Raw genomic sequence first — 115,343 nt, forward strand, 5'->3', positions numbered from 1 at the left:
GATCTGATCGAGCACATCCAGATACACAGAATTCACTTTAGATTTAGCGGCTTCTTCTGCATAACTCGCCATTTTTACTTGGGAAGAAACTGCCCCACCTTGATAAAACTGACTGGTGGCTTCAAGCATGATGGAACTATATAAACCGTCGTCTTCATCATTGTTTGGGTTTTTTCCATTAATGGCCTGACTCACCGAGCCTTTCACTGCCAAAGTTGGATAACGTGTTAAACGGGTCTGTTCCTTTTGAGCTTTAGCCACTTCAATGCCCGCTTGTGCCGCGATCATTTTTGGAATGGTATTAAACTCAGGCTCGCCATATAAATCAGATACTTTCACCAAATCATCTGAAATAATCCAACCTGTACGTGAAACATCACCACCCAACAATGTTCTTAAATGTTGTTGGTACTGACGTAATAAAGATTGCTGTGCAATCAAGCCGGACTGTGCAGCTTGTAAATAAGACTGGGCTTGGATCGGGTCAGCCTGACTGCTAATACCAGCGTTTGCACGTAAATTAGCGATTTCCTGAATTCGCTGAATACCCGCAATTTGCTGCTCGGCAATTTTATTTAATTGGAGATAGCGCTGAATGTTGATAATCGACTGAGCCACATCAAGTGCAATATCGTCAATGCTGACCAACACATTCGCCTGTTCGACTTGGAGTTTGGCCTTCTCAACCGATACACCTGATTTGACTTTACCAAAATCATAAAGCATTTGAGTTGCGTTTAAAGTCAATAACTGCCGACCACGCTCGCCACTACTCAAGTCCCCTGTGGTAATACCACCTGAAATTTGAGGATAATAACCTGCCTTTGCAACATCAATACCAGCATTTTGGCCAGCTAAAGTTGAAATGGCTTGGGAAATATCAGGGTTACGCTGGATGGCGATTTTCACCGCTTCCTGCAGAGTCATTTTCCTTGATGGCAAATTTGAATAAGATGAAGCTGCTCTATCATTGAGTTGAACAGTCGGAAACTCCTGCACTCTTGAACGATCTAGCCTAAAATTACTCAACTCTTGCATCTTAGCGACTTTAAATTCATCACTACTTTTAGGGGCAAAAAGTTGTGATAAGTTGTCTTTTAATGTGTGATATTGCTCACTTGGTTTAGCGGCATATATCACCATAGGTACATGCAGTGAAGTTAAAAGCATCAACCCTTTCAGGAAAGCTGGCTTTTTACATGTCCTTTTTACTCTTCTCTGGTTATATCCAATCATGCTTGTCTTGTTGATCTTGTTTGTTATCGTTTAAAAGCTTTTACATTCTACATATTTTTTTGCATAAAGAAGCATAAATGCAGGAATAATTCACACATTATTTTTTCATCAAGTGAACCGTGTAATTTATTGTTTTTTAATAATTAAATATAAAAAAGCTAAAAAGAAGCATTGACCTCTTTTTAGCCAAATAGATTAACTTTTTTATTTAAACTGTAAAATCGTCACCTAAGTAGACTTTACGTACCTGTTCGTTATCCAGAATTTCTTGTGGAGTGCCTTCGGCAATTACCGCACCTTCGCTCACAATATATGCACGTTCACAGATCGCCAAAGTTTCACGTACGTTATGGTCTGTGATAAGCACACCAATACCACGATCTTTTAAGGTCTGGATAATATCTTTAATATCACCCACCGAAATTGGATCGACACCGGCAAACGGTTCATCAAGTAACATAAACTTAGGATCAGCAGCCAATGCACGTGCAATTTCAGCACGGCGACGCTCACCACCAGACACACTCATTCCCAATGAATCTTTAATATGACTGATTTTAAAGTCATTCAACAATTCAGTAAGACGTTGTTGGCGCTGTTGTTTATTTAAATCTTTGCGTGTTTCTAAAATAGACATAATATTTTCAGCAATGGTCAGCTTTCTAAAGATAGAAGCTTCTTGCGGAAGATATCCGATTCCTTTACGTGCCCGTTCATGCATTGCCAAATCGGACATATCAAGATCATCAAGGTGAATTTCACCTTTGTCCATACGCACTAGCCCAACAACCATATAGAAGCTTGTTGTTTTTCCTGCGCCGTTAGGGCCAAGCAAACCAACAATCTGTCCACTTTGCATACTAAAAGATACGTCTTTGACGACCCAACGTTTACTATAGTTTTTTGCTAAGTGCTTAATACACAAAGTTTGGGGTTGAAGAGCTTGTTGCATTAGTCACGCGCTCCTGGGAAACTTTTTGAAGTTGATGGCGGAATAATAATTTGAACGCGGTTTGATGATGAACCTTGAGCTTCAACATCGCCTTTGTTCATACTATATTTCAATGAGTTACCACGGATGCTTGAACCATCTTGATATAGATATGCACCACCAGTCAAAGTAATAATGCCTGTATCTGCATTATAAACAATGGTTTGACCCTCGCCTCGTGCAACGCCCTTGTCAGCACTGATTTGCTGTTGGAATTTAGACGGTCTACCTTTGGCAGTAATCGTTTGAATTTCACGTTTAGAGTTTAGCGTAGCAACAATTGAGTCGGCTTGAAGCTTCATCGTACCTTGCTCAATCACGACGTTACCCGTATAAGTCGTTAAACCCGTTTTCTCATTATAAGTTGCACGGTCTGCCACTAACGAAATTTGTTGATTACGGTCAGACGGTAACGCAAAAGTCGAAGCAGATGATAAAGCAACGAATGTAATTACCGCAGCTTGTTTTAGGAAAGCTGAAGAACGTTTTAAATTAAGACTTTGGTGCATACTTTCCTCGAATATTAAAAAATTCGTACTGACCATTATTCAAATTAGCTTTTAACCCTTTGCTGACAAACTCGGCTTGCGGAGATTGAACAACCACTTGGTGATCTGTTTCAATTTCTCTGGTTTTTGGATATCCAGTTAACTCATCAGTTTGGAATTCAATCTTCCCTTGTGGTGCCAGTTTAGTTGCGACCACATCACCCGATAAAATAACTTTACGGTTATCATCGTAGCCATTTGCCTGTTTTGCAAAGAACGTCGCATCAACTTTGCCATCTTTATACATCGAGGCATTAAGTTGATCCAACTTTGATGTTTTTTGTTGCATATCCTGTTCAAGCTGACGAACTTCAGCACGAATATACAAATTGCCTTGATCATCAGTTTGAGTCAAATGGACGCCCTGCGCTGAATATGTCATATTCTTCGCAGAACCAATGTCTAGTTTTTTTGCCTTGCCACTATAGTAGTAGTAACCACCACTTATAGCAGCAACCACTACAGCAACAATTGATAAAACTCTGGTATCCATGAGCAGGAATAGCCTACCTTTTTAAGTAATCTTATTATTAATGCGGTACTGCAAGATATTTTTCAAGAAGTTCTTGGTAAATGCCTTTTGCGATCAGCAACATATCACAGACTTCACGTACAGCACCACGCCCACCCATCGATTGCGTAACCAAATGCGCACGGCGACGCACTTCTTCGTGACCATTTGGCACAGTAACACTCATACCTGCGATTGCAAAAGCAGATAAATCAGGCCAATCATCGCCCATATATAAGCAATCAGACGGCAAAATATTAAACTGCGCACATGCTTCACGAAGTGTTGAGCCTTTGTCTTCACGCCCTTGAAAGACCAGATCTACACCTAAATCAGACATACGTTTTTCAACAATATTACTTTTTCTGCCTGTAATAATGATGACTTTCATGCCGGCTTGCTGTGCAAGCTTCATTCCTAAACCATCACGAATATCGAATGATTTAATTTCATCGCCACTATTGGTTAAGGTTACGAAGCCATCACTCAAAATACCATCAACATCCAGAACCAATGCCTGTAAATGACGTGCTTGTTCTAACAATGCATAAGATGCCATTGATTAATTTACCCCTGCCTGAATAAGGTCATGCATACTAATTACGCCAATCACTTTGTTTTGGTCATCTACCACCACAAACTGACTAATTTTTTTCAGGTTAAGCTGTTGTAGAGCTTCTACCGCACGTGCTTCTTGAGAAATCGTTGATGGTTTTTTTGTCATCACTTCTGAAACAGGCAAATTCACATCGAAACCTTGCTGTTTATCAATTAAACGGCGCAAGTCACCATCGGTGAAAATACCAAGTAAATGTTCTTGTTCATCTACAATTGTCGTCAAGCCTAAACGTTTATTAGAAATTTCATAAAGTACTTGATTCATTGGTGTATCTGGTGAAACTTTTGGCAGTTCATCGCCTGTATGCATCAGATGTTTTACATGTAAAAGTAAGCGTTTACCCAACGCACCTGCTGGATGCGAACGAGCAAAATCATCTGCAGTAAAACCACGCGCTTCAAGTAAAGCAACAGCCAGTGCATCACCCAATACTAAAGTTGCTGTAGTACTCGACGTAGGTGCTAAACCTAATGGACATGCCTCGTCAGATTCGCCTAAAGTTAAAGCGATGTCAGCATTTTGCGGCATTGGGCCTTTATCATCACGGCTAATGGTAATAAGAGGAACGCCAAGATGTTTGATGAGTGGCATCAACATCATGATTTCATCACTTTTTCCAGAGTTGGAAATCGCAATTAAAACATCACCACGAACCAGCATACCCAAATCGCCATGTCCAGCTTCGCCTGGATGCATAAAGAAAGATGGAGTACCAGTTGAGGCGAAAGTTGCAGCCATTTTACGGCCAATATGCCCTGACTTACCCATGCCAGTGATCACAACACGACCTTTACACTGTAACAATATTTCACAAGCTCGGTTAAAACTGTCACCAATTTGTGTTGCTAACACGTCTAAGGCTTGTTGCTCAATACGCAATGTTGCTAATGCGCTGCTTTGGAAATCTGTAGGATTGGGCATACGAGTTTGACTCAAAATAATTGATCTGATCTCTTGTGAAGATCGGTGATTTTAATCAAAAGATTTGGGGGCATTCTAACATAACTCAATCATCTACACGTTTTTAAATGTATAAGATTTCACAAGCTTATAAAATTCTTGCATAAACCTTTGTGAAAAATGATGCATCAGTTATGATGTAACACTGTTTTTGTTGAGTGTTTGAAAACCCTTATGCAACCGTTTGTTTTATATAACTCTGAGCAACGAAAAAAAGTTGAATTTGTACCTCGCAAAGAAGGTCACATCGATATGTACGTCTGCGGTATGACCGTTTACGACTACTGTCATATCGGGCATGCTCGAGTTATGGTTGCATTTGACTACATTATTCGTTTCTTGCGTAGTCAGGGCTGGAATGTTCGCTACATTCGCAACATTACCGACATTGACGACAAAATCATCAAACGTGCGAATGAGAATGGTGAAACAATCCAACAACTCACTACTCGTTTCATCGATGCAATGAATGAAGATGCAGCGAACCTAGGCTGTTTAGCTCCTGATGAAGCACCTAAAGCAACGGAATATATCGACCAGATGCAAAATATGATTGGCAATCTGGTGAATAAAGGCGCTGCGTACCCTGCTTCAAACGGCGATGTTTATTTTGAAGTCACCAAATTTGAAAAATATGGTCGCCTCTCTGGTCGTAAGCTTGATGATATGCAAGCTGGCGCAAGTGAGCGTGTTGATGTAGAAGTTGAAAAGAAACATCCTTTTGACTTTGTACTTTGGAAACATGCAAAAGAAAACGAACCATCTTGGGCATCTCCTTGGGGTAATGGCCGTCCGGGTTGGCACATTGAATGTTCTGCAATGTCGACTTGCTGCCTAGGCAATCACTTTGACATTCATGGTGGTGGTTCAGATTTAATGTTCCCGCACCATGAAAATGAAATTGCGCAAAGTGAAGCTTCGACTGGCGAGCAATATGTAAACTATTGGATGCATGTTGGCTTCATTAACGTTGATGGTGAAAAGATGTCTAAGTCTTTAGGTAACTTCTTTACGATTCGTGACGTGATGGAGAAATTCCACCCTGAAGTGATCCGCTACTTTATTGTGTCTTCACACTATCGTAGTCCTGTGAACTTCTCTGATGTAGCACTTAAAGAAGCAAAAACTTCTTTAACTCGCTTCTATCATTCATTTAAAGCTTACCAACAAGTGTACGGTCAAACGACAACTGAAACGCTTGATCAAAGCTTTATTGAACGTTTTAACAACGCAATGTGTGATGACTTCAATACTGCTGAAGCAATGGCTGTATTGTTTGAACTGAACAAAGAGTTAAACCGTGCTGTAAAAGAAGAGCAAGCTGACCAAGCGACTGTGCTTTATTCGACATTACGTCATCTCACTAACATTTTAGGTTTGGTACAACACAATGTAGACGATTTCTTAAAATCAGATATTGGACAAGAAGCGCTTGCTTTGTCTGATGCTGAAATTGAAGATTTTATTCAACAACGTGTAGATGCGAAAAAAGCAAAAGACTTTGCGAAAGCAGATGGTATTCGCCAGTCTCTACTCGACCAAGGTGTGGTACTTGAAGATACACGTCAAGGTACAGTTTGGCGTCGTGCTGATTAAACGTTCAATTAGATCACAAGAGTGTTGACACTTTAATGAAACACTCTATAATGTGCTCACATTGCGGGAATAGCTCAGTTGGTAGAGCATAACCTTGCCAAGGTTGGGGTCGCGAGTTCGAGTCTCGTTTCCCGCTCCAAAATTTAAAAACCACTTAATTCTAAAGAATTAGGTGGTTTTTTATTGCCTATTAGTTAGCTAAAAAAGTCAGATTCCTTCCACCTCTTCTTATAATTATCTTTAATCAAATTTAACGGGCTGCATTCTTTCAACAAAGGACAAGATGGTAAGCATCTTTACGATCCTAAATATAGCTAAAAGTATCCTTGAAAAATCTAATATTCAAAGATAGCAAGGGTGGTCGAGACGGAAGAGTTAAGACGGAGGTACACTTCCCTAACAAATTAATTGTTTGGGGATGATCCTCCTCAATTAATATCAAAGTGTATTTAACTCACATATAGGTGTGAACTTGGATATTTATAAAAAAATGATTTGTTCCGCTATTAATATACTTTTGGTCGCTTGTCAGCCACAAGAATCGAGGATCGGAAATAACCATGTGAAAATACCTAGTTATCAATCTAATGGCGTTTTTGCCTCTGCACGATTAAGGGGACCGTTACAGCTAAAACAAGAATGTCTATATATAGATGATATTCTAATTATTTTCCCTGAAGGATATGCAGAATGGGATGCTAAAAATCAAACTTTAACTTATAAAGATAAGAAAATTGCTTTAGGTGAAGAATTAGATTTAGCTGGTGGTTTTGGTAGGTTTGAGCGAGATAGTCAGCGAATTAAAAATTTAAGCCCTTTATGTGATCATACGACTATTTGGATTGCTGGATAACATAGGGATTTATTAAAAGTGCATTTCATAAATTGGGATGCGCTTTTTCTTTTATGTTGTAATTGTTAAAATATTTACTTATCAAATCGCTTAATATCTCAGCTTTAATAGTTAAGCTCATACATTTTGTATGATACTCTCTATTCTTAAAGAAAACTAAATTTACATTATAAAATTTATTTACAAATTAAAAATTAACTTAATAATCTAATATCAGCTTGTCATTCCTAATTATTTTAATAAGCACATAAAAATAAATAAAAAACTTATTAAAAGTAAAAGCGATGACATGAGAGCAAAGAAATTCTCAGTAATATTTTAATACATCATTATTTTTAAATTTTACCAAGGGAACAATCAATATGAAATTTTCAAAAATCGGTTTAGCAAGTATGATTTTTATAAGCCAATACGCATTGGCTGAAGTTAACTCTCCCAAAGATGCAAGTCCAATTACTAAGAAGTATCAAGAAGATTTTAAAAAAGATCTTAAATTTTCAGATAACCAAGATTTTATTGATGCCACACGAGGACTCATTGCATCGTTTCCCAACGGTAAAATTGTTGATAAAGCTGGTAAGGTGGTATGGGATTTAAAATCTTATGAATTTATTAATAACAAAGAAGCCCCACCGACTGTAAATCCGAGCCTTTGGCGCCAAGAACAATTAAATAATATAGCTGGATTGTTTAAAGTAAGTGATGGGATATATCAAGTACGTGGTCTTGATCTGTCAAACATGACGATTATTGAAGGACAAAGCGGATTAATTATTGTCGACCCTTTGATTTCTTCAGAAACAGCTGCTGCTGCTTTAAAGCTTTATCATGACAATATTAGTAAAAAACCTATAAAAGCCGTAATTTATTCACACTCACATGTTGACCACTACGGAGGCGTTAAAGGTATTGTTAATGAGACAGATGTTAAAGCCGGTAAAGTTAAAATTTACGCGCCCAAAGGTTTTTTAGAACACGCTGTATCAGAAAATGTCTATGCTGGCACTGCAATGAGTCGACGAGCTCAATATATGTATGATGCTCTTTTACCTAAGAATGAAAAAGGTCAAGTTGGAGCTGGGTTAGGAAAAACTACTTCTCGTGGTACCGTCGGCTTAATTGCACCAACTGATATTATCGGTGCTCAAAATAATGAATTTGAAAGTGTTGTAATAGATGGATTGAATATTGAATTTCAGTTGACACCAGGTACTGAAGCCCCTGCTGAAATGAATATGTACATTCCTAAATACAAAGCTTTAGGAGCAGCAGAAAATGCAACGCATACCATGCATAATATTCTAACTATACGCGGCGCAGAGGTTCGTAATCCTAAAATTTGGTCAACATACCTTGACAAAACCATCCAACAATATGCGAATAAAACAGATGTGTTATTTGCACAGCATCATTGGCCAACTTGGGGTAAACAACAAATTATCAGCCTTTTATCTGATCAAAGAGATATGTATCAATATATCAATGACCAGACTCTTCGTCTGATTAATTTAGGTTACACACCTGTTGAAATTTCTGAGCAACTCAACTCTCTCCCACCTGCTCTTGCAAAGAAATGGTATAACCGTGGTTACTACGGGACTATGAGCCATAATGTTCGTGCTGTTTATCAGCGTTATATGGGTTTTTATGATGGTAACCCCGCTAACTTAAATCCTTTACCTCCTATTGAAGAAGCTCGCCGTTATATAGAAATGATGGGAGGAGAAAAAGCTGTAATTCAACAGGCCAAAAAAGCATTTGACCGAGGTGAATACCGCTGGGTAGCCACTTTAATGAAACATGTTGTTTTTGCTAATCCTAATTCTAATGAAGGTAAGGTGCTGCTTGCAGACAGTCTGGAACAAATGGGATATCAAGCAGAAGCAGGAACATGGCGCAATGCAATGTTAATGGGTGCTCAAGAATTACGTAATGGGGTACCTTCACCAACATCAAGTACCGCTTCAGCAGATACAATTAAAGCTCTGACAGTAGATATGTTCTTTGATTATCTCGGTATCCGGCTTAATGGACCAAAAGCTGCCAAAGCTGAAGATGCAAGAATGAATTGGGTATTTACTGACACCCATGAAAATCATCTGGTAACAGTTCGCACGGGAGCACTTACACACCGAAAAGTCCCAGAGCCAGTATCAGATGTAGATACTACAATCACACTGAGCCGAGAAACTCTAAATAATATTACTCTTGGTCAAAAAACTTTTAATACTGCTATCCAAGATGGTTCTATCAAAATTCAAGGAAAAGAAAGTGCTGTAACAAACTTATTTAGCAATCTCGATTCGTTCCCCGTGATGTTCAATATCGTTACACCATAAAGGGGGAATTATAAGATGAGAAGATGGATACAGATAAAGCCAAAGTATTTACTAATGATTGCTTATCCTATGATGAATTTGGCATATGCGGATGGTGCTCGTGATTGGGAAAATGTACCCATTAACACTAATATTCTTTTTGGATATTACACCTATTCAAATTCTGAAGTTTCAGTTGATCCAGCTCTTCCAATAGATGGTTTGTCAATTGATGCACATTTCCCAATTATTAGATATGCCAGAACATTTGATTTAAATGGTCAAGTTGGAGGATTACAGCTTGTAGCCCCTTTCGGGAGAGTTACTGGAAGAGTTGATAATACTCATCTAAAAACATCAGCTCGTGGTGTTGGAGATATTGCAGCAATCTTTGTTGCAAATATTTATGGTGCTCCAGCTCTTACTAAAAAGGAGTTTACGACTTGGACTCCCCAGCCATACCTAACAGGCTCTTTAAGTGTCACAGCGCCAACTGGTGATTACAATGGTGACGACTTACTGAATATGGGTAAAAATCGGTGGACTTTTAAACCGCAATTGTCTTATGGCTATTATCTAAATTCGGATACATTGCTAGCGATTAATACCAATATACAATTCTTTACCAATAACGACGAGTATAAGAATACAGGCACTTTGGCTCAAAAAGAACTCTTTGGGGTTGAGGCACATTTGAGTAAAATTCTTAATCCAAAATCTTGGTTAGCGATTTCAAGTTTTTACTCTTATGGAGGCGAAACTAAAGTGAATAACGAGAATCAGGGCAACAAGCAAAAGACTCTAAGAGTTGGCATAGGTGGTAACTATAATATCAATTCTGCAACAGCCCTAAGCATCAGCTTAAATCGTTCAGTTATGAAAGAAAGTTACACCCCAGATGTAACAAATTTCTCGATTAATATTAGTAGAGCTTTTTAATATTAATTAGGCTAAGAATAAATACATGTATCAGAAATTAGATACATGTATTCCTAAGCTTAAGCTAAAACACATAACCATTTCTCGCTCCAAAATTTAAAAACCACTTAATTCTAAAGAGTTAGGTGGTTTTTTATTGTCTATTGGTCAATTCAAAATTCGCATTAAAAAAAGCTTTATATTTCCATTGCAGTACCATGAAATTTGGAGTGTTATTATGCAAAAGCCGGTTAAGCGCGGAGACGCGTGGCGCATCACTGTCCGTTATTTAGGCAAACGTTTACAGCTATTCGAGATACTGCGAGTGAGTGTGAACAGTGGGCCGCTAAAAAATTATTAGAATTACAATCTTAACTGGCTAATCCTGAGTCTGAAAAAATCCATATCTCCTTCTATGTCCTTTTTGAATAGTACTATCAAGAAGAAGGCAGAAAAATGAAGAGTACCCGCTTAATTGTTCAAATACTTAAATGCCTAAAGAAAAAAGAATAATGAAAATATAATTAATATTTTATGATTAAACCCATCATTAAGTTTTTATTGATATTGAAATTAAAAATTGGCTTAAAAGTATATTATCGCAAAGTCTCCCCCATTGAGGAGACTTTCTAAGTATTAAATGACTTAAGGATGAATTTTTTTCAATCCGTCTTCTACAGCAAATTTAGCTTCCTCCCACTGTAAACGTGAACTGCCTTTAACTTGTTCCCATTTAGTTTTCAATTTAGATTCAACCTCGGAAAAATTAATTTCTGCATTATTATCTACACGATTTTCATAACCTAAACGATAAGCCGCCCGATAATCACGATCATATTCTAGATTCTTGTCTTCAGTATAATATGGCATTTTTTTATAGTTTTCTCGCCAATAATTATCTTCTTCTTGCCAAGAATTACTATCATCTTTTTGATTATTTGTTTGAGCTATATCATTACCTGCTATTCCCCCTACTACACCACCAATAATCCCTCCAACAACAGCACCTGGAGGACCCCCAACAACACCGAATGCAGCACCTATAGCCGCTCCTCCCAAGGTTCCTGCACTTACAGCTGCCAAATCTTCTCCCCCTTCATTCATATCAGGTACATGATTGTTATTGGTCGGTGGTGAGTTTAAATCTGGACGAGCATTATCATTCGTGGATGAAGTATCTTGTATTGGTTTGCTATTTAATACATTACTATTGGAAGATGGCTCTTTTTGAATAGTATGATTACCATCTGAAATTGATTTTTTTGTATTTACCATTTTCTTACTCCCTATATTTTAAAATCTAGTGTCTTTTAAAAGAGCTAGAACATAAAAAGGATTTTTGGAATATGCCGAACAATTATTAGTATAATTTACGTTTCCGTTATTTGTGTTTTATAAGTGTCCACATTAAGTGAGGAGATGTTATTAATTAATAAAAAGTATTTCATATTTATAAAAATTCTTGTCGAGAGAGTCTTCATAATTACATCATGCTTCATCTCACAATCATTATATTTCGCTAGAATAAACATTGCCGATAACATTCCAGCTTTACCCTGATCGACAAGAAATTATGATTTTATTTATAACAATTTAAAAAACCTAGTTAATTAATACTAGGCTTTTTAAATTTATTTTTAAAAGATAATAATTGTATATTATTTCATCTTTTTAAATATATCTTCAGCTGCTTTTAGGTGTTTCGCAACGGCGTCACGTGTTTGTATGAGCATATTTTTTAATTCAGAACTTTTCGTGTTTGGTATTAACTGTTTATCAATTATTGTCAAAACTTTACGGTGAACTTTAACTTGACTCATCATATAATTTTTATCAGTATCTGATGTTATTTGATTAAGCTTACTAACAATTTTATCACTATCATTTTGCAATGATTTACTAAGATTACTGGTTTGCGAAATCAACTGTAACCGACTTGCCAACGCTTGTGCATTTTTTTCATTGGCTGAATGTTCTTTAATCATCATTTCAGCATATTTCTTAGCTTCATCCATTTTTAGTTTTGGCAATGCAGTTTTTGCCTGCTTAATTTCACCATTATTAGCTGTACTTAATATCTTGAAAATTTGATTATCAGTCAAATTTTCATGGTTTTCATTTAATATTTTAGAGTGATTCTTCCCATCATTTATAGTTTGTTGATTCGCTGCCATAATCTCAAATGCACTGAAGCTTAAAATACCACTAATTGCGATACACCTAATAATTTTCTTCGTTAAAATAGCTTTCATACCAATATCCTTTAACTTAATTCATGAGTATTTCTACCTGTGGGTAGCTTTTTCACATTTCCAATCTATATCCCTACTTGTAAATTCAAGGTTGGGATTATTTATTCATTATTTCAATCAACCATATTTATACCGCTCGTTGAATATTCTTCGCAAAGGGTAAATAGCTTATTTAAAGTAGATTATATAAATTTAATAATAAATCATGCACCTGTATCCAATCTTATTAATGTAAATATAAAATATATATAATTTTAAAAAACATTAACTTAAAAACAATTTTTATTTTTTATTTTTACGAAAATAACAATAAAGCTCGTTATATTAACTTATAGATACTAAAGCCAAAATTAAATATATTTAAAGAAAATTTAAACCAATTTAACTTATTCACACATCTATAAAAAAGCGTTCTCCTAAAGACTTTAATTCACACACTGCACACACAAACAGTGACATGCACTTTTGTAGATATCGCATGAGCTGTGCATCCTGAAATTAGAATACACAGCGAAATCAAAACCTTCATAGTGAAACGCGGTTAGCGATCTAACCATAAAAGAATTGCTCTTGGGTAGGATTTCGTTCACAGATTTCAATGTAACGTTGGCCTTGCATGATATTAAGAACTCGAACTAATACCTTCTCTCCTTCTTTACCGCGCTTAGCCAGTGTTAGTGAAGAGGTAAGTAAGAAATAAAGTTCTATCTTCCAACCTAAGCTAGCCATCTCCCCCTAACACTCACATATTTTTAGCTAATTCTTTTGTCAAACATTGTTCATGCCAAGTGGTTTGAAAATTTTCGACAGCTTTTGACTTAATGAGAGGATCTTCAAATAGCTTTGAAGAATATGCAGATTTGATAAGCTCTTGATAAAGTTGTTTGGCTTGTTGCTCTTCAAGATGATTGGCGATGTCATGTAACTCTTTAGCGGGCACTTCATGTTGTCTAGCATCCATCACGCCACTCGCTGCTTTTTTCACAGTTTCACAGTAATGAAGTTCCATTGCTTCCGATGCTGCATAACATTGCATTGAAATTGCGCTTATAAAGAGGAATATAAATCTCATAATCTCACCTTAATTTGACGCGCAAGGTTATCAACTAATCTCTGCAAATTTAAGTTAAAAAAGGTTATTTTTGTTTTCTCTTCTTTTATTTCACCTTTTGCACTTCAGTATTAGAAGCTCTCAGCACTGTTCCATCTACCGCGACTGGTACCATAAATGGAATTTGCTGACCTGTATTTTTATCAATTAACAGAGAATGGCGCTCACCATTTTCAAATAGGTTGTGCTCTCCCCATTGTCGTAAAGCCACAATCACTGGGAACAAACTCTCCCCTTTAGCGGTCAATACATATTCTTGATAAGCCGTGCCATCTGAAGCATCTTGCAGTTCAAGAACACCAGCATCCACTAACTTTTTCAGCCGGTCAGAAAGAATATTACGTGCAACGCCTAAGCTGCGCTGAAAATCTCCAAAACGGCGCATTCCATCAAAAGCATCACGCACAATAAGCAGTGACCAGCGATCCCCTATGAGATTGACGCAGCGCGCAACAGGACAAGGTTCATTTTTTATCAATGTAGAGTTCGCCATTGAGTTTCCTTACCAATCATCAGCAACAAGTTATCTAGTTGCATTTTAAAACTAGTCGATCTAACATTCAACTAGTTGCATTTTAAAACTAGATTAACTGGATTTAGGACAATGAAAGCTTCTCTTGCATCTTCAACCTCAACCACTGAAAGTGATAAACCGCTTTCAAGCATGCCTCGTGGCGTAATTTTGCTATTTGCGATTGCTAGTGGTGCAAGCGTAGCAAATGTCTATTATGCGCAGCCCTTGCTCGACATATTGGCGAGAGACTTTAACGTTAGTCATGCCTCCATTGGTGGTGTGGTGACAGCAACTCAAGTAGGTTGTGCCCTAGCTTTAATCTTTTTAGTGCCGTTGGGTGATTTGGTAAATCGGCGTCGGTTAATGACACTGCAACTACTAGCCTTAATATCAGCATTGCTTGTGGTTGCCTTTGCTCATTCTACGATTATTCTTTTGGTAGGAATGCTTGCGGTGGGTTTACTCGGTACAGCCATGACACAAGGTCTTATTGCCTATGCTGCAAGTGCTGCGACCCCATATGAGCAAGGACATGTGGTCGGTACTGCACAAAGTGGTGTGTTCATTGGTTTATTACTTGCTCGCGTATTTTCAGGGGGAATTAGTGATGTGGCGGGTTGGCGCGGCGTGTACTTCTGTGCAGCCCTCATCATGCTCATGATTGCATTGCCCCTTTGGAAACGTCTGCCTCATTTAAATATTCAACCCAGTGCCATGCGCTACCCGCAGCTTCTGGCTTCTATGCTCAAGTTACTGCGCCAAGAAAAAGTACTCCAAGTGCGCGGTGTGTTAGCTTTACTCATGTTCGCGGCATTTAATATTTTCTGGAGTGCATTGGTACTACCGTTAAGTGAGCCGCCTTACAGTTTCTCGCATACTGTAATTGGGTCTTTTGGACTCGTTGGAGTGATTGGTGCTTTGGCTGCTGCACGTGCGGGTTACTGGGCCGACCGTGGATATGCTCAGCGTACAAGCTTGGCAGCACTGTTAATATTACTGCTCGCATGGGGTCCACTTTCACTCATGGCCTACTCGCTCTGGGCACTTGTGATTGGCATCGTATTACTAGACTTAGGAGGACAAGCTCTGCATGTGACTAACCAGAGTATGATTTTTCGTACTCGTCCTGAAACGCATAGTCGGCTTGTTGGTCTATACATGCTCTTTTATGCGGTAGGTAGCGGATTGGGTGCAATCAGCACAACAGCGACTTATGCTTATGCTGGTTGGCTTGGCGTGTGTGCACTCGGCGCAGGTGTTAGCCTTCTGGCATTATTATTTTGGCGAATGACACGACATATCATGCCTCAAATCACTCATGAAAAAGATAACAATATACAAATAAATAAAATATAATAATCCAAAGTTTTATAAGCCCATGAATAAGAAAGTTTAGTCTTTAAATCTTAAGTTCGAGCGGTAATAGAATGAAATCTTCTTTAACAATCTAAAGATTGATATGCAACTTTAGACAATTACTATCAAATATATGCAAATCCCTATAGGAACAAAATTGGGTATTAATAATAAATTGCTTTACACGGTTGTATTTGCCCTTGTTGCAGGATGCCACCAGCAAGAAGCAAACGACAGTACAAATGCTGTGAAACTCCCAGCCTATCAGTACAATGGTTTCTCTGGTTCAGCACGCTTAAAAGGAAACTTAGAGTTAAAGCAAGGATGTCTTTATGTGAAAGATATACTCATTGTCTTTCCAGAACATAGCGCTCAGTGGGATGCTGAAAAAAACACTTTAAATTATAAAGGTCAGCAGATCGGCTTAGGGGGCATATTAGATATTGCTGGAGGTATTGGTAATTTTGAGCAAGACAATTTACGTATTAAGCATTTGAGCCCCATGTGTGATCATCAGAATATTTGGTTTGCTGGATAATCTTTATTGAAGAGTATGAGTAGAAAAGCCCCTATCAATTGGGACTTTTCTTGATTTAATAGAATTGTATTAAAAAATTTTCTAAATACTTAATCTAGATAATTAAACGATCCGCAACATTAACTTTATGAATAATTTTAGATTGTCGTCCCATTTTAATACTTGCCTTTAAGGGATCGAAATCAACTGGCCATGAACTAAGTAATGATTTGTCAGCAATTACTTTACCCGCTCTGACTTCAGCATGTAAATCACGTCCCACAACTTCACTGGCTGCAAAAACACCACTTAACATAGAGCCTACTGTACCTGCTCCAGTTTTTGTACTACACCCGGCTAGATACAAACCTTTAATTACTGTTTTCGTACCGGGTCTAAATAGACCAAATTGGGTAATCCTAGACTCTAAACCATACGCTGCACCACCCGAAGATAATGTATAACGTTGTTGGGTTGCTGGTGTCCCTAATTCTCTTAATTTTACCTTCGCCTTAGCTTCTGGATAAACTTGTTCAACTCTTTGTAATAAGCCATCGGTCACTATTTCTTTGATTTCCTGATAATTAGAGTGTTCACGGTATTCACCAGTTAACATCTGCTCTTCAGTAATTCCCCATAATTTTGGAGCAAAAGGTGCCAACGTTTGAACTTCTATTGCCGAATGGCCTGATGGTGCACTATGTACGTTACTCGGATCTCTTCGGGTTGAACTTTGAATATATGCGGGTTGATTTTCAGCAAAATCATTTGCCCAGTCAAAAGCGTTGCGTTTATGCGCTCTACTTAACATGCGACTATTAATGTTGGCTAAACTTAGATAAGACTTGGCCGCTTTCCAGTTTGGAATTACAAAATAATTTGAATTCGTCGTTTCAGATAAATCTAATTCAACCCCAAAATAGGCGTTGATTAAGGGCCATGACATTTTCCAGTTTTCATTTTTTTTGACTATGCTACGAGGTAAATTTTCATGCCCAACCAGATCACGATAGGTACGTTTAATATCCGCATTTGAAATGATAGCTTTAGAATGGATGATTTCCCCACCCTCAAGTTCAACACCTACTGCCTGTCCATTTTCAATAATGATCCGATCAACTTTAGTGTCAGTACGAATTTCACCGCCATGAGTTAATACTACCTCGGCAAAACCCGCCGCTAGCATTTGGCCCCCGCCTTTTGGATACCATCCACCACGTACGACATAGTGTTTAAGAAATCCTGCATATAAGGCTACAGGCATAACCAAAGAAGACGTTGCAAGAGCCCCACACTGGACAGACAATACCAAACTTAATTTTGGAGAAAGCCCACATGCAGCAAATAAACTTGGTAACGGGGCCATTACCCAAGGAGCTGCCGTTCCGCTGTCTTTAAATAATTTCAACATATCCGAAGTCGAACTGGTACTACGTCCAATATCTAATGCATCACCAATTTTCTGTACAACAGACACAAACCTTCTTAATCCTTTCTCTTCATTAGGAAACTGTTCAATCAGATTATGTAAATAGTTATCCCAACCTAGTGGAATTTTTATTTCTAAATCAGGCCCGACAATAATATCGAAAGCTTTATTATCAAGTGGTAACCATGTGATTTTATCTTCTAATCCCAGACCTCGAAGTAAATTGGGCACTTCTCCATTTTCGCCGCAGTCTCCTACGTAGTGCACGCCTACATCAAATTCCCAATTAGGTTTACGGCGAAATACATGTGAACATCCACCTAAAACACTATAACTTTCGAGTAATAAAGTTTTTTTACCTGCCGCCGCACAGTAAGCTGCGCTACTAAGACCACCTAGACCAGCGCCGATAACGATGACATCCCATTGAGCACTATTTATTTGATTATTTTGCATTGGTTACCTCAAAAGTAATTTATAGCTAGCGTCATGTGACTAAGAAGCTCGCAATCGACGAGTTTTGAAAATCCCCAAGCCTTTATCTTTAATATCCAAAATAAAAGATTTGAGTCCATTTTCATTTGGAATTGGCAAGCGTCCTCGCCCCAATCGATGTATCTGACGTGTATACCAAGTGATTTCCAACGCCCCCAAGTTATCAATAAACTTGATGCCCGTAGTTAAAGGTTTAACTTGATTTATCGTTTCAAGCCCACTTAGTAAACGCTTTGATGCCAACGGTTCAATAGCAAAAATTCGCCCAAGACCAACAAAATCTAAATCGTTATTCGAGAGAGCACTTTCGATCCCTTGTAAGCTTCTAAAGCCACCTGTCACCATAAGTGGCACTTTACTCAGCTCACGAACTTTTTTAGCAAAGTCTAAAAAGTAGGCTTCACGGGAGATTGTTGATTCTTTCGGTGTACCCAACTGCATGATCGGTTTTTCATAGGTTCCGCCAGAAATCTCGATCAAGTCAATTCCGACCTCATCTAGTGCTTGAATGGTTGCGAGTGATTCTTCTTCGGTAAAGCCGCCTCTTTGAAAGTCGGCTGAGTTCAATTTAATACTTACCGGATAGTCAGGCCCAACCCGATTTCGAATTGCTTTATAGACCTCAAGAACAAATCTACGTCGATTTTCGGCACTCCCACCCCACTGATCTGTACGGCGGTTATGGTGCGGAGAAAGGAACTGGCTAATTAAATAACCATGTGCACCATGTAACTGAACACCGCTAAAACCTGCTTTCTTGGCAATCTCAGCAGTGTTTGCATAGCGTTGAATAAGATCTTCAATTTCGTTTTGGGTCAGCTCTCTGGGTGTAGCAAAAACTGCTGCCATTTTGGGGCTGAAAGGTACAGCTGACGGTGAAACAGTTTCTTTATTTAACCCTCGAATTGCTTGTTTACCCGGATGATTGATTTGCATCCAGACTTCACTACCGCCCGATTTAGCAACCTCTGCCCATTCTTTGATTAAGGCAAAATCTTTTTCGTCTTCAATAATGACATTGCCCGGTTCACCAATTGCTTTAGAGTCAATCATCACGTTACCCGTGATCAAAACCCCAGCTCCTGATTGCGACCAAGTTCGGTATAGCTGAATCAGCTCTTTACTTGGTCGACCATCTGTATGTGCCAGCCCTTCACTTAAAGCTGATTTAATAAGTCTATTCTTTAACGTAAGGGTATTCTTCAATACAAATGGCGATGCCAGTTTTAATCCGTTTTCCATTTCTAGACCTCTAATCTTATTCTTTAGTTAAATCTCATAGCCTGTCATTTAAATTAAGAGAAATTATTTTTCTCTTTCTCAAGATAGTTACACATTAAGTTCCAAAATGGAACTTGTTAATATCATTAAAGGATAATTCCTCTGTCAGAACGGTCAAAGCTTAAAAATTAATCTTTTTGAAATAATGAGTAATATAAATATTTGAGAGTAAGAAAAATTAAAAAAAGCCCCCGTCTGGGAGCTTTTTCCAAATAGTTTATGCGCTGTTATTTACAGCTTAAAAAATTAACTTGGGTGAATTTCTGCCGTCAATCTTTGCAAATCATGACCCGAAGGTGCTTGGTAAACACGTAAACCAAACTCGGGAAGAATCGCAATTAAATGGTCAAAAATATCTGACTGAATTGCCTCATAAGAAACCCAGGCAATTGTGTTGGTAAATGCATAAATCTCTAGTGGCAAACCTTGGCTGGTCGGTTGTAACTGACGAACAATAATCGTTTGATTTTGAGCAATGCCCTTGTGCTGACGTAAGTAAAATTCAACATAAGCTCTAAATGTACCAATATTGGTTAGACGGCGCTTGTTGTAACGAGATTGATTGCTTAAATGCTTATTGAATTCTTCAATTTCAGAATTCTTTGCATTTAAGTATTGATCTAGCAATAAAAAGTCTTTGAGCTTTTGTTGCTCTTCATCACTCATGAAATGAACGCTACTTTGATCGATAAAAAGTGAACGCTTCATTCGACGGCAACCCGAATTGCTCATACCACGCCAGTTTTTAAATGTATCGGTCACGAGCTTATTGGTCGGAATGGTGGTATAGGTTTTATCAAAGTTTTGAACAGTCACGGTATGCAGTGAAATATCAATTACATCACCATCTGCATTGAGTGATGGCATTTCAATCCAGTCGCCAATGCGCACCATGTCATAAGATGCAATTTGTACACTCGCCACCAAAGACAAAATGGTGTTTTGGAAAACCAGCATTAATACCGCTGCCATTGCACCAAAACCAGCGAGTAAAGTGAACACATCCTTTTTAAGGAATGTTCCCAAAATCATGAGGCCACACACAACAAATAAAATGAGTTTAACCAGTTGTAAGTAACCTTTAATCGGCTTGTTTCTAGATTTTGGATTACGCTGATAAATAAGATTAAAGATATTTAACAGCTCGCTGACCGTAAGCGCGAGTGTAAGAAAAATGAATGCTTGTGCTGCCATCTCTACAAAAGCAATGAACTTTGGAGATAGATGAGGCACTGTTGCAATACCGTTCATAATCACAACAGCAGGAACAATATTTGCAAATTTCTTTATAACGCTATGCTGAGCAAAAATAGACTGATTTGGTGATTTGAGTTTTGTGACTAAATGACGAACGCCCCGAACAATAATGCGTTTGGCAATAAAATTTGCTATTGCAGCAAATAAAATTAAAATCGTGAGTGAAACCAACATTTCTAGCCAAGGATATTGACTTAACTCACCCCGAATATCGCGGAAAAAATTTAAAAAATCCAAACCTATACACCTTTAAAATTTCTTTTGTAGAATTTTAGGGGTTAAGAACGTTTCTCATAAGGTTTGTTTACATATGTAGTCATAAATACAACAACTAAGTTATATACCCTGCCCAAATTTACTTATGATCCGTTAATTTTAAAGCTTCATCTGCTTATGTTTCAGACCAATTATATAAACTAGATTGGGCTTATCAGTTCATTTAGAATAATGTGTTAAATGAATAATCCTGGTTTGAGTGAGTGAAATTTTCTGATTTTTTAACTTTTATTGGAACAGTCTGGTTCAGCTTATTGTTTATCTATATTGCTTGGACATTTTTTCTTAAAAGTCAGTTTCAAAGATTTTTGATTTATAAACGAGGAAAGATGACTTCTGCCGAGGTCGAATATTTTCAAGACTCATTAGCTAAGGTGCAATATCGCCCTTTATGTTATGTCAAATTGAAATTTCAAACTGAACAAGGCCAAGTCATTACTGAAAATCTAAAGGTGCTTATTGCTAAGCAAGATCACTATAAATATAAAGTCGGTAGTATTATTAATATTAAATATGACCCTAAAAACTTAAAGAATATTTCGATATTGGGCGAAGTGATGATTTAGGTCATTAGAGATTATTTAAAAAATACGAAAATCCCTGTGGGGCGCGCCCATTTAAACGACTACTTGTGGTTACTCGTACCAGATTACTCCAAGTAATATTGCAACAATGCTTGATCAATTTTTTGATTAAAGACACGTCTTCATGACATGAAATAGGCTCAAAGCCACCAACCAACAGATAGACCTCTGCACTAAAACTTAAATTTGCCCCGTGAATATGCGCGTGGTCCATCTGATCTTTATAGTGCGCTAAATATTTTTGCTGTTTCGTTATAGAGAGATGACTAAAATCGTCTAGCGTTACAGTACCGCAAATTGCATCTGTGGGTTGGTGCTGGATTTGATAGCGCAGCCAATCAGGACTCACTACGGTGTCTGCATCGGTACAGGCAATCCAAGTTACACCACACCCGATTAAATGACGGATTCCCAAATCCCTCGCCTTGCCGACACATGCATAATTGCATTCAATCCAGTTAATGTGATGGCTTTGGACAATCAACCGCGACTGGTCTGTACAGCTATCGAGTACAACAAGCACTTCTACCTCATAACCACTAATGTTATCTATGGCGACCTGAATAGATTGCAAACAGGCCGATAGATAATACTCTTCGTTATGCGCTGGAATGACGATACCTATTTTCATCTTAGTTTTTCCTGCTGTGCTAAAGAGGAAGTGTTCGCCGTCCACAGATCAATCATAAAATCTGGATCGTTTAAACTGAGGTAATGATGAAATGGGAAATGTTGCTGAAAAGCTTGATGGACTTGCTCTGCATTTAAATCAAAATCTTGAATTTCATGACGCCAGTGACAACACAGAATCTCGCCGCCATCATTTAAACTATACTTTAACTTTTCAATAAACTGATGCAATTCATCTGCCGATAAGTAATAGGCCATCTCACTAATTAAAATGAGGTCAAATTTTTGAATCGAGTAGTCTTCGGGTATTTTTCTGTTTTCAACCACAACATGCTCGAACTCTTGTAGCCGCTCGGAAGCTAAATGAACAGCACGCGCAGAGACATCTATACACAGTAACTCCTCGGCTCTTTGCGCCAAATGAAAACTTAAATGTCCATTTGAACAGCCGACTTCTAGCACCTTTAGGTAGCGGGGTTTTGTCAGCAGCGCAAGACAAATTTGTCTTTTACGAGCTTCATACCAATGAAAGTCATAGCCCCATGGGTCACTGTTATGACGATATAAATCTTCAAAGTACACGCGAGAATGAATCACTCAAATAAACCTCATAAGGCATTAAAAGACGTTTAATCGCATTTGGAGAGAGAACCGCAGCATTACCCGTAGTTTCATCTGCTTCAAGTTGGGTTTTAAACTGCAAAATTGCTTGATGTTTTTTAGTTAGCTGTTCTTCGGTTAAGCGGTAGGCTTTTGCTCGGTGCCAATCAATGCGTGGGTCTAAAGGCTCTGCCCAATGCCAAGTCCAAATTAATACGTGTAAACAGAGTAGTTGCTTAGCGGTTGCATAGGCTTGTACGGTTTTACCCACGGCTTCATGGTCTGGGTGACCATCAAATTCATAGCTACAAATTAGAATATCGTCGGCTTGAACTAACTTGTCTAAACTCTGCCACAGTTGATCGGTTTGCAAATGAATCTGACCATCTAACAAATTAAGCTCTATATGCTCGGTTGACTCTGCTACGCCTAGACAATTTAAGGCTGCCAAGCTTTCTTGCGGGCGAAGAATATTAAGCTGATCTGGAGGATATTTTGTAGATTTAGGATGACTTTGTGTGCCGTTACTGACAGCTAAAACCACTATTTTACAATTCAGCGTAATCAGTTGCTGCATTAACCCGCCACAGCCAAGCACTTCATCATCAGGATGTGGAGCGACAATCACCACTCTTTTTGAGCGAAATAACTCAAGATCTAAAGCTGCTAACGGTTGTTCTTGAAATGCCTTTAACCATTGCTCTTTGGCCGTACCCTCACCAAAAATAACGCGGTCTTCAACCAAAGGATGTTTTAAAGTTCCCATAGGCTTTGCTCCGACACACAGAGTTCTGCAATTTGTTCATAGTCAAAAGCAGCATGACTTTGCCTAATAAACACAGGCAGATCAGCCATGAGCTGAGCAAATGTCGCATCTTCACAAAAAGGACGAGCACCCAAGGCTTTCCCTACTCGCTCAATAACGCTGAGGCAGCATTGTTCTGTTTGGGCACGTAATATGCGTATTTCCCGCTCATGACTTAGCGTTGGTTTATGGTCTATGAGCTTGGCCACATATTGAAAATACTGTTTAGTGATTTCTAGCTGCTGAGCGACCTCGCCTAAATACAATTTTTTATAAGGATTCGGATTTGCCTGACAGCTTTCTTGCAAAAAGTTAGCTAGACGCACGGCGGCACCATACCAACAGGCCGCAACACCTGCTGCGCCATGCCAAAAACCTGGGCGTTTTAAATAACTATTTGGCTGACCAATCAATTTAACAGGTGTATTTTTAAAAGTTACTTGCGCAGTCTGTGTCGCATGCATGCCTACAGCGTGCCAGTGGCTTAAATCGGTGGTAATGGATGGATGACTTAAGTCGACAATACAAAGCTGCGCCAGCCCTTGCTGATCTTTATAACTTATTAAAGCTTTTTCAATGAATTCAGCACCAGAGCACCAAGGTTTTATGCCATTACAAAGATTGTCTTTTATTCGCAATGGTGCTGTTCCACCGTCTGCTGCCCAAACTGCCCAGGTCTGGTCATCTATTTCTTGCTGATAACCCAATTCATTTAAAATGCTTAAAGCATCACAATGAGACTCAAAAAGCTTAGCTAGACTTAAATCAACTCCAGCAATCTGCGCAAAAAGTTGCCAACGTTGATAGGTTTGACCCGAAGCTGGATGAGGCAAATTTTGAGTTAAATTTACAAGCTGAAAAAGTAAATTTATACGAAGCTTACTTTTATCTTCAGCTAGGGCAGCTTCAAATTCACTCAAACTGCTCAGTATCGTCATGTTTATAGGTATTTTAATATTCATTGCAAATAATTATTTATAAGACTTAACCCAACCATAACTAAAGATTTCTGTTTAGATAAACATATAAATTGTAATAAAAAGAAAAATATTATTAGTTTTATATCTAATTATTTCATTGTTACTCAAATATCACGGTTAAGTGAACTTATAATCCGATCATGTAAGGTTTATTAAAAACTCAACATTTAATCGATTATTTAAAGTAGTTTAGTTCTTACCGTTTTTCTATTTCCAAAGAAGAGGTCTAAAATGAACACTTTAAATATTAATGATATTAAAAAACACGCAGATGTTATTGCTTCTTGTGGTACTAAAGTAGGTACTGTCGATCATCTTGATGGTGAGAACCAGTTAAAACTCACCCGGGACGAAAGTGGTCAACATCACCTTATCCCTACCGGATGGATTGGTGAAGTAAAAGAAGACCAAGTTATTCTGAATAAAAATTCAGAAGAAGTTAAAGATCAGTGGCAAGCGATCTAAACTTCTAAGCTAGCTAGTTTTAGCTAGATTAAAATAAAATAAATTTATAATTAAAAATTTAAATTATAAAAACTAAAGCTCCTTTTTATTAAGGAGCTTTTTTTATTCTCCTCATATTTAAAATAAAAAAGCTTACCCTCGTGTTGTGTTAAATATATCCAATCTTTAACAGAGCTGCTTTTATCTCTATAAACCTTTTTGAGGCTCATTTTGTCCCTTAAGCACATGGTGATCGATTTTACTTAATGCTAAAAATTGTCCATTCGCATTAAATGAACAATTATGAATAGGGTGACGTATATGATCACAGGGAATCATCAGCTTAAAGCAAGAAAGGTCCATTTCGATTTTACCGAATCATCGGTCTGTTGGATGCCGAATGATCCGCTATGCTCGCATGTCGCCAATGGCATTAACATGCTCTTACCCGCTGGTGAGTTTTGGTTTTGCCGTGTGTTTAATAAAACCCTTCCCTTGATTACCGATGAAACACTAAAACAAGAAGTGATTGGATTTGTCCGTCAAGAAGCTGCTCATGCACGTGCGCATGAAAAAGCACAAGACTTCTTACGTGAAAATGGTTACGACATTCAAGAAACACTCAACCGTGCCCATTTTGTTTTTAATATTTTGTTGGGTGACAAACCTTTAGGCATACCTTTTTTAAAAGGCGAAAAGCTTGATGAATATTGGTTACTTTTCCGAGTGGGCGTGATTGCTGCAATCGAGCACTTTACGGGAACCATTGGTCAATGGACGCTAGACAGTAAGACTTGGGACCAAGCTGACCCTGCTATGGCAGATTTGTTCCGTTGGCATTTAGCTGAAGAAGTAGAACATCGCTGTGTTGCTTATGATTTATTTGAGCACCTTTTGACAAACAAGTTTGGGTTTTATATGTCGCGCCAAGTGATTATGGCGGCGGTTTTCCCACTGTTTATTTACTTCCTTGCTGACTTTGCCCGTAGTTTAGGTAAGCAAGATTTAGAGCATGAAGATATTCAAAAATTGATGCGCCGAGGCTACTTCAAAATTATTCGTGAATTTGAAAAAACCGCGACTCGCTCAGACAACTTACCGACCATTAAATTTTTGTGGAAAGCGACGTTAAGATGGGTTTCACCAAAATTTAACCCAATTCATGAGGGAGACACCGAGCAAGCTTTAGCTTATATGGCTCGCTCGCCTGCGGTTCAATATTTTGAAGGTATGGCACAGGCTGCAAAACCTGTGTAATTGAGCTAAGCACTTAATTAAATGCTAAGAAAAGCCTCCTTTTGGGAGGCTTTCTTTCGTTTAAGAGTTATCTAGACTGACACAGATTAAAAAGAAACAATCGAACTAGCGCGCTTTCATCAATATTGTTTTTTTCAAAAAGTCGGAACATCGCCCCGTCAATCATACATAAAAACATGTAAGCGTCTTCGACTGAGGCGGTAGTTTTGACAGTTAAAAGTAGTTTATAAATTTCATTGATGAGCCAAGTTCGGTACTCAATCGTAACGCCATAGGCCTTGGGATAGACTCTTTTAATTTCAAACAATGCCTTAAAGGGTAAATGATATGGCCCTTCTAAACTCGCATGTAAAAAATAAATTTGCTTAAGTTTATCCAGCACCATGAGTTCATTGTAAGAATAGAGAATGGAAAACACTTTGTCTTTTAGCGTGTCTTTTTGGAAACTGATACACCTCTCGATTAGCCGTTCTTTTGAGTGAAAGGCATTATAAAAAGTGGCCTTGGAAACCTTGGCTTCACTAATAATTCGGTCGACACCAACTTTATGAAACCCATATTGATTAAATAAGTCTTTTGCTACGTGAAGCACTTTTAATGCTTTAAAGGAAGATTGTAAATTTGGCATAGATATACCGCTTAGAATAATTTTTTGTTGTATGTAAATGAGATAGAAATGCCGTTACTCTTAAAATGAGTGCTAAAAACAGGCATGCAAAAGCCGCACAAAATGGCGTGCTGACCTATCTCAAGTTTTATAGTTGCTGTGTTTTAGATTCTTAAGGTGTAGAAAACCTAGAGTCGATTGAACCGCTTTATAGATTGCTCGAGTGGTATGAATAGAGAGACTTTGGCAAAAGCCAATAAAGAAGAAATAGTACGCATAGCGGACTCCTAGATAAAATAGAAGTTCTACCGAATTACTGTCAAATAATTATGGTGGCAGAACGAAGATGGGTTGACAGACCAGTCATCTAGGAACCGGCACGCACAAGGCGTCCCACCTCCGTCCTACCGCTACGAAGGGGGGACGAACGAGTTCGCCACCAAAAAATTACTTTCTTGGTGCCCTAGATGGAAAACAGCCTGTCAAAGCCGACTGGCAATGTGGCCAGAAAGCAAAGGATAATCGGAGGGGTTTTAGGTGTCAATGTGCTATTGGCTAGAAAATAATTAAATAAATATTGTTTTTAATAGGATTAAAATATTTAGCTAATTTATTAAAACTCATTATTTATTAAAAATAATAATAGAACAAAAGAGGGTTAGCAGACTAATTTACCCAAAAATCAGCACATCCGAAGATGTCCCCCTTCCGTTCCGCCGCAGAGAATAATAAGAGAGATTTCAAGTGTCAATCGGATATTGGGTGGATTCTTAAATTTAATTATCTAGTTTAATTAGGGAATTATATGTGGTGATACACCGATAAAATGAATAATTAAATCCATTTTATCGGCTTGCTAGAATCAGTTTTTAAAACCTTATTTTTTATTGTTTAATATATTTTGGGAACTCTTTTAAAACCTTATGACAAAAGTGGCCCTGTGTATCCTCTTTCTTGCGCTCTTCAAATTCCTTCATACCAAACTTCATAACCTCTCTACCGTATTTTTCACCAAGGTCATGTTTAGTACATTTTGCGGCAGCATCCTTTAACTCTTCTGAATAATAGTGATAATTACAATCGAGCTGAGCGCGGCTTAAAAAACCATGTAGTTCCACTGCTTTCTCACACTGTGTTTGCTCTAGAAGATTTCTAGACTCTTGAGCAGCATAAATTGATGTTGCTAAGAATAAAGTGAAAATCGTTACTAAAAAATTACGCATTATTTCCCCGACAAAGTTATTAAAAGTATTAGTGATAATATTGCGGGCGTATTAAATAATAATTATTTATAAGTGTCTATTAATAATAAAGAAAATGGGATAACCCTCCTCTCTTTTGAATACTTAATCACCTTAATAAAATTGGGTGATTAATTTTTATCAAGTGAATGATATTAAATTTGTTTTATAACCATCTTTAATATTATTCGATTTATTCGGAAAAAGAGTTTTAGTGATATTTAATCCATTTCTAATCTACTAAAACTCTTACTCATTTCAGCGCTTTAAAATCCTAATTTCTTAAAGACAAAATAACCCACATGGCTTTCATAGCTACCGTCATTTTGAATTTTGAAATACTTCTTAACAAGGTCAGATGAACCTTCCTGCAAATAACGTAAAGTTTTGATTTGATCTTCAGGCGTTTTCATGCGTTTTACCCAACTATCAAAGTCTAACGAAAGCGTTTGTTTGTCTAGGCCGACTAAGTCAAAGCCTGCATCTTCAATAAAATAGACCCACTCTTTCACACTATAGTTTCGTACATGACTTGGATCTCGAATAGTTTCGATGGTCTGTAAAAACGTATCTAATATGGGCGAGCTAGAGCTAATAATGTCTACAAAAATAACAATACCATCAGGCTTAAGCACGCGGTTTACTTCTTTCATGGCAGTCGGAACATGTTGCCAGTGATGCGCAGAATATCGGCTAATGACCACATCAAACTGCTGATCACTAAAAGGCATGTCCTCAGCAATGCCTTGCTGCACAAAAATGTTTTTTAATTTGCGTTGGCTGGCAGCCTTAGACACGGTGTCTAACATTTCATGAGATAAATCGTAAGCAAAAACAAGGTCGGCGTGCGGAGCAACATTATAGGAAACATGCCCACCACCACAGCCTAAATCAAGGACTACAGCCTTTTCAATTTTCTGAACTTCATTAATAAATTTATTAAATTCAATGCCTTCAGAATGAGCTTGGCTATTTAAATAGTCGAGAGATTTATTTTGATATTGTTTTTGATTTATATCATGCTGGGTGATCATAACCTTGCTCCTCCTTTGTAATGGAATTACATTAAAGGAAAAGTTAGATAAAAAATAATGATTAGTTTTTCTTCAATTGATAAATAAAAGTTATTATTTAATTGAATACATAGTAAGCACAAAATTTGAAAATTCTTAAATCAAATAAATGGCTATACTGTCTTCATCTAAAAATTTTATAACACCCAAAATGCCAAATATTATTTTATTTGATTTAGATCAAACTCTACTTGACCGAAATACATCCCTTATAAAATTTGTTGAGTGGCAAGTAAACTTTTTTCAATTGGTATCACAAGAAAATAAACAAGCTTTTATAACTAGATTTATCGAATTAGATAACAATGGAAGTGTGTGGAAAGATTTTGTTTATTCTCAATTATTAGAAGATTTTAATATAAAAAACTTTAGTGTTGAGAGCCTACTTGAATCGTACATTAACGACTTTAATAAGTTTTGCCGCCCTTTTGAGAAAGTTCTAGAAACAATTCAAAATCTTTATAACAAAGGATATAAATTAGGCTTAGTTTCTAATGGTAAATCCCCCTTCCAAGAAAATAATTTTTATGCACTCGGTCTCAAAGAGTTTTTTTCTACAATTATCGTCTCAGAAGCCGTAGGTATGCGAAAACCAGATAGACAGATATTTGAGTATGCATGTAAAGAACTTGGCTGTACTCCTAATGAATGTATTTTTGTAGGAGATAATCATAAAGCCGATATTGAGGGTGCTAATAACGCAGGAATGAAAACTATATTTTTTCACCCAGATCCTTCTATCTGCTCGACTGTAGCGGATAAAAGAATTCACCATTACGACCAACTAGAAACAGCAATTAATACATTAGAGGATTTCATTCTTTAGAAAAAGGATATTTGTTCTTTTATTAAATCCGCAAAGAGCACTGTTTAGTCACCCTTACTGAAACAGTGCTCTTTGCTCCATCCCAACCTCTATCCAGAAAGGTTCGATGCATAGAAATAGTGTATGTACCTTTGACCCAAAATGTTTCCTTTATTTTTTAAAATTTTTAAACATTCACAGCATAAAAATGAAGTATATTGATTTTTATCAGAAGATTCTTCTTTGGTTTATATTTTGAACAAAACAGAATACACACTAGATCGTATAGATCGGAAAATTTTATCTGCATTACGTGGAAATGGCCGTTTAACCGTTGCTCAACTGGCCGAAGAAGTAGGTCTTTCATCTTCTCCATGCTGGACACGACTGAAACGTCTAGAAACTTTAAAAATTATTGAAGGATATACGGTAAACGTAAACCAAAAAGCGATTGGCATTCATGAAGTCTTTTTTATTGAAATTACTTTAGAGCGCCATGATGACGAAATGCTAGAAAATTTCAGTGAAGCATTAGCAGATATACCTGAAGTAGTGGAAGCGCATCTCGTCACAGGTGACTACGATTATCTGGTTAAAGTAGCAGTCAAAGATGCTGACCATTACGAACGATTTTTAAGAAAAAAACTTTATTCAATTAAAGGAATACGCCACACCCGTTCGACCTTTGCCCTACGCCCTCTCAAATCTGCTAATACAGCCGATTTAATGCTAATTGAATAAAAAGGTTAAACGCTGACAGTTAAATCTTTAATTTATTGATTTTAAAATCTTTATTAAGGAAAAGCCTAGAAAATATAACAGATGATAGCTCTGTTATATTTTTTTTAAAAAATTCTGTATCTATGATTACAGCCTTCACTTCTTCAAAATGTAATTAATCTGAATTGGAGGCATCGCCATGAACATTTTGAAGAAAAAAAATAAGGCCAGTTTTGTATTCTTTATTATTACTCTCTACTCGTTTATTGGGTTTGGCTTAGGCTTCGTTATTTGGGAATACTTTTTAAAGGCCTAGTTTGCTAAAGAATACTTAACTCACCTCAGTAATAATTTCTGAAGTGATTTCTTTACTACGATGATATGCGGCCTTCATAGCTAAACGTATATCATCAGATACATTTCCTAGCTCAAACATTCTGAGTGCTGATTCGGTAATCCCGTTAGCCAAGGTCACCTTGCCACACAGATCCGCTGGCGGGACATTACTTTTACGGACCATTTCAACTGCGCCACTAGCCGCTTGGAGTGCTAAATCTAGAGCAAATTGTTTATCAAGTCCTAAAGAAACCCCTGTCTTTATCATGCTGTCTAAAATATAGAAAAAGTAAGCCGGCCCAGAACCAGACAAAGCAATAATTGCGTCTGACTGCGTTTCAGACGGCGCCCAAAAAGTCTGACCCGTTGCAGAGTACAGCATTTCAATTAGGTCTTTATCAAGCTGGTCCATTTGCTCTGAAGCAATAAGCACATGTGTCCCCGTATGCGTCAGCACAGGCGGATTTGAAATTACACGAACAATTTTTTTCGAACCCGTAAAACGAGTCAAGTTTGCAATATCTACTCCCGCCATCATAGAAACTATAATTTTACTAGCTAACCATTTTTTTAGCGGTATAAGTGTCTCTTTTAACTGTTTAGGCTCTAGTAGTAAAACAACAATTTCAGCTTTTTTTAGTCCATTTTCTTTTTGCTTTAAAGCATTTGTATCATTAATCTTTTTCTCTTCAATGAGGTGTATTTTTTCTTTTTTAAATCCTTTTAAAACCAACCCTCCTATTAACGCTAAAGCTAGATTACTACTGCCAATAAAACAAATATTAGGTTGTACTGCACTTAACATTTAAAATGTTTTCCTTTCTTAAGAGAAGTTTATAACAACAAATATTATCTATAATTTAATTATGTATATTGAATTAATGATGACCGTCTGAATAAAGAACCCACTTTAATAAGATATATTATTAAAGTGGGTTTTGTTTTATTCGCGCAATAAATAAAACAACTTTAGATTAAGCCTAATGTATTACTATTGTTAGTAAATACCACAAAAAAATGTTAAGCTGTGTAACATATACAAGAGTATTGTAAAAAATTCTGTAACGAATTCTATTAAGCTAATATAAAAAATATCTATTACTTAATAAGAAAATCTTTAAACCAAATTAAGGCACGGAAGTGTTCTAGTTCAAACAACTAAAGAGTTTCTTTCTTATTCGCTAAAATTCTCTCGGCTTTTCTGATTGCCTGTTGTAAATCAATATCTTCGCACACCCAAAAGGTAAAAATTTTTCCAAATAGGTGGAAATGCTGTTTAACATACTGAGAGCTATTGTCTGAATAGTGCTCTTCTATCTTAAAAACATCATTATGATTTTCTATCTTTTGACCGTCTAAAATACCGCCAATACAAATATCCATTTGAGTACCATACACCTAATTACTTATATTTTAACAAAAAATTTAGAAGCACTTTTAAGAGCATATTTTTATTCTGCTTTTTATTTTGAAAGATAAGTTTAATTAAAACTTATAAAAAACCCACAAGATAGAGTGGGTTTTTAAACTCTTCTAAAGCGCTTTAGCCTTAAACATATTCTATTTAAATAATATATTCAAAACAACTCTAGTCGCTCTATGAAATTATGAATTCTGAAGAATCACAATATTTGAAGCTTGTGGGCCTTTTTTACCCTGTACTACAGTAAACTCAACACGTTGGCCTTCTAAGAGAACCTTAAAACCTTGTGTTTGAATATCGGTAAAATGAGCGAAAATATCCTTACCTTCATCAGCCGCAATAAAACCAAAACCTTTAGTTTCATTGAACCATTTTACTGTACCAGTAGAAGTAGACATATATTTATCCTAAATTTTAAAATATTATAACTTATTATTGGGGAAACCAATTTAACTAAAAAATAGACGTGAAAACTTAAATATCTGAATGAACCGAAGACTTATAAATAAAACTGCGAAATAGAAATTTATGATGACAAGAATATTTTGTTAGTTATGCTCGACTATACACACTTCAAAATCATTTGCAATCGATATTCAAAATAATTAAAGCAAGAAAAATTTTATAGTGTTGACTCAACATCTTTCATCTTGATTTCATTAAAGATCCTTTCAATTAAAAATCTAATATTCTATATTTTAATTGAAAGAAGTACTTTTAATTCTTGAGTTACTGACGCCATTAATAGAATTTCTGTTCACCAGCAGGGCGTGTTTTAAAGCGTCGATGAAACCACATGTATTGTGTAGGGGCAATGCGAATTTGGTTTTCAATAATCTTGTTTACCCTTTCAGCGTCACTGACTTCACAGCCACTCGGGAAATTTTCTAATTTAGGTTCTACTAAAACATGATATTGCGGATTACGAATATCACCACTACGGTAAAAATATAAAGGTACGGCTGCTGCTTTTGAGATATCCATTAGTCTGCGATGCGCTGTAACGGTAGCTGCCTGAATACCAAAAAATGATGCCATTACGCCTTGTTTTAAGCCAAAATCCTGATCTGGGCTATACCATATCGCATGCCCATGTTTAAGGTTTTGTATGAGTCCACGCATGTTGTCTCGAGCAATTTGGTTTTTATACACTCGCGCACGACTACGATGAATCAGAAAATCTAAAAACGGATTGTTTTGAGGTCGGTAAACCACGTCCATATTAAAGAATAAAGTACACGCCGCTCCACCTGCATCTAAAAGCGTACTGTGGGTACCTAATAAAAGTACGCCATTTTCCTGATTATTGGTTAAATTTTCTAAACCATCTATGTGAACACGGCTTTTAAACCAATTTGGGCAATACCAAGCATTTAAAGCTTCAAATACACCCGTTAAAGTATCAACAAAAACCTGTTTAGCTTTTGCCTCAATTTGCAAAGGTGTTTTTTCTGGAAAACATGCTTGTAAATTACGTAATGTGGTTTTTCTTCGAGAACTTAAAGATTTCCACGCTATTTTTGATAAAAAGTCAGCAAGGCGCCATTGAATAGCCCAAGGTAACATCGCAAATAACATTAGAATAAAAGCTAAAAACCATATACCCCAATATTTAAACGTTAAAAAGGAAAATTGAAACTCGCCAGATTTAAACTGCCGTTCATTTTTCGTCATACTATAGATTTCTTGAGGTATAGACTTAGCATACTAACATGCTCAATTTTTAACGTTGTGTGTTTATGTTGCTTTCACTTTTATAGTTTTATATGTCCTATTTATTTATACAAATCTATATTTTAAATATTTAATCTATTTAAGCCTTAAGTATACATAACCTTCTGTATACATCGATTATTTTCTCATTTAAAGTAACCGCACAATCTTGCCTCAATTGATAAATAGGATATATCAGCGTGAGCGGTCTTTTAGTATTTATAACAATAGCATTTCTTACCCTATTAAGCCCAGGACCGGGAGTTTTATTTACTGTCACAAATTCAATTAACTATGGTGTTAAAACTGCTTTGTTTGGAATAAGTGGTTTAATTATTGGTATGTTTGTAATTGCTGTAATTTCTGCCAGCGGTGTAGGACTTATTATTACCAGCAACCCTACTATTTTTACGGTTTTAAAGTTTATTGGTGCATTTTATTTAATGTATCTCGGATATAAAAACTTCACTAAAAAACTTGCAACCCAAGAGTTAATGACCAATCAACAAAAAGATAAAGCTGTAAGTAAATCTAAATTGTTTTATCAGGGCCTATTTGCATCTTTGCTTAATCCTAAAACAATCGTATTTTTTATCGCACTCTTCCCTCAATTTATTGATATCAAGAAAGAGATTTTAAATCAATTTTTAATTCTTTCTTTAACCTTTTGTTTTATTGGTTTTTTAATTCATTTAGTTTACGCAAACTTCTCTTCAATTTTTAAAGAGAAAATGTTAGCTGGAAATAATTTCACGATACTCAATAAAATTAGTGGTGCTATTTTCTTTCTACTTGCCATTTTACTTATCGCACAATAAAGCATTGCTCGACCTATTATTTGTTAAAAAGCCTTAACTCATGGTTAGGCTTTTTAACTCATTAGATCTTTAAACATGCTCTCTTCTAACGCATTTTTTAGAGTGTTACTCTGTTTAATATCCAACCGTAAAAGAAATCTTCGTATTTAAAGTTGTTCTCGGTAATTTCAATATAATGCTGCCCTTGCATAATATTTAAAATGCGCACGAATACTTTTTCTCCCTCTTTATTACGTCTATTTAAGTACGTAGCTAGTGCTTGCAAAGTTAGAGGTCCGTACTGGCCATCTACCACAAGATTTGACCAACCTTCCTTCCCCTGCTTATTCAGCAGATTTAAAGCACGTTGTAATAACGGCTTTGTAAAATTGACGCCACAATTTATAGCTGTATCCAGTAACTCTTCTGCAATAGCTGGGCTAATCGCATTAATCTGGTCAAACTGGGGTTCAAGCCAGTATTTTTGCTTATAAATAGATTTGGCGACACTTAAGGGCAAGTCTTGCATGTTGCCTTGATATCCGTTCGATCGAGCGACTGCTTCTGTAATGCCAAATTTAGTCGCATGGCCATGATCTGATGGATGGTTAACATACCTGCCTTCTCGGTTGATAACTTTTTCTAAGTATTGATCAATATTCATTTTATTCTACCTTTATATTTAAAGCTGTCTTTAGCTATTTTGAAGATCATCTTTTGCTTTTTTTAGGTCTTTGATGACCTCTACAATCGTTTTACCTTCTTGTTTATTGATGAAGTTAAATATCCATCTCACAATAGCCCAGCCCGGTAAACCACATATGAAGAAAAATCCAGATAGGGTGATCATTCCCCAAATATCGGATACCCATTCATGCAGGTTCCATTTCATAATAATGAATGAGCCGCCTGTCAGGCTTGAAACTACTGTACAGATGAGAGCAACAATCCATTCTTGTGGAGAACGAGGAAAACGCATCATCAATACAACTGCGACAACTAAGCTGACTGCCAAAGCCACCATAATTGCAATACTATAAAAATTTAAAAATGTGGCTAACCCACTGCTAGAAACTGTTTCCATGACTTTGTCCTGCGCTAAAGGGTAAAACTTGAAAACTCATCACGTTGACCAGCTTGCGGTTTTCAATGTTTATTAATCCCTTTCGTTTTCTTTATTACAGTCAATAAAAAACACTAACGCTTTAAAGCAGCGCTAAATTGCAAGACGAACTTATCCTTGACCCCATTTATTTCAGGGGTCCGAGAAAAAATGTTTGTATGCTAAAGCCTGTTAGTGTGCACCGTTTAAGGCTTGTTCAATCAACTCAATCACTGTGATTGCACCAATCGCTTTTTGCATAGAGACTTGATCATCGAATTCGAATGCGTCATCTTCAAGCTCATTTACAATCTGCTTGGCCTCCTCAAGTGCCCTTTTTATTTTTTGTACCTTATATTTGTTTACGTCTTTGGCAATTGTCGGGATATACCCTCCACGTTTTGCATTTTTAAGTTGTTTAGCTCTGTTCTGCATTGCTGTAGTCATTCACTATCTCCAACTCAATGTACTCGTTAGTAAGGCGTCTTTATCGTTTGTTATTCTTGAGGTTTTGATACATTCTTTGAGCAATATAGCTAAGCTATGGCTACAAATGTGTGTTCGAAACGTTTCATCTGGTACAACAATCATAAAGAACCAAACTATATGCAATTAAGCCACTAATTTATAAACAAATATTTCCTTTTCTAAAAATGTAAAAAAGTATTAAATTTTGTGGATTTAAGCTTTTTACACGCCTTAATTTTTTGACCAAAAAGTTCATATAAGGCTTTGCCGTATATCGGAAACTTTTGTTAGGTCTCACAATCTTTGTTAAATTCTTCATGTTCTTGATACCCTTTATCGACGAACATTAAGCCTGATCCACGGAATCGGGCTTTTTTTATTCCAATTTTTGTTTTGATAGCCTGTTTGCAAATAATAATTGAGCTATCTCCCTTTTATTCTGCTACCTCTAGAAACAAAATAAATTTAGCTTCCATCTCAAAGCTTTGATAAAGCGATAAATAGTGACTTAGGCACCACTTAAATTTTCTCTATTCATCTTGAGATATAAATGATATTATAACTATAGTTATTATTAGTCAATAACTATAGTTGTTTTACTAGATATAACTTAAGTTATATATTTGTTATAAGTTTACTGGTGTAACCATTATGGCTCTTAAAGACCGTTTAAAAGACTCTAGAATTAAAGCCAAAAAAACTCAGGCTGAAGTGGCAGAAGCTGTAAAAATGTCGCAACCTGCCTATCAGGCTTTAGAGTCAGGGAAAAATTTAAAATCCGCATTTCTTCCTTTAATTGCTCAATTTTTAGGAGTGGATGGTTATTGGTTAACGACGGGCAATACTGAAGATTCTTTTAGAGAAAGTGATGTATTTAGCCCGACTGTAGTAAGTGCAGAATCTACCGATCAATATGTCTGGATTGAAGTTGTAGAAGCTAACTTTTCTTGCGGGACAGGGGAATCTATTGAATTTCACTTTGATGCTATTAATGGAAAAATTCCATTCCCTGCTTCATTCTTTAAAGAAAAACGCGTTGCTCAAGAATGCATGCGTATTATTAAAGCTAAAGGCGATAGCATGACCGACTACATTAAAGACGGAGATTTGGTGGGTATTGATATCTCTCAAACAGAAGTCATTGATGGCGAGATTTATGCGGTTTACTTTGCTGGCGAAGGAATGATTAAACAGATTTTTAAAGAGGCAGATGGCTCTTTAATTTTGCATAGCTTAAATGAAAAATTTAGAGACCGACGTGTAACAGAAGAGAACGGTAAAAACTTTAAGGTTATGGGTCGCCAGTTTTGGCGGGCAGGCTAATTTAGTTATTAAATATAATTAAAATAATAATGCACTTATTTTTAATCACTTCAGCCTTTTTATAACTTTAATTATTTATATAACTTATAGACATAAAAAAACCTATCTCCTTTAAAAGAGATAGGTTTTCTCGCTTTATTACCATGGTTTTATCAACAATATGTATTTAAACGATAAAGTTGATTAAACCCGGCATAGAAGCTTTTACCATCTTGGTTTAACTCAATTTCTTCACCAGATTGAAGTTGAATTTTTTTACCAACTTCGACCCAACGATATCCATCGAGAGAGTTTTGTTTACGCACATGAGGAACAATCCTCACATTAATTTCGTTGCCATTTACGGCTGTGGCAATGTGCCACTCATTTACTATATTCACAATCATTCACTCATCACTGAGCTCATGTGATTTTACGGTATGTAATTAGAACGCTAGATTTAGGGTATGGACAGTTCGTCTAGAATTTAATATTTAGCTTTATATAGGGTTATTTATAAGCTAATTGCTTTTCATAATTTTCGTATTATGAAAAGTGGTACATCACAGAGCATAATATTTTTGGATGCGGGAGTCGGATTTGAACCAACGACCTTCGGGTTATGAGCCCGACGAGCTACCAGACTGCTCCACCCCGCAATTGGAAGTAAGCTTTATACGCTCATATATTTTATAAAGCAAACTTTATTTTTTAATCGGTTGTAATTATTAACAATTCTCTTTTTATTATTTTTTCATTTTAACCGTTCAGTCTAAATTCACTTATCAATTTCAATTTTTAATTCTTTAATTTGTTGTATTTATTTTAAATAGAACCCGATATTCATAGACAACAATTGCCTTGGTTGGATGGCTTTTATACTATCTAGTTTGGCCCTTTAATTTTTAGTTCGTATGTCTGAACCTCAGTTTTCCCTTAGTGAATATCTCGGCACAGTTCAGGAAGTCATACGTGTGGCTTTTGATGAGCCAGTTTGGGTAAAAGCAGAAATTCGAAATTTAAATATTAAGGGCGGTCATTACTATTTAGAACTCGCAGAAAAAGATGCAGAGACTGATAAAGTTATTGCCAGCTGTAAAGCCACGATCTGGAAATTTTCAGCGAGTAAAATTGTTTTAAAGTTCGAACGTGAAACTGGAATTGAGATTTCAAGTGATTTAAATGTACTCATCAAAATTAGAGCACGTTTTGATCCTCAATATGGATTTTCTGTCAATATTGAAGAGATTGACTCAAGCTTTACATTGGGTGAAATTGCTAAACGTTATCAGCAAATTATTGAACGACTTACTCAAGAAGGTTTAATCCATAAAAATAAACTTCTTCCCACTCCTTTTGATATTCAAAATGTTTTAGTCATTGCCCCTCAAAATGCTGCAGGCCTAGGTGATTTTAAAAAAGATGCAGATGCACTTGAGCGAAATGGGGTTTGTCATTTTGTGTATCACACCGCTACTTTTCAAGGAAACATGGCTGCAACCAGTTTGATTGAATCCTTAGGTTCAGGTTTAAGACAATGGGCCAGTACATTTAACTTTCCACCTGATTTGATTGTGATTATTCGCGGTGGTGGATCGGTGAATGATTTAGCTTATTTAAATGATTATGAACTTGCCGCCCTACTTTGCAAACGTAGTGTACCCATTTGGGTAGGCATAGGGCATGAGAAAGATCGTACTATTCTTGATGAAATTGCTCATCGCTCATTTGATACACCAAGTAAAGTGATTGCTGGTATCCGAAACCATATTGTTGAACGCGTCCAAGAAGCTGTAGATAGTCTCCAAACGATTAAGCTACTTTCTCAGCATCAAATCACAACCTATCAAAGCAAAAATGATCAACTGCTTCATCAGATTAAATCTTCGGCACAGAGTCAACTTAGCTCGGCACATCGTTTGCTTGACCAGATGAAAGAACGTATTCAGTTTAGCTCACAGCAACAAGTTAAATTCTCATTAGCCCAAATCGAATCTCTGATGAAAGAAATCCTTTTGCAAAACCCGAAACAGGTTCAAGCCAAGGGCTATGCAATTGTTAGGTCAGAAGGAAAAGCGATTCGCTCTATACATCAAATTTCAAGCCCTGCCCTTGCTATTGAGATGCAAGATGGTGTGGTTGAAGCCAACATTACACAGGTAATTCCAAATGAAGAATGAAGAGTTAACGTTTAAAGATGGTCATGACATTTTGAAGAAAAATGCCGAATTACTTGAATCTCAGGAAAGCCCGGATATCGATAATTTAATGAAAATTGTTGAAGAATCTATTACGGCTTATAAAGCGTGTAAATCACGTATTGAAGCCGTTCAACAGGCTTTAGATGAGACATTTAAAGAATAAAAAAAGCCCACTCCTACTTCTCATTGAAGGAATAGGCTTAGTGAAATCCACTTAATCCTGAAATGCAAAAATGTGGATTAGGTCACATTTTTACACAGGCATAGTCCCATAACCATTTTAGATGTTCAATATTTTAATTGTGTCTATACGTTAGTTTGGCTTAATTTTCACCATCTCTTAACTAAATGACTTCTAGTAAGACCATACGGAACACAAACTCTGCTCATGGTTATTGTTAAATTTAATTTAAAAGTTATTCCTCACTGAATGGACCAATTAACTGATAAATTTTGCCGTCTTTAGGGTTTTCATAGAGCAAATCCATATTGGGTAAAATAATATCATCATTAATTTCAATATGTTCAACACTTTTATGAAGCTCAAGCGCATGGTCATTCATGGGTCTAACTTTTGCCAAAGCAATTGATTCTTTATCAAACTGATCCTTGATAATTACTTTTAATCTTGTCATGAAAATCTCCTGAAAATTAAATTTTTTAATATAAATAAAGGGTTAAGTTTAAAATGAGCTAATCGCAGAATAGCCGATTGGCATCGCAAAAAAAGTTAAAATAAATGCAGCCGTACGTTGTAAATTACGTTGGTTTAACCAAGTTACTTTGTTTGAAATTAATACGGTTCCAAAAGCAATCCATAAAAATGCAATGGGTGTAATTAATGATAAAAAAATAGCAATATGCACAAAATAAACGTGAAGCACTTCCCATGCTGCATGTGGAAAAATAGCAGAAGCAAAGAGTAAAGCTTTAGGATTCAAAAGTGTTGCAACAAATAAAGCCTTAGGCGTAATTAGTGGGCTGTCTAATTTGATATCATTTGTTGATGTTATCCAAAGTTTAAATGCAAGGTAGAGAATAAAAGTTGCACTTATTAACTTTAATAAGGCAGGAAGCCAAGGGATAAAATGTGAAACTGACTCAAGCAAAACACCCCATGAAGTAATTGCAATGAGATAACCCATCACTTCAGCAGGAATAAGTTTAAGAGACTGCTTCACCCCTGCTTGTATTCCAGCCGAGGCTAACAATGTATTTGTTGGGCCTGGAGTCAACAAAATGGTGACCACAAGTCCAATAAACATAAATGACACCATAGGCAACGAACTCTTTAGTTATGCTAGGCGAAATATGTCAAAAAGGAATATCTATTGTCGACATAATGGTTGTAACAAGAAATATTGAATTTTATTTTTTTAATTTTAAAACAAATAATTAACTCCACCTGACTACAAATTCACTTACTATTTCAATAATTTTAAATATGCAAAATCGATCACAGAAATATAGAATAAGCGCTATTTTTTCTGCTCGCTAAATAATTAAATCAAGCTTTTTTTCACAGAAAAATAAGCCGTTATTTTTAATATTTAACCCTTATTTAGCTTATTTAATAAACGCTTTTTTCTGACTTGAAATTTGAAAAATGATCAATATATAAACAACTAGAAATCGTGATTTTACTGAATATGATGTCCCGTTCCCCATCAATTCTTTGATTGTCGCTTTCATCAAATAAATCAGATGATGGAGGATGCATGATGAATGCTTATGTTCGCCCTCATCCAGATGGTTTTAAATCTTATTTAGGTAAGAATCAGAAAACCGGACTCTACATTGTACGAGTTGGTTGGACGGTTTATGAAATGAATGGCAATGGCTCTGTGCTATACATTGTTAAGAACGAAGATACGATTCCGTTGGATGTAGAAAAGTTTAAAACTGATCGCCCCAAAATTCATGCTGCTCTTCTAAGTGAAGTTCAGTTTCAACGCAAGAAACAACTTGCGATTGATCTCCAGCAATCAAACATCCCTTCTTATGACCGTAAAGCCTACAAAAAACGGCGTGGCTTTATAGACTCTTAAGTAAAGGTTTCACTTTAAACTCATATAGAAAAAGCACCCTTAGGTGCTTTTTCTTTTAACGACCAGTTGTAATTAATACGAGCATACTCAGTATTAAAGTGCTTAATGATCGTTTGCAATGTATGTGGACTTCATGCTCAGCTCCGTGAGCAAATTGATTAACGTTTTCCATTTCGTGTGCCCTTAAAGTTCACACTGATAATTTGCACAATTTTCACACAATAAGAAATTAGCCAAAAGTATTATATCGACTCAAATTTTAAATCTAATGCTGGGCAAGTAGTTTTGAAATTTATAAATGAAGTAGCTAGATGTAACATTCTTATACGAGGTTAAACCCTATTGAGCGTTTGTAGACCTTTCATTTCAAACTCACCTACCAAAGAAATGATTTTATAAAATGAAAAGAGATAACAATATTCTGTTTTTTAATAATAGTCTTCGACAGGAGAACTTTTATGGAAACTCAACAAGAAACCAACTCTTCTTTATTTTGTAATACCTCTACCTCAATTCAAGCCTGCATTGAATGTATGATTGCCTGCAAAACATGTGCAGCAGCATGTTTGCAAGAAGAACATGTAAGTATGATGCGTGAATGTATTAAGCATTGCATGACATGTGTAGAAACCTGCCAACTTTGTACGTCTTTAGAACTAAGAAACTCTGAACTAGCAGAATCAGCTATGCAACTTTGTGCGAACGCTTGTCAACTTTGTGCAGCAGAATGCAGTAAACATGACCACGAACACTGCCAAGTTTGTGCTAAAGCATGTCTTGCTTGCGCACAAGCTTGTCTGGCATATCGTTCCTAAGTGGTATTCACAATTTTAAGCCTACGCAATCTTTAGATCGTAGGCTCATTAAAATTTTTAAATAACTATAGATTAGGTATTTTTTATTTAAGCTGATTACAATTTTTACTTTTTTTACAGGCATAAAAAAAACCCGCATCTTGGGGAAAATGCAGGCTCTTAGATCTCCCACAACGACCATGAGTTCATTATTAAACTTGAACTTTAAACCGTTAACCAAATGTACCCTTAATAAAAACAAATTGCAATACAGAAAAGTCTGTATATTTGAAATATTTTATTATTTTTACATTACTTTTTCATAAATAGTTTAAAAGTATAAGATATTTCCAAATAAGAAATATCTTTTTTACAGGCATTAAAAAAGCCCGTTTCACGGGCTTTTCTGCAACGGTGAGCAATGTAAGCGTTGTGTCTATCCAACTCTTGTTTGCTCTTTGCTAGCTATATGTAAGGTTTTATCGTATCTTTTGCCCTGTCCCAAGTTTCCCTGTGGAGCGAGGAGATATTACGATTACCTTAGGTACATTTATAGCACATTATTTATTCATGACTAGTCTTGTTCACGTTTTTTTACAAATGAACAAAATACGATCTCTCCTTAATATTTAAGAGTTTTCTACCCGATTTGGATATTGACGAGCGTCATCACAAATTGGATACCACTTCACTTGTGAATTGACAAAAGCATGAGAGATGACTGGCGTCGATATTTCTTCATTAATAAGTCCGACCCTCAGGCGTACCACTTCTGGCTTATCTAGACGTTCACTCCAGATCGGTGAACCGCAAGTTTTACAGAACACTCTCTTTTTGTTTGGAGAAGCAAAATACGCTTGCAAAAGATTTTCACCCTGTACAATCTCTAAATCGCTTTTTTGTACTTGAGTGATGGTAGCAAAAGCAGCCCCTTGTGCTTTTTGGCATTGCTTACAATGACAAACCATAATGGGATTTAATTCAGCATTAATGCTGAGTTGAACACCATTACAAAGACAAGAAGCTGTATAAATCATGATTTTACCTTTTTATTTTTATGGGATTTAGCTTACACCTACCCCTTTTTCAATGTGATCTAAAATGGCACAAGAAGCCTGTTGGTCGCCACAGCAATCATCGGCAGAAGCCTGCAAAATATTAACCATTTCTTGTAGGTGTGCAATTTTTTGCTTTAATTCGTCAATGTGTTTGACGGTTAAGGCTTTCACCTCTGCACTATGCCGATCAGTATTTTTCCAAAGTGAAATAAGCTCTTTCATCTGTTCAGATGAAAAACCTAACTCTCGAGCATGCTTTAAAAAGTTTAAAGTTTTAAGGTCTGTTTCTGAATAGATGCGATAGCCAGAAGCAGAACGCTGAGCTGCTTCAAGTAAACCGATTTCTTCATAGTAGCGAATCATTTTCGCCGAAATGCCCGAATGTTTGGATGCCTGACCGATATTCATCTCACACCTCAAATACTAAATTTGGTTTAAGATCTGCTGTCATGATCTTAAACCAAAAGTTGATTTTCAGCACGCTTACTGTACTGGCGCATGAAAGCGTTTTAAGCGTAATGCATTACCTAAAACAAAAACCGAAGAAAGTGCCATTGCACCTGCTGCAAACATTGGCGAGAGTAAAACGCCAAATGCTGGATATAGCGCACCTGCTGCAATTGGAATTAGGGCTACGTTATATACAAATGCCCAGAACAGGTTTTGACGTATGTTCCGCATGGTGGCTTTACTTAATGCAATTGCATTCGGCACGCCTTTTAAACTACCTGACATCAGCACCACATCTGCAGCTTCAATGGCAACATCTGTGCCTGTACCAATGGCTAAACCGACATCTGCTTGCGCCAAGGCTGGTGCATCGTTAATGCCATCACCTACAAAGGCCAAACGACCATATTGTTTTTGCAGTTGGCGAACTGTGTCCACTTTGCCTTCGGGTAAAACCTCTGCCACAACTTCATCAATGTTCAGCTTTTTGGCAATTGCTTGCGCCGTATGACGGTTGTCTCCTGTAATCATAGCAACCTTGAGACCTAATTGATGCAAGGCCTCAATCGCAGCATAGGTTGTTTCTTTAATTGGGTCTGCCACAGCAATAATTGCCGCAAGTTTTTGATCAATAGCAACGTATAGCGGGGTTTTGCCTTCTTCACCTAACTGAGCAGCAATCGCTTGGAAAGAGTTGGTGTCTAAACCAAGTTGGTGCATATAACGATCTGCGCCAATTTGTACTTTTTGGCCTGAAACTTCAGCTTCAATACCTGAACCTGTAATCGAGTTAAAAGCGGTTACGGGTAATAAGTTTAGGCCTTCGCTTTCTGCTGCTTGAACAATCGCGAGTGCAATCGGGTGTTCAGACTTGGCTTCGACTGAGGCAACTAAAGTCAGCACTTGTTTGCGTTCAAAGCCCTGTTGCACATTAAAGTCAGTGAGTGTCGGTTTGCCTTCGGTGAGTGTGCCCGTTTTATCAACTGCAACTACTTGAGCTTCTTGTAAAAGCTGCAAAGCTTCACCTTTACGGAACAAGACACCTAACTCGGCACCACGTCCAGTACCAACCATAATAGAAGTTGGTGTTGCAAGTCCCATCGCACAAGGACATGCAATAATCAGTACTGCAACGGCATTCACCAATCCAAAAGTGAGCGCAGGTTCTGGCCCAAAAATAAACCAAACCAAGAAAGTAATTGCAGCAATTAACATCACTACAGGTACAAACCACATGGTGACTTTATCGACTAAGCCCTGAATCGGAAGTTTAGAACCTTGGGCTTGTTCAACCATACGAATAATTTGTGAAAGTACAGATGAGCTACCCACTGCGGTTGCCCGAATGTTCAGTGTTCCGTTTTGATTGACCGTACCACCGATCACTTGTTGTCCCACTACTTTTTCGACTGGGACAGGTTCACCCGTAATCATAGATTCATCAATGTAGCTGTGCCCTTCAACCACTTCACCATCGACTGGCACACGTTCACCCGGACGAATTTCTACGATAGTTCCACTGACCACTTCAGCAACAGCAACTTCAACCACTTGACCGTCACGTTGAATACGGGCTGTTTTAGGCTGCATTCCTACCAAATGTTGAATCGCTTGCGAAGTACGTCCTTTAGCTTTGGCTTCAAAATAACGTCCGAGTAAAATTAAACTGACAATAACGGCAGCCGCTTCAAAGTAAACATTGACCGTCCCTTGTGGTAACACATGCGGCATAAAGGTTGCTACGACCGAGAAACTGTAGGCAGCCAAGGTTCCAACTGCCACTAGCGAGTTCATATCTGGTGCCAAACGCCACAGGGCTGGAATCCCTTTTTGATAAAAACGGCGACCTGGAAAAACGAGCACTAAGGTGGTTAGAACAAACTGTAAAAGCCAGCTATTGTATTGACCAATCGTGTCCATGATCCACATGTGAAAAGCTGGAATGAGATGTGAACCCATTTCCAAAATAAACACAGGTAAGGCCAACACAATCGAAATGATCAAATCTTTTTTTAACTGATCTAACTCTGACGCTTTTTTATCGAGTTGCTCATCTTGATTTTTTTCAGATGCTTTAGCGTCGTAACCTGCTTTTTTAACAGCGCGAATTAAGTCTTCAACATTGACTGATGCATCTGCTTGTACCCAAGCCTGCTCTGTCGCTAAGTTAACCGTAGCTTGTTGAACACCATCTACTTTTTTAAGGGCTTTTTCTACACGTGCAACACAAGATGCACAGGTCATACCCTCAATAGACAACTCTACTGGTGCAGCTTTTGGTACATCATAACCTGCTCGTTCAACTGCTTTAACCAGTGCTTCACGCTTAATCGGTTGATTTGAATAAACAACCGCTTTTTCTGTTGCCAAATTAACGTTGGCAATCTCTACATTTTCAACTTTCTTAAGTGCTTTTTCGACACGACCTACACACGAGGCACAGGTCATGCCTTCGATTGGAAGTGTTTCACTATATGCTGGCAATTTTGTGGTTTTTGACTCCATCAAACACCTCTGCAAATCTGCAAAATTTAATATTCTGTATTGAGCATACAGATTCCCATCATGGGAAGGTCAAGCATATTTTTTTAAAAATTTAGTCTTGACCTTACAATCATGACAAGGTTTAGACTCAGTGTTATCCAAACAAACATCTCATTCTTGATGGAGTATGAACATGAAACTACTTATTGAAAATATGACTTGTGGTGGCTGCGCTCGTGGAGTGACTGCGACGATTCAAGATGTCGATCCAAATGCAAAAGTAGATGTAGATTTAGCGACCAAAATCGTGACTGTTGAAAGCAGTGAAAGCGTCGATAAAATTACCGAAGCACTTGAAGAAGATGGTTTCCCAGCGAAAGTGCAATAGTCGATAAGGCCTAACGTTTAAAGTTAGGCCTTTATTTTTGAGCTTGTTGATATTGACTCAAAGCTGAAATTTTTTAATTCGATAATCCAGTGCTGCCCGAGTTAGCCCCAATAAACGTGCCGCTTCAGACACATTATGATTTGCCTTTTTTAAAGCCGTTAAAATTAACTGCTTCTCGTGTTCTTCTAAATTAAACTCTGCCTGCAACAATTGCTCAAAGTCGGTTTCAACAACTACAGCCTGCTCTGGTTCATGCTTGATCTGTGGGAAAATGGCATTTAACTTAATCAGTTGCTGATCATCCGTTAATAAAACAGCCCTTTCTAATAAATTTTCCAACTCACGAATATTTCCCGGCCATTCATATTGCTGCATAAAAACTTTGGTCTTTTCACTTACACCCTGAATGGTTTTGCCGTACATTTTTTCAAAGCGACGAAGAAAGTGTTCAACCAATAAAGGAATATCTTCACGGCGCTCTCGCAAAGGCGGGATCTGTACTGGGAAAATATTTAAGCGATAATATAAATCTGCCCGAAATCGCCCTGTTTTTACAGCCTGCTCAAGATCTTCATTGGTTGCTGTAATTACACGGACATCTAAAATACGTGTCTGTGAATCTCCGACTCGCTCAAATTCACCTTCCTGCAAAATGCGTAATAGTGCTGCTTGTGCACGAGGAGAAAGCTCAATCACTTCATCTAAAAAAATCGTACCACCATTGGCTCGTTCAAACTTCCCCAAGCGAGATTGATGCGCTCCTGTATAAGCACCTTTTTCTACCCCGAATAATTCAGACTCAATTAACTCTGGTGGAATCGCTGCACAGTTTACTGCAATAAAAGGTTGGTCTTTTCTTTGGCTATTTGCATGAACTCCTCGAGCAAAAGCTTCTTTACCAACGCCGGTTTCACCTTGTAGCAAAATAGAAACTTTCGAACCTGCTGCTTTTGTTAATAATGCACAGACCTGTTTATAAGATGCTGACTTACCCACAGAACTAAATAATTGGTAATCGGCTTCACTGTCGCTATAAATTGATTTTTTAAGTTCAAACAGTTCAGCCTGCAATGCAATCAGTTCTTTTTCCATAGGTTCGGGAGACATGAACTGAATCAGCTCATCAGCATTTTCCCACTCTTCTAAAGGCTTACCGATAATACGGCAATGCTCGTGGCCGCAAGCTTTACACTCTATTTCTTGATAAATAATGGTCATGCCCGTCGCAAAACTACTGTAGCCGCACGCATAACCAAGAAGCATCCAGCATGCAGGTTCATCACTTGGACCAAAATGCTCTAAATGCACATCGGCTTCAAAAGAGTTAAGCCAATTTAAATCGGCATAAAACTGTTTTTTATCGTGGCTTAAATTGAGCTGGTTGGCCTGTACTTGCACCATTCCACGAATGGCGTGCATTTGTGGACCCGCCATAAAAGCATCGTGTTCATTTAAATCGGGACGCATTTTTGTTGTAACTTCGGCATCTTTCAACCCTGCTTGATAGCCCAAACGAATAAAAAAACGCTTGGTCCGTTCAAGCCCAATCATGTGCGCTAAATCTTTACGCAAATATCCCATAATGCTGGTGTGTAAAAGCAGCATCCGATATTCATCAAACCAGATTTGGCCATGGGCAGTATCAAAGTGCAGTTTAGACAGCAAATCGTGAATTTCTTGCGGATGATCTGCGTATCGTCCCGTTGTATCGTATTTTACTCGAGCCATGAGTGATCTGTTTTAATCCATTAAACACATTTGGGTTTTATCTCATCTTATCGAAGAACCAGATAAATGTCCTAGTACCTTAAGGACATAACTTCATACTAAAAAAGTATTTCTAAATCTCTCCATTTCAAGCCTAAAAAAATCTAAAAAGAAATTTTTACGACCCTTTTCATCAAATCATGAATATCTCTATTTCACCATTCAAAAAAATTAATGAAATGGTGAATTTTAAAAATGCTGCACTTTTAATAAAAATTCTAAGCAATTGTTTTTAATTATAAAAATAAAGTTGGCATAGCTTTTGTAAAGCTTATAGCGAGAGCAAGGAGCATTCACCAATTTCAAGACCATGTCTTGATGGAGTACAGCATGACGCAACCTCAAGTCGAAGCATTAACCAAATATATTCGGGTCACTGGCGACTTAAATGCAGAGTTTATTGAGTTCGATTTTGCCATTCACGACCCAAGTCTATTTGTGGAACTGGTTTTGCCTAAACATGCATTTAATGATTTTTGTAAGACCAATCAAGTGGTTGAAATGACCCAAGAACAGCAAGCTTTTAATGATGCTCAGGAAGAAAAATGGCGCTATGGCACTGAAGCAACCTTAGTCGGCACGCAACGTAATAGCAACGATCACGATGATCAAATGTAAAAATATAAGGAGATAAAGCCATGACTTTAGAAATCAAGACATCAAATGTCGAACCCATCCGCCAAAACTACGCCTATATCGAAAGACGATTTGGTAGTAAGCCAGCAACTCGATATCAAGAAGTAAGTTTCGATGTACAGGCAGAAACTAACTTTCACTATCGTCCTTTGTGGAAACCTGAAAAGACCTTAAATGATAAAACCCATACTGCCCTGCAAATGCAAGATTGGTATGCATTTAAAGATCCACGTCAATTCTATTATGGAACTTATGTTCAGCACCGTGCGCGGTTACAAGACACCGCCGAAAGTAATTTTGCTTTTTTTGAAAAACGTCAGCTTGCAGAACATTTGTCTGACGAAGTCAAAGCTAAGGTCATTGAGTACCTATTGCCATTTCGCCACGTTGAACAAACTGCAAACTTACACATGATGTCTGGCAGTGCCTATGGTTATGGCACCGTGCTTACCCAAGCTTGTATTTATGCCGCGATGGATCATTTAGGAATTGCGCAGTACATCTCGCGTATTGGCTTAGCTTTAGATGGCAACAGCGGCGACTCACTACAGCAGGCAAAACAGGCTTGGATGCAACATCCTGTATGGCAAGGCTTACGCCGTCTGTGTGAAGAAAGCCTCACCGAGCAAGACTACTTCAAACTTTTCTTATTACAAAATCTTGTGATTGACTGCTTTGTGACAGAGCTCGTCTATCAACAGTTTGATCAGTGGTTAGTCACTCAAAATGCTCGCGACTTAGCCATGCTGACTGAATTTATGAAAGACACTTTAGGTGATTTACGTAAGTGGTCAGACACCGTCATTAAAACTGCCGCAGCAGAATCCGATCATAACAAACAGCTATTAAATGAATGGTTCACTGAGTCTCTAGCTCAAGTGAAAGCAGCCTTTACACCTTGGGCAACAGCAGCCTTAACAGCAGAGGCAATTGATCAAGCAGAACAAGCCGTTACTGAACGTGCAAAAAAACTCGGCCTACAACCACTTACAAATGCTTAAGGAGAAGCAACATGTCTAAAGTCTATCTCGCGTTACAAGACAACGATACTTCACGCTACATCCTCGAAGCGATTGAAGAAGATAACCCTGAAGCTTCAATTCAGTATTTACCCGCCATGATCCGAATTGAAAGTGAAACTGATTTGGTGATTAAAGCCGAAACCGTATCTGAAAAACTAGGCCAAGATTGGGACATCCAATCATTACAACTCAACATGATTACGCTGGGCGGCAACGTCGAAGAAGATGACGATACTTTCCGCCTTCATTGGAATTAATCACAACATAGACGTTGTTTAACAAAGATTTAAGGATGATCAATCATGACAACTCAAACGAAAGAAACCAGTAAAAAATTAAATGCGAAAGATCGTTACCGTGCATTAACCCGTGATCTGGACTGGGACTTTTCCTATGCTGACCGTAAAGATGCCTTCCCTTATGAAGAGTTTGAAGGCATCAAAATTACGGACTGGTCTAAATGGGAAGATCCATTCCGTTTAACTATGGATGCTTACTGGAAATATCAGGCAGAAAAAGAGAAAAAACTTTATGCCATTTTTGATGCTTTTGCTCAAAACAATGGTCAGATGAATGTCAGCAATGAACGTTACTTAAATGCGATCAAACTCTTTTTAACAGCGGTGACTCCACTTGAATATCAGGCTTATCAAGGCTATGCCCATGTAGGCCGCCAGTTTAGTGGTATTGGAGCACGTATTGCGTCTCAGATGCAGTCAATTGATGAGCTGCGTCATGTACAGACTCAAATTCATGCCATGAGCCATTACAACAAGTTCTTTGATGGTTTTCAGGACTGGGCACACATGCATGACCGCGTTTGGTATTTGTCTGTGCCTAAATCATTTTTTGAAGATGCCCGTTCTGCTGGCCCTTTCGAGTTTTTATTAGCGATTAGTTTTGCTTTTGAATATGTACTTACCAATTTGCTATTTGTGCCGTTTATGTCGGGTGCAGCTTATAACGGCGATATGGCAACCGTGACCTTTGGTTTTAGTGCGCAGTCAGATGAAGCTCGTCACATGACGCTTGGTCTTGAAATCGTGAAATTCTTGCTCGAACAGCATGAAGACAATGTGCCAATTGTGCAGGAATGGATTGATAAATGGTTCTGGCGTGGGACGCGTTTGCTTTCAATTGTGGGCATGATGATGGATTACATGCTGCCAAACAAAGTGATGTCTTGGAAAGAAGCTTGGGAAGTTTACTTTGAACAGGCAGGCGGCGCACTATTTAAAGATTTGAGCCGTTATGGCATTCGTATGCCGAAATATAGCGATGTCATTGTGAAAGAAAAAGAGCATGTCTCACATCAAGCATGGTGGATTTTCTATAACTTTGGTCATGCTGCCGGTTTCCATACTTGGATTCCAACTGACGAAGAAATGGATTGGTTATCGGCTAAATATCCAGACACTTTCGATAAATACTACCGTCCAAAATGGGAGCTGGCTCGCAAAATGGAAGCCGAGGGTAAACGCTTCTATAGCGCAGGTTTACCACAGCTTTGTCAGGTTTGTCAGATTCCAATGACCTTTACCGAAATGGGTGATGACCCAACTCTGTTTAGTTATCGCCATAGCATCTACCAAGGCGAACGCTACCACACCTGTTCAGATGGCTGTCATGACATTTTCGAACGCGAGCCTGAAAAATATATACAAGCATGGCTACCTGTAAATCAAATTTTGCAAGGCAACTGTGGTGGCGGTGACCTCGAAACCATGCTCCGCGATTATTACCGCATGAATGTCGGTGCCGACAATCTGGATATTGAAGGTTCACCAGACCAACAGCGCTGGAAAAAATGGAAAGGCAACGCAGCATAAACACAAGGAATTGTTCAGGCAGTCATCAAGCTGCCTGATAGGAAATAAGGAGATTGAACATGACTGTTCGCGCGATACACAACAATTATCAATTTGAACCGCTTGATCTGCAAAAAAACTATGGTGATCAATTCTTACTTTATGTGGGTTGGGATCATCACACCCTTTTTTGCTCGGCACATGCCATGCTTGCCTCACCTCAACAAACTTTTGGACAGTTGATTGAGCAAAAAATTACAGGTGGTTTTGCTCAACATCCAGATTTTGCCAAAATTGATTGGTCAAAAGTGCAATACACCTTAGATGGTCAAACAATTAGTCCTGAAAGTACAAAAACTTTGGCAGAGCTTGGTTTTGGGCATAAGTCATTACTTCGTTTCGTTACGCCAGAGTTAAATGGCTATAACGACAGCTACGTTTAATTCGGAGGTGTGTCATGAGTTATCAAGTCACCATTGAACCGATCGGAACAACGATTGAAGTAGAAGAAGACCAAACCATTTTAGATGCTGCCCTACGCCAAGGCGTTTGGTTACCCTTTGCCTGTGGTCATGGCACTTGCGGGACATGCAAGGTTCAAGTCACCGATGGTTTTTATGATGTCGGTGAAGCTTCTCCCTTTGCGCTCATGGATATTGAACGTGATGAAAATAAGGTGCTTGCCTGCTGCTGCAAACCACAATCCGATATGGTCATTGAAGCCGATGTCGATGAAGACCCAGATTTCTTAGGTCATTTGGTTCAAGACTATCAAGCGACAGTCATTGAAATAAAAGACCTGTCGCCGACCATCAAAGGAATCCGACTACAACTAAATCGTCCAATTGAGTTCCAAGCTGGTCAATATATCAATGTCCAGTTCCCAGATATTGAAGGAACTCGTGCATTTTCAATTGCTAATTCGCCAAGTGAAGTGGGCATTGTTGAGCTGCATATTCGTAAAGTTGAAGGTGGTGCAGCAACGACTTATGTACATGAACAACTTACTACAGGTGATCAGCTTGATATTTCAGGCCCATATGGTCAATTTTTTGTACGCAAGTCAGATGATCAAAATGCCATTTTCATTGCAGGTGGTTCAGGTCTTTCAAGTCCACAATCGATGATTTTAGATTTGCTTGAGTCTGGAGATAGTCGCACGATTTACCTCTTCCAAGGAGCACGAGACTTGGCAGAGCTATACAACCGAGAATTATTTGAACAACTCGTAAAAGACTATCCGAACTTCCGCTATATCCCTGCTCTCAATGCACCAAAACCAGAAGACCAATGGACTGGATTTACCGGATTTGTGCACGAGGCTGTTGCCGATTACTTTGAAAATCGATGTGGTGGACACAAAGCGTATTTGTGCGGTCCTCCCATCATGATCGACTCGGCAATTTCAACACTCATGCAAAGTCGCTTATTCGAACGGGACATTCATACTGAACGGTTCTTAAGTGCAGCCGATGGCGCTGCTGGACAATCGCGTTCGGCTTTATTCAAACATATTTAAAGATAAACCTTTAAGTACTCCGCTTTTTCAAATGAGCTTTGTATTTGCAATTTAGAAAGCAAATACAAGGCTCACAGGAGTTCTGCCTTCCAAATTTACAGGTTAAACAGAATCAAATTTTTAAAGACCGTTAAGGAATAACGTTTTTTAGTGATAAGCCAAACAACACAGAATAGGACATTCTATGAATAACAAAATTGCTGCAATCATATGTGGTGTAATCAGCGCCCTTTACCTTCCCTCTGCATTTGCGACAGAAAATGGCTCAGACTCTTTTGCATTAGGTGCCGAAGGTATGATGGCTGGTGCCTTACCACCTGCTGGGGTTTATCTACTCAGTTATTATCAAAATTATCATCCATCAGAGTTTCAAAATGGTCCCGATCAGTTCCATGTTGATGTCAACGCCGTGGTTCCGCGGTTAGTCTGGATGACCGACCAAAAAATTATGGATGGACAACTCGGCTTTTATGCAGCCCAGCCATTGGTTGATCTACGGCTTAAAGTAAATGGAATGGCTGACTCAAACCAAGGACTCGGAGACTTGATTTTGGGCGGTATGCTCGGCTGGCATCAAGGAAATCATAACTGGATTGCAGCCCTAGAAACCGTACTGGGAACAGGTGAATATGACACTCCAAGTACGACACATCCAGTTGAAGCCAATCTCGGGAAAAACTATCACACCATTCGACCGATTATTGCCTATAGTTATGCCAACGCGGCAGGTTTAGATCTATCTACTAAACTGTCTTATAGCTGGAATACGCGTAACGACGCAACCGACTACCAATCTGGACAATACATTGCGGGTGACTATAGCTTGGGTTATCGCATTAACCCAAAAATCAAAGTGGCAGTTGAAGGCTATGCTTTTAAACAAACCACAGATGACAAAGTAAACGGAAGTGACATTGGGTTTAAAGGACAGGCTTTTGCAATTGGTCCAGGCATTCAATATGCTGATAAGAACTGGTCTATTGAAGCCAAATTTCTAAAAGAAACCGAAGTCGAATATCGTCCCGAAGGCCATACCAGCTGGCTAAAACTCATTTGGGCTTTCTAAACTACTTCAACGCATAGCTTCATCTTTTGAGGCTATGCACTTCCGTTATTTAAAAGTCGATACCGTTTGAATCATCTATCGGGTTCTGATCAAGTGTAAAGACAGTCCGTTGATAAGGTATCCCTTCTAAGTCATAAACCTGATAAATACAATCAAACAATGACTGTAAATCTTCACTTCGGTCCATTGCCCGTGCTGTAATAAAAATTGGGCTGACCGCGCCGTTATCTAAAATCGGAATATAGTTTAAGTGTGGAAATCGAATGGTATCGGCACTTGCTGGAATAATGCAGATCCCTTCTCCCGCTGCCACTAAGCCCAAAGCCAGTTGAATTTCTCGTATCTCATGCATATTTTTCGGAACCAAACTATGTTCGGCAAAAATATTCAAAAGCTGAGTTGAAAAATTAGGCTTTGGCGAAGTGGGATACATAAACATCTTTTCATCAATCAAGTCAGCTAGATATACCCCTTCCGTGCGCTGTGCAATTGGATGGCTGGTATGTGCAGCAACCACCAAACGCTCTTTACGTAAAAGAATTCGTCTCACAGCAGGATCACTAATTCTTAAACGTCCGAAACCGACATCAATACGTCCTTCTTTTAATGCCTGTAACTGTTCGGTTGTACTTAACTCCATGAGCTGAATATTCAAATGGGGTTGCTGCTGGCGAAATAAATAAATAATTCGAGGTAACAAACCATAGAGTAAAGACCCAACAAAACCAATGGTCATACTTCTTTCGATGAGACCAATACGCTTGGTCATACTTTTTATTTCTTCAGCATTCGACAAAAGTTTAACGGCGTGCTGGTAAAAGAAATGCCCTGCTTGTGTAGTTTGTAAAGGACGACTTCCACGCTCAAACAGTTGAATGCCAAGCTCGCTTTCCAGATTTTGAATCTGTCTACTCAAAGGTGGTTGAGCAATAAATAGTTTTTCGGCTGCCTTTGTAAAGCTCTGCTCTTCAACAACCGCCACAAAATACCGTAAATGTCTTAGTTCCATAAGGTTTCCATACCTTTAAGATATAAAAAAATGCAAATTCAGTCTTAGACACAGTTTAACCATTCTTTTAAGGTATATACAAGCAACAAACCGATGAAGTGATGAATTGCTTTGTGAACAAGCCTTCTTGCCAATCTTCCAGTTATTCATCTTCATCAATTCACGGTTAAACCCAGCGCACTCATGCGCTTCATTGACAATATTAGGATATCAAGACCTTGTAGATCGTAGCTAAGGCCTTGGTGACTTCCACACTTTTGGAAAGTCGGAGAACGGACATGCCACGTATTCCTGTAATCAATACTAGCCATCTTGACCGTATTGATGAATTACTTGTCGATAACATCGATACAGGTGAATTTAAACTTCATCGTTCAGTGTTTACTGACGAAGCCCTTTTTGACCTCGAAATGAAATATATCTTCGAAGGCAATTGGGTTTACTTAGCGCACGAAAGCCAAATTCCAAACAATAATGACTACTACACCACTTACATTGGTCGTCAGCCAGTCATTATTGCACGTAACCGTAACGGCGAACTCAATGCCATGATCAATGCGTGTTCACACCGCGGAGCACAACTTTGCCGTTACAAGCGTGGTAATAAAGCAACGTATACTTGCCCTTTCCACGGCTGGACGTTTAACAACTCAGGTAAATTGCTTAAGGTTAAAGATCCAAGTGAAGCAGGCTATTCTGACTGTTTTAACCAAGATGGCTCACACGACCTTAAAAAAGTGGCTCGTTTTGAGAGTTACAAAGGTTTCTTATTTGGTAGCTTAAATCCAGATGTTCCTTCACTTGAAGAATTCTTGGGAGAAACCACCAAAATCATCGACATGATTGTTGACCAGTCTGAACATGGTTTAGAAGTTTTACGTGGTTCATCTACCTATACCTACGAAGGCAACTGGAAACTCACAGCTGAAAATGGTGCCGATGGTTATCACGTTTCTGCTGTTCACTGGAACTATGCGGCAACAACCCAGCACCGTAAAGAAACTCAAGCTGCCGATAACATCCGTGCGATGAGTGCAGGTTCTTGGGGTAAACAAGGCGGTGGCTCATATGGCTTTGAAAATGGTCACATGTTGCTGTGGACACAATGGGCAAACCCAGAAGACCGTCCAAACTTCCCGAAAGCAGACGAATACACCGAAAAATACGGTGAAGCGATGTCGAAATGGATGATCGAGCGTTCACGTAACTTGTGTCTCTATCCAAACGTTTATTTGATGGATCAGTTCGGTTCACAAATTCGTGTACTTCGCCCACTTTCGGTCAATAGAACCGAAGTCACCATTTACTGTATCGCGCCTAAAGGCGAAGCACCTGAAGCTCGTGCACGTCGTATCCGCCAATATGAAGATTTCTTTAATGCTTCAGGCATGGCAACACCAGACGATTTAGAAGAATTCCGTGCTTGTCAGGCAGGCTACGCAGGGATTGCACTTGAATGGAATGACATGTGCCGTGGTTCAAAACATTGGATTTATGGACCAGACGATGCAGCGAACGAAATCGGTTTAAAACCAATGTTAAGTGGTATCAAAACTGAAGATGAAGGTCTGTATCTTGCCCAACATCAATATTGGTTACACACCATGAAACACGCGATTGCATCAGAGAAAGAAATTGCTGATCAGGGAGAAACAGCATGAGCACTCAAGACAAAGCAACTTTAGAAAATATTGCTCAGTTTCTCTATCGTGAAGCTCGCTTTTTAGATGATGAACAATGGGATGACTGGCTTGAATGCTATGCGCCAGAAGCGTCTTTCTGGATGCCAGCTTGGGATGATGACGATAGATTAACTGAAGACCCACAATCTGAAATTTCACTTATTTATTATCCAGATCGTCAAGGTTTAGAAGATCGGGTGTTCCGTATTAAAACCGAGCGCTCATCGGCAACCATGCCGGACACACGCACAAGCCACAATATTGCTAACGTTGAAGTTCTCGATCGCGACGGCGACAAAGTTACTGTTCGCTTTAACTGGAATACCTTGAGTTTCCGTTACAAGACAAATTACAGCTATTTCGGTATGTCACGTTATGTGATCGATTTTTCAGGTGATCAACCAAAAATCTTGAGCAAGTATGTCGTTTTGAAAAATGACTACATCAATCAAGTGATTGATATCTACCACCTTTAAGACATACCCCCTCAGTTAAACGGACTGTTGGCTGAGGGTAAAAGTTTCAAATATTTTGTAGGATACATGCCATGTCAAACCACAATATCGCACTTCAATTTGAAGATGGTGTTACACGTTTCATTAACGTAGCTCAAGGCGAAACCCTATCTGACGCAGCCTATCGCCAAAAAATTAATATTCCTTTGGATTGCCGTGATGGTGCATGTGGAACTTGCCGCGCTTTTTGCGAGTCTGGAAGTTATGACATGCCAGAAGAAACCTATATTGAAGATGCATTAACCCCTGAAGAAGCTGAGCAAGGCTATATTCTTGCTTGCCAATGTCGTCCAACTTCAGATGCCGTATTTCAAATTCAAGCCTCGTCAGATGTTTGCAAAACTGCAATTCATAGCTTCCAAGGTACATTAGCCCGCGTTGAAAATTTATCAGACTCAACCATCACATTTGATATTCAACTTGATGAAGGTCAACCAGATATTCATTTCCTTGCAGGTCAATACGTCAATGTTGCAATTCCTGAAACTGGCGAAACACGTTCATATTCATTTAGCTCAAAACCAGGCAACCGTTTAACTGGCTTTGTGGTCCGTAATGTACCAAATGGCAAGATGAGTGAATTCTTAAGTAAGAATGCACAAGCTGGCGACAAAATGACATTTACCGGTCCATTCGGTAGCTTCTATTTACGTAATGTAGCTCGTCCAGTATTGATGCTTGCAGGCGGTACTGGTATTGCCCCATTTATGTCAATGTTACAAGTACTCGAAGAAAAAGGTTCAGAACAACCAGTTCGTTTAGTCTTTGGTGTCACCAATGACTTTGACTTGGTTGCTCTAGAAAAACTCAATGAGTTGCAAGCGAAATTCCCATGGTTTGAATATCGAACTGTGGTCGCAAGCCCTGAGAGTAACCATGAACGCAAAGGCTATGTCACTGGCCATATTGAAAGTGAATGGTTAAACGGTGGCGACGTCGATGTTTATCTATGTGGCCCAGTACCAATGGTAGAAGCTGTACGTGGCTGGTTAGAAACTGAAAATATCAAACCTGCTAATTTCTTGTTTGAAAAATTCTCTGCGAATTAATAGGTGGAGAAACTATCTATGTCAAACCGTCAAAGATTTACAGATAAGGTCGTGATTGTTACGGGTAGTGCCCAAGGTATTGGCCGTGGCGTGGCACTGCAAGTTGCAGCTGAAGGCGGCCAAGTCATCATGGCTGACCGCTCTGAATATGTTGAAGACGTACTCAAAGAAGTTCAGAGTGCAAATGGCAATGCCGTCACGATTAATGCTGACCTTGAAACCTATGCAGGTGCGCAAGCAGTTGTTGCAAAAGCTATTGAACACTATGGTCGGGTCGATGTCCTGATTAATAATGTGGGTGGTGCGATCTGGATGAAACCTTTTGAAGAGTTTTCCGAAGAAGAGATCATTAAGGAAGTCAATCGCTCATTGTTTCCAACTTTATGGTGTTGCCGCGCTGTGCTACCCGCCATGATTAAGCAACAAGCGGGTGTAATAGTAAATGTATCTTCAATTGCAACCCGTGGCATTAACCGTATTCCCTACTCTGCATCTAAAGGTGGTGTAAATGCTTTAACGGCATCACTTGCTTTTGAACATGCCAAAGACGGAATTCGTGTCAATGCTGTTGCGACTGGTGGAACCGAAGCACCACCTCGGAAAGTACCACGCAATGCCAATCCATTAAGTCAAAATGAAAAAGACTGGATGCAGCAAGTAGTTGATCAAACAATAGATCGAACATTTATGAGCCGTTATGGCACAATTCAAGAACAAGTCAATGCAATTTTATTTCTTGCATCAGATGACGCATCGTATATGACGGGATCGGTCATTCCGGTCGGAGGTGGAGATCAGGGTTAACCCTGATCTTTTTGCATGATTGGGTAAATAACATGATTTGCATGGAGGCAATCACACATGGCAACCCTGTTAAAGACATTAAAAAATGACTGGTCCATATCAGCAACAGTTGCTGGCTTTCTTGCGGTTTTAATTTCTTACTCAGGCCCACTGATTATTTTTTTCCAAGCTGCTCAGCGTGCCCATGTCTCAACCGATATGATGGTGTCATGGATTTGGGGAATTTCAATTGGTGCCGCCGTTTCAGGTATTTATCTTTCAATTAAATATAAAACGCCTGTCATAACCGCATGGTCAGCACCAGGCACTGCCCTGTTAGTTACTCTATTTCCAAATGTCTCATTGAATGAAGCAGTAGCCGCCTATATTACTTCTGCCATTGTTATATTCTTAATTGGCGTTACAGGTTACTTCGACAAATTACTGAAGTGGATTCCGCAAGATGTCGCTGCGGGCATGATGGCTGGTATTCTTTTTCAATTTGGTATTGGTCTATTTACCGCATCCGATAGCATGCCTTTTATTGTCTTTAGCATGCTTATTGTCTTTCTAATTGCCAAACGTTTAATGCCGCGCTATACCATGATTTGGGTGTTAGCTGCCGGAGTTTTATTAAGCCTCATTTTAGGCAAAATGAATCCGGTTGATGTGAGTTTTAATTTAGCGATCCCGCAGTGGATTAGCCCAGAATGGACATGGAACTCAACACTCAACCTCGCTATTCCTCTCATTTTAGTCAGTCTAACCGGCCAATTTTTACCGGGTATGGCGATTATGAAACTCAGCGGCTATGGCACGCCAGCCAAACCCATTATTACTGTTACCAGTATTGCCTCTTTAGCTGTTGCTTGCGTCGGCGGTATTACCATTGTGCTTGCATCAATTACCGCCGCTTTATGTATGGGCAAAGATGCACATGAACTTAAAGAAAAACGATATATTGCAGGAATCGCCAACGGAATTTTTTATATTTTAGGAGGCTTATTTGCTGGCAGTATTGTCATGCTATTTAGTTTACTTCCTAAAGAGTTGGTTGCAGCACTGGCGGGTTTAGCCTTGCTTGGAGCGATTGCGACCAATATTTCTGTTGCCATGAAAAATGACAATCAACGCGATGCTGCACTTATTACCTTTTTAGCAACAGCATCAGGCATGCATTTTCTTGGATTAAGCTCAGTTTTTTGGGGCATTTGTATTGGTGTAATCGCCCATTTCATTCTCACACCACGCTCAACGCCATCCACAAATTAAGTTTTTTATCTAAGCGCCTACCACTAAAATAAAGCCTCAATCGTCACATCAGGATGCAAATAATTTACTAATTCTGATTTGGCGATTTTTTATTGAATATAGAGTAAATTTCATTTTTAACATGAATCTCTAAAATAGTTAAATAATAGACTTTAGTATTTTGTTTTTATATTTTCACTTCAATTTATAATATAAATTTAACAATATTTTTAGCTGTGATTCTCACCAATAAAATCTATAAAAAAGTACCTATAAAATCCTTAAAATTCTCATCATACAATATTTAACCCTATTTTAAAGACACAACAAAGACAGCTAAAACAATAAAAATAAATACATATTTTTCAAATAATTAAATCAATAAAAGCACAATACCTTAAAGACATAAAGATATATCAATTAGGTTTTTGACTCTAATCCAATAACAAAATAGTTTATTAAAAAATAACGCGATGCTTCACAAATTGGAGGTGAAGAAAATGAATACGAGCAAGGTTAATATTAATGAGTTAATTGATAAAGCCAGTTTTACCTCTTTTCATTGGAAAGTTTTAATCTGGTGTTTACTTATTATTATTTTTGATGGATATGATTTAGTTATTTACGGGGTTGCTCTTCCTCTGTTAATGCAACAATGGTCTTTAACTGCTGTTGAAGCTGGTTTACTCGCCAGTGCTGCTCTATTCGGGATGATGTTTGGTGCCATGATTTTCGGCACGCTTTCAGACAAATTGGGACGTAAAAAGACCATCCTGATTTGTGTCACCTTATTTAGCGGATTTACCTTTATGGGTGCCTTTGCCAAAGGACCAACAGAGTTTGCTATTTTGCGTTTTATCGCAGGTCTTGGGATTGGTGGCGTTATGCCAAACGTTGTGGCACTTATGACCGAATATGCACCAAAAAAAATCCGCAGTACATTAGTCGCAATCATGTTTAGTGGCTATGCAATTGGCGGCATGACATCTGCTCTACTCGGTGCATGGCTCGTTAAAGATATGGGTTGGCAAATCATGTTTTTAATTGCGGGTATTCCCCTGTTACTGCTCCCACTCATCTGGAAATTTTTGCCAGAGTCTCTCGCCTTTTTAGTGAAATCTAACCATAGCGAACAGGCGAAAAGTATTGTGAGTAAAATTGCACCTCAAACTCAGGTAAACGCCAATACTCAACTGGTATTAAACGAGAGCACCACAACAGATGCACCTGTCCGTGCGCTTTTCCAGCAGGGTCGTACCTTCAGCACATTTATGTTCTGGATTGCTTTCTTTATGTGCTTACTCATGGTGTATGCCTTAGGAAGCTGGTTACCTAAACTCATGCTGCAAGCAGGTTATTCGTTAGGTGCAAGCATTTTGTTCCTCTTTGCACTCAATATTGGCGGCATGGTCGGTGCAATTGGTGGCGGTGCTTTAGCAGATAGATTCCATTTAAAACCTGTCATTACCATTATGTTTATTGTGGGATCAGCAGCTTTAATTCTGCTTGGCATTAATAGTCCACAATTTATTTTATATAGCCTAATTGCAATTGCTGGGGCTGCAACAATTGGTTCACAAATCTTACTCTACACTTTCGTGGCACAGTTCTATCCAACAGCACTTCGTTCAACTGGCATGGGCTGGGCATCTGGAATTGGCCGTATCGGCGCAATTATTGGACCAGTTTTAACCGGAGCCTTACTCACACTTGAGCTTCCTCACCAAATGAATTTCTTAGCGATTGCAATTCCAGGTGTGATTGCTGCACTTGCAATATTTATGGTCAATCTAAAAGCCTCTGTTGCCGCACAAACTCCATCAACTTTTAACCCTCAAAACACGCTTACCCAGCAGTAAATATAAATGCGCCGAGGACTGGCGCATCTTTTTGGAAATGGATTATGGAATTATTTCACCGTTTTAAACCACACACTTTAGCTGTTGCCACTTTATTACTGATGTGTAGCAACTCATGGGCCGCAAATCCAAATCAGCAAACTGAAGATGAATGGAAATTCACTTTAAAAAATGCTTATATCAACCGTAATTTTGATAATGATGCACTCAAAGATACGGGTAGTTGGTCTCAGGCAGCGTCATTATTTTATAAGTCGAAAATGCATGACACTCCACTGCAAATTGCAGACAAACCCATCACGATTGGAGCTGATGCTTCCGTGCAATACTCCGTTCGCTTAAGTTCAGATAAACATGTTGCGGACACTGTTTTGCCTTTTAATAAGGAAACACAATCTCAAGCATCTGACTTTTTAAAATACGGTGCAACCTTAAAACTGGGCTATGACAAAACCCTGTTGAGTATCGGTGAACTCTGGCTAGATTTACCTGTAACGGCTGTGGATGCAAGCCGACAATTACTTGCCTCTTATTGGGGAACCAATCTTAAATCGCAACTTTCAGATCAGCTTTATGCAGAAATTGGTCGGGTTGAAAAAGTATCACCACGAAATGAAGAAGATTTTAAAAAGTTTTCTTTTACAGCGAACGGCATTACCAAAGAATCTGATGGCCTGAACTACATAGATCTGCGCTATCAATTTACGCCGTCTTTAAAGGGCGAATATTACTTTGGTAATTTAGAAGATCTTTATAACAAGCACTATGTAGGACTTGAGCATAACTGGAAACAACATAACTTTGCTCTGACTTCTAAGTTTAAATATTTCAATGCAAAAGATGATGGCAATACTTTTGATATTGATGCGCAGAACATTGGGGTGTTAGAAACACTTAAAGTAAAGAACCATACCTTTGGTTTGGGGTACCAACAGATTATGGGTGAGTCGGCTTATCCATTACCAGATGGTTTCTTACCAGAGACCTATTTCATTAACTGGAACGCCACAGGCTTCTTTAAAGAGGATGAAAAGTCTTACCATGTGATGTATGGCTATGACTTTAAAGATTATGTTCCGGGCCTAAATGCGATGGTGAAATATGTTTACGGCCATGACTTTAAAGCAGCCAATGGTGAGAAAAACCATGAAACCGAGTCGAATGTGATTTTAAACTATGCGTTTCAGCAGCCATTCTTAAAAGGCGTTGCCCTGCAATATATTCGTATTGATTACAACGTTAAACATGGCAATGACTTTGGTGAAGATCGCCTGTTTGTGAACTACACCAAAAAGTTTTAATAACTTTTTATTCAATCTAAGCGGGCTAATTTGGGCCCACTTTTTTATATTATTTCGCTCATAAAAAAACGCTCTTACGAGCGTTTTTAATTAATCTTGTAGCTTAAGCAACGTGCTTTTGTACAACAATCGAACCTACTGAATAACCAGCGCCGAAAGATGAAATAACGCCATATTCGCCATTATCTACTTCGTGGCCTGTACGGTGTAAAGCAATAATAACGCCTGCTGAAGAGGTATTTGCAAACTCATCTAAAATAATTGGTGCACGGCTTAAATCAGCTTCTTTACCAGCCACATATTTCAAGATTAGTTCATTCATGTTGGCATTGGCTTGATGTAACCAGAAACGCTTAATATCGTTTGCAGTTAACTGCATTTTCTCCAACTGCGCATTAATGATTTTTGCCACCAGTGGACAAACATCTTTAAAGACTTTGCGGCCATCTTGACGGAATAACTTGTCATCAACTACCGCATCTTCGCTACGGTTTAAGAAACCGAAGTTATTGCGAATATTGTTTGAAAATTGAGTAAATAAATGAATATCTAAAATTTCAAAACCAGTTTTAGTGGTGGTTTCTTCAATAATAGAAGCCGTTGCAACATCACCAAAAATGAAGTGACAATCACGGTTACGGTAGTCTAGGTGACCCGATGTAATCTCAACGTTCACCAATAAAACACGGCGAGCACCCGAACGAATTGCATCTGCCGCTTGTTTCAAACCAAAAGTGGCAGCTGAACATGCAACGTTCATGTCATATGCATAACCTTGAATACCAAGTGCTGACTGAATTTCAATTGCAACTGCTGGATAAGCACGCTGCATGTTTGAACATGCCAAAATTACAACATCGATATCTTCAGCAGTTACACCTGCATTTTCCATTGCCTGCTTCGCAGCAATCACGCCCCACTCTGCTTGAAGTGAAAGTTCATCATTTGAACGTTCAGACAAACGAGGACGCAAACGTGTTGGATCAAGAATACCTGATTTCTCAATCACGTAACGGCGCTTAATACCAGACGCTTTTTCAATAAATTCAGCACTAGAACCACGTAACTCTTCGAGTTCACCTGTTGCAATTTTCTCTGCATTCTCTTGGTTATATTGTTCCACATAAGCATTTAAACTGTCGGCCAGTTCTTCATTAGAAATGATTTCTGTTGGGTGAAATAACCCAGTACCTGTGATACGAATGCCCATGTAAAACTCCTAAAAAAATGAATAGGGTCTGTTAATCTTTCATTTATAAATTGCGTTGTAGGCTAAACAACAGCATAAACAGACCCCGATCTATCTTAACTGATTCCCAAACGATCCCATAACTTTTGCAGTCGAGTTGGCGAAATAGGCATCTTGGTTTTCATCGGTTGAGAAAATAAAGAAATGCGGAATTCTTCCAACATCAAATACAATTCTTTGATTTTTGGATCGTTTTTGAATTTAAATACCTTGTCCATCCATGGATCGACATCGTCAATTGCAGCATGATCTCGCTGTAGATTATTTGGCAATCGATCTAAACGCAATAGCAGTGCTTTTAAATAACGCGGGTATTCCTGCCAAAGATCGACTGGTTGGCGGTAAACAAAATTGCCAAGTGACATTAAATCTAACTGATCTTCAATATCATCAATACTGCGTCCAAATACGTCTGGATCAAGTACTAAAAGCTGACGACGAATTTGTTGCCACTGAATATAAATATCACTTAATTGCTCAAGTGCTTGCTGACCATAACTCAAAAATTGTTTTTTGACCTGATCTAGCAGCTTATTAAATTCGTCAGCGTTAATTGGCAAAGTCGTAATTGCCATTTGCAAGGTTGCATAGACTAACATCTGCTCAAGCTTAGCTTTATCGCCCAAAGGAGAATAAGCCAACGCGAGCGGTTTTGAAATCTGCTTTTTCAACTGGCGAACCAAATCACCAAGTTGCATATGAACCAGACGAATAATCCCTTCACGATGCTGTTTAATCGCCTCAGTTTGATCGTTAAACGTTTGAATAACAATGCCTGACTCATCTTTAGCTTCGAGGTCAGCAAAAGCCTTGGTCGGAACTAAAGCCTGATATTGTTTAACTACAACGCCCGTGACTTTATGAGAAGCCTCGAAAGTAAAGTTTTCAGGAAAGTCTTTAAACTCGCCTTTTTGCTGTTTAACTGGACGATGTGTTTCCACTCGGCAACGTGCTTTTAACTCAGGTAAATCACGCCCTTTCGCAATCAGCTTACCTTTTTCATCAATCACTTTAATGAAAGGCACCAAATATGGATCAATACGTTCAAACGAGAAATCTTTTTCAGTAATTTGCTCGCCACGTAAGGTAAAAGCTAAATAACTAAAAATATGTTCACGTAAATGTACTGCATCAACCCCTTGCATGAGCTTACGAGCTGTATCAGGAATTGGCACCACGTTACGACGCTTGTCTTTAGGTAAAGCTTTGAGTAAAGCCTCAATTAAATCTTGACGCCAACCCGGAATTCCCCATGACCAGATATTTTCATTAACCTGAGGCAGCGCCTGTACAGGAATTTGAACAGTGGCACCATCTTCGTCATGGCTCGGGTCAAAATGATATGTGGTTGCTAAACGCAGCTGCCCATTATGTAAATGATCTGGGAATTGCTGCGTTGTTGGTCGATCATTGAGCCAGAGCGCATCATCGTCAATAAATAAATAACGTGGGTTATTTGCTTCTACTGTGGCACGCCAGTCTTCAAAGCTACGGCGACTCGCGATTTCCTCAGGAATTTTCGACGCATAAAACTGATAAATTGTTTCTTCATCCACCACCAAATCACGACGACGCAATTTATCTTCAACTCGCTCTACTTCTTCAAGCTTAAGTAAATTGTGTTTTAAAAATGGTGGAACTGTACCCAAGTTACCAGTAGTTAATGCATCGCGTAAGAAAATCTCATGAGCAGCAGGCTGATCAACTTTTTCAAAATTAATTAACCGTTTTGGCTCAATAATTAAACCAAATAAAGAAATTTGCGCATACGCATTGACGATTCCCGCTTTCTTAGACCAATGCGGCTCGAAATAGTGATATTTCAACAAGTCGCGTGCAGCAAGTAAAATCCATTCAGGGTCAATTTTGGCTAAAGTACGTAAGTACACTTGAGAGGTTTCGACCATCTCAAAAGCCATCACCCAAGAGGTATTGGTTTTATGCAAAGTACTCGCAGGGAAAACTTTAGCCTTTTGCTGACGCACTGCCATAAAGGTATTTCGTTCATCAGTTTTATTGGCAATAAACGATAATAAACCTGTCAGCAATGCACGATGCAAGTTTTCATAATTCGCAGGTTTTTCATTAAAACTGAGTTTTAAGCCTTCGGCTAACTCAACCAATTGCTGGTGTGTCTGTTTCCATTCACGTAAACGCAACCAGCTTAAGAAATGCTGCTTGGCAAATTGACGGCGTTTATTTTCAGACATCCCTGCTTCGCCTTTAGGATTCAAAGTATCCCAAAGCTTCAAATAAAATAGAAAATCTGAATCCGCTTCTTTAAACAAAGCATGCTTTTGGTCAGCTTGCATCTGTTTGTCGGCCGGACGCTCACGCGGGTCCTGAACAGCTAAAGCACTTACCACAATTAAGATTTCTTTGAGTACGCCAAAATGAGCACCACCCACGATCATACGTGCCAAACGTGGATCAATTGGCATACGTGCCATCATTTGCCCGACTTTAGTCAGCTCATTTTTCTTCTCGTTAAGTGCGCCTAACTCAATCAGCAACTTACGACCATCATTTACAAGGCGGAAATCTGGCGGCTCAATAAAATCGAAGTTTTCTAACTCACCTAACCCTAAACTCTGCATTTGCAAAATAACAGATGCTAAGTTGGTTCTTTTAATTTCAGGTTCGGTAAATTCAGGACGACTGAAAAAGTCTTCTTCGCTATATAAACGGATACACACACCCGGAGCAATACGGCCACAACGCCCTTTACGCTGATTGGCTGCGGCTTGAGAAATTGCTTCAATTGGTAAGCGTTGTACACGTGAACGGTAGTTATAACGTGATATACGAGCAAAACCACTATCAATCACATAACGAATGTTTGGAACCGTAAGTGCAGTTTCGGCCACGTTCGTCGCAATAATAATACGACGGCCTTTACCACCCGGACTAAAAATCTTCTGTTGTTCAGAAACAGCTAAACGCGCATACAAAGGTAAAATTTCGGTATGTCTTGGCCCGTACTTTTGCAAGGTTTCCTGCAATTCTCGAATTTCTTGCTCTGTGCTTGAGAAAATTAGAATATCGGCATGTTCTGGGTGACCTTTTGCTTCCGCATCAGCAAAACATTCTTCTACGGCTTGTACAACTGCACGAGGAAGGTTTTCTTCGAAATCATCAAACTCATCGTCATCACTGCCGCCAATATTCATTTCTGAAATTGGGCGATAAAGTACTTCGACAGGATAACTACGCCCTTCTACTTCAAAAATAGGTGCGTCATTAAAGTAATTACTAAAGCGATTTACATCTAAAGTTGCCGAAGTCACGATAACTTTTAGATCTGGGCGTTTTGGCAGTAACTGCTTTAAATAGCCCATAATAAAATCGATATTGAGTGAGCGCTCATGCGCTTCATCAATAATGATCGTGTCATATTTAGACAAATAACGGTCATTACCTAACTCGGCAAGCAAAATACCGTCGGTCATTAACCGTACGATAGAGTCCTGCGAACCTTGTTCATTAAAGCGGATTTTAAAACCAATAGACTCGCCAAGCTTTTCGCCGACTTCTTCTGCAATACGTTGAGAAACACTACGTGCAGCTAAACGACGTGGTTGGGTATGACCAATCATTCCCGTTAAGCCACGTCCCGCTAACATTGCAATTTGAGGAAGCTGAGTGGTTTTACCTGAACCCGTCTCACCTGCCACAATAATTACCTGATGCTTTTGAATCGCATCAATTAAGCGGTCTGCATATTGAGAAACAGGTAAATCCTGATTCAGTTTAATTTTAGGGAGACGTTCAAATCGCTGCCTTACTTTGGCATTAGATTGTTCAAATAATTTTTCAATCTCTGCTGTATTGGCTTTTTTATCTTTACGCAAACGATTTAAACGGTAACGATCTCTTGCCATCACCCACTGATCAATATTTAAATCATTCTGCACAGACAAATTTTCCTGAAAATACAACAATCCTCTATTTTACGCTCTAATGACCATAAGGTAAAACAGTTGGTTTTTTATATATTTTTAATTTTTTAAAATTTTACCCTTGAATTTTGACTAACGAGACTTCATGTTGTTAGGCAAGTTTCTTTTACGATAACTGTCATTTGATTTACATGTTTTTGCAGTCAAATCGAATACAGTGTTTGGGGACTTAAAAATCGTAAATTTATCACTTATTCGATTTTCCGATTTTAGTCATGTAAAAATACTATTTCCCCAATAAAGAATTTTTATTTATTCTACATCTCGTAAACAAGTTTAAATATAAACCTCAATCATGGAGACAATGATGAGCTTGATTAATACTGAAGTTAAACCATTCCAAGCAACTGCTTACCACAACGGCCAATTTGTTGAAGTTAACGAAACTAACCTTAAAGGTAAATGGTCTGTTGTATTCTTCTATCCAGCTGACTTCACTTTCGTTTGCCCAACTGAACTTGGTGACTTAGCTGACAACTACGCTGAATTCCAAAAACTTGGTGTTGAAATTTATGCTGTATCTACTGATACACACTTCACTCACAAAGCTTGGCACGACACTTCTGAAGAAATCAAAAAAATCCAATATCCATTAGTTGGTGACCCAACTTGGACTCTTTCTAAAAACTTCGACGTTCTTATCGAATCTGAAGGTTTAGCTGACCGTGGTACTTTCGTTATCGATCCAGAAGGTAAAATCCAAATCGTTGAACTCAACGCTGGTGGTATCGGCCGTGACGCATCTGAACTTCTTCGTAAAGTAAAAGCTGCTCAATACGTACACGCTCACCCAGGTGAAGTTTGCCCAGCTAAATGGAAAGAAGGCGAAGCTACTCTTGCTCCATCTATCGACCTAGTTGGTAAAATCTAATCTCTTATTAGATTTTAAAAACTCAAAGAACCATCCCTCATCGGATGGTTCTTTTGTTTTGAATAAGCACATCACATTTTCTACTGATACTTTTACAATTATGTCCTTCCCCATTACACGAAGTTTGAGTAATGTCGAATAAATAACCGATGTTTTTTGAGCTTAAGTAATATGAAATAAAAGGGGAAAAATTTATGGCGAATACTGTGGCAGTCACTTCATGGAAATACAATGCGACTTCACGTCATCTAAAAATATTTTATAGCGATGGTTCAGGTGAACTTTATCATCCTGTACCAGAATTTATCTATGACAACTTATTACGATCAACAGACAAAGCTGCTTTTGTACATAAATATTTAGAATTCGACTTACACTTTACTCGCCTATCTTTAGTGAATGCTTCATAACATAATGAAATAAGGCCTGCTTTGAACAGGCCTTTATGAATGAATAAATCAGATTTTTAAATGGCTTACCTTGCCACTACAATGCATAAACCAGCGCCTACCGGCAAAATACTGCTCATAAAATTTTCATCTTTTTTAATTAAAGCTAAGAATGAACTGACTTCAGCCGCATGTGAAATGACATTATCAATAATGAGTACGCCACCTTTTAGCTTCATCAGCCGTTTTAAATCTGGCCAATAATTCTCATAAGCAGGACGCTCAGCATCTAACAAAATAAAATCGAAATTTTCCTGAGCTTCTTTTAAATAGTCGGCTGCATCTCCCACCCAAAAATCAACCAATTCATCTAATGCCAGTTCAGTCGCATGGCGTTTCGCCTCATGACTACGATTGGCATCGATTTCAAGCGTAGTTACTTTACCGTGAGTTGCTTGTGCCGCCTCGGCAAGCCATAAAGTAGAATAACCTGTTGAAGTTCCGATTTCTAAAATTGATTTGGCTTGCTGCATTCGAATAAATTGCGATAGCAGTTTTGCAGACTCAGCCTCAATATTGCGATACCTCAGCAAACGATCTGCCTGCTGGGCATCATGTCTTTTAAAGGTGTCATATAAATCGGCAACTCTTTGTAAGAAAAAAGTATTTGGCATATATTCACCCTTTAAAATCGTTATTTTATATAAAAGCCGTTTGAGTTAAGTGCTTTGAATTAACTTAAAACGCGGAACGATACTTCCATCAGCCATTTGCACCGTTTCAGTAAACATATCTAGAGCACGTACCCAAGTTGAATAGTCACCATAAAGACACTGATAAACGACTAACTCTTCTTCAGTCTCGCTGTGTTTTGCCACAGAAAAAACTTGATAGAGATTACCTTTATAATGCTGATAAATGCCGCGTTGCAATGACATGAAAGTACCTTTTAATGTTATGACATAAAATCTTTACAGCCATATAACATATATAAATTTTTAAATACTTTCACTTTAAAACACTACAAAAGATAAAAAAGAATATTTTAGAAATAAATTATTGATCTTATTTATGAATGTTTCCAATAATTCAAAAAACCGATTGAATAAATAAAAACATACTGTTTTACCTATTTTGTGTTTTCACGTACTATGCATCTATTGCAAGAATTTGGATGTATTGGAGTAAAAAACAGATGTTAGATCAAAACATTAAAACTCAATTAAAAGCTTATTTAGAACGTTTAGAAAGTCCAATCGAATTAGTTGCTGCTTTAGATGAATCAGATAAAGCAGCTCAAATTAAAGAGTTAGTGACAGAAATTGCTGAACTATCTGACCAAGTTACTGCCCGTTTTGATGGCAACAATACACGTCGTCCAAGCTTTGGTGTGGCTAAAGCAGGTGAACAGCCTCGTGTATTCTTCGCAGGCTTACCAATGGGCCATGAGTTTACGTCTTTGATCTTGGCACTGTTACAGGTGTCTGGTTATGCACCAAAAGTTTCTGATGAAGTGCTTAAGCAGATTAAAGGCTTAAACCTCAAAGCAAACTTTGATGTGTTTGTATCATTAAGCTGTCATAACTGTCCGGACGTGGTACAGGCGCTGAACCTGATTGCGATTTATAACCCGAACACAACAGCAACCATGATTGATGGTTCATTCTTCCAAGACGAAGTGGAACAACGCAAAATCATGGCTGTACCAATGGTATTCCAAGACAACGAGCACATTGGTCAAGGTCGTATGACCCTTGAAGAGATTGTGGCAAAACTTGATACCAACTCAGCTGAAAAAGATGCGGCAGCACTGAATGCCAAAGATGCTTTTGATGTATTGGTGATTGGTGGTGGTCCTGCGGGCGCAACAGCTGCAATCTATGCTGCACGTAAAGGTATTAACACGGGTATAGTGGCTGAACGCTTTGGTGGTCAGGTCATGGACACCATGGACATTGAAAACTTCACCTCTGTGCAAAAGACTCAAGGTCCTAAGTTTGCTGCCGAGATGGAAGCCCATGTTCGTGAATACGATGTCGATATTATGAACCTGCAACGTGTCAGCAAAATCACGGGTGCCAACCAGACTGCAAATGGCTTGGTTGAAGTTGAACTTGAAAACGGTGCGAAACTTGAATCGAAAACTGTAATCCTTTCTACAGGTGCACGTTGGAGAGAAATGAATGTACCGGGTGAGCAAGAATACCGTACCCGTGGTGTCGCGTACTGCCCACACTGTGATGGTCCATTGTTCAAAGGCAAACGTGTTGCCGTGATTGGTGGCGGTAACTCAGGTGTTGAGGCAGCAATTGACCTTGCAGGGATTGTTGAGCATGTAACTCTGGTTGAATTCGATACCAAACTTCGTGCAGACCAAGTGTTGCAAAACAAATTGCATAGCTTGCCAAACACAACGGTGATTATGAATGCCTTAAGTACAGAAGTGTTAGGCGATGGTTCACAAGTGACTGGCCTTAAATATAAAGACCGTGCGACTGATGAAGAGCATGTGGTAGAGCTTGCAGGGATCTTTGTACAGATTGGTTTATTGCCAAACACTGACTTCTTGAAAGACAGTGAAGTTGAGTTAACCAACCGTGGCGAGATTATTGTGAATGACCGCAACGAAACCAATGTGCAAGGTGTATTTGCTGCGGGTGACTGTACGACTGTACCTTACAAGCAAATCATTATTGCTACAGGTGAAGGCGCTAAAGCATCACTCTCTGCGTTTGATTACATCATCCGTTCTGGGCAGTAAAATCGGTCAAAATCATTATTATTTATTTCAAGCCTAGCATTACAAAATGCTAGGCTTTTTTAATACTAGAGTTACAACTTTTTAACAATTTTCGATCTTTATTAATCATTTACTTTATGTTTATATTTTAGACATCCATATTTGGATGCCATGAATTAGAAGGAAAAACACAATGAATAAATTACTTGTTGCTTTAGGTCTTGCTGCGACTGTTGCCCTTGTTGGTTGTAATAAAGATAAAGCTCCAGAAACTGGCGCAACTACAGGTGAACACTTAGAAAATGCTGCTCAACAAGCAAGTGCTGATATCAAATCTGCTGGTGATAAAGCTGCTGACGATATTGCAACTGCAACTGATAATGCTGCTGAGAAGATCGATGCTGCAACCGATCACGCTGCTGATGCGACTGCTAAAGCTGCAGCTGAAACAGAAGCTACTGCACGTAAAGCGACTGCTGATACAGCTCAAGCTGTTGAAAATACCGCTGCTGAAGTGAAAAAAGACGCTCAACACTAATCGTCTTTAGTATAAAAAAGCCCCTATTGATTAGGGGCTTTTTTTGGCTCTTAAAATCTTTTATGAAATTAAGCCTTCGTCACGCATCGCAATTTGTACAGATTGACGTTCTGCAACTTTATTACGTAATGCAATAATGTGCTTATATGGTGTTAAATCATGCTCAATTGAGTTTGACCAATTTGTTAAAACAAATAGATAAGCATCTGCTGGACCGAAATTATCATTTACTAAATAATCGTAATCAGATTCAGACAAATAATTATCGATATATTTTAAAAGACGGTCGATTTCTGCATAAGCTTTGGTTTTTTCATCAGTGGTTAACGGCGCCCCAAAGAAGACTGCATAAGCATCATGTAATTCAGAGTTCAAATATCCCAACCATTCCAATACTTTCGCACGGCCCATCCCTGATGGCGGAATTAAATCCTGCTTAGGATCATGCTGAGCAAGGAAAGGTAAAATCGCAACATTTTCAGTTAACATTAAACCCGGATTAATTTCTAATGCCGGTACATATCCCTTTGGATTAATTTCGTAATAGTCGGCGCCTTTTTCTGTTTTATGTGTTTTTAAATCTACTCGTTCTAAGTCAAAATCAACATTAATTTCATTTAAAATAATATGTGCAGCTAAAGAACATGCGCCTGGCGAATAATATAATTTCATATCTGATCCTTGTTATCTCATATTAACGTTTTAAATTGCTTCTAGAAAACCTGCAAGGTTTGCACAATTCTTTAATTGTAAAAAAGCGTAAACTTATAAAATACTTACACCATCTAATATTCTTGAAAAATTTATTCCTTGCAAGTTGTCTTGCGTGACGATTGTTTAAAATATGATAAAACACATTTACGTCACGCAATTTTTCCATTAATTACGTTTAAAAAGCTGGCTAATCCAATTCATTAATTCAGTTAAGAAATCAAAAATACCGTTTTTCTTATCATCATCAGGCTGGCTTGAATCTTTACCATTTAAATCTAGATCAACAATTACCGGATCATGGTCTGAAGAACGGTAAGCATCTTCGCCATAGAACAAAGCCTTTTGCTCATCAGTTTTATATTCTTCGTTGTAATCTAAAGCGGTTGGCTCATCTGCATTGATATGCCATGCAAAAGTTCTCACTACTTTTGGGTATAAATCTGCATCAGCAATTGCATGGTCTAAGTTACCTGCTCCACCATTTCCATTGGCATCGCTTGCAACACCAAACACATAGCTATATGCCTGAGCACCCTGTCCTACCTTAGTGTCATTAAGTAAGACTTTATAGTTCGCTTTTTCAAACGACAAAATAGGTTCTTCTTTTGCGTAGCTGTTCATATCCCCTACAAGTAAAGCATTTTGCTTAGGCACTTGAGTTGGATTTTTTGCGAGCCATTGCACAATTTGATCAACTGCTTTTACACGAGTCGGGTTCCAGCAGCCTTGACCATCGTTTTGGTCTGCATCAGTAGAGCTAGCATCTACCCCACTACAGCTTTTCGATTTCAAGTGATTTGGAATAACGGTAAACGTTTTATTACCACGAACGGCTTGGAAACTTTGCGCCAATGTTGTTCGGTTCTTGTCGCCCAAATCAAGCACGACAGGCTTATTTAAAGGTCTAACACGCTTACTGTTATAAATAATAGCAACCGCAATTGCATCACTACCTAAACGGTCTAAATTTTCAGGAACAACGTATTTCCAATCACTACCTAAAGCACTGGTTAAATGAGCAATTGCACTGTTCGGGCCATAACCATTGTTAGCAATTTCCATTAAACCGTACACGTCAGCATCAATCGCTTTTAATGCACTCACAATTTTACGATGCTGTTTATCAAACTCAGTTTGTGTCGTTGCACCGCGCTCCGTTGGGAAACCCGTTGCACCATTGTCATAGTTCAAAACGTTAAATGAAGCTACGCGAATGTGATTAGCATTTTTGGTAATGACACTTTGACGCGGGTTTGTTTGAGTAATCACTTCAGGTTGATTACGTCCAAGCACTGGTTGCACACGCCAACCATTAAAACGGTATTCTAAAATACCTTCAGCATTCTTAAGTTGATAACCCGAACGTAGCGTATTGGCAGCGCTAAAATTTGTCGGTAACCATGGAGTACGGTTTTGGTTGTTATAGCCGTCATCAAAAATAATTTTCGACAATAAATTTTTCTGAGCAAGAGCCTTGGCTTCAGGAGATAACGCTGGATATAAATTGGTTGGAATATATAAGCGGCCTAAGCTTAGAGATAATTCACCATAACGGCCGTAATTGCAGTTCTCGCTCACCGTTAAAGTCTGGGGTAATTTGACCAACATGCCTTGATAACGCTGCGGAGAATGGGTCGAACTACCTGTTAAGCTAGCAAATGGGAGTTCAAGGCTAATTGGCTGTACCTGATTTGCCATATTGCTATTACAAGTTTGAATATCTTGTTGTAATTGATCTAATTGCAATTGGTTTTGATAAGTTGTTAAACGACCACGCAAAATAACTTCATCGCCAACTTGTCCACCTTTTACAGCGCTGCTATTTGGGATATAAACAAAAATAGCATTGCTGACATTAGCACGTGCTTTCGTATCTGGTGTCTGAACATAGAAGCCAGAAAAACCATTGGCATAACGATAGTCAGCAGTTATCACACCACGTACGGTATAAGTCTGGTTTTGTGCTGCGGTTGATAAATCAGCAATTGGTGTATCGGAGCTTGAACAACTTACTGTTTCAACAGGTGGCTGTGTTGTTGAGCCAGATAAATTTGAAAAGTCATTTCGGTTTGTCCAAGCCGACCATGAACGGTCCAAATCAAATGCTGCGGTTGCATCAATACTTAAAGCTGGGTTCTCAGTTTCAATACGCTTAAAACTATTTCCCAAGCTCGAAACAGCTGTTCCCCATCCAGCTTCCGGACGCTCACCAATACGGCCAAAACGGTCTACAGGTGTGCCTTTATAAACAAGTACAACGGCATCATCCCCATTAAAGGATAACGCAGCGACCTGATTTAATTTACTACCAAGTTCAGCCTGTAACTCAGAGCGACCTACCAAAAACTTCTGCTTACTGGTTAACGATCCTTGTAAACGGAAAGTTGCTGTTTTTGCGGTTCCACCATTATTAAATTGTTGAATTTCATAGTCGGCTAAATTAACTGTAGTCCCATCTGGATTATAAATTTCCAAACCTTTGCGGTTACTACTGCCGTCAACATATTGACTAAACATGAGCTGTGCTTGTGCCCAAGGACTATATGTAAAAGCACCAAGTGCCCCTAATAGCACAGAAAGTGTGCGTAATTGAAAAGTTTTCATGAGTAAATATGTTCATTTGAAATTTATATAGATTCTTAGATTAAATATTGAACATGACATCTACATGAAGAAAAACATCGAAACATTTGACTTGACCACATGAAGACTTAAAATACCGCATTTGAATTTCAATATTGCCAAGGTTATGTCGATCGATCAGTTAGAAACGCAAATTGCAGACTTAGACAATTTGCCTGAACACCGTGAAATTGTGACGTTTATGCGTCGTTCAGCACCACTTAATACGTCTCAACGCACGGCATTAGAACAACATCGCGATTTAATTTTGGAATATCCTGTTGGTGACTTACGCCAACACTTCGAACATCCAGAACGTCCTTTAACTGTTGAAATCGGTTTTGGTATGGGTCGTTCATTAGTGCTTATGGCAAAAGCAAACCCTGAACGCAACTATGTGGGTATTGAAGTTCACGTACCTGGTATTGCTCAGTGTCTTTATGAAGCAGGTATGGCGGAACTTAAAAACTTACGTGTACTTGATGCAGACGCGATTCAGGTTTTACGTGAAATGCCAGACAACAGTATTAACTGTGTACAACTTTACTTCCCAGACCCTTGGCAAAAGAAACGTCATTTCAAACGCCGTTTTGTTATTCATGAGCGTATGCAACTGGTTGAACAAAAACTTGAGCTTGGTGGTACTTTCCACGCAGCAACAGACTGGGAACCGTATGCTGAATGGATGCTTGATATTTTAGACAACCGTCCAGATCTTGAAAACTTGGCAGGTAAAGGCAACAGCTACCCGCGTCCAGAGTGGCGCCCAGTGACTAAGTTTGAACGCCGTGGTATTGAGTCAGGTCATAAGATTAATGACTTTATCTTTAAAAAGATAAAGTAAATAATAAAAAAGGCCTAGTTTATTACTAGGCCTTTTTTATTTTAAAACCAATCTAGTGAATAAGTAGAATTAAAAATTAACTGAGTATAAAGATTTAAATGAAAATAACTTTTGAATTATTAGTTATATAAATATAATAATAACCACCATTTTAACTAGACAGAAAATAACAATGAAGCTTTTCGCATTTCTAATTTGCATAATTGTCTCAAGTGGCTGCTTTGCCTCAACTCAAGAAGACTTTGAACTTAAATATTACAAGTTAATGGAACGATACATTCAAACACAATCGGATAGAAATCAAATCATTTCCACAGAAGCAAAAACTGAGCAAGAAGATCTTGTTAGGTCTAATAAACTCAAAGCTCTTGATTGCAAAGGATGGAAAGAAAATATTGAACTTTTTGACTTTATCTTAAGTAGATTTAAAGAATATGAATCAGCCTCAGAAGAGGTTAGAACAATGGGATATACTAAAGAAAATCTACAGGAGGATTCTGAATGGCTGCGCGAGCAATTAGACAAGCCAGAGAACAAATGTAAATAAACAAAATTCAATGAACCGCCGAAGTGAAGTGCGGTTTTTTATTACCTACTAAAAGCGGATACAGACAACGTAACAAGCAGATACTTATTTTACTTCTAATTACCAGCATCCCCCTCTTGAGGTATATTATCTTCCTTTATTCCCCCCCTAAAATAAAAAGCTCTCAATCATTATAATTTTCTTTAAATGTCACTTTAGCTATTCTCTAGACTTATTAATATTCATAAATCATGTTAAAAATATAAAAATGAACGCTTCAACAACTAATTACTTAAACTCACGAGAAGTCAGAAAATACTATGTTAAAAATTTTAGGGCGCGATAACTCCATTAATGTTCGCAAAGTCTTATGGTTGTGTGAAGAACTAAATCTTGAATATGAAAGAGAAGATTGGGGTCGCGGCTTTCGCTCTGCTCAATCACCTGAATATTTACAATTAAACCCAAACGGGCAAATACCTGTTGTTATAGATGGTGATTTAGTGCTTTGGCAGTCCAACAGTATTATCCGTTATTTGGCAAATGCATATGATAAAGAACATCAGCTTTACCCTATTCAAGCGAAAGAAAGATTCTTTGTTGACCAATGGATTGATTGGCAAGCGATCGAGCTGAATAACAGCTGGACTTATACAATTATGTCTCTGTTGAGACACTCACCAGATCATCAAGATCCCAACTTATTACAACAAGGTATTGATGACTGGAATCATCATATGCAGATTCTCGATCAACAACTCGTAAAAACTCAGGCCTATGTTGCAGGTACTGAGTTCACTCTAGCGGATATTCCAATTGGTCTATCGGTACAGCGCTGGAAAGCTACACCTTTTGACCATCCAACGCTTAAAAATGTCGACCAATATTTTGAACGTTTAAATCAGCGTGCGGGCTTCTTAAAATGGGGAAATAACGGCGAACCTTGACCTTTAAATAAGCTTTAATCCGAGTGATGGCGCTTCACGATGCCATCACTTAAAAGTTGATAGACCTGTTTTAAATCATCTCGATTTGCTTGAGCCAATAAGCCTTGATGCAATGTCAAGATATTTTGATCCCCCCTTACGGCAGGCCCTGTTTGCATTTGCTTTGGATCATTTTCAGTCGCTTTTTTTGCTGTTTCCAAAATTAAAGGATAGAGCAAACTAAAGTCGACCTGCTCTTTATCTACTACCTGCTTTGCCATATCAAAACAATAGTTACTAAAATTACAGGCAAATACTGCTGCTAAATGCAAAGTTAAACGCTGTTTTGAGGTGTATTGATATACTCTATTACTTAGGCTATTTGCTAAATCTGAAAGTAGTTCTTGATCAGTATCTGTTACCGCTTCCACAAATAATGGTGTTGCTGACCAGTCAACGTCTCTTTCAAGGCTAAATGTTTGTAATGGATAAAATACCCCTGCATTTGTATGCACATGACTGACGACTTCAATATCTGTGCTACCAGAGGTGTGAACCATAAGTGTTTCAGGAAACAATTCATGAATCTGTTTTGCAAGCTCTGCAATCGCACTATCTGAAACCGCTAAAATGATAAGATCGGTCGGTTGAAATTCGCTAAGAGACTGACATGCTTTTACCTGAAACTGCTCTGCAAACTTTTGGGTTTTCTCAAAATCACGCGCATAGACTTGTATGATGTGATGACCTTGAGCCAACAATACCTTTGCTAAATGAAAGGCAACTCGCCCACTTCCAACCAAACTGATTTTCATATCAATCCAACACTATTTATTCCAACAAAAAAGCTTCTCAAAATGAGAAGCTTTTTTCAAATTAAAATATCTAATTTTTCATACATCAGAATATTATTGAGCTACTGAAAACTCGATACGACGGTTTTTAAAGCGTCCTTCTTCTGTCGTGTTCTCTGCAACAGGCTGATCAGAGCCATGACCTTGTGCAACTAATTTAGACCCGTCTACACCTTTAGATGTTAAATAGTCGACTACTGCTTGAGCACGGCGCTGTGATAAAGCTTTATTTGCTGCTGCATTACCCGTCGAGTCAGTGTGACCACCCACATTTAATTTCACACCACTGACTTTATTTAAAAGTGTTGCAGCTTGATCAAGAATAGCTTTATTGTCTGCTGGAATATCGCTTGAGCCACTCGCAAAGTTAATGATTTGCAAGTTAAGTGCTTTTACTAATGCATTTATATCGACATTATTCGGATCAATTGAGCCTAGAGCAGTTTGCGAAGCAGTTAAGCTATTGCTTACAGATTGCTCAGCTGTTTCTGGTGCAGTAGAAACAACTTCAGTGTGAGGAACAAGAGCTTTTACTTTTGCGGTTAATGCTGCTAACGCTGCTGCATCACCTGCTTTCAAAGTAATTTTGTCACCTATCCATTCTAAAGATGCATTTGGCACACCTTTTAAGGCACCAAGCACGCCAGCAAGTGCATCTTTATCTGTAAATCCAGCTGCATATGTTTGACTAGTATCAACGTTACAATCCTGAGTTGATGAGAAAACCTGCTTAACTTGAGTTTGTAGGGTTGCTAAGAATCCTTGATCGCCAATACCTGCCTGACACTGGCTAACAGCACCTTTATCATCTGTGCTTAAGGTTAAACTCGCAGGTGCAGCTGCGGTAGTAGCCTCAACACCACTGGCAGCCGTTGGTTCAGGTGCTGGTACAGCTTCTTTATGCTGGCAAGAACGCCATAACCAAGCAATGATAAGACCCAAAATAATTAAGGCAATAATAGGGAGGAACCCACGAGATTTGCCTGTTTTTTCACTGGCTGCAGCTAATGGTGGGGCTGCTGAAGTTGCATGTGGAACTGAAGATAAACCTGCACCAAGTCCTAAAGGAGCTAATAGACCCACTGCCCATCCCGGCAAATGCGAACGAATAGTATCTGCATGCTGACGTAAATAATTTACAATACTCTGTTGATCGTTTCCGGCAACGTCCGAAATTGCATTAAGGCTAGGTTTAATTGCACTGTTGAGTGTGCTTTCGATTTCATTATTTGGTGCTGTACCACTTAAATGAGTCAGTACAGTATTCTTGATTTGGTCATTATGAGAAAAAAGGTCTGATAACGAAGGAGCCAAACTGTTTTTTAATTGTCCAATAAGATCAGGTTTAGCAGCTAATAATGAAAGTAAAATTGGATAAAACTTAGATAAAGCATTCGATTTTTCGCCTAGGTATCCATCCTGATTATCTAATATTGTTGATGATACTTTTTCTTTAAGCAGTTCTATAGGGTTTATCGACATTGGTTATTCTCCCGAATTTTATACGTCGTAACCAGCAACTTTTGATTATTCAAATACTTCTCTTTGCTGATAGTTTTTTATTCTAATGTGCGCTCAATCTTTTGTTGTTTTTTAAATAATTTATATACAAATTTCCATCTAGTATTTACAAAACAGGCAGATCTTATTGATCTACCTGTTTATATTTTAAATTTACTTTAAATAACCGTTTTATCAGTTAGCAAAAGTTTGAAGTACTTTACCGGTAAGGTTTTGACCCAGCAATGGAGTATTTTTCCCTTGTGATAAAATTGTGTCTTTGCTTACTGTCCAGTTTAATTCAGGATCTACTAATACCCATCCTGCTTCATCTTCCCAACGCGTAGTCATATTGGCAACCTGCGCAGGTACGCTAGTCACTTTTTCAACCCACTCTAAAGGTTCAAATAAACCTTCATTAATGAGCTGAATGCCTAAAGATACATAAGTATCAAAAGCAGTAATGCCCGGTTGAGTTTCAGCAAATGGTGCCATTTTTGCTGAACTGCTTAAAGGCTCATGATGCGTACAAATTGCATCAATCACGCCTTCTTTTAAGCCTCGACGTAAAAGTTCTTTATCTTGCTCAGAACGTAATGGTGGACGAACATGCGCAAGTGAATTAAAACCATCAGTTAAGTGTTCAGTTAAATGCAACTGATGCATTGCTACATCGGCAGTCACAGGTAAACCTTTTGCTTTTGCTGCGCGAATTAATTCAACCGATGCACCGCAAGATAACAAACCAAAGTGAGCTTTTACGCCAGTTGCTTCAATCATAAGCAGATACTTTGCAATTGCTACAGTTTCAGCAATTGCAGGAATCATCGGCAAACCTTGGCGAGAAGCAATAAAGCCTTCGTGTGCACATCCATCTTTAGCAATCTGCGGCTCTTCAGCATAAAATACAACTGTTAAACCAAGACCCGCTGCATATTCCAAGGTACGAATAACTACATCATCATTTTCAAAAGCAGCATTTGCATTAGAAACAGCAGTACAACCACCTTTTTTCAAGCCCGCCATGTTTGCTGGTTGCTTACCATTTAAACCTTGGGTCTGAGCACCAATGATATGCATGTGAATGCCCCCATCATGCCATGCCTTTTCAATCAAGCCATGAATGAGAGCACCGTTGTCTTGTACAATCGGCTTTGAATCAGGTGGTGTAATAACATGCAAAATACCATTGGCACGTGCTGCCTTACCTTCCGATTTCAATGTCCCATGTTGCTGTTGACCCGGTTCACGCAAACGCGCGCACAAATCAACCATGGTTGGCATTAACCATTTTCCTTGGCCATCAATGGTTTGCTCAACTTGCTCTACAGGAGCAACCAACTTGCCATTTTCAATATATACAGTTTGTACGCTGTCTGTTATTTGGATTGGGTCTAACACACGTACATTTTCAATTTTTACAATACTCATGTGATCCATTCCTTACAACGTAATCGCTTCAATTAAACCTTGCTCTTGGAGTTGGCCTTGCATTGATAACGCCAATACCGCCATACGAACTGCAATACCATTGGTTACTTGTTTCAAAATAACCGACTGGTCTCCATCAGCAACACTTGAATCAATTTCTACACCACGGTTCATTGGTCCCGGATGCATCACAATGCAATCTGGTTTAGCTAAACCAAGACGTTCTTTGTTTAAACCATACATTCTGTAGAATTCAGACTGTGAAGATAACGCTGGAGAGTCAATACGTTCGTTTTGAATACGTAAGGCAATAATCACATCACAATCGGCAATGCCTTCATCCATCTTGTTAAACAAGCGAACGTGCTCGCCATATTCCGAAAAGCCCACTGGCAATAATGTATTCGGTGCAATCACACGAATATCTTTACAACCTAGGGTTTGTAATGCAGCTACATCCGAACGTGCTACGCGAGAGTGTTTAATGTCCCCGATAATAGCAACGCTTAAATCTTCAAATGTTTTTTTTGTTTCACGGCGAATAGTCAGCATATCAAGCATCGCTTGCGTCGGATGAGCATGACGTCCATCCCCTGCATTAATAATCGCGACCTTTGGACATACATCTTTAGCAATGAAATGTGCAGCACCCGAAGATGAATGGCGAACAACAAAGATATCCGCTGCCATTGCTTCAAGGTTCCAGAGCGTATCGCGCAGAGTTTCACCTTTTGAAGTACTTGAACGAGCAATATCAATGTTCAGTACATTGGCAGACAAACGTTTTGCTGCTGCTTCAAAAGTAGTACGGGTACGTGTGGAGTTTTCAAAGAAGAGATTCATAACCGTCAATCCCTCTAAGAGCGGACGGTTAATTAAATTATTATTATCGTCTAAAAAGCTTTGTGCGGTATCTAAAATCTTGGTGAGGTTTTCTTTTGAAAGTCCCTCAATCGTTAAAAAATGTTTTAAATTTCCGTCTTGATTGAGCTGAACCTGGCTCGGTTGATGCAACGCTGCAATATGCATAATGGATTCCTATGGGTCGAATCGCGAAAACGTGCATAGTGTAGCTGAATTCCGCTCTTTTCGCAGAAGAACTTTACAGAATAAGGCCCTAAATTGACCAGAAAATTTAGAACCTTATTGGCAATTACCTTAATGCACCAATGTAATGGTGCGGAACTTGTGCCCGATAAATATCCTCGGCGGTAATTTCCGACTCTTCATCGACTTTAACAACAGCAATTTTTTCTTTTTGAGAAGGCTCAGGTATTGTATCAACCAACGATTTCAATCGTTCAACACATCGTTTTAATTCGTCATCCTCTGATTCTAGTGCCAGCGCAATGACATATTTTGCATAATCTTTATTTTGGACAACGTACATTGCATCAATTACGCGCCCCGTCACCCTACGCATGCGTACATATATTTGTGTCGCTACTGAGAAAGCATCCGCATTAGCAATAAAACCATTCCCCATCATGTCTTTCATTTATAATTACCCCATCAATTTAAAATAATAAAATGGTTAAAAACTGGCTATGTTTGTTAATTAAATAACCATTGATAGGATTGAGTTAGCAAAATACATACCACTTTAATTGTTTTAATCTTTAAAAATCAGTTTATTGGTTGGATTATGATAGGTTGCAATAATTTAAAAACCTTTACACATCAAAATAAGTTAAACTTTGCATCGTTAATATTTATATGTTTTGGTCAATCGAGTTTATGAATACCTCTTTACGTTTAAACCACTATTGGATTACTTGTGCTGATGGTTTAGAAGCCCTCTTACAAGAAGAAATAGAACAGCTTGGCACCAAAGTGACAGAACGTAAAGCAGGACGTTTAATCATTGAAGGAACGCTTGACCATGCTTATCGCATCTGCATGTGGTCGCGTCTTGCCTCTCGTGTTTTACTTCCAATTCATACTTATGAACTCGAACATACACACGATACGCGTGATGTAGCAGAAGAGCTTTATGAAGGTGCGATTAGCTTTGACTGGTCACTTATTTTTGCACCACAAAGTACCTTCGCAATTCGCTTACATGCAGAGCGTGAAATTAAGGTTAACACTCAATTTGCAACACTTAGAGCAAAAGATGGTGTAGTTGATTCCTTTATGGAAGCTGTAGGTCGTCGTCCGAGCATTGACACTAAACAACCAGAAATTACGTTATATGTTTTAGCAGGTAAAACTGAGCATACATATTGCCTAGATTTATCAGGTGATTCATTACATAAACGTGGTTACCGTCGTTATATGACGGATGCGCCAATTAAAGAAAACCTTGCTGCGGCAATCTTACAAAAAGCTCAGCTTCAAAAGCGCAACCCAGAGATTGTGCTCGACCCGATGTGTGGTTCAGGTACATTTATTATTGAAGCATTAATGATTTTAACTGACCGTGCACCAGGCCTTGTTCGCCGTTTTGGCTTTAATGGCTGGCATGGTCATGACCGCGAACTTTGGCTTTCACTTAAAGCTGAAGCAGCAGAACGTCATGAAAAGGCGCTTGAATTACCTTTACCTAAGTTTTATGCCTACGATGCAGACTGGGAAGCTGTAAAAGCCACCCGTGAAAATATTATTGCGGCAGGCTTTGAAAAAGTATTAGGTCAAATTCAGATTGAAGAACGTACTTTAGCGGACTGGCCTGATTTTTCAGCTGAAGGCAAAACTGCATTTATTGTGACTAACCCTCCATATGGTGAACGTTTAGGTGATAAAGCATCTAACCGCTCTCTTTACTTAGGTCTATCTGCACTTCTACAAAAACATTTTCCAAATCAATATGCAGCAATTATTGCAGCGCAAATTGAACAAGCCGATGTTTTAGCATTTGAAGCGCCTGAAACCTTACGTTTAATGAATGGTAAGTTACCAATTTACATTCGTTTTGGTTCAATTAAGCCAGAAAAAGTAACTCAGCCATTCTTAGCAACTTGGCAAGCTCAACCTATTGAAATGGAAGAAGCTCAAGATTTTGCTAATCGTTTGCAAAAAAATATGACTGCCTTGAAAAAATGGGCAACGAAAGAAAATGTTTATTGCTTACGTTTGTATGATGCAGACTTACCTGACTTTAATGTCGCTGTTGACTTATACGGCGATCGCTTACATGTTCAGGAATATGCACCACCAAAAACAATCGATCCTGAAAAAGCAAAAAAACGTTTTAATTTAGCACTCGCTGCAATTCGTGCTGTTACCGGTTTAAACCGCGATGCCATCTTTATTAAGACACGTGCGCGCCAAACAGGTACTAATCAATATACGAAACAAAGCACAGCTTCAAAACGTTTTATCGTTCAGGAAGGTAAAGCTAAAATATTAGTTAACCTGACAGATTATCTAGATACAGGTTTATTCCTTGACCACCGTCAAATGCGTTTACGTATCGCACAAGAAGCTCGTGGTAAGCACTTCTTGAATTTATATAGTTATACTTCTACAGCAAGCTTACATGCTGCTTTAGGCGGTGCTGCAAGTACGACAAGTGTAGACTTATCTAATACTTACTTAAGCTGGTCAAAAGAAAACTTCGTTTTAAATGGCCTGACTGTAGATCACGCAGATGAACAGCACATGTTCTTTGCGAGTGACTGTTTTGAGTGGTTAAAAGAAGGTCACGAACAATATGACCTTATTTTTATCGATCCACCGACATTCTCAAACTCTAAAAAGTTCTATGGTACTTTCGACGTCCAACGTGACCATGTTTCACTCATTAAACGTGCAATGAACCGTTTAAATAGTGAAGGAACGCTCTATTTCTCAAACAACTATCGTGGTTTTGAAATGGATGAAGAGATCGAAGCTATTTTTCAGGTTGAAGAAATCACTTCTGAAACCATTGGCCCTGATTTTAAACGTAATCAGAAAATCCACCGTGCATGGAAAATTCAGCATCCTGGTCTAGATCAATATTAATAAGACTAGAGGTTATTATTACTTCACGGTAATAATAACCTCGCCATGAACATTTTTTGATTCAAAATCATATTTGGTAAATCGGTCTGCTCTTTCCGGTAATGCCATCATTTCCAGTTTCTTCTTTTCCTTACTATCGATAACATGGTTTTGTTTTTGTTCTTGATAAGGTGAAAGTACACTTGTTCTAAGTGCATCCCATCGAACTTGTTGTAAATAATTATCCCCTAACACCTGACGTGCTTGTTGTTGTTCTATCATTGGTTTCTTAGCATCGTCTTGAGCTTTCGCAATAATCACAGGTAAAGCTGCATTTACTGCCCCTGTTTGTGTTGCTAAGGCCCCTTCACTTAGAGGCTGTGCAGCCCATACATTGATGGGTATTAGCGAAATAAAACCTAAAATACACAGCGCAGGTCCTTGTTTATTGTTCATTGCATTTATCCTAAATTGTTATTGTTCGTTATATCGAACAAAATTAACAATTTTTTAAACATGTCGCAATGTTATAAATAGACTTCCCGACAATTAACATTGATCATTTTAAAACCTGAAATATTTCACAAGCATTTAGTGAATATTCAAGTTGTTTTATAGATTTTTATCTCAGACTTGTACGACACTGCTAAATCACTTACTGTAATTTTATAATTTATCTGTAAATTGATTTTATTTATAAATAAACACCATTCGAGGTGAAATAATGCTTCAGCAGTGCTGCCAACTATTAGAAGATCGCCAGCTCAAAATTGCTTTTATTGAGAGTGCGAGTTCGGGTTATTTAACAAGTCAGTTTTCTATTCACAAAAATAGTGGTGCAGATATTTTACTAGGTGGCTTAGTTAGCTACGACCCAAGTATTAAAATTAGTATTTTAAATATCGATCCAAAGTTAATAGAGACTTACACAGCAGAGTCACCGCAAGTCACAGAGGAAATGTGTAGGCTGGGTCAAAGCTTATTTCAACAAGCTGATATTATTGTCAGTTGTACTGGGCTATTAAAATCTGGCGGAAGTGAAACCCCAGAAAAACCTGTGGGCACCTTTTTTATTTGCATTTCTTACCAACAGCACATTTATCATTATCGTTATTTTTTATCTGGTCACTCAGAACAAAAGTTAAAGACATTAACTCAGAAAGTTTCAGATGCCATAATTGCTTTACTCACATCAACCATAAAAACTGATTCACCATAAAAAAAGAGAATATGTTTCCATATTCTCTTTTCGGTTTTAGCAGAAAAAGCTTAACTGAGTTTCATTTTATCGAAGACTAAATGCCCATTTTCGCCTTTAACTAGAATAGTATCACCTGCGACAAAATCACCCGACAAGATTTTTTGTGCTAATGTGTTTTCAATCTGTTGTTGAATCGCACGTTTCAATGGACGCGCGCCATAGACAGGATCGAAACCAGCATCAATCAATAAATCAAAAGCGGTATCATCTACAGTTAGACTCATGTCACGATCAACAAGACGCGAACGTAATCGATCCAACTGAATATCGGCAATACCACGAATTTGTGCTTTTTTGAGTGAATGGAAAATCACAAGCTCATCAATCCGGTTAATAAATTCCGGACGGAAATGCTGACTTACCGCATTCATTACAATGGTACGCACTTCATCATCAGTTGCACTTTCGCCAAGCTCACGTACATCTTGTGAACCCAAGTTCGAAGTCATCACAATTACCGTATTTTTAAAGTCCACTACTCGACCTTGTGAATCGGTTAAGCGGCCATCGTCCAATACTTGGAGCAAGATATTGAATACATCTGGATGTGCTTTTTCAACCTCATCAAACAACACCACGCTATATGGCTTACGGCGAACAGCTTCAGTTAAAACACCACCTTCTTCATAACCGACATATCCTGGAGGCGCACCAACTAAACGGCTAACAGAGTGTTTTTCCATGAATTCACTCATGTCGATACGAATCATCGCATCATCACTGTCAAACAAGAAGTTAGCTAAAGCTTTAGTCAACTCTGTTTTACCAACACCTGTTGGACCCAAGAACAAGAATGATCCACTAGGACGATTCGGGTCAGACAAACCGGCACGTGAACGGCGAACAGCATTCGATACCGCAACAACTGCTTCATCTTGCCCAACTACGCGGTCATGTAAAAACTCCTCCATATTAAGAAGTTTTTCACGTTCGCCTTGCATCATTTTAGCAACCGGAATACCTGTTGCAGCACTAACAACTTCAGCAATTTCATTTTCAGTTACTTTAGTACGAATGAGTTTTGGCTCTTCGTTCTCCTCTGCAACTTCATCTTGCTCCAGTTGTTTTTGCAACTCTGGAATTACACCATACTGTAAACGTGCTGCCTCAGCCAAATCACCTTCACGCTGAGCTTTCTCAAAAGCAATACGCGCTTTATCAAGTTCCACCTGAGCCTGTTTAGTACCTTCTACCAAAGTTTTTTCAGACTTCCAGATTTCTTCAAGATCGTTGTATTCTTTCTCGACTTCAGCAATCTGTTTTTCAAGATGAGTGACTTCTGCTTTACTGCCGACATCTTCATCTTTTTTCACTGCTTCCAATTGCATTTTCAATTGGATTAAACGGCGATCTAGCTTATCAAGTGCTTCAGGTTTAGAGTCAATCTCCATTTTAATACGAGAAGCTGCCTCATCAATCAAATCAATTGCCTTGTCTGGTAATTGACGATCAGTGATGTAACGATGAGACATTTTCGCCGCAGCAATAATCGCAGAGTCTAAAATTTGCACACCATGGTGAGTGGCATATTTTTCTTTGAGTCCACGTAAAATTGCAATCGTATCTTCAACACTTGGCTCATCAACTAGCACTTTTTGGAAACGACGCTCTAAAGCTGCATCTTTTTCAATATATTGACGATATTCATCTAAGGTCGTCGCACCCACACAGCGCAATTCACCACGTGCTAATGCAGGTTTTAACATATTACCCGCATCCATTGCGCCATCACCTTTACCTGCCCCTACGAGTGTATGTAACTCATCAATAAACAGGATGATTTCGCCTTCGTGTTTTGCTAAGTCTTTTAAGACAGCTTTTAAACGTTCTTCAAACTCACCACGATATTTAGCACCAGCCAGTAATGAACCTAAGTCGAGGGATAAAACACGTTTATTTTTTAATCCCTCTGGCACTTCACCATTCACAATACGCTGTGCCAAACCTTCAACAATAGCGGTTTTACCTACACCAGGCTCACCAATAAGAACAGGGTTGTTTTTGGTACGACGCGATAAAACCTGAATGGTACGGCGAATTTCATCGTCACGCCCAATGACAGGATCAAGTTTTCCAGATAAAGCACGCTCTGTTAAATCAATCGTATATTTATTAAGTGAGTCACGTTGGTCTTCGTGATTATTACTCATGACTTTGTCATTACCTCGAATATGTTCAATTACTTTGCGTAAGCTGTCGGGAGTTACACCTACCGCACTTAAAATACTTTTAGTTTCGCCTGTCTCTGCCAAACCTAATAAAACCCAGTCAGTTGATAAAAATTCATCACCTGCTTTTTGCGCATATCTATCTGCCAGATTAAGCGCCTTAACAGCTTCAGGGTTTAAATTGACATCCCCAGTCGGATTCGCAATGGTCGGAGCATCTTTTATAGCTTGCTCAAGCTTTTGTTTAAGTTCAGGTAACCGTGCACCTGCTTGTTGCAACAAACTAATATTTGATGGCTCTTCTAACAAGGTAGACAAAATATGAATACCTGCGATAGCGGTATGGTCTTTACCCATCGCTAAAGATTGAGCATCTGAGAGGGCTTGCTGCAAGCGGTTTGTAAATTTCTCAAAACGCATTCTTGTTATTCCTCACAACAAATTTGTACTTGTCTAATAGATGGGAACACTTCTTCGGATTTCAAATAAATTTTTATATATTTTTCATAATGTTATAAAAATAACAATGAGTAAAACTCCATTATAATATGGGATTGTTTTGTATATATTTCAAGTATAGTTCAGCTACATTTTATTAAAATGATTGAATATTTAGATTCATGCTTATTCTTACTACGCTTTTCACAAAGTCCTCATTGAGAATGTAGTGATTAAGCTTTAGTTTATCTTGCTAGTTTCCTACTCGTTTTGAAATGAAAATGCACTTTAAACACATTATATTAACAACAACTTGTCTTTTTACTTCGGCACTAGCAATCGCTCAGCTTCCACAAGACTCCAGACGACCTGGTGGAATTGCAGTTGTTCCTCTAAGTACTGATATTACTCAGGTCACTTTTCAACAAAAGCCTGTTTTAATTAGCCAAGAAGGTCAGCAGCGTTATGCCGTGCTTGGTATTCCTTTATCTACTCCAATCGGCAGTATTCAACTCGACACAAATAAAGCCCCGATTCAAATAGAAGTTAAGTCTTATCCTTACGCAGAACAACGGATTAAAGTCACGAACCAAGATTATGTGAACCCTAATCAAAGTCAATTAGACCGCTACGCTCAAGAAGCAAAAGAACAAAATGATGTGTATACCTCATTTACACAGAGCTCATGGCAAACCCTACCTACATTTATACGCCCGACTTCAGGGAAATTTAGCAACTCTTTTGGAAGAAAACGCTTCTTTAACGGCGAGGAACGCGCGCCTCACTCAGGTCTAGATATTCCTGCGCCAGTAGGACAAAAAGTTGTTGCTCCCGCAGATGGTGTGGTTATCCAAACTGGATCTTATTTTTTTAATGGTCAAACCGTGTTGATTGATCATGGCCAAGGCTTAGTCAGCATGTTCTGCCATTTAAGCGCAATTAAAGTAGAGAAAGGCCAACATATCCGCCAAGGAGAAACGTTAGGTTTAGTAGGCAAAACAGGACGCGTGACAGGCCCTCATCTGCATTGGGGCATGAGCCTTAATAATGCTCGGGTAGATCCTCAGCTTTTTCTAAATACAGCTCGTTAATTTAAAGCTTTACGAAAATACTTTGGCGCTTCGATATAGCCTTCTCTTAGGTAAAATTGATGTGCCAAAGGTCTTTTCATTCCTGAATGCAATTCCATTCGATCACACCCTCGGCGACTGGCTTGTTGCTCAGCCTCCTTTACGAGTAAATGCCCTACACCTTTGCTACGCATATTCTCATCAACACACAGATAGCATATTTTGGCAAAGTCACCTTGTAAGGCAATTTGCGGAATAAAGTAGAGAGATAAAAAACCATAAATTTTACCTCTCTCTTCAGCAATCAAAATTTGTGAATTAGAGTCATTATGGAGTATCTCAAATTTTTCTTGAATAAGAGCAAGAGGCTGTGGGTATCCCATCTGTTTAAGTAGATCACATATGGCTTGAGTATCTTCCGATTTAGCAGAACGAATATTCACCTTTCTTCTCCCTATTATTTTTTAGTTATTTTTGACAATAAAAAAAGCCAACTCTCATGTCAGCTTTTTTTTTAATTTCTAGCTATCAAAAAATGCCTTATTCCGCTTCAATAATTTCGAAGTCATGTGTAATTTCTACACCACCATCGGAAAGCATTTTACTCGCTGAACAATATTTCTCGGCAGACAATTCAACTGCTTTTGCAACCTGCTTTTCTTTCACAGCTTTACCAGTTACCACAAAATGTAAGTGGATTTTAGTAAACACAGCCGGAATTGCGTCAGTGCGCTCAGCTTTTAAATTACATACAACATTCGTCACATCTTGGCGAGATTTCTTTAAAATAGTCACAATATCAAACGAAGCACACCCACCAAGTCCCATTAATATCAGTTCCATAGGACGTGGACCACGGTTTTCACCACCATACTCAGGTGAGCCGTCCATGATGACACTATGCCCACTATCCGATTTCGCTTCAAAAGCAACATTCTCTAGCCAATGTACACTTGTTTGCATTGCAACTACCCAAAAAAAATTATAAATTTAAGCAGGGTCTGTTGACATTTCATCTATGGATTGCGTTATAGCTAAAAATTAATCCAAATAAGACGCAAAACCCAGACAATGGCAATCCTTTGTCCAGTTTTGTAATAAAGTTTGTGAAATTTCAGCCATAATCTGAGTTGCAATTAAAGCAGCGCAGGCATAGCGCAAGACCAAGTTATTTTGTACGTTCCGTTGTTAAGATCTATTTATTTAGAATGGCTAAATTTCATAGTTCTTATTTGGTACGTCTAAAAGAATTGTCTTATGTTGCAACCATCTATGAAATGTCAACAGACCCTTGTTTTGTACACTAACATAAAATGAGTTGATAAGGAATTTCATCTCTTCTGTGTAATAGCTCATCTCGAGCTTGTGTGAATTGTTTACCCTATTCGGAACATATTAAGCATGACTTCAAATTTTTCACAACTCAGCACAGATGCTTTATCTCCGGGGCAACTACCTGAATCCGTTAAAGCATTGTTAAAACGTGCTCACATCAACAGATATCCAAAACGAACCACAATTGTTGATGCCGGAACAGAGTCAAAATCTTTATATTTAATTTTAAAAGGCTCAGTTTCAATTATTTTGCGTGAAGATGATGAACGTGAAATTGTTGTTGCGTATTTAAATCCGGGCGATTTCTTTGGGGAAATGGGGCTTTTCGAACCGAACCCTCAACGTACAGCCGAAGTTCGAACTCGTGATGTCTGTGAAATTGCAGAGATCTCTTATGACAACTTCCACGAACTTAGCAAACAATACCCAGACTTAAGCTATGCTGTTTTTGCACAATTAGTTCGCCGTCTAAAAAATACGACTCGTAAAATGACAGATCTTGCGTTCATTGATGTGTCTGGTCGTATTGCACGTTGCTTAATCGATCTATCTTCTCAACCAGAAGCAATGATTTTGCCGAATGGTCGTCAAATTCGTATTACTCGTCAAGAAATTGGCCGTATTGTTGGATGTTCACGTGAGATGGTTGGTCGTGTACTCAAAACCTTAGAAGATCAAGGTATGATCCAAACTGATGGTAAAGCCATTCTTATTTTTGATGCATCATTAGAAGAAAACACTGTTTCTGATGATGACTACGATGATGAAGAATAATATTCATTAAATTTTTAATAAAAAGCAAACTTCGGTTTGCTTTTTTTATATGCAACAATGAGTTAATACACAAAACTTACAAACTATTCTAATTTTATGATTTAAGTTGAATACATATTCTCCGTTAGGCTAACTCAAAATTTCCAAGGATTCCGCTGTATGCAATTTAACCCACTTAGTCGCACAGGCCTTAAACTTCCAGAAATTTGTTTAGGCACCATGACATTTGGTGAGCAAAACTCCCAACAAGAAGCTTTTGAACAACTCAATTACGCCTTGGCCAATGGTTTATATTTTTGGGATACGGCAGAGATGTATTCTGTTCCACCAAAACCTGAAACTTATGGCGCAACTGAAACAATTATTGGCAATTGGTTTGCCCAAAATGGACAACGTGACAAAGTCTTTCTCGCATCTAAAATTGCAGGTCCGGGCTTTGGAGGAACACACATCCGAGAAGGCAATACACGCTTTAACAGTGACCATATTGCTAAAGCTCTAGATGGATCACTTAAACGCCTCCAAACGGACTATATCGACCTTTATCAACTGCATTGGCCTGAACGTCATACCAACTTTTTTGGTACGCTCGCTTATGGCAATCAGCAAGCTGAAAATGATTACGACACAACACCTCTAGAAGAAACATTACTTGCTCTACAAGAAGAGATTAATCGCGGGCGCATTCGCTATATTGGTTTATCAAATGAAACCCCGTGGGGCACCATGAAATTTTTACATTTGGCCGAAAAGCTAGGTGTCAGTAAATTTGTAAGTGTTCAAAACCCATATAGCCTGCTTAACCGCACTTATGAAATAGGTATGTCAGAAATTGCTAAATATGAAGATGTCGGCTTGCTCGCCTACTCTCCTCTGGCTTTTGGTTACTTAACGGGTAAGTTTAGAAATGGTGCGCGTCCCGCTAATGCTCGTGTGACACTATTCCCTCGCTTTAGCCGCTACAGCAACCCTCAAAGCGAATGGGCGACTGAACAATACGCACAGCTAGCAGAAAAGCATGGGCTAAGCTTAACTCAAATGGCCTTAGCTTTTATTAAGCAACAATTCTTTGTGACAAGCACAATTATTGGTGCCACTAATTTAGATCAACTCAAAGAAAATATTCAGGCATTTGAGATTGAACTACCAAGTGAAGTTCTAAAAGGTATTGAGGCCATCCATACCCAACAGCCCAACCCTGCTCCTTAAATAAAAAACGGATGCTTAAGCATCCGTTTTCTTTATCTATATAAAATGTATATCTTATTTACGGCTATTATAAACTGCCATTGCCGCAGGTAAGTTTTTACGCATATCACCAATACGTTGTGAGTTAGATGGGTGAGTAGACAAGAATGATGAACCACCGCCACCTTCAAGCTTATTCATTTTTTCCCAAAGTGTAATCGCTGCATTTGGATTATAGCCTGCGCGCGCCATCAACATTAAACCACCTTGGTCAGCACGACTTTCCAAGCTACGAGAATATGGTAAGCCCACACCCACTTGTGTACCTAACTGAGCGGCAGCAGTACCAAGCTGGCCTACGTTATTACCCGCATAGCTTAAACCGATGCCTAGAGCTAAATCAGTTAAAGCTTGTGCACCGATTTTACTTTTTGCATGCTCCTCTAAAGCATGTGTCATTTCATGTCCCATAACAGCTGCAATTTCAGCATCTGTCAGGTTCAACTTATTCACAATACCTGTATAGAACACGACCTTGCCACCAGGTGCAACGTAAGCATTAATCGTATCTGATTTCAACACCGCTAACTGCCAGCTAAATGGTTGACCAGTCTGATTCATCTGGTTAGCATATGGTTTTAAACGGTTGAATACAGCATTAATACGGTTATATGTACTAGAGCTTGTATCGAGAGCACCCTTACCACGTGCTTCCTGCACCATCTTATTAAAACCTTGAGCAGATTGAGCATTTAAGGTTGCAGTATCTGCACCAGCCATGTCCGCCACTGTTGCACAGCCAGAAATGGTCATCACACTTGCTGCACACAAGCTTAAAAAGAGTTTTTTATTCATAACACGGATCACCTAAATCGATAAAAAGCTGTTTATTCTTTTGCACTTATTATAAGAAATACCACTCATGCTTTGAATGTCTCATTTCTTCATGATCATAGTATTTATGTAACGATCAAGTAGATAAAGTCATCAAATAAATCCAGAAAATTAAACAGATTACATTTAAACCCAAATAAACATGACTTAAGGTTTTAACTTTCTCTTCAAGATTAGGACTTTCCCTTTTCCAGAGTAAATAACTATTTTGTATGAGTACAACAGGAATTAACACACATGCGAACAAAACCGACAAGCTCATAAAAGCCGTCATAAAGAAATCTTCATGATATTCCTGTCCATAAATAACCAACATCGCCAGCGTGGGTGAACCACCAATAGCAAATAAAAAAGAATAAAAAATTGTTTTTGAAATAGTTGGTTGCAGCTTCATCCTGAGCCCATCCTTCCTTATCTATATATAACGTTTTAATCTGAATCTAATAAAACGAAAACTGCACTTTAGTCGGGTATAAAAAAGGCCCCCTTTCAGGAGGCCTTTTTAATCTTTGCTAATTAAGCAGAGAATGGATGACGTAAAACAATTGTTTCTGCACGATCTGGACCAGTTGAAACGATATCAATCGGACATTCGATTAATTGTTCAATACGCTTAACATAAGCCAAAGCATTTGCTGGTAATTGATCGATACTAGTTAAACCAACAGTCGACTCGCTCCAACCAGGCATAGTTTCATAGATTGGCTTCAAGCATTCAAAAGAAACCGCATCTGAAGAACCGACACAACCTGAATCTGTATTTTCATAACCTACACAGATTTTTACTTCTTCCAAACCATCTAAAACGTCAAGTTTAGTTAAGCAAATACCTGAAAGTGAGTTTACATCTACAGAACGGCGAAGAATTTCAGCATCAAACCAACCACAACGACGTTGACGGCCAGTAGAAGCACCAAATTCATGACCAACTGTACCTAGGTGTTTACCAATTGGGTCACCAGAATCAGCAGCTGCATCGTAAACTAATTCAGTTGGGAATGGACCAGCACCTACACGTGTTGTATAAGCTTTAGTAATACCTAATACATAATCAAGATGTAAAGGTCCCATACCTGAACCAGAGCTTACGCCACCAGCAGTTGTATTTGAACTTGTAACATACGGATAAGTACCGTGGTCAATGTCTAGAAGTGAGCCTTGAGCTCCTTCAAACATTACAGCCTTACCTTCTTTGCGATAGTCATGCAACACTTTAGTCACGTCAATCACTAATGGAGCAAGCACTTCACGCCATTGGTTGCAAAGAGCCAATACATCTTCAAATTTAACAGCTTCTACACCGTAGAACTGAGTTAATTGGAAGTTATGTAACTCAAGCATTTCTTGAAGTTTTTCTTCTAATGCTGCACCACCACGAACAAGGTCAGCAACACGCACTGCACGGCGAGCCACTTTATCTTCGTATGCAGGACCAATACCACGACCTGTAGTACCGATTTTAGCATTACCACGTTTCTTCTCACGTGCCTGATCAAGTGCAATGTGGTTAGGCAAAATGAGTGGACAGTTTGGAGAAATACGTAGACGTTCTTTAACAGGAACACCTTCTGCTTCCAAAATTCCCATTTCTTCAATTAACGCGGCTGGTGACAGTACTACACCATTACCAATTAAGCACAATACGTTTTCACGTAAAATGCCTGATGGAATGAGGTGCAATACAGTCTTTTTACCACCTACGACAAGAGTATGACCTGCGTTATGTCCGCCTTGATAACGTACTACCGCAGCCGCCTGATCTGTGAGCAGGTCGACGATTTTACCTTTACCTTCGTCGCCCCATTGGGTACCAAGTACCACAACATTTTTGCCCATAATAGCCTCATTACATCATGCTGTTAAAATTGGAAACCACCAGTAAAAATTTACCGTTGGCGATTAAATCTTTTCAATATTCCATTGTCCATTTTGCGACACAAGTTGATGGGTCGCATATGGAATAGAACTTAAATCATCATTACCTAACAATTGAACTACACGTAAACCTTGAGCACGTGCATTCGAAATTGCTGAGAGTAAATCCTGTTCTGAGCCTTTTGGAGCAACAACAGTTTCGATTTCGGCGAACTGATTTGCACCCAAGGCATATAAATCACAACTAAAGCCAGTAGCAGGACGTGCGCGGCCAAAGTGCTCACCAATACCATCATAACGACCACCCTGCGCTAAAGGCGCAGCACGATTCGGTGCATAGACCGCATACATTAAGCCAGTGTGATAGTGATAACTACGTAGCTCTACAACATCAATACCGATATTGAGATTTGGCCAACGGCCTTTAATTTGCGCAAGTGTCGTTTTAAGTGCATCTAATGCTGATTTAAACTCAGCATCTTGTAAGATGTTTGCACTTAAATTCGCCTGCAATGCTTCTAGATCACTAGAATAGCGGCCAAGTGCATAGAAATCAGAACCCATATTGAGGTTTTGAGTAAATTCAGCTAACTCTGGTAACGCTTTTCTTTGATAAAGATCTGAAAGCTCATGCTCTTCATTTTTTGACAGTCCAGCACATTTTACTAAACTGCGGAACAACCCTACATGGCCCAAATCTAGATGTGCGCCTTGTAAAGTGTAGATATTCTCGATCAACCCCAGCATAACATCGACCATTTCGACATCAGCTTCGATACTGTCATGCCCGTATAACTCTGCACCTAATTGTAGAGGTGCACGTGTGGCATTGAAATTTTGTGGTTTAGTATGTAATACAGTCCCTGAATAACAGTAACGTGCAACACCTTCAACTGGTCTTACATGTGCATCGATACGTGCAACTTGTGGCGTCATATCAGCACGAACACCGAGTAAACGGCCTGAGAGCTGATCAATGACCTTAAAAGTTACTAAATCTAAGTCTTGATTTGATTCTGATAATGAAGACAACGATTCGATGTATTCGATAAATGGTGTATATACCAATTGATAACCTCGTACCGCGAGGAAATCTAAAGCTTCACGGCGAAGTTTTTCAATGACTTGCGCCTGTTCCGGCAATACATCTGCTACCCCGTCAGGCAGCAACCATGTCTCTGAAATGGTCATATTTCAAGCCTAAAATCTGATCAACGTGGAACGACCCCACATAAAAAAATCGGGAACACACCCGATTTCTCTTAGTGTAGCATGATACTTTGTGCCATGCACCTGACAATTTGCATAAATCTTTCTTAATAAACTCTAAAGTCAAAAAGAAGATTTCATGAATTAACAATAATATTCAACACCTTATTCTCATTCACTCATATCATAGACAAAAGTTCTTCGACCAAAGAATGGGCCAATATCTGAGCTATCTCCTTGTTGCCAGTTAACCAGATTTAATCTTTGAATAGCTTGAGCTGCTTGAGTATTAAAAGCAAAGCAACCTTTTTCAAGATTTGCGATTTTTAGCTTTTGTCTGAAAGCAATTAATGAATGCACATTATTAAGCGGGTTATCGTCGGCAGAATACAGATGAGACTTTTCATACGCTAAATTTCTATCAGCATCCCACCGACTACTTGATATAAAATTAATAAAAAAAGCAGACTGGTTATTATTATTTCCCAATGCGCTTTGAATATCACCAGTTTCTAAGTTTTCTAAAACAGTTAAGTTATAACCATACCACTGCGAATTTAGAAGCCTAAAATACTTTTTATCTTGGCCTAAGTTATTATATCTTTCGACAATTGACTGCTTTTTCTCACTAAACGAAGGATTTGAATTAAAACTAGATATATAAGAAATATAAGATTGATTCCATTGAGTTTCTTTTAAACGATAACAATAACTATTTTTTGGAAACCTAACATTCTTATAATTTTGGTAGAAATCTATTAAATTTTTATCAAGTTGATTGTGAAGGCCCGTTTCTAAATTTTTATTTTCTTTATAGCCCGGTAATACACGATCAAAGATATTTTCACCCTCTAAATTCACAATTTCAAATTTTAAATTTTCTTTCAAATCAGGCGTTAATTCATACGTCCAACTGCTTGGTGTTAACCTTTTCACAGTATGTGTTTGTAAGGTCCCTTTATTTAAAACTTTCTGTTCAGTTAAAAGTTCAGTTTCTAGCGGTTGATTATGTGACTTTACAAAAAAGATTTCATTATTCTTAATTGAATATTGAGTAATTTCAAAAGAATCGCTATAGATACCTGAAGAAATATCAGAAGGTTGATAATAGACTTGGTAAATTTTGTCTTCTTTTTCTAAATTATTTTCAGCTTGATCATGGATATTTTGATCTGAGCCTTCACCACCACAAGCAGCTAAAATAATAGTAGATGTAAAAATTAAAAAACCACTTATTCTTTTTGAGTTAAATTTCATATGAACTCTATAATTAAAATTTTAATGTTTGCGAATCATACAAATAGATATAATTTTACACAACACTAATATTTAGAATTTTAATTATTTGAACTTTTCATATTAGAAATTAACAACCATAAAAAGGGTATTAATTTAACACCCTTAAATGATTTAAAATCATATTTAGAAAGAATCACACAGATCCAATAAACGATTTGCATAGCCCCATTCATTATCGTACCAAGCAAATACTTTAGCTTGATGCCCTACAACCATAGTTTGAGTTAAATCAACGATGAGTGAATAAGGTGAATGATTGAAATCACTCGAAACTAATGGCTCATCTGTTACCGCCATAATTTCTGCATAGTCTGTTTGAGATGCTTTAATTAGTATTTCATTAATGTGATGCACAGTAATTGGAGATTGCGCGATAAAAGTTAAGTCAATTGCCGCCACATTAATAGTTGGTACACGAATTGAATAACCATCAATACGGTCTTCCATTTTAGGCATGACACGTTTTAATGCGCCGAGTGCACTAGATGTGGTCGGGATAATATTTTGCCCTGAAGCTCTAGCACGACGTAAATCACGATGTGCGTGGTCAAGAACAGATTGATCTGCTGTCACTGCATGAATTTCTGTCATAAGCGCAGTTTCAATACCGAAAGCATCATCAATGATTTTGACTAATGGAACCAAAGCCTGCGTAGTACATGAAACGCTTGATATGATCTGATCAGTCACTTTGACTTCATTATGGTTCACACCATAAACAATGGCTGCGTCAACATGATCAAAAGGTGCCGCCCCAATAATGACCCGCTTCGCCCCTGCTTGTAGATGACGTGTCGCATCCGCATGAGAACGGAACAGTCCTGTACACTCAAGTACCACATCAATATCTAAACTAGACCATGGTAAAAGTTCAGGTTGTTTCTGCTTTAAAACCTCAACTTTTAGCGTTCGTTGATTTGACTGAATATTCAAAAAAACTTTTTCATTTTCAATCAATATATCTACATTGCCATTGAAACGGCCGTGCGTAGAATCATATTTAAATAAATGCACTAATGTCTGAACATCAGCTATATCGTTAATCGCCACGATTTCAAAATGAAATTGTTTTGGGCTTTCGAACCAGGCGCGTAAAACATTACGTCCAATCCGACCAAACCCATTAATGGCGATACGTTGCATGACCTATCCTTATCAACAAAACTACAAACTAAAGAAGGCATATAGTAAAGCACGTCAAGGCCAATTGAATATAGATTTTTAGCCAAATCACAGTTTTGTAAGATATTCCTTTTAAAATCGTTGGTTCGGTGGGGTTTTTCCGCTACAATTTAGCGTTTTTAAAAAATAAGCCCCGTATCACATGCTAAGGTTTGGCATAAAACAAACAGGCATTGATACATTTAGCCAAATTCGAAAATATGGAGTGACTTGGTTGTGAGTACTCGTTTAATGACATCTGCTGAAATTCGTGAAGCATTTTTGCGCTACTTTGAAACGCAAGGGCATACACGTGTCGCGTCGAGTTCTCTTGTTCCTGCCAACGACCCAACTTTATTATTTACAAATGCTGGGATGAACCAGTTTAAAGACTGCTTTTTAGGTCTTGAGAAACGTGACTACGTGCGTGCAACTACATCTCAAAAATGTGTACGCGCTGGCGGTAAACACAATGACTTAGACAACGTTGGCTACACTGCACGTCACCATACATTCTTTGAAATGTTAGGTAATTTCTCATTCGGTGATTATTTCAAACGTGATGCGCTTAAATTCGCATGGGAATTTTTAACCAGCGAACAATGGCTTGCTTTACCAAAAGATAAACTTTATGCCACGGTTTACCACACCGATGACGAAGCTTACGACATCTGGAACAAAGAAATCGGTTTAGCGCCAGAACGTATTATCCGTATTGGTGATAATAAGGGCGAAAAATACGCATCTGACAACTTCTGGGCAATGGGTGATACTGGCCCATGTGGTCCATGTTCTGAAATTTTCTTTGACCATGGTGATCACATTTGGGGTGGTTTACCAGGCTCACCTGAAGAAGACGGTGACCGTTTCATTGAAATCTGGAACAACGTTTTCATGCAGTTTAACCGTACTGCTGATGGCGTGCTTCACCCTCTTCCTGCTCCGTCTGTTGATACAGGTATGGGCTTAGAGCGTATCTCTGCTGTATTGCAACATGTTAATTCGAACTACGACATTGACCTGTTCCAACACCTATTAAAAGCTGCTGCAAATATTATTGGTATTGAAGACCAAGGTCAGCCTTCTTTACGTGTTGTTGCAGACCATGCGCGTTCATGCTGTTTCCTCATTGCTGATGGTGTAAACCCAAGTAATGAAGGTCGTGGTTATGTACTTCGCCGTATTATCCGCCGTGCTGTTCGTCACGGTAATAAACTTGGTGCAACTAGTACGTTCTTCTACAAAATGTTGCAACCTTTAATTGAAGTTATGGGTGATGCATATCCAGAGCTTGCAGCTCGTAAAGATGTGATTGAAGCAACTTTAATTCGTGAAGAAGAACAATTTGCTAAAACACTTGAGCAAGGCTTAAAACTACTTGAAGTTGAGCTTGCTCAATTAAAAGATAAGACGATTCCTGGTGCCACTGTATTTAAACTTTACGACACTTACGGCTTCCCGACAGACTTAACTGCTGATATTGCACGTGAACGTGACTTTATTATTGATGAAGCTGGTTTTGAAGTAGAAATGGCAGCACAGCGTCAACGTGCTCGTGATGCTGGTAAGTTTGCAGTCGACTACAACAACATTGTAAAAGTTGAAGGCGAAACTCAGTTTGATGGTTACATCAACACCACTGGTCAAGGTCAAATTGTAGCGATCTATAAAGATGGCGTACAAGTTGAAGAAGTTTCTGAAGGTGATGAAGCGCTTATCGTTTTAAACCAAACTCCTTTCTATGCTGAAAGTGGTGGTCAGATTGGTGATACTGGTATCTTCAAAAACGAAACTGGTATTTTTGAAGTTCAAGATACTAAAAAGTCAGGCGGTGCATTTGTTCACCAAGGTATTGTGACCGTTGGTAGCCTTAAAGCAGATCAAAATGTTGAAGCGATTGTTAAAGCAGACATTCGTGAAGCAACTGCACGTAATCACTCTGCAACTCACCTATTACATGCTGCCCTTCGTCAAATCTTAGGTTCACATGTACAACAAAAAGGTTCTTTAGTTGCAAGCGATATCTTACGTTTCGACTTTGCTAATGACCAACCTGTAACTTTTGAACAGTTACAACAAGTTGAGCGCTTAGTGAATGCAGAAATTATTGCAAATAGTGCTGTAACAACCGAACTTCTTGATATCGAGGCTGCAAAAGCTAAAGGTGCCATGATGTTGTTCGGTGAAAAATATGGTGATGAAGTACGTGTACTTTCTATGGGTTCAATTATTGATGAGAAAAACTTCTCAATTGAACTTTGTGGTGGTATCCACGTTAAACGTACAGGTGATATTGGTTTATTCAAAATCACTTCTGAAGGTGGTGTAGCTGCTGGTGTACGTCGTATTGAAGCTGTTACAGGTACTAAAGCGCTAGATGTAGTACAAAAAACTGATGCTGATATCCAGCACATTAATGGGTTATTAAAAGCACAGAAAGACCAAACTGTTGAGCGTGTACAAGCCAATGTTGAATTGGTTTCTGCATTACAAAAGCAGATTGAACAGCTCAATCAGAAATTGGCAAACTTCCAAGCGTCAGAATTGATTGATCAGGTACAAACCATTGCTGGTCGTCAAACGCTTATTACCACTGTTCAAGGTGTAGATGCAAAATCACTTCGCAACTTACACGACAGTGTTAAATCGAAATTAGAGAATGCAGTTATTGTGTTAGCTGGTGTAGAGGGTGACAAAGTCAGCCTACTTGCTTCAGTTGCATCACAATACACTGCAACTCTAAAAGCAGGTGACATCATCAAACATTTAGCAACCGAGTTAGGTGGTAAAGGTGGTGGTAAACCTGACTTAGCACAAGGTGGCGCGCCACTTAACGAGAAGTTTGAACAAGTTATCGCAGCATTACCTGCATGGCTTGAACAAAAATAAGACTTCACTTTTTGTGTAACTGACCCTGAAAAGCCTCTCAGGGTCATGGCTTATATGGAACAACTATGGCATTAATCGTTCAAAAATATGGCGGTACTTCTATGGGTACCCCCGAGCGCATTTTAAATGTTGCTCGTCGTGTGAAGCGTTGGCATGATCACGGTCACAAGGTTGTTGTGGTCGTATCTGCAATGAGTGGTGAAACAAACCGCTTACTTGCTCTCGCTAAAGCCATTACCGAAACACCTGACCCACGTGAGTTAGACCAAATGGTTTCAACCGGTGAACAGGTGACGATTTCCATGTTAGCTATGGCACTTAATTCGATTGGTGTGGAAGCTAAATCCTATACCGGACGTCAAGTCGGTATTAAAACTGACAGTGCATTTACCAAGGCGCGTATCGAGTCTATTGATACAGATGTCATGACCAATGACCTAGATGCAGGCCGTGTTATTGTGGTTGCTGGTTTCCAAGGCTTTGATGCTAATGGAAATACCACAACACTAGGTCGAGGTGGTTCAGATACTTCTGGTGTTGCTCTTGCTGCTGCTTTAAAAGCTGACGAATGCCAGATTTACACTGATGTAGATGGTGTTTACACCACTGACCCTCGCGTTGCTCCTAAAGCCAAAAAAATTGACCGTATTTCTTTTGAAGAAATGCTAGAAATGGCATCATTAGGTTCTAAAGTTTTACAAATTCGCTCAGTAGAGTTTGCCGGGAAATATCAAGTTCCTTTACGTGTATTATCAAGCTTTGATAATGACGACGACGGCGTTTTTGACGACGAATTTAAAGAAAATGTTGGTACACTCATTACTACTGAGGCAGAAGATACTATGGAACAGCCAATTATTGCAGGTATTGCTTTTAACCGTGACGAAGCAAAATTAACGATTTTAGGTGTACCTGATGAACCAGGTATTGCTTCTAAAATCTTATCACCAGTAAGTGATGCCAATATCGAAGTCGATATGATAGTGCAAAATGTTGAAGAAGATGGCACTACAGATTTCACATTCACAGTAAACCGTGTTGATTTAGCGAAAGCTGAAAAAATCTTAAACGAAACTGCTAAAAATATTGGCGCACGTGAAGTTTCAACACGTGATGACATCGTTAAAGTGTCTATCGTTGGTGTTGGTATGCGTTCACACGCAGGTGTAGCGAGCAAAATGTTCACAGCCCTTGCTGATGAAGGTATCAACATTCTTATGATTTCAACTTCTGAAATTAAAGTTTCTGTGATTATCGACGAGAAATATCTTGAACTTGCTGTTCGCTGCTTACATACCGCTTTTGGTTTAGATCGTGAACATGGTGAAAGCAGCGCCCGCGCTTAATTTTACCAACCGGTCAAGAATTCATTAAAAAATGTTTACTTGTCCGACAATAATCAAAGAAAACACAGAGCCGCTATAGTTTTTTTTATAGCGGCTCTGTTATATTAAACGGAAAGTTTTTTGGCAGAGATTATCAAAATATGACTTTGTTCTCATATTTCTGTTAGAATCTGACTGAAAACTGAGGTTGAGCTTTTTATTTGGGTACCAATATTGCAGTTTTAAGCGTTTAGCAAGGAGATAAACATGCTGATTCTGACCCGCCGTGTCGGGGAAACATTAATGATTGGGGATCAAGTCAGTGTTACTGTGCTTGGCGTCAAAGGAAACCAGGTTCGTATTGGTGTGAATGCACCAAAAGAGGTTTCTGTTCATCGCGAAGAAATTTATCAACGTATTCAACATGAACGTGCAATGCATGAACACCTTCAACATCTTGATCAAGATTATCAAGTTTCTTATGAAGATGATAATTATGCACAGAAAAACTTCAATCGTTAGTATGAAGTTGTTCTCTCCCTAATTAAAGCGACTTTATAGTCGCTTTAAATTTTTTAAGTGGTTGTATTTATAGACCTAAAGCACGTTTAACAGGTGCATAACTACGACGATGCTGATCAATCACGCCATGCACGGCAATCGCTTCAAAATGTGCTTTGGTTGGATATCCTTTATGTTTGGCAAAACCAAATAACGGATATTGCTGATCTAATTCTGCCATTTGTCGATCACGCGTGACTTTTGCCAAGATACTTGCTGCACTAATTTCAGCATGGCTTGCATCTCCACCAACAATGGCTTCACAAGGAATAATAATTCCTTTCGGAATTTGATTACCATCGACAATCACTTTTTGAGGTTGAGTTTTCAAGCCATCTACAGCGCGTTGCATAGCCAAAAAAGTCGCCTGTAAAATATTTAGCTCATCAATTTCAGCATGAGTTGCTTCAGCAATTGACCAAGCTAAGGCTTTTTCTTGTATTTCAATAAACAACTTTTCACGTTTCTTTTCAGTTAATTTTTTAGAATCATTTAATCCTAAAATTGGATTATTCGGATCTAAAATAACGGCCGCTGCCACAACCGAACCTACTAAAGGCCCCCGTCCCGCTTCATCTACACCAGCAATAAACATCGACTCACTACCTTTAAACAAAAGAGGCTGATCAATAGTAATCAGCCTTCTTTAACACATAATTTATTAATTACTTTTGTAAAGCTTCTGCCACACAAGCGTTTACAGTTTTAGAAACCACTTGGTTTACGATTGTAGCACGTGTATTTACATCAAGTGCAGCTGCAGCTAATTCTACTGCTGTCACACTGTTTGGAGCCTTTTCGCTCACACAACCACACACATTCGTTTGGATGCTATCACGTTGCTCAGCAGTCATATATTTTGTTGCTGTTTTCCAAGCTGCAACATTATTAATCTCTGTAATACATTTCGCATTTACAGCAACCTTTAACGCAGCAACTCCCAATTGTTGAGTTGTGGTTTGTGCAGAAGCAGCACCTGTACCAGTGCCTGTAGTTGTTGCACATGCTGTTAAAGCTAAAACAACTGGTGCTAGAGCGAGCATCAATTTTTTCATCATTTTTTCCTTTGATTGAACGTTGGCAGCGCGTATTGTGCCTAAACTCAACTTTAGAAGAAACAAATAATTTGATGCATTTATGCAAACTATTTTGCCGACCGAAACCCAGCTCATCAAATACTTTTTTTGGGGTAAAACGTTCTGTTTTTAGCACGCTCTGTCACATTTAAAACATTTCTCAAAATCTGTGCTTTCCCCTAAAATCACAAATCAAAACGACAAAAAAAGGGTCTTTTATGCCTGCTGCTTCCTCTCAGTATTACACCCGTACCGCACAAATTCTGCATTGGGTGATGGCAATTATTTTCATCGTCGCATGGGTTATTGGCTTTTATAGTGGAAATTTTTTAAGCTATGACGTTGATGGCAGCTTTAAAGGTGATGTGATTACGTTGCACAAGAATATTGCAACCACCATTATCTTTTTAGTAATTATCCGGATTTTATGGCGCTATACACATCCAGCTCCAAAACTACCTGACACCATGTCACCGATGATGAAAACTCTGGCACACGTGGGTCATCTATTCCTTTATGTAATGTTAGTGGCTTTACCTGTCACTGGTTGCTTGTTTAGTTGGAGTGCTGGTCACCCTGCCCCTGTTTTATATTTATTTGAAATTCCGCGTCTAGTGCAAGATAACCCAGAGCTTTTAGCTGTTGTTAAACCATTACATATTTATATTTCTTGGTTTGCAGGTTTTCTTATTGTTGGGCATGTACTTGCAGCTTTAAAACATCACTTTATTGATAAAGACAATATTTTAAATAGTATGACTAAACAGCCTAAATAAACCTGATGTATAAAAAAACCGCCTATCACAGGCGGTTTTTTTATTTAGATTTTTTGGATTTCTGCAATCCACTTTTGTTTCTCTTCATCTGAAATGAAAGAAGCTTCAAAAGAATTAATTGCGAGTTGTTTCAACTCATCATTGTTTAAGTCTAATGCTTGCTGAATGGCAAAGAAATTATCATTCATATATCCACCAAAATATGAAGGATCATCTGAGTTAACCGTCACATGTACGCCTTTTTGTAAAAGACGGCGGATATTGTGATCTTTCATATCCTTAACAACACATAGCTTTAAATTACTTAAAGGACAAACCGTTAATGGCATTTTTTCATTAATTAAACGCGTCATTAATTGTTCATCCTCTTCAGAACGCACACCATGATCAATACGATTCACTTTAAGTAGATCTAAAGCTTCCCATACATATTCAGGAGGACCTTCTTCACCAGCATGAGCAACGATTAAGAAACCTTCTTCACGCGCCTTAGCAAAAACACGTTCAAATTTAGCTGGCGGATGCCCTACTTCACTTGAATCAAGGCCGACTGCAATAATATCTTGTTTAAATGGCAAAGCCTGTTCAAGTGTTTCAAATGCAGCTTCTTCACTCAAATGACGTAAGAAACACATAATCAGTTGAGAGCTGATACCAAACTTAGCTTTGGCATCTGCACACGCACGCTTTAAACCATTAATCACAGTTGAGAATGCAACACCACGGTCTGTGTGGGTTTGCGGATCAAAGAACATTTCTGTGTGAACAACATGATCTTCGGCACATTTCTCAAAATAAGCCCATGCTAAATCATAAAAGTCTTGTTCATGTACAAGAACATTCGCGCCAGCATAGTAAATATCTAAGAATGATTGAAGATTATGAAAGTTATAAGCTTGCTTTACTTCTTCAACAGATTTGTAAGGAATCTGAATCTGATTGCGCTGGGCAATTGCAAACATTAATTCAGGTTCGAAAGTCCCTTCAATATGTACATGCAATTCGGCTTTTGGTAAGGCGCGAATCAGCTCGACTTGATTCATATTAACTCCACGTCTAAAGAAAAAGGGTGTGGTCAAAATCACACCCTTTTATAATTTTCTTCTTATTGAAAACTATGTCTAAGATAGCTCAAGAAGAAAATTATAAAAAATCATATTAACCGCCAAACGCGATAAATTTAAATACCCAAAGCGCAGCAATAATCCATACCATGTACGGTACAGTTTTTGCCTTACCCGTGAATAATTTAACTAATGCATAGCTAATAAAGCCCATTGCAATACCATCAGCAATAGAATAGGTAAATGGCATAAATACAATGGTTAAAAATGCTGGAACAGCTTCAGTAATATCATCCCAATCAATGTGAGTGATCCCTTGGATCATCAACACACCAATGAACAATAAAGCTGGCGCCGTTGCAAAACCTGGTACAGATTGAGCAAGAGGTGCTAAAAATAAACAGCAGATAAATAAGACTGCAACCACAACAGCAGTTAAACCAGTACGTCCGCCTGCTGCTACACCTGAAGCTGATTCGATATATGGTGTAGTTGAAGATGTACCTAATGCGGCACCTGCAACGATTGCAGTAGAGTCTGCAAATAATGCTTTCTTCAAACGAGGTAATTTACCGTCTTGTAAAAGACCTGCACGGTGTGAAACACCAACCAAAGTACCTGTACTGTCAAACAAGTCGACAATAAAGAATACGAAAATGACGCCAACCATACTTGCAGTAAATAGACCTTCAAAGTCCATTTGCATGAATGTTGGTGCAATTGAAGGAATTTGACCCACTACACCCTTAAATTCATTTAAACCTAAAGCAGTAGCGATGGCCGTAACAACTAAAATACTAATAATGATTGCGCCACGAACTTTTAATTGGTGTAAAACCACAATCATTAAAAATCCGAATAGCGCTAATAATACTGTAGGCTGTTTGATATCGCCCAAACCGACTAATGTCGCTTGGTTATCAACAATGATTCCAGCATTTTTTAGTGCAATCAGCGCTAGGAACAAACCAATACCACCGCCGATTGCAAACTTAAGTGACATTGGAATCGCATTAACAATCGCTTCACGAATTTTAAAGAAGCTAATTGCAAGAAAGACAAGGCCTGAAACAAAAACAGCGGCTAAAGCTGTTTGCCATGGCACGCCCATTCCCATACAAACCGAGTAGGTAAAGTAAGCGTTTAAACCCATACCAGGGGCCAGTGCGATCGGATAATTAGCAATGATCCCCATTACTAAACATCCGATTGCTGCTGCCAAACAGGTTGCAACGAATACGGCACCATGATCCATGCCGGTTTCAGATAAAATGAGTGGATTGACAATAATGATATAACACATCGTTAAGAATGTAGTTACACCAGCAAGAACTTCAGTTCGGAAAGTGGTTTTATTGTCGCTTAGCTTAAATAAACGCTCTAACCAGCCTGCCGAAGAATTGGGCGCCGCCATAAGTAGCCTCTATGCAAAATCTGAACTGTGGAATATTTACGTCTATGTAGGTCGCTGAACAATATTGTTTTTCTGTTCAGTCCTATAAACAAGAATCTCAAATTTAAGAAGCAACAAATATGCCACTCATTTGTTTTCTAGCTTTATACATAGCAAACAACCACAGCCCCTCTTGAAACACAAAAAAGCTGCATAACCCCTATGCAGCTTTTTTACTATACGTTCAATAAGTTTAACAGATTCAACAGAAACATGATCAAAATTTATGAAAAGATATGACCAATGACACTGTAAAAAGTTAGAAATTTATAGCTCGTTATTGTTAGAAAATAATTTTTTTCTCACCTATATATTGTTGCATATGAAAAGAAGCTAAATTGCTGTGATGAGCATGATTCGGATTTCGTTCGATACTTTGCAGATTTTTTTCAGCTTCTTGTATGATCTGCATTAGCTCTTGATGTCTTTTATTTTGAGTATCTAAATAAGCCCAATACCCTAATACAAAGACAATACCCACACACAACACTATTAATACTTTATTGATCATTATTATTATCTCTATGTTTTTAATGTTAATGATCTTAACAAAAAATTATAGCTTTGTGAATATTTTCACATTTATTTACAATAACACACTCTTATTCAAATTATTGAAAATAAAAGTTATTTTAAAAATATCATTAAAAAACCTACTAAATATTAAACTTTTCCATTGAAAAGTAACTTTATTTAATAAGAGCTTATTTTAGTTATTTTTAATATTATCTTTTTATCGGTTTTAACTCTTAAGTTATTTTAAAGATAGAGCATAGACAAATGTGTATACGGCTTGAAATTTCTTTTTATTTGCTAAGCTTTAAATGAGATAAAAAGGAGCTATTTTCGTTAATGTACTTTTCTTTAAAATTGTTTCTTTAGCGACTAATTTCTATGTTGCATGTTTAGCATGGAAAGTAAAAATTCATCTCAAAGAAATCTTCATCTTATTTAAAAATTTTTTTCTCCTTTAACTCTATTGGTTGACTAGCAAAATTACGTCCAAGTTTCATCGTTCTATAAATCGCACCAAGCTTTCTATTTTCATAGCTTCATTCCAATAAACGCTACGATAAACTGTATTCAGATAAAAAATTAAATCAGGAGAATACATCATGTTTGATATGCGTTTATCTCACGAGCGTGGTGCAGCACATCATGGTTGGTTACAATCAAAACATAGCTTTTCATTTGCTAACTATTGGGATCCTAAACAAGTTGGTTTTTCGGATCTACTTGTAATTAATGATGATAACGTTGCTCCATCTAAAGGCTTTGGTACTCACCCTCACCGTAATATGGAAATTATTTCCTATGTACTTGAAGGTGCATTAGAGCATAAAGACTCGATGGGTACAGGCTCTGTGATTGTGCCGGGTGACATTCAGCTGATGAGTGCAGGTCGTGGTGTTGCTCATAGTGAATTTAACCACTCAGCTCAAGAAGGCGTTCATTTCTTGCAAATTTGGGTTGTTCCAAATGAAGTGAATACAGAGCCAGGCTATCAACAAGTTCATATTGATGAAGCAGACAAACGCGGTAAATTGCATTTGATCATCTCACCAAAAGGTGGCGAGAAAACTTTATCGATCAAACAAGACATTAATATTTACTCAGGTCTTTTTGATGGTGAAGAAACTGCTGACTTTGTGATTCCTGATGGTCGTTATGTGTACCTACACGTTGCTAAAGGTCGTGTTGATGTAAATGGTAAAACCTTTAACACCGGCGATGCTGCACGTATTCGTGAAGGTGGAAGCTTATCGTTTACCAATGGTGATCATGCCGAAATTTTGATTTTCGATATGCGTCCTGAAGAAGTTCCAACCATGCCATAAGATCAATTAAGCCCTCATATAAACTTTTATGTGAGGGCTTTTTATCGTTACTTGGACTTATAAAAATTCTAACTCTGCTCAATGCTCTTCTGAACGTGCCATCTCTGTATTGATATAGCTCATAATCATAGTAGTTAGCCCCTGCACCATTTCATCAAAACTAATATAAGGGTTTGGCAAAATAAGATGCCGTGCGACATTAAAAATTCCACTATTGATACAAATATAGGTAATTACAGGCAAATTATTGATTTTTAGGTATTTTGGATTATGCATCATATATTTCATAATGACTTCCATTAAAGCCTGTTCAATTTTGGGAATGTATTTGTCGTACTGCAACTCTCCTGCATAACGTAAAACAGTCAAATAACGGTCATTATTTTTCTTTAATAAATCACTAAAAGTATAAAAAATCATTTCGATGACAGGCTCTAACTCCAACTGTAAAATTGTCGGTGTAAGCTCTGTAATCATGTCCAGAATTTCGCGAACAAAAAAGTGATTCATCGCATCATAAATTTCTTCTTTATTTTTAAAATATTCGTATAAAGACCCGACACTCACCCCTGCAATTTCTGCGATATGACGTGTCGTGGTTCCACTCGGTCCGTGAAGTGCCACCGCAATAAAACCTGCTTCAATAATTGTGTCGACAGTGACTTTAGCTCGAGTTTGACGTGGTTTACGCGTAGTCATACGATCTAATTAATAATCCGAACATAAAGTCAGATTAGCATGTAATCTGACTAGGTAGAAATAAAAAAACAAAATCCGAATAGTTGTCAAACTTAAGTGAGAAAACTGAGAAAAACAGATCTCAATTTATCAATCAATTGATGTTTTAATTTATTATTTCCAGAGATTAGGAATAAATTTAATTTATTATTTTTCAAAAAGATGAGTCTAATTTATTTAAAATTATTATTACAAAGAATGTCTATAAAATACTTTTATATATTTAAAAATTTACCCGAATTGAATCCGAACATAATGTCAGATTAATATGAAAAAATTAAAGAAGAGTCATTCAGCAGCTCTTGTCTGCCTCGGTTCTTCTTCCGTTATTCAGCCAAATAATCAAACAAATAACGGAGCAACAACACCGTAGTCAATGCAGAGAATCATCTGTTTTTGAAAATGGAATTTTACAGTGCTTTGTTGATCATTGAGTTTATTGATTTTCATCAAAATGCACCACTACTTTGCCTCAGGGTGTCGCCATGATCTCGACCGCAGTTAAAAAATCATTCAACAAACTTAAATTTCAGCGTGAAATTGAGCTACCAGATTTTGCTAGCAAAAGCTCAATTCCAATCAGACATTTAAATATTGGTTTTGATGGTAAAGAAATTGATGTCAGATTCTATATGGACAATCAATTTGCTACTTTGTTTTTTGCCACACTTTCGGTGTTTTTAACTTACGGTGAAGATCTGGTGATTGAAACCGCTCGCCATCACCGTGAATTTATCAAAGATCCAATATTAAAGCAGCGAGTAACGTCGTTGATTGGCCAAGAAGCAATTCACTCAAAATTGCACAATGAATATAACGATGCCCTTCAAGATGCTGAATATCCTGTTGCGCTATATCGTTTTCTTGGCTCAAACTTCTTTAAGTATGTGTTCTTAAAGTTTCCACAGCCACTCAAATTATCAATGATGGCGGGTATCGAGCATTTTACTGCGGTACTTGCTGAATACATGATGAAGCATGAAAAGAATTTCTATTATTCAGATGACGAAAAAAGCCGTGCATTGTGGATGTGGCATATGCTTGAAGAATCTGAGCATAAAGATATTGCCTACGATGTCTATCAACTTTTAAATGGTAGCTATGCACTACGCGCGTCTGGTTTCTTCCTCGCGCTATTTACCATTTTAGGTTTAATTCCTGCAACTACATTATTTGTGCCTGTGTTAAGAAAGCCGCAAGAGATGTTGACCTTAAAATTCTGGAAAGATGCTCGTCGTGGTGTAGG

113 protein-coding genes, 2 tRNA genes and 4 pseudogenes (1 of these 119 running past the window's edge) are annotated in these 115,343 nt (G+C 38.3%); 53 read left to right on the forward strand and 66 right to left on the reverse strand.

What is annotated here, in order from left to right:
- The 6 genes from B806_RS0112135 to B806_RS0112160 all read right to left on the reverse strand — a co-directional run.
- The coding region (locus B806_RS0112135; RefSeq protein ID WP_017403090.1) for a TolC family protein at positions 1–1,170 on the reverse strand (1,170 nt) is incomplete at its 3' end.
- Between the two features lie 274 nt (positions 1,171–1,444).
- Complete coding sequence (gene lptB, locus B806_RS0112140; RefSeq protein WP_002122331.1) at positions 1,445–2,188, reverse strand: LPS export ABC transporter ATP-binding protein; 744 nt, start codon at positions 2,186–2,188, stop codon at positions 1,445–1,447.
- Positions 2,188–2,736: a lipopolysaccharide transport periplasmic protein LptA gene (lptA, locus tag B806_RS0112145; RefSeq protein WP_002122334.1), complete on the reverse strand. Its 549-nt coding sequence runs from the start codon at positions 2,734–2,736 to the stop codon at positions 2,188–2,190. The genes lptB and lptA overlap by 1 nt, the downstream gene beginning before the upstream one ends.
- Positions 2,720–3,268: an LPS export ABC transporter periplasmic protein LptC gene (gene lptC, locus B806_RS0112150; RefSeq protein WP_005070181.1), complete on the reverse strand. Its 549-nt coding sequence runs from the start codon at positions 3,266–3,268 to the stop codon at positions 2,720–2,722. The genes lptA and lptC overlap by 17 nt, the downstream gene beginning before the upstream one ends.
- Before the next feature lie 37 nt (positions 3,269–3,305).
- Complete coding sequence (locus tag B806_RS0112155; RefSeq protein ID WP_017403091.1) at positions 3,306–3,845, reverse strand: HAD-IIIA family hydrolase; 540 nt, start codon at positions 3,843–3,845, stop codon at positions 3,306–3,308.
- 3 nt (positions 3,846–3,848) lie between these two features.
- A complete protein-coding gene (locus B806_RS0112160) occupies positions 3,849–4,826 on the reverse strand; it encodes a KpsF/GutQ family sugar-phosphate isomerase (RefSeq protein WP_002122342.1) in 978 nt (325 codons plus the stop codon).
- A gap of 213 nt (positions 4,827–5,039) precedes the next feature.
- Here B806_RS0112160 and cysS point away from each other — a divergent pair, with 213 nt between their 5' ends.
- The 6 genes and pseudogenes from cysS to B806_RS20225 form a co-directional block, all read left to right on the forward strand.
- On the forward strand, positions 5,040–6,461 hold the full coding sequence (cysS, locus tag B806_RS0112165; RefSeq protein ID WP_005076856.1) for a cysteine--tRNA ligase: 1,422 nt from the start codon (positions 5,040–5,042) through the stop codon (positions 6,459–6,461).
- A 63-nt stretch (positions 6,462–6,524) separates the two neighbouring features.
- Positions 6,525–6,600, forward strand: a tRNA-Gly gene (locus B806_RS0112170).
- A 351-nt stretch (positions 6,601–6,951) separates the two neighbouring features.
- Complete coding sequence (locus tag B806_RS0112175; protein WP_017386659.1) at positions 6,952–7,314, forward strand: hypothetical protein; 363 nt, start codon at positions 6,952–6,954, stop codon at positions 7,312–7,314.
- A 362-nt stretch (positions 7,315–7,676) separates the two neighbouring features.
- Positions 7,677–9,653: an alkyl sulfatase dimerization domain-containing protein gene (locus tag B806_RS0112180; RefSeq protein ID WP_017403092.1), complete on the forward strand. Its 1,977-nt coding sequence runs from the start codon at positions 7,677–7,679 to the stop codon at positions 9,651–9,653.
- Between the two features lie 15 nt (positions 9,654–9,668).
- Positions 9,669–10,571: a transporter gene (locus B806_RS0112185; RefSeq protein ID WP_228128251.1), complete on the forward strand. Its 903-nt coding sequence runs from the start codon at positions 9,669–9,671 to the stop codon at positions 10,569–10,571.
- Between the two features lie 217 nt (positions 10,572–10,788).
- Positions 10,789–11,054 (forward strand): annotated as a pseudogene (locus B806_RS20225) (site-specific integrase); the annotation flags it as partial.
- A gap of 141 nt (positions 11,055–11,195) precedes the next feature.
- Here B806_RS20225 and B806_RS0112190 read toward each other — a convergent pair.
- The 5 genes and pseudogenes from B806_RS0112190 to B806_RS0112210 all read right to left on the reverse strand — a co-directional run bounded on the left by B806_RS0112190 (position 11,196) and on the right by B806_RS0112210 (position 14,406).
- Positions 11,196–11,825: a hypothetical protein gene (locus B806_RS0112190; RefSeq protein WP_017403093.1), complete on the reverse strand. Its 630-nt coding sequence runs from the start codon at positions 11,823–11,825 to the stop codon at positions 11,196–11,198.
- Between the two features lie 383 nt (positions 11,826–12,208).
- Entirely contained in the window at positions 12,209–12,802 is a 594-nt protein-coding gene (locus B806_RS0112195; protein WP_017403094.1) for a DUF4142 domain-containing protein, read from the reverse strand.
- Positions 12,803–13,351: 549 nt separating this feature from the next.
- Positions 13,352–13,474, reverse strand: a pseudogene (locus B806_RS0112200) (putative peptidoglycan-binding domain-containing protein); the annotation flags it as partial.
- A 70-nt stretch (positions 13,475–13,544) separates the two neighbouring features.
- A complete protein-coding gene (locus B806_RS0112205; protein ID WP_017386665.1) occupies positions 13,545–13,874 on the reverse strand; it encodes a hypothetical protein in 330 nt (109 codons plus the stop codon).
- Between the two features lie 85 nt (positions 13,875–13,959).
- On the reverse strand, positions 13,960–14,406 hold the full coding sequence (locus tag B806_RS0112210; protein WP_017386666.1) for a helix-turn-helix domain-containing protein: 447 nt from the start codon (positions 14,404–14,406) through the stop codon (positions 13,960–13,962).
- Between the two features lie 111 nt (positions 14,407–14,517).
- Here B806_RS0112210 and B806_RS0112215 point away from each other — a divergent pair, with 111 nt between their 5' ends.
- Together B806_RS0112215 and B806_RS0112220 are read left to right on the forward strand one after the other, a co-directional pair.
- Positions 14,518–15,783 carry an MFS transporter gene (locus tag B806_RS0112215; RefSeq protein ID WP_017403095.1) on the forward strand — a complete coding sequence of 422 codons (1,266 nt, stop codon included), beginning with the start codon at positions 14,518–14,520 and terminating at the stop codon, positions 15,781–15,783.
- Positions 15,784–15,916: 133 nt separating this feature from the next.
- The gene (locus B806_RS0112220) at positions 15,917–16,321 is read left to right on the forward strand and encodes a hypothetical protein (protein WP_025466011.1); all 405 of its coding nucleotides are present in this window, start codon (positions 15,917–15,919) and stop codon (positions 16,319–16,321) included.
- Positions 16,322–16,415: 94 nt separating this feature from the next.
- On the opposite strand, the gene B806_RS0112225 is transcribed toward B806_RS0112220, so the two are convergent.
- The 3 genes from B806_RS0112225 to B806_RS0112235 all read right to left on the reverse strand — a co-directional run bounded on the left by B806_RS0112225 (position 16,416) and on the right by B806_RS0112235 (position 20,999).
- Positions 16,416–18,185 carry an NAD(P)/FAD-dependent oxidoreductase gene (locus B806_RS0112225; protein WP_017386669.1) on the reverse strand — a complete coding sequence of 590 codons (1,770 nt, stop codon included), beginning with the start codon at positions 18,183–18,185 and terminating at the stop codon, positions 16,416–16,418.
- A gap of 39 nt (positions 18,186–18,224) precedes the next feature.
- The gene (locus B806_RS0112230; protein WP_017386670.1) at positions 18,225–19,466 is read right to left on the reverse strand and encodes an NADH:flavin oxidoreductase/NADH oxidase family protein; all 1,242 of its coding nucleotides are present in this window, start codon (positions 19,464–19,466) and stop codon (positions 18,225–18,227) included.
- 285 nt (positions 19,467–19,751) lie between these two features.
- Entirely contained in the window at positions 19,752–20,999 is a 1,248-nt protein-coding gene (locus B806_RS0112235; RefSeq protein ID WP_005070199.1) for a mechanosensitive ion channel domain-containing protein, read from the reverse strand.
- Positions 21,000–21,241: 242 nt separating this feature from the next.
- Between B806_RS0112235 and B806_RS0112240 the strand changes: the two genes are divergently transcribed.
- The gene (locus B806_RS0112240) at positions 21,242–21,604 is read left to right on the forward strand and encodes a DUF3592 domain-containing protein (RefSeq protein ID WP_017386671.1); all 363 of its coding nucleotides are present in this window, start codon (positions 21,242–21,244) and stop codon (positions 21,602–21,604) included.
- 4 nt (positions 21,605–21,608) lie between these two features.
- Here B806_RS0112240 and B806_RS0112245 read toward each other — a convergent pair whose 3' ends face one another.
- The 4 genes from B806_RS0112245 to B806_RS0112260 are packed head-to-tail and all read right to left on the reverse strand — an operon-like array spanning position 21,609 to position 24,619.
- Complete coding sequence (locus tag B806_RS0112245; protein WP_017403096.1) at positions 21,609–22,253, reverse strand: glycosyltransferase family A protein; 645 nt, start codon at positions 22,251–22,253, stop codon at positions 21,609–21,611.
- On the reverse strand, positions 22,250–22,849 hold the full coding sequence (locus B806_RS0112250) for a class I SAM-dependent methyltransferase (protein ID WP_017386673.1): 600 nt from the start codon (positions 22,847–22,849) through the stop codon (positions 22,250–22,252). The genes B806_RS0112245 and B806_RS0112250 overlap by 4 nt, the downstream gene beginning before the upstream one ends.
- Positions 22,824–23,618, reverse strand: a complete 795-nt coding sequence (locus B806_RS0112255) for a PIG-L family deacetylase (RefSeq protein WP_017386674.1) — start codon at positions 23,616–23,618, stop codon at positions 22,824–22,826. The genes B806_RS0112250 and B806_RS0112255 overlap by 26 nt, the downstream gene beginning before the upstream one ends.
- Positions 23,606–24,619 (reverse strand): acyl-CoA dehydrogenase family protein, encoded by a 1,014-nt coding sequence (locus B806_RS0112260; protein WP_017386675.1) that lies wholly within the window; start codon positions 24,617–24,619, stop codon positions 23,606–23,608. The genes B806_RS0112255 and B806_RS0112260 overlap by 13 nt, the downstream gene beginning before the upstream one ends.
- Positions 24,620–24,868: 249 nt before the next feature.
- Here B806_RS0112260 and B806_RS0112265 point away from each other — a divergent pair, with 249 nt between their 5' ends.
- Positions 24,869–25,102 carry a DUF2171 domain-containing protein gene (locus B806_RS0112265; RefSeq protein ID WP_002113991.1) on the forward strand — a complete coding sequence of 78 codons (234 nt, stop codon included), beginning with the start codon at positions 24,869–24,871 and terminating at the stop codon, positions 25,100–25,102.
- Between the two features lie 300 nt (positions 25,103–25,402).
- Positions 25,403–26,338, forward strand: coding sequence for a metal-dependent hydrolase (locus tag B806_RS0112270; RefSeq protein ID WP_017386676.1), 936 nt, complete (start codon positions 25,403–25,405; stop codon positions 26,336–26,338).
- 67 nt (positions 26,339–26,405) lie between these two features.
- Here the strand turns inward: B806_RS0112270 and B806_RS0112275 are convergent, their stop codons facing one another.
- The 3 genes from B806_RS0112275 to B806_RS0112285 form a co-directional block, all read right to left on the reverse strand.
- A complete protein-coding gene (locus tag B806_RS0112275; RefSeq protein ID WP_017403097.1) occupies positions 26,406–26,966 on the reverse strand; it encodes a TetR/AcrR family transcriptional regulator in 561 nt (186 codons plus the stop codon).
- An 863-nt stretch (positions 26,967–27,829) separates the two neighbouring features.
- On the reverse strand, positions 27,830–28,168 hold the full coding sequence (locus B806_RS0112280) for a hypothetical protein (protein ID WP_017386678.1): 339 nt from the start codon (positions 28,166–28,168) through the stop codon (positions 27,830–27,832).
- A 284-nt stretch (positions 28,169–28,452) separates the two neighbouring features.
- Positions 28,453–29,220 (reverse strand): class I SAM-dependent methyltransferase, encoded by a 768-nt coding sequence (locus B806_RS0112285; RefSeq protein ID WP_017403098.1) that lies wholly within the window; start codon positions 29,218–29,220, stop codon positions 28,453–28,455.
- 190 nt (positions 29,221–29,410) lie between these two features.
- Here B806_RS0112285 and B806_RS0112290 point away from each other — a divergent pair, with 190 nt between their 5' ends.
- The 3 genes from B806_RS0112290 to B806_RS19475 all read left to right on the forward strand — a co-directional run bounded on the left by B806_RS0112290 (position 29,411) and on the right by B806_RS19475 (position 31,100).
- Entirely contained in the window at positions 29,411–30,085 is a 675-nt protein-coding gene (locus tag B806_RS0112290) for an HAD family hydrolase (RefSeq protein ID WP_025466697.1), read from the forward strand.
- Between the two features lie 234 nt (positions 30,086–30,319).
- Positions 30,320–30,805, forward strand: coding sequence for an Lrp/AsnC family transcriptional regulator (locus tag B806_RS0112295; RefSeq protein ID WP_031944692.1), 486 nt, complete (start codon positions 30,320–30,322; stop codon positions 30,803–30,805).
- Between the two features lie 178 nt (positions 30,806–30,983).
- The gene (locus tag B806_RS19475) at positions 30,984–31,100 is read left to right on the forward strand and encodes a hypothetical protein (protein ID WP_002117441.1); all 117 of its coding nucleotides are present in this window, start codon (positions 30,984–30,986) and stop codon (positions 31,098–31,100) included.
- Positions 31,101–31,115: 15 nt separating this feature from the next.
- On the opposite strand, the gene B806_RS0112305 is transcribed toward B806_RS19475, so the two are convergent.
- The 4 genes from B806_RS0112305 to B806_RS0112320 all read right to left on the reverse strand — a co-directional run bounded on the left by B806_RS0112305 (position 31,116) and on the right by B806_RS0112320 (position 34,217).
- On the reverse strand, positions 31,116–31,925 hold the full coding sequence (locus tag B806_RS0112305) for a pyrroline-5-carboxylate reductase dimerization domain-containing protein (RefSeq protein ID WP_017403101.1): 810 nt from the start codon (positions 31,923–31,925) through the stop codon (positions 31,116–31,118).
- A gap of 353 nt (positions 31,926–32,278) precedes the next feature.
- The gene (locus B806_RS0112310; protein WP_002117453.1) at positions 32,279–32,503 is read right to left on the reverse strand and encodes a hypothetical protein; all 225 of its coding nucleotides are present in this window, start codon (positions 32,501–32,503) and stop codon (positions 32,279–32,281) included.
- Between the two features lie 222 nt (positions 32,504–32,725).
- Positions 32,726–32,941 (reverse strand): cold-shock protein, encoded by a 216-nt coding sequence (locus tag B806_RS0112315; RefSeq protein ID WP_005070223.1) that lies wholly within the window; start codon positions 32,939–32,941, stop codon positions 32,726–32,728.
- Positions 32,942–33,284: 343 nt separating this feature from the next.
- The gene (locus B806_RS0112320; RefSeq protein WP_005076885.1) at positions 33,285–34,217 is read right to left on the reverse strand and encodes a hypothetical protein; all 933 of its coding nucleotides are present in this window, start codon (positions 34,215–34,217) and stop codon (positions 33,285–33,287) included.
- A gap of 239 nt (positions 34,218–34,456) precedes the next feature.
- On the opposite strand from B806_RS0112320, the gene B806_RS0112325 reads away from it, so the two are divergent.
- Entirely contained in the window at positions 34,457–35,074 is a 618-nt protein-coding gene (locus tag B806_RS0112325; protein WP_017386333.1) for a LysE family translocator, read from the forward strand.
- 97 nt (positions 35,075–35,171) lie between these two features.
- Here the strand turns inward: B806_RS0112325 and B806_RS0112330 are convergent, their stop codons facing one another.
- The 3 genes from B806_RS0112330 to B806_RS0112340 form a co-directional block, all read right to left on the reverse strand.
- Positions 35,172–35,717, reverse strand: a complete 546-nt coding sequence (locus B806_RS0112330) for a glycosyl hydrolase 108 family protein (protein ID WP_017386334.1) — start codon at positions 35,715–35,717, stop codon at positions 35,172–35,174.
- 30 nt (positions 35,718–35,747) lie between these two features.
- The gene (locus B806_RS0112335) at positions 35,748–36,137 is read right to left on the reverse strand and encodes a hypothetical protein (RefSeq protein WP_002119864.1); all 390 of its coding nucleotides are present in this window, start codon (positions 36,135–36,137) and stop codon (positions 35,748–35,750) included.
- Between the two features lie 210 nt (positions 36,138–36,347).
- Positions 36,348–36,602 (reverse strand): hypothetical protein, encoded by a 255-nt coding sequence (locus B806_RS0112340; protein WP_002119927.1) that lies wholly within the window; start codon positions 36,600–36,602, stop codon positions 36,348–36,350.
- Between the two features lie 672 nt (positions 36,603–37,274).
- On the opposite strand from B806_RS0112340, the gene B806_RS0112345 reads away from it, so the two are divergent.
- Complete coding sequence (locus tag B806_RS0112345) at positions 37,275–37,946, forward strand: LexA family transcriptional regulator (RefSeq protein ID WP_002119885.1); 672 nt, start codon at positions 37,275–37,277, stop codon at positions 37,944–37,946.
- Positions 37,947–38,098: 152 nt separating this feature from the next.
- Here B806_RS0112345 and B806_RS0112350 read toward each other — a convergent pair whose 3' ends face one another.
- Both B806_RS0112350 and B806_RS0112355 read right to left on the reverse strand, forming a co-directional pair.
- Positions 38,099–38,332 carry a hypothetical protein gene (locus tag B806_RS0112350; protein ID WP_002119938.1) on the reverse strand — a complete coding sequence of 78 codons (234 nt, stop codon included), beginning with the start codon at positions 38,330–38,332 and terminating at the stop codon, positions 38,099–38,101.
- Between the two features lie 175 nt (positions 38,333–38,507).
- A tRNA-Met gene (locus B806_RS0112355) sits at positions 38,508–38,584 on the reverse strand.
- 255 nt (positions 38,585–38,839) lie between these two features.
- Between B806_RS0112355 and xseA the strand changes: the two genes are divergently transcribed.
- Positions 38,840–40,105, forward strand: coding sequence for an exodeoxyribonuclease VII large subunit (gene xseA, locus B806_RS0112360; RefSeq protein ID WP_017386335.1), 1,266 nt, complete (start codon positions 38,840–38,842; stop codon positions 40,103–40,105).
- Positions 40,095–40,289 carry an exodeoxyribonuclease VII small subunit gene (gene xseB, locus B806_RS0112365; protein ID WP_002119890.1) on the forward strand — a complete coding sequence of 65 codons (195 nt, stop codon included), beginning with the start codon at positions 40,095–40,097 and terminating at the stop codon, positions 40,287–40,289. Before xseA ends, xseB begins: the two co-directional genes overlap by 11 nt.
- A 253-nt stretch (positions 40,290–40,542) precedes the next feature.
- Here xseB and B806_RS0112370 read toward each other — a convergent pair whose 3' ends face one another.
- Both B806_RS0112370 and B806_RS0112375 read right to left on the reverse strand, forming a co-directional pair.
- Positions 40,543–40,761 (reverse strand): hypothetical protein, encoded by a 219-nt coding sequence (locus tag B806_RS0112370; protein WP_016141649.1) that lies wholly within the window; start codon positions 40,759–40,761, stop codon positions 40,543–40,545.
- 48 nt (positions 40,762–40,809) lie between these two features.
- Positions 40,810–41,403 (reverse strand): LysE family transporter, encoded by a 594-nt coding sequence (locus B806_RS0112375; RefSeq protein WP_005802640.1) that lies wholly within the window; start codon positions 41,401–41,403, stop codon positions 40,810–40,812.
- A gap of 441 nt (positions 41,404–41,844) precedes the next feature.
- On the opposite strand from B806_RS0112375, the gene B806_RS0112380 reads away from it, so the two are divergent.
- A complete protein-coding gene (locus B806_RS0112380; RefSeq protein ID WP_029769000.1) occupies positions 41,845–42,174 on the forward strand; it encodes a hypothetical protein in 330 nt (109 codons plus the stop codon).
- 458 nt (positions 42,175–42,632) lie between these two features.
- Positions 42,633–42,989 (forward strand): four-helix bundle copper-binding protein, encoded by a 357-nt coding sequence (locus B806_RS0112385; protein ID WP_017403103.1) that lies wholly within the window; start codon positions 42,633–42,635, stop codon positions 42,987–42,989.
- A 608-nt stretch (positions 42,990–43,597) separates the two neighbouring features.
- On the opposite strand, the gene B806_RS0112390 is transcribed toward B806_RS0112385, so the two are convergent.
- From B806_RS0112390 to B806_RS0112400, 3 genes are all read right to left on the reverse strand, one after another.
- A complete protein-coding gene (locus tag B806_RS0112390; RefSeq protein ID WP_017403104.1) occupies positions 43,598–44,005 on the reverse strand; it encodes a GFA family protein in 408 nt (135 codons plus the stop codon).
- 27 nt (positions 44,006–44,032) lie between these two features.
- Positions 44,033–44,434, reverse strand: coding sequence for a Cu(I)-responsive transcriptional regulator (gene cueR / locus B806_RS0112395; RefSeq protein ID WP_002119912.1), 402 nt, complete (start codon positions 44,432–44,434; stop codon positions 44,033–44,035).
- A gap of 75 nt (positions 44,435–44,509) precedes the next feature.
- Positions 44,510–46,981, reverse strand: a complete 2,472-nt coding sequence (locus B806_RS0112400; protein WP_017403105.1) for a heavy metal translocating P-type ATPase — start codon at positions 46,979–46,981, stop codon at positions 44,510–44,512.
- A 166-nt stretch (positions 46,982–47,147) separates the two neighbouring features.
- On the opposite strand from B806_RS0112400, the gene B806_RS0112405 reads away from it, so the two are divergent.
- On the forward strand, positions 47,148–47,348 hold the full coding sequence (locus tag B806_RS0112405; RefSeq protein ID WP_001985155.1) for a heavy-metal-associated domain-containing protein: 201 nt from the start codon (positions 47,148–47,150) through the stop codon (positions 47,346–47,348).
- Positions 47,349–47,405: 57 nt separating this feature from the next.
- On the opposite strand, the gene mobR is transcribed toward B806_RS0112405, so the two are convergent.
- Complete coding sequence (gene mobR, locus B806_RS0112410; RefSeq protein WP_017403106.1) at positions 47,406–49,076, reverse strand: phenol degradation transcriptional regulator MobR; 1,671 nt, start codon at positions 49,074–49,076, stop codon at positions 47,406–47,408.
- A 369-nt stretch (positions 49,077–49,445) separates the two neighbouring features.
- Between mobR and B806_RS0112415 the strand changes: the two genes are divergently transcribed.
- The 7 genes from B806_RS0112415 to B806_RS0112445 all read left to right on the forward strand — a co-directional run bounded on the left by B806_RS0112415 (position 49,446) and on the right by B806_RS0112445 (position 55,166).
- Positions 49,446–49,733 carry a phenol hydroxylase subunit gene (locus B806_RS0112415; RefSeq protein ID WP_000193471.1) on the forward strand — a complete coding sequence of 96 codons (288 nt, stop codon included), beginning with the start codon at positions 49,446–49,448 and terminating at the stop codon, positions 49,731–49,733.
- 20 nt (positions 49,734–49,753) lie between these two features.
- Positions 49,754–50,752 carry an aromatic/alkene monooxygenase hydroxylase subunit beta gene (locus tag B806_RS0112420; protein ID WP_017386341.1) on the forward strand — a complete coding sequence of 333 codons (999 nt, stop codon included), beginning with the start codon at positions 49,754–49,756 and terminating at the stop codon, positions 50,750–50,752.
- A gap of 11 nt (positions 50,753–50,763) precedes the next feature.
- The gene (locus B806_RS0112425; protein WP_000049450.1) at positions 50,764–51,030 is read left to right on the forward strand and encodes an MmoB/DmpM family protein; all 267 of its coding nucleotides are present in this window, start codon (positions 50,764–50,766) and stop codon (positions 51,028–51,030) included.
- A gap of 45 nt (positions 51,031–51,075) precedes the next feature.
- Positions 51,076–52,602 (forward strand): aromatic/alkene/methane monooxygenase hydroxylase/oxygenase subunit alpha, encoded by a 1,527-nt coding sequence (locus tag B806_RS0112430; RefSeq protein ID WP_017386342.1) that lies wholly within the window; start codon positions 51,076–51,078, stop codon positions 52,600–52,602.
- 59 nt (positions 52,603–52,661) lie between these two features.
- Entirely contained in the window at positions 52,662–53,024 is a 363-nt protein-coding gene (locus B806_RS0112435) for a phenol hydroxylase subunit P4 (RefSeq protein ID WP_017386343.1), read from the forward strand.
- Between the two features lie 14 nt (positions 53,025–53,038).
- Positions 53,039–54,100, forward strand: a complete 1,062-nt coding sequence (locus B806_RS0112440; protein WP_017386344.1) for a phenol 2-monooxygenase domain-containing protein — start codon at positions 53,039–53,041, stop codon at positions 54,098–54,100.
- A 184-nt stretch (positions 54,101–54,284) separates the two neighbouring features.
- Positions 54,285–55,166 carry a transporter gene (locus tag B806_RS0112445; protein WP_017386345.1) on the forward strand — a complete coding sequence of 294 codons (882 nt, stop codon included), beginning with the start codon at positions 54,285–54,287 and terminating at the stop codon, positions 55,164–55,166.
- Positions 55,167–55,215: 49 nt separating this feature from the next.
- Here B806_RS0112445 and B806_RS0112450 read toward each other — a convergent pair whose 3' ends face one another.
- A complete protein-coding gene (locus B806_RS0112450; protein ID WP_017386346.1) occupies positions 55,216–56,175 on the reverse strand; it encodes a LysR family transcriptional regulator in 960 nt (319 codons plus the stop codon).
- A gap of 44 nt (positions 56,176–56,219) precedes the next feature.
- Positions 56,220–56,331: pseudogene (locus tag B806_RS19495) on the reverse strand (hypothetical protein).
- A gap of 122 nt (positions 56,332–56,453) precedes the next feature.
- On the opposite strand from B806_RS19495, the gene benA reads away from it, so the two are divergent.
- The 7 genes and pseudogenes from benA (at position 56,454) to B806_RS0112485 (ending at position 64,615) form a co-directional block, all read left to right on the forward strand.
- On the forward strand, positions 56,454–57,836 hold the full coding sequence (gene benA, locus B806_RS0112455; RefSeq protein WP_002119889.1) for a benzoate 1,2-dioxygenase large subunit: 1,383 nt from the start codon (positions 56,454–56,456) through the stop codon (positions 57,834–57,836).
- Positions 57,833–58,352: pseudogene (gene benB, locus B806_RS0112460) on the forward strand (benzoate 1,2-dioxygenase small subunit). Before benA ends, benB begins: the two are co-directional and overlap by 4 nt.
- Before the next feature lie 52 nt (positions 58,353–58,404).
- Positions 58,405–59,421, forward strand: coding sequence for a benzoate 1,2-dioxygenase electron transfer component BenC (gene benC / locus B806_RS0112465; protein ID WP_017386347.1), 1,017 nt, complete (start codon positions 58,405–58,407; stop codon positions 59,419–59,421).
- A gap of 18 nt (positions 59,422–59,439) precedes the next feature.
- On the forward strand, positions 59,440–60,225 hold the full coding sequence (locus tag B806_RS0112470; RefSeq protein ID WP_017386348.1) for a 1,6-dihydroxycyclohexa-2,4-diene-1-carboxylate dehydrogenase: 786 nt from the start codon (positions 59,440–59,442) through the stop codon (positions 60,223–60,225).
- A 57-nt stretch (positions 60,226–60,282) separates the two neighbouring features.
- Positions 60,283–61,476 (forward strand): benzoate/H(+) symporter BenE, encoded by a 1,194-nt coding sequence (gene benE / locus B806_RS0112475; RefSeq protein WP_017386349.1) that lies wholly within the window; start codon positions 60,283–60,285, stop codon positions 61,474–61,476.
- 479 nt (positions 61,477–61,955) lie between these two features.
- Positions 61,956–63,314, forward strand: coding sequence for an aromatic acid/H+ symport family MFS transporter (locus B806_RS0112480; protein ID WP_017403107.1), 1,359 nt, complete (start codon positions 61,956–61,958; stop codon positions 63,312–63,314).
- A 44-nt stretch (positions 63,315–63,358) separates the two neighbouring features.
- On the forward strand, positions 63,359–64,615 hold the full coding sequence (locus B806_RS0112485) for an OprD family outer membrane porin (RefSeq protein WP_017403108.1): 1,257 nt from the start codon (positions 63,359–63,361) through the stop codon (positions 64,613–64,615).
- A 103-nt stretch (positions 64,616–64,718) separates the two neighbouring features.
- Here the strand turns inward: B806_RS0112485 and B806_RS0112490 are convergent, their stop codons facing one another.
- Together B806_RS0112490 and hrpA are read right to left on the reverse strand one after the other, a co-directional pair.
- Positions 64,719–65,825 carry a beta-ketoacyl-ACP synthase III gene (locus B806_RS0112490; protein ID WP_017386352.1) on the reverse strand — a complete coding sequence of 369 codons (1,107 nt, stop codon included), beginning with the start codon at positions 65,823–65,825 and terminating at the stop codon, positions 64,719–64,721.
- Between the two features lie 95 nt (positions 65,826–65,920).
- Positions 65,921–69,778 carry an ATP-dependent RNA helicase HrpA gene (gene hrpA / locus B806_RS0112495; RefSeq protein WP_017386353.1) on the reverse strand — a complete coding sequence of 1,286 codons (3,858 nt, stop codon included), beginning with the start codon at positions 69,776–69,778 and terminating at the stop codon, positions 65,921–65,923.
- A 352-nt stretch (positions 69,779–70,130) separates the two neighbouring features.
- Between hrpA and ahpC the strand changes: the two genes are divergently transcribed.
- Entirely contained in the window at positions 70,131–70,694 is a 564-nt protein-coding gene (gene ahpC, locus B806_RS0112500; RefSeq protein ID WP_003652649.1) for an alkyl hydroperoxide reductase subunit C, read from the forward strand.
- A gap of 194 nt (positions 70,695–70,888) precedes the next feature.
- Complete coding sequence (locus B806_RS0112505) at positions 70,889–71,104, forward strand: KTSC domain-containing protein (protein WP_005070287.1); 216 nt, start codon at positions 70,889–70,891, stop codon at positions 71,102–71,104.
- A 65-nt stretch (positions 71,105–71,169) separates the two neighbouring features.
- Here the strand turns inward: B806_RS0112505 and B806_RS0112510 are convergent, their stop codons facing one another.
- Both B806_RS0112510 and B806_RS0112515 read right to left on the reverse strand, forming a co-directional pair.
- Complete coding sequence (locus B806_RS0112510; RefSeq protein ID WP_017403109.1) at positions 71,170–71,757, reverse strand: class I SAM-dependent methyltransferase; 588 nt, start codon at positions 71,755–71,757, stop codon at positions 71,170–71,172.
- 45 nt (positions 71,758–71,802) lie between these two features.
- Positions 71,803–72,021, reverse strand: a complete 219-nt coding sequence (locus B806_RS0112515) for a DUF1653 domain-containing protein (protein WP_017386355.1) — start codon at positions 72,019–72,021, stop codon at positions 71,803–71,805.
- Positions 72,022–72,278: 257 nt separating this feature from the next.
- On the opposite strand from B806_RS0112515, the gene ahpF reads away from it, so the two are divergent.
- The gene (gene ahpF, locus B806_RS0112520) at positions 72,279–73,844 is read left to right on the forward strand and encodes an alkyl hydroperoxide reductase subunit F (protein WP_017403110.1); all 1,566 of its coding nucleotides are present in this window, start codon (positions 72,279–72,281) and stop codon (positions 73,842–73,844) included.
- A gap of 172 nt (positions 73,845–74,016) precedes the next feature.
- Positions 74,017–74,361 (forward strand): hypothetical protein, encoded by a 345-nt coding sequence (locus tag B806_RS0112525; protein ID WP_002121546.1) that lies wholly within the window; start codon positions 74,017–74,019, stop codon positions 74,359–74,361.
- 60 nt (positions 74,362–74,421) lie between these two features.
- Here B806_RS0112525 and B806_RS0112530 read toward each other — a convergent pair whose 3' ends face one another.
- The gene (locus tag B806_RS0112530) at positions 74,422–75,033 is read right to left on the reverse strand and encodes a glutathione binding-like protein (RefSeq protein WP_016141668.1); all 612 of its coding nucleotides are present in this window, start codon (positions 75,031–75,033) and stop codon (positions 74,422–74,424) included.
- 207 nt (positions 75,034–75,240) lie between these two features.
- Positions 75,241–77,679 (reverse strand): ExeM/NucH family extracellular endonuclease, encoded by a 2,439-nt coding sequence (locus B806_RS0112535; protein ID WP_017403111.1) that lies wholly within the window; start codon positions 77,677–77,679, stop codon positions 75,241–75,243.
- Between the two features lie 145 nt (positions 77,680–77,824).
- Here B806_RS0112535 and trmB point away from each other — a divergent pair, with 145 nt between their 5' ends.
- The 3 genes from trmB (at position 77,825) to B806_RS0112550 (ending at position 80,014) form a co-directional block, all read left to right on the forward strand.
- Complete coding sequence (trmB, locus tag B806_RS0112540) at positions 77,825–78,541, forward strand: tRNA (guanosine(46)-N7)-methyltransferase TrmB (protein ID WP_002121537.1); 717 nt, start codon at positions 77,825–77,827, stop codon at positions 78,539–78,541.
- A gap of 172 nt (positions 78,542–78,713) precedes the next feature.
- Complete coding sequence (locus tag B806_RS0112545; protein WP_017386358.1) at positions 78,714–79,088, forward strand: hypothetical protein; 375 nt, start codon at positions 78,714–78,716, stop codon at positions 79,086–79,088.
- 299 nt (positions 79,089–79,387) lie between these two features.
- Complete coding sequence (locus tag B806_RS0112550) at positions 79,388–80,014, forward strand: glutathione S-transferase (protein WP_017386359.1); 627 nt, start codon at positions 79,388–79,390, stop codon at positions 80,012–80,014.
- A 14-nt stretch (positions 80,015–80,028) separates the two neighbouring features.
- On the opposite strand, the gene B806_RS0112555 is transcribed toward B806_RS0112550, so the two are convergent.
- From B806_RS0112555 to B806_RS0112575, 5 genes are all read right to left on the reverse strand, one after another.
- Positions 80,029–80,808, reverse strand: coding sequence for a F420-dependent NADP oxidoreductase (locus B806_RS0112555; RefSeq protein WP_017403112.1), 780 nt, complete (start codon positions 80,806–80,808; stop codon positions 80,029–80,031).
- Positions 80,809–80,901: 93 nt separating this feature from the next.
- Positions 80,902–82,329 carry an OmpA family protein gene (locus tag B806_RS0112560; RefSeq protein ID WP_017386361.1) on the reverse strand — a complete coding sequence of 476 codons (1,428 nt, stop codon included), beginning with the start codon at positions 82,327–82,329 and terminating at the stop codon, positions 80,902–80,904.
- Between the two features lie 213 nt (positions 82,330–82,542).
- Complete coding sequence (locus B806_RS0112565) at positions 82,543–83,778, reverse strand: dihydroorotase (protein WP_017386362.1); 1,236 nt, start codon at positions 83,776–83,778, stop codon at positions 82,543–82,545.
- A 12-nt stretch (positions 83,779–83,790) separates the two neighbouring features.
- Positions 83,791–84,807, reverse strand: coding sequence for an aspartate carbamoyltransferase catalytic subunit (locus B806_RS0112570; protein ID WP_017403113.1), 1,017 nt, complete (start codon positions 84,805–84,807; stop codon positions 83,791–83,793).
- Between the two features lie 124 nt (positions 84,808–84,931).
- Entirely contained in the window at positions 84,932–85,276 is a 345-nt protein-coding gene (locus tag B806_RS0112575; protein WP_017386364.1) for a hypothetical protein, read from the reverse strand.
- 239 nt (positions 85,277–85,515) lie between these two features.
- Between B806_RS0112575 and rlmKL the strand changes: the two genes are divergently transcribed.
- Positions 85,516–87,726 (forward strand): bifunctional 23S rRNA (guanine(2069)-N(7))-methyltransferase RlmK/23S rRNA (guanine(2445)-N(2))-methyltransferase RlmL, encoded by a 2,211-nt coding sequence (rlmKL, locus tag B806_RS0112580; RefSeq protein ID WP_017386365.1) that lies wholly within the window; start codon positions 85,516–85,518, stop codon positions 87,724–87,726.
- 18 nt (positions 87,727–87,744) lie between these two features.
- On the opposite strand, the gene B806_RS0112585 is transcribed toward rlmKL, so the two are convergent.
- Entirely contained in the window at positions 87,745–88,161 is a 417-nt protein-coding gene (locus B806_RS0112585) for a hypothetical protein (RefSeq protein WP_017386366.1), read from the reverse strand.
- A gap of 268 nt (positions 88,162–88,429) precedes the next feature.
- Between B806_RS0112585 and B806_RS0112590 the strand changes: the two genes are divergently transcribed.
- The gene (locus tag B806_RS0112590) at positions 88,430–88,924 is read left to right on the forward strand and encodes a CinA family protein (protein ID WP_002121541.1); all 495 of its coding nucleotides are present in this window, start codon (positions 88,430–88,432) and stop codon (positions 88,922–88,924) included.
- 50 nt (positions 88,925–88,974) lie between these two features.
- Here B806_RS0112590 and clpB read toward each other — a convergent pair whose 3' ends face one another.
- Positions 88,975–91,554 carry an ATP-dependent chaperone ClpB gene (gene clpB, locus B806_RS0112595; protein WP_017386367.1) on the reverse strand — a complete coding sequence of 860 codons (2,580 nt, stop codon included), beginning with the start codon at positions 91,552–91,554 and terminating at the stop codon, positions 88,975–88,977.
- A 299-nt stretch (positions 91,555–91,853) separates the two neighbouring features.
- Here clpB and B806_RS0112600 point away from each other — a divergent pair, with 299 nt between their 5' ends.
- Positions 91,854–92,663, forward strand: coding sequence for a M23 family metallopeptidase (locus B806_RS0112600; RefSeq protein ID WP_017386368.1), 810 nt, complete (start codon positions 91,854–91,856; stop codon positions 92,661–92,663).
- On the opposite strand, the gene B806_RS0112605 is transcribed toward B806_RS0112600, so the two are convergent.
- The 3 genes from B806_RS0112605 to B806_RS19500 all read right to left on the reverse strand — a co-directional run bounded on the left by B806_RS0112605 (position 92,660) and on the right by B806_RS19500 (position 93,803).
- Entirely contained in the window at positions 92,660–93,085 is a 426-nt protein-coding gene (locus tag B806_RS0112605; protein ID WP_017386369.1) for a GNAT family N-acetyltransferase, read from the reverse strand. The genes B806_RS0112600 and B806_RS0112605 overlap by 4 nt on opposite strands.
- Positions 93,086–93,182: 97 nt before the next feature.
- Positions 93,183–93,605, reverse strand: coding sequence for an OsmC family protein (locus B806_RS0112610; protein ID WP_017386370.1), 423 nt, complete (start codon positions 93,603–93,605; stop codon positions 93,183–93,185).
- Between the two features lie 78 nt (positions 93,606–93,683).
- Positions 93,684–93,803, reverse strand: coding sequence for a hypothetical protein (locus B806_RS19500; protein ID WP_002121587.1), 120 nt, complete (start codon positions 93,801–93,803; stop codon positions 93,684–93,686).
- 240 nt (positions 93,804–94,043) lie between these two features.
- Here B806_RS19500 and crp point away from each other — a divergent pair, with 240 nt between their 5' ends.
- Entirely contained in the window at positions 94,044–94,751 is a 708-nt protein-coding gene (gene crp, locus B806_RS0112615) for a cAMP-activated global transcriptional regulator CRP (protein ID WP_005070320.1), read from the forward strand.
- A 159-nt stretch (positions 94,752–94,910) separates the two neighbouring features.
- Complete coding sequence (locus B806_RS0112620) at positions 94,911–95,960, forward strand: NADP(H)-dependent aldo-keto reductase (protein WP_017386371.1); 1,050 nt, start codon at positions 94,911–94,913, stop codon at positions 95,958–95,960.
- Positions 95,961–96,014: 54 nt separating this feature from the next.
- Here the strand turns inward: B806_RS0112620 and B806_RS0112625 are convergent, their stop codons facing one another.
- From B806_RS0112625 to B806_RS0112650, 6 genes are all read right to left on the reverse strand, one after another.
- Positions 96,015–96,794 carry a M48 family metallopeptidase gene (locus B806_RS0112625; protein WP_002121572.1) on the reverse strand — a complete coding sequence of 260 codons (780 nt, stop codon included), beginning with the start codon at positions 96,792–96,794 and terminating at the stop codon, positions 96,015–96,017.
- Positions 96,795–96,909: 115 nt separating this feature from the next.
- A complete protein-coding gene (locus B806_RS0112630) occupies positions 96,910–97,227 on the reverse strand; it encodes a hypothetical protein (RefSeq protein WP_002121533.1) in 318 nt (105 codons plus the stop codon).
- Between the two features lie 122 nt (positions 97,228–97,349).
- Entirely contained in the window at positions 97,350–98,669 is a 1,320-nt protein-coding gene (locus B806_RS0112635) for an adenylosuccinate synthase (RefSeq protein ID WP_002121613.1), read from the reverse strand.
- 63 nt (positions 98,670–98,732) lie between these two features.
- Entirely contained in the window at positions 98,733–99,899 is a 1,167-nt protein-coding gene (locus B806_RS0112640) for an ATP phosphoribosyltransferase regulatory subunit (RefSeq protein ID WP_014206187.1), read from the reverse strand.
- Between the two features lie 189 nt (positions 99,900–100,088).
- Positions 100,089–101,174: a hypothetical protein gene (locus B806_RS0112645; protein WP_017386372.1), complete on the reverse strand. Its 1,086-nt coding sequence runs from the start codon at positions 101,172–101,174 to the stop codon at positions 100,089–100,091.
- Between the two features lie 165 nt (positions 101,175–101,339).
- Positions 101,340–102,359, reverse strand: coding sequence for a type I glyceraldehyde-3-phosphate dehydrogenase (locus B806_RS0112650; RefSeq protein WP_014206186.1), 1,020 nt, complete (start codon positions 102,357–102,359; stop codon positions 101,340–101,342).
- 270 nt (positions 102,360–102,629) lie between these two features.
- Here B806_RS0112650 and alaS point away from each other — a divergent pair, with 270 nt between their 5' ends.
- From alaS to csrA, 3 genes are all read left to right on the forward strand, one after another.
- Positions 102,630–105,266 carry an alanine--tRNA ligase gene (gene alaS, locus B806_RS0112655; RefSeq protein ID WP_025466698.1) on the forward strand — a complete coding sequence of 879 codons (2,637 nt, stop codon included), beginning with the start codon at positions 102,630–102,632 and terminating at the stop codon, positions 105,264–105,266.
- 65 nt (positions 105,267–105,331) lie between these two features.
- Complete coding sequence (locus B806_RS0112660) at positions 105,332–106,612, forward strand: aspartate kinase (protein WP_002115333.1); 1,281 nt, start codon at positions 105,332–105,334, stop codon at positions 106,610–106,612.
- Positions 106,613–106,858: 246 nt separating this feature from the next.
- Positions 106,859–107,113 carry a carbon storage regulator CsrA gene (gene csrA / locus B806_RS0112665; RefSeq protein WP_000906487.1) on the forward strand — a complete coding sequence of 85 codons (255 nt, stop codon included), beginning with the start codon at positions 106,859–106,861 and terminating at the stop codon, positions 107,111–107,113.
- A gap of 67 nt (positions 107,114–107,180) precedes the next feature.
- Here the strand turns inward: csrA and rnhB are convergent, their stop codons facing one another.
- Together rnhB and B806_RS0112675 are read right to left on the reverse strand one after the other, a co-directional pair.
- Positions 107,181–107,747, reverse strand: a complete 567-nt coding sequence (rnhB, locus tag B806_RS0112670; protein ID WP_002163155.1) for a ribonuclease HII — start codon at positions 107,745–107,747, stop codon at positions 107,181–107,183.
- Positions 107,748–107,817: 70 nt separating this feature from the next.
- Complete coding sequence (locus B806_RS0112675; protein WP_005076998.1) at positions 107,818–108,207, reverse strand: hypothetical protein; 390 nt, start codon at positions 108,205–108,207, stop codon at positions 107,818–107,820.
- A gap of 239 nt (positions 108,208–108,446) precedes the next feature.
- On the opposite strand from B806_RS0112675, the gene B806_RS0112680 reads away from it, so the two are divergent.
- On the forward strand, positions 108,447–109,004 hold the full coding sequence (locus tag B806_RS0112680) for a cytochrome b (RefSeq protein ID WP_017403115.1): 558 nt from the start codon (positions 108,447–108,449) through the stop codon (positions 109,002–109,004).
- Positions 109,005–109,048: 44 nt separating this feature from the next.
- On the opposite strand, the gene B806_RS0112685 is transcribed toward B806_RS0112680, so the two are convergent.
- The 3 genes from B806_RS0112685 to B806_RS0112695 all read right to left on the reverse strand — a co-directional run bounded on the left by B806_RS0112685 (position 109,049) and on the right by B806_RS0112695 (position 112,032).
- A complete protein-coding gene (locus tag B806_RS0112685) occupies positions 109,049–110,047 on the reverse strand; it encodes an adenosine deaminase (RefSeq protein WP_017403116.1) in 999 nt (332 codons plus the stop codon).
- 115 nt (positions 110,048–110,162) lie between these two features.
- The gene (locus tag B806_RS0112690) at positions 110,163–111,482 is read right to left on the reverse strand and encodes an NCS2 family permease (protein WP_005070381.1); all 1,320 of its coding nucleotides are present in this window, start codon (positions 111,480–111,482) and stop codon (positions 110,163–110,165) included.
- Positions 111,483–111,804: 322 nt separating this feature from the next.
- Positions 111,805–112,032: a hypothetical protein gene (locus tag B806_RS0112695; protein WP_002163179.1), complete on the reverse strand. Its 228-nt coding sequence runs from the start codon at positions 112,030–112,032 to the stop codon at positions 111,805–111,807.
- Between the two features lie 604 nt (positions 112,033–112,636).
- On the opposite strand from B806_RS0112695, the gene B806_RS0112700 reads away from it, so the two are divergent.
- On the forward strand, positions 112,637–113,359 hold the full coding sequence (locus B806_RS0112700) for a pirin family protein (protein WP_017386374.1): 723 nt from the start codon (positions 112,637–112,639) through the stop codon (positions 113,357–113,359).
- Between the two features lie 78 nt (positions 113,360–113,437).
- Here the strand turns inward: B806_RS0112700 and B806_RS0112705 are convergent, their stop codons facing one another.
- Complete coding sequence (locus tag B806_RS0112705; protein WP_002163161.1) at positions 113,438–114,058, reverse strand: TetR/AcrR family transcriptional regulator; 621 nt, start codon at positions 114,056–114,058, stop codon at positions 113,438–113,440.
- Positions 114,059–114,582: 524 nt separating this feature from the next.
- Here B806_RS0112705 and B806_RS0112715 point away from each other — a divergent pair.
- A protein-coding gene (locus B806_RS0112715; RefSeq protein WP_005070390.1) for a metal-dependent hydrolase crosses the window boundary here: on the forward strand, positions 114,583–115,343 show its 5' portion. The gene runs 199 nt beyond the window's last position; only the first 761 of its 960 coding nucleotides appear in the window; it begins with the start codon at positions 114,583–114,585; the stop codon falls past the right edge of the window.

Source organism: Acinetobacter sp. TG2027 (assembly GCF_000302435.1).
Taxonomy (GTDB): domain Bacteria; phylum Pseudomonadota; class Gammaproteobacteria; order Pseudomonadales; family Moraxellaceae; genus Acinetobacter; species Acinetobacter pittii.

Bases quoted from the DNA above. Each gene is read 5' to 3' on its own strand.
- lptB (WP_002122331.1), bottom strand. From the start codon at position 2,188: ATGCAACAAGCTCTTCAACCCCAAACTTTGTGTATTAAGCACTTAGCA.
- lptA (WP_002122334.1), bottom strand. From the start codon at position 2,736: ATGCACCAAAGTCTTAATTTAAAACGTTCTTCAGCTTTCCTAAAACAA.
- lptC (WP_005070181.1), bottom strand. From the start codon at position 3,268: ATGGATACCAGAGTTTTATCAATTGTTGCTGTAGTGGTTGCTGCTATA.
- B806_RS0112155 (WP_017403091.1), bottom strand. From the start codon at position 3,845: ATGGCATCTTATGCATTGTTAGAACAAGCACGTCATTTACAGGCATTG.
- B806_RS0112160 (WP_002122342.1), bottom strand. From the start codon at position 4,826: ATGCCCAATCCTACAGATTTCCAAAGCAGCGCATTAGCAACATTGCGT.
- cysS (WP_005076856.1), top strand. From the start codon at position 5,040: ATGCAACCGTTTGTTTTATATAACTCTGAGCAACGAAAAAAAGTTGAA.
- B806_RS0112175 (WP_017386659.1), top strand. From the start codon at position 6,952: ATGATTTGTTCCGCTATTAATATACTTTTGGTCGCTTGTCAGCCACAA.
- B806_RS0112180 (WP_017403092.1), top strand. From the start codon at position 7,677: ATGAAATTTTCAAAAATCGGTTTAGCAAGTATGATTTTTATAAGCCAA.
- B806_RS0112185 (WP_228128251.1), top strand. From the start codon at position 9,669: ATGAGAAGATGGATACAGATAAAGCCAAAGTATTTACTAATGATTGCT.
- B806_RS0112190 (WP_017403093.1), bottom strand. From the start codon at position 11,825: ATGGTAAATACAAAAAAATCAATTTCAGATGGTAATCATACTATTCAA.
- B806_RS0112195 (WP_017403094.1), bottom strand. From the start codon at position 12,802: ATGAAAGCTATTTTAACGAAGAAAATTATTAGGTGTATCGCAATTAGT.
- B806_RS0112205 (WP_017386665.1), bottom strand. From the start codon at position 13,874: ATGAGATTTATATTCCTCTTTATAAGCGCAATTTCAATGCAATGTTAT.
- B806_RS0112210 (WP_017386666.1), bottom strand. From the start codon at position 14,406: ATGGCGAACTCTACATTGATAAAAAATGAACCTTGTCCTGTTGCGCGC.
- B806_RS0112215 (WP_017403095.1), top strand. From the start codon at position 14,518: ATGAAAGCTTCTCTTGCATCTTCAACCTCAACCACTGAAAGTGATAAA.
- B806_RS0112220 (WP_025466011.1), top strand. From the start codon at position 15,917: ATGCAAATCCCTATAGGAACAAAATTGGGTATTAATAATAAATTGCTT.
- B806_RS0112225 (WP_017386669.1), bottom strand. From the start codon at position 18,185: ATGCAAAATAATCAAATAAATAGTGCTCAATGGGATGTCATCGTTATC.
- B806_RS0112230 (WP_017386670.1), bottom strand. From the start codon at position 19,466: ATGGAAAACGGATTAAAACTGGCATCGCCATTTGTATTGAAGAATACC.
- B806_RS0112245 (WP_017403096.1), bottom strand. From the start codon at position 22,253: ATGAAAATAGGTATCGTCATTCCAGCGCATAACGAAGAGTATTATCTA.
- B806_RS0112255 (WP_017386674.1), bottom strand. From the start codon at position 23,618: ATGGGAACTTTAAAACATCCTTTGGTTGAAGACCGCGTTATTTTTGGT.
- B806_RS0112260 (WP_017386675.1), bottom strand. From the start codon at position 24,619: ATGAATATTAAAATACCTATAAACATGACGATACTGAGCAGTTTGAGT.
- B806_RS0112265 (WP_002113991.1), top strand. From the start codon at position 24,869: ATGAACACTTTAAATATTAATGATATTAAAAAACACGCAGATGTTATT.
- B806_RS0112270 (WP_017386676.1), top strand. From the start codon at position 25,403: ATGATCACAGGGAATCATCAGCTTAAAGCAAGAAAGGTCCATTTCGAT.
- B806_RS0112275 (WP_017403097.1), bottom strand. From the start codon at position 26,966: ATGCCAAATTTACAATCTTCCTTTAAAGCATTAAAAGTGCTTCACGTA.
- B806_RS0112280 (WP_017386678.1), bottom strand. From the start codon at position 28,168: ATGCGTAATTTTTTAGTAACGATTTTCACTTTATTCTTAGCAACATCA.
- B806_RS0112285 (WP_017403098.1), bottom strand. From the start codon at position 29,220: ATGATCACCCAGCATGATATAAATCAAAAACAATATCAAAATAAATCT.
- B806_RS0112290 (WP_025466697.1), top strand. From the start codon at position 29,411: ATGCCAAATATTATTTTATTTGATTTAGATCAAACTCTACTTGACCGA.
- B806_RS19475 (WP_002117441.1), top strand. From the start codon at position 30,984: ATGAACATTTTGAAGAAAAAAAATAAGGCCAGTTTTGTATTCTTTATT.
- B806_RS0112305 (WP_017403101.1), bottom strand. From the start codon at position 31,925: ATGTTAAGTGCAGTACAACCTAATATTTGTTTTATTGGCAGTAGTAAT.
- B806_RS0112310 (WP_002117453.1), bottom strand. From the start codon at position 32,503: ATGGATATTTGTATTGGCGGTATTTTAGACGGTCAAAAGATAGAAAAT.
- B806_RS0112315 (WP_005070223.1), bottom strand. From the start codon at position 32,941: ATGTCTACTTCTACTGGTACAGTAAAATGGTTCAATGAAACTAAAGGT.
- B806_RS0112320 (WP_005076885.1), bottom strand. From the start codon at position 34,217: ATGACGAAAAATGAACGGCAGTTTAAATCTGGCGAGTTTCAATTTTCC.
- B806_RS0112330 (WP_017386334.1), bottom strand. From the start codon at position 35,717: ATGAATATTGATCAATACTTAGAAAAAGTTATCAACCGAGAAGGCAGG.
- B806_RS0112335 (WP_002119864.1), bottom strand. From the start codon at position 36,137: ATGGAAACAGTTTCTAGCAGTGGGTTAGCCACATTTTTAAATTTTTAT.
- B806_RS0112340 (WP_002119927.1), bottom strand. From the start codon at position 36,602: ATGACTACAGCAATGCAGAACAGAGCTAAACAACTTAAAAATGCAAAA.
- B806_RS0112345 (WP_002119885.1), top strand. From the start codon at position 37,275: ATGGCTCTTAAAGACCGTTTAAAAGACTCTAGAATTAAAGCCAAAAAA.
- B806_RS0112350 (WP_002119938.1), bottom strand. From the start codon at position 38,332: ATGATTGTGAATATAGTAAATGAGTGGCACATTGCCACAGCCGTAAAT.
- xseA (WP_017386335.1), top strand. From the start codon at position 38,840: ATGTCTGAACCTCAGTTTTCCCTTAGTGAATATCTCGGCACAGTTCAG.
- xseB (WP_002119890.1), top strand. From the start codon at position 40,095: ATGAAGAATGAAGAGTTAACGTTTAAAGATGGTCATGACATTTTGAAG.
- B806_RS0112370 (WP_016141649.1), bottom strand. From the start codon at position 40,761: ATGACAAGATTAAAAGTAATTATCAAGGATCAGTTTGATAAAGAATCA.
- B806_RS0112375 (WP_005802640.1), bottom strand. From the start codon at position 41,403: ATGGTGTCATTTATGTTTATTGGACTTGTGGTCACCATTTTGTTGACT.
- B806_RS0112380 (WP_029769000.1), top strand. From the start codon at position 41,845: ATGATGAATGCTTATGTTCGCCCTCATCCAGATGGTTTTAAATCTTAT.
- B806_RS0112385 (WP_017403103.1), top strand. From the start codon at position 42,633: ATGGAAACTCAACAAGAAACCAACTCTTCTTTATTTTGTAATACCTCT.
- B806_RS0112390 (WP_017403104.1), bottom strand. From the start codon at position 44,005: ATGATTTATACAGCTTCTTGTCTTTGTAATGGTGTTCAACTCAGCATT.
- cueR (WP_002119912.1), bottom strand. From the start codon at position 44,434: ATGAATATCGGTCAGGCATCCAAACATTCGGGCATTTCGGCGAAAATG.
- B806_RS0112400 (WP_017403105.1), bottom strand. From the start codon at position 46,981: ATGGAGTCAAAAACCACAAAATTGCCAGCATATAGTGAAACACTTCCA.
- B806_RS0112405 (WP_001985155.1), top strand. From the start codon at position 47,148: ATGAACATGAAACTACTTATTGAAAATATGACTTGTGGTGGCTGCGCT.
- mobR (WP_017403106.1), bottom strand. From the start codon at position 49,076: ATGGCTCGAGTAAAATACGATACAACGGGACGATACGCAGATCATCCG.
- B806_RS0112415 (WP_000193471.1), top strand. From the start codon at position 49,446: ATGACGCAACCTCAAGTCGAAGCATTAACCAAATATATTCGGGTCACT.
- B806_RS0112420 (WP_017386341.1), top strand. From the start codon at position 49,754: ATGACTTTAGAAATCAAGACATCAAATGTCGAACCCATCCGCCAAAAC.
- B806_RS0112425 (WP_000049450.1), top strand. From the start codon at position 50,764: ATGTCTAAAGTCTATCTCGCGTTACAAGACAACGATACTTCACGCTAC.
- B806_RS0112430 (WP_017386342.1), top strand. From the start codon at position 51,076: ATGACAACTCAAACGAAAGAAACCAGTAAAAAATTAAATGCGAAAGAT.
- B806_RS0112435 (WP_017386343.1), top strand. From the start codon at position 52,662: ATGACTGTTCGCGCGATACACAACAATTATCAATTTGAACCGCTTGAT.
- B806_RS0112440 (WP_017386344.1), top strand. From the start codon at position 53,039: ATGAGTTATCAAGTCACCATTGAACCGATCGGAACAACGATTGAAGTA.
- B806_RS0112445 (WP_017386345.1), top strand. From the start codon at position 54,285: ATGAATAACAAAATTGCTGCAATCATATGTGGTGTAATCAGCGCCCTT.
- B806_RS0112450 (WP_017386346.1), bottom strand. From the start codon at position 56,175: ATGGAACTAAGACATTTACGGTATTTTGTGGCGGTTGTTGAAGAGCAG.
- benA (WP_002119889.1), top strand. From the start codon at position 56,454: ATGCCACGTATTCCTGTAATCAATACTAGCCATCTTGACCGTATTGAT.
- benC (WP_017386347.1), top strand. From the start codon at position 58,405: ATGTCAAACCACAATATCGCACTTCAATTTGAAGATGGTGTTACACGT.
- B806_RS0112470 (WP_017386348.1), top strand. From the start codon at position 59,440: ATGTCAAACCGTCAAAGATTTACAGATAAGGTCGTGATTGTTACGGGT.
- benE (WP_017386349.1), top strand. From the start codon at position 60,283: ATGGCAACCCTGTTAAAGACATTAAAAAATGACTGGTCCATATCAGCA.
- B806_RS0112480 (WP_017403107.1), top strand. From the start codon at position 61,956: ATGAATACGAGCAAGGTTAATATTAATGAGTTAATTGATAAAGCCAGT.
- B806_RS0112485 (WP_017403108.1), top strand. From the start codon at position 63,359: ATGGAATTATTTCACCGTTTTAAACCACACACTTTAGCTGTTGCCACT.
- B806_RS0112490 (WP_017386352.1), bottom strand. From the start codon at position 65,825: ATGGGCATTCGTATCACAGGTACTGGGTTATTTCACCCAACAGAAATC.
- ahpC (WP_003652649.1), top strand. From the start codon at position 70,131: ATGAGCTTGATTAATACTGAAGTTAAACCATTCCAAGCAACTGCTTAC.
- B806_RS0112505 (WP_005070287.1), top strand. From the start codon at position 70,889: ATGGCGAATACTGTGGCAGTCACTTCATGGAAATACAATGCGACTTCA.
- B806_RS0112510 (WP_017403109.1), bottom strand. From the start codon at position 71,757: ATGCCAAATACTTTTTTCTTACAAAGAGTTGCCGATTTATATGACACC.
- B806_RS0112515 (WP_017386355.1), bottom strand. From the start codon at position 72,021: ATGTCATTGCAACGCGGCATTTATCAGCATTATAAAGGTAATCTCTAT.
- ahpF (WP_017403110.1), top strand. From the start codon at position 72,279: ATGTTAGATCAAAACATTAAAACTCAATTAAAAGCTTATTTAGAACGT.
- B806_RS0112525 (WP_002121546.1), top strand. From the start codon at position 74,017: ATGAATAAATTACTTGTTGCTTTAGGTCTTGCTGCGACTGTTGCCCTT.
- B806_RS0112530 (WP_016141668.1), bottom strand. From the start codon at position 75,033: ATGAAATTATATTATTCGCCAGGCGCATGTTCTTTAGCTGCACATATT.
- B806_RS0112535 (WP_017403111.1), bottom strand. From the start codon at position 77,679: ATGAAAACTTTTCAATTACGCACACTTTCTGTGCTATTAGGGGCACTT.
- trmB (WP_002121537.1), top strand. From the start codon at position 77,825: ATGTCGATCGATCAGTTAGAAACGCAAATTGCAGACTTAGACAATTTG.
- B806_RS0112545 (WP_017386358.1), top strand. From the start codon at position 78,714: ATGAAGCTTTTCGCATTTCTAATTTGCATAATTGTCTCAAGTGGCTGC.
- B806_RS0112550 (WP_017386359.1), top strand. From the start codon at position 79,388: ATGTTAAAAATTTTAGGGCGCGATAACTCCATTAATGTTCGCAAAGTC.
- B806_RS0112555 (WP_017403112.1), bottom strand. From the start codon at position 80,808: ATGAAAATCAGTTTGGTTGGAAGTGGGCGAGTTGCCTTTCATTTAGCA.
- B806_RS0112560 (WP_017386361.1), bottom strand. From the start codon at position 82,329: ATGTCGATAAACCCTATAGAACTGCTTAAAGAAAAAGTATCATCAACA.
- B806_RS0112565 (WP_017386362.1), bottom strand. From the start codon at position 83,778: ATGAGTATTGTAAAAATTGAAAATGTACGTGTGTTAGACCCAATCCAA.
- B806_RS0112570 (WP_017403113.1), bottom strand. From the start codon at position 84,807: ATGCATATTGCAGCGTTGCATCAACCGAGCCAGGTTCAGCTCAATCAA.
- B806_RS0112575 (WP_017386364.1), bottom strand. From the start codon at position 85,276: ATGAAAGACATGATGGGGAATGGTTTTATTGCTAATGCGGATGCTTTC.
- rlmKL (WP_017386365.1), top strand. From the start codon at position 85,516: ATGAATACCTCTTTACGTTTAAACCACTATTGGATTACTTGTGCTGAT.
- B806_RS0112585 (WP_017386366.1), bottom strand. From the start codon at position 88,161: ATGAACAATAAACAAGGACCTGCGCTGTGTATTTTAGGTTTTATTTCG.
- B806_RS0112590 (WP_002121541.1), top strand. From the start codon at position 88,430: ATGCTTCAGCAGTGCTGCCAACTATTAGAAGATCGCCAGCTCAAAATT.
- clpB (WP_017386367.1), bottom strand. From the start codon at position 91,554: ATGCGTTTTGAGAAATTTACAAACCGCTTGCAGCAAGCCCTCTCAGAT.
- B806_RS0112600 (WP_017386368.1), top strand. From the start codon at position 91,854: ATGCACTTTAAACACATTATATTAACAACAACTTGTCTTTTTACTTCG.
- B806_RS0112610 (WP_017386370.1), bottom strand. From the start codon at position 93,605: ATGCAAACAAGTGTACATTGGCTAGAGAATGTTGCTTTTGAAGCGAAA.
- crp (WP_005070320.1), top strand. From the start codon at position 94,044: ATGACTTCAAATTTTTCACAACTCAGCACAGATGCTTTATCTCCGGGG.
- B806_RS0112620 (WP_017386371.1), top strand. From the start codon at position 94,911: ATGCAATTTAACCCACTTAGTCGCACAGGCCTTAAACTTCCAGAAATT.
- B806_RS0112625 (WP_002121572.1), bottom strand. From the start codon at position 96,794: ATGAATAAAAAACTCTTTTTAAGCTTGTGTGCAGCAAGTGTGATGACC.
- B806_RS0112630 (WP_002121533.1), bottom strand. From the start codon at position 97,227: ATGAAGCTGCAACCAACTATTTCAAAAACAATTTTTTATTCTTTTTTA.
- B806_RS0112635 (WP_002121613.1), bottom strand. From the start codon at position 98,669: ATGGGCAAAAATGTTGTGGTACTTGGTACCCAATGGGGCGACGAAGGT.
- B806_RS0112640 (WP_014206187.1), bottom strand. From the start codon at position 99,899: ATGACCATTTCAGAGACATGGTTGCTGCCTGACGGGGTAGCAGATGTA.
- B806_RS0112645 (WP_017386372.1), bottom strand. From the start codon at position 101,174: ATGAAATTTAACTCAAAAAGAATAAGTGGTTTTTTAATTTTTACATCT.
- B806_RS0112650 (WP_014206186.1), bottom strand. From the start codon at position 102,359: ATGCAACGTATCGCCATTAATGGGTTTGGTCGGATTGGACGTAATGTT.
- alaS (WP_025466698.1), top strand. From the start codon at position 102,630: ATGACATCTGCTGAAATTCGTGAAGCATTTTTGCGCTACTTTGAAACG.
- B806_RS0112660 (WP_002115333.1), top strand. From the start codon at position 105,332: ATGGCATTAATCGTTCAAAAATATGGCGGTACTTCTATGGGTACCCCC.
- csrA (WP_000906487.1), top strand. From the start codon at position 106,859: ATGCTGATTCTGACCCGCCGTGTCGGGGAAACATTAATGATTGGGGAT.
- rnhB (WP_002163155.1), bottom strand. From the start codon at position 107,747: ATGTTTATTGCTGGTGTAGATGAAGCGGGACGGGGGCCTTTAGTAGGT.
- B806_RS0112675 (WP_005076998.1), bottom strand. From the start codon at position 108,207: ATGAAAAAATTGATGCTCGCTCTAGCACCAGTTGTTTTAGCTTTAACA.
- B806_RS0112680 (WP_017403115.1), top strand. From the start codon at position 108,447: ATGCCTGCTGCTTCCTCTCAGTATTACACCCGTACCGCACAAATTCTG.
- B806_RS0112685 (WP_017403116.1), bottom strand. From the start codon at position 110,047: ATGAATCAAGTCGAGCTGATTCGCGCCTTACCAAAAGCCGAATTGCAT.
- B806_RS0112690 (WP_005070381.1), bottom strand. From the start codon at position 111,482: ATGGCGGCGCCCAATTCTTCGGCAGGCTGGTTAGAGCGTTTATTTAAG.
- B806_RS0112695 (WP_002163179.1), bottom strand. From the start codon at position 112,032: ATGATCAATAAAGTATTAATAGTGTTGTGTGTGGGTATTGTCTTTGTA.
- B806_RS0112700 (WP_017386374.1), top strand. From the start codon at position 112,637: ATGTTTGATATGCGTTTATCTCACGAGCGTGGTGCAGCACATCATGGT.
- B806_RS0112705 (WP_002163161.1), bottom strand. From the start codon at position 114,058: ATGACTACGCGTAAACCACGTCAAACTCGAGCTAAAGTCACTGTCGAC.